Source organism: Microcoleus sp. S1D4, assembly GCF_036700765.1.
Taxonomy (GTDB): domain Bacteria; phylum Cyanobacteriota; class Cyanobacteriia; order Cyanobacteriales; family Microcoleaceae; genus Microcoleus.
Genome location: NZ_JAUBPP010000008.1, coordinates 37,541 through 152,883, shown reverse-complemented (window position 1 = coordinate 152,883; position 115,343 = coordinate 37,541). Strand labels below are relative to the sequence as shown.

Below are 115,343 nucleotides of genomic sequence, written 5' to 3'. Positions count from 1 at the left end.
TGCTCTATCTCACCGCCGATCGCAGCCTGCAAACGCTCGTAAGACAGTGCAGATTCATCAATTTTACCTCTCGTTAGCTGGAACATATCGCCCATAAAAATCACCTGTCTTTTCGTCTTTTCGATCTCCGTATATTCCAAAAAATCTGTAAGGAGTTGTCCGCTACCGTAACGAAAAACATCATTTTCAAACGGTGAATTAGATATCAAATGGGCATCACCGACAATGTAGACTTGTTGCTCTGTATCCTGATTTTTGTTCAATCCATAGATCAGCAGATCCTTCTCTACTTTATAGTTTTTCGTGAAGATATGCGAGTAAATACTCTTTGATTCAACTGAATAAAGCGATGCAATCTTACTGTTAGGCGCAAGTACCGAGCAATTTCGCCTTAAGGATCTAGATTTATCTGCAATCGCTTTTTGCAGAAGATGCAAACCTGTTCCCATCATCCCAGTAATGATTAAAATCTTCTTTGAAGAACCTAAAAATTGCTCGATCCTAGAAACTACAGATTCTAAAGAATTAGGCAACTCAAATTTAGCAGTATCAACTGCTGATAAAGAGTCAGTAATTGCTTTATTACCCCATCCGGGAGGAACATAATCAGGAATAGAAAAATGTTGAACTATCTTTGCTAAATCTTGATAAGAAAGATTGATTTCTCGGCTAGTAATTTGAGATAACCGCTGTATAGTACCAGCGAAGTCAACAACATGAAACCACCTTTCAATATTAGGCGGTAGCTGTTCTTCGTCAAAGGTAATAGGTTTGTGAAAAAGCACCAACCCAGATATATATCCTAAATTTGGTTGTCTATCTGACGAAAAGCTAATTCTTTTTAAACTGTTGAGTAGCGCAAATTTGTTATCTCTGACTTGAATAAATGGATTTGGCTTGCTTCCCCCTCTAACCTGAACTTCCCCCGCAAGCCACAGTCCATTTTCTGAAAAAGTAATATTTCCCCCATAGTCTTTGAACTCGATGACAGTAATGCTGTTTCTTTTCATAACTGCTGCATCAATTTCGCTTCCATCACAGTAGAAATTTCCTAACAGAATTATTAAATCATCCGAATCGGCCCATACCCGTTTCAATTCGTTTGCTAAAGCATCAAAAATCCGATTTTCATGGGTTGTCCCGTAAGCGTGCGTTCTATATACCTGAACAGTCATAGCTCGATCGCGATTAACTTTACTAGCCGAATATTCTCACAGGTTGAACACCGTTAGCAAGAGTTTTCAGGAAAAAGCAATTTTTCTCAGTAATTCCAGTAAGTAGCTCATTTATTTTGTAGCTTATGTTACTATTTAACAGCCGATTGCTTACAGATTCCAGGAGTGCAGAGACGATCGCAATCCTGGAATCTGTGAACCTTTGCCACAAGGCTAATCCGGGGTTTGGACTAGAATCGGCACGCCGGCAGACACAGGAGTCACCTCGGCGCGTGCAGTGCCTGTTGATACTGGTCGATCGGGCTAACAGCTTAACTCATCCGTACCACTAAAAAACGCAGATGATATGGCAATCACCTGCGTTAACCTGCGGTTGAATTAAACAGGATTTACGCACTCCGACAAAGAAGCCGAGTTTTTTCTGAATCTATCGCATACAGCAAAGTATTCTCGTAAAAACCCGGTTTCTAGGCCCCGTGCAAACCCTTTTAAACTGAAGCTGCAGCCTTCTCTAAAGGCAGCACTTGACTGAGAAATTTGTGCAGTTGCTCACCTTCCACCACCTCAGTTTCCAACAGTTTCTGCGTAATTGTTTCCAACAATTCCCGATTAGCTTTCAGAATATCCAAAGCTTGCTGATGTGCAGTTTCGACAATTTCCTTCACTTCTTGGTCGATCGCCTCCGCAGTTTGAGCACTTACCGCACGGCGGGCATTTCCCATACCATCATTGAGGAACATTGCTTGTTGACCTCGATCGTAAGCAAGAGGCCCCAAAACCTTACTCATCCCGTAAGTTGTCACCATCCGTTCAGCTAAATCCGTCGCCCTTTGCAAGTCGTTGGAAGCGCCAGTAGTAATGCTACCAAACACCACTTCCTCAGCCGATCGCCCGCCCAGCAAAGTTGCAATTTGACCGCGCAATTCCGACTCATCCAACAAGAAACGGTCTTCAGTCGGTACTTGCAACGTGTAACCCAATGCAGCCATACCGCGCGGGACGATCGAGATTTTTGACACTTCGCCGCCGCCCGTCATCGCAGCACCAACCATCGCGTGCCCGACTTCGTGGTAAGCTACAATCTTTTTCTCTTTTTCATTGAGCACCCGGCTCTTCTTTTCCAAGCCCGCCACAACGCGCTCAAATGCCTCTAAAAAGTCTTCCTGTGCCACAGCGAGGCGCTTGTTACGCGCCGCTAGCAAGGCAGCTTCATTGACCAAATTTGCCAAATCTGCGCCCGAAAAACCGGGGGTGCGAGTGGCGATCGCCTTCAAATCAATATCCGGGCCCAACTTCACTGTTTGAGAGTGAATGTTCAAAATTGCTTCGCGGCCAGATAAATCCGGGCGATCGACCAAAACTTGGCGATCGAAACGGCCAGGGCGTAACAAAGCAGCATCCAAACTTTCCGGGCGGTTAGTTGCAGCGAGAACAATTACCGTAGTATTGCCCGCCGCAAAACCGTCCATTTCAGTTAACAATTGATTGAGAGTTTGTTCGCGTTCATCATTCCCCCCGAAGCTAGCGTTACTGCTACGAGATTTGCCGATCGCGTCCAACTCATCAATGAAAATAATACAAGGAGCCTGCTTCTTAGCCTGCTCGAATAAATCTCTAACCCTTGCAGAACCAACACCAACAAACAGTTCCACAAACTCCGAACCCGAGATACTAAAAAACGGCACTCCCGCTTCACCAGCCACTGCTTTTGCTAACAAAGTTTTGCCAGTTCCCGGAGGCCCGACTAACAGCACACCCTTCGGAATTCTCGCGCCAATTGCGGTATATTTGTCGGGAGTTTTCAGGAATTCCACAACTTCGACTAATTCAGTTTTAGCCTCTTCTACGCCGGCTACGTCAGCAAAAGTAATCTTCGCAGATTCACCTTCCACGTAGACCTTAGCTTTACTTTTGCCGATCGACAGCGCACCCTGTGGCCCACCACCGCCCCGGTTCATAAAAAATTGAAAAATCGCCACAAAAATCAGCGGCGGAATCACCCAGCTCAAAACACTGCCAATCCAGCCATTTTTAGAAGGAGGAGTTGCCGCAAATTCAACGCCTTTTTCTTGCAAAAGTTTAGGCAGATCCAAGTCAAAAATGGGCGTAGTTGACAACACTTGACCTGGTTTGTCGTTTTCGCCTTTGAGTTGGTAGCGAATTTCATTTTGTCCTACCGAAGCTCGCACTACATCTTGTTCTTGGACTTGATGCACGAACAAGCTGTAAGGAACTCGCGGAATTTGCTCCCCAAACAAGTTGGGCAAAAAGATATTTGCCAGCAGAAACACACTTGAGAGCAATAACAAAATATTGCTAATTAATCGAAAACGAGGTAGTTTGGGCTGGTCTTTAATTGCCATTGATAACGGTTATCCTTTTTTGATTGAAACCTGTTTTATTCATTTATTTTCTCATCAAATATGTACAAAGTGCGTTGGCGGATTTCCTCACTCGATCGGGTGGGTTAACCGGACATCAGTGATTTAGGATTGAAAACGAACCGCTTTCGAGGCGAAGACACAAAGGAATAGAAAAAGAAAACAGACTTGTTATTGCCAATTATTAATAGTTAGGGTGATTGATTAGTTCACAATCCCTTGAACATTCTCTCTCTTTTCTTACTTCGCGAGCTTTGCGTCTTCGCGGTTCGACCTAGCAGTGATTTAGGATTAAAAACAAACCGTGAAGACACGAAGACACAAAGGAATAGAAGAAGAAAACAGACTTGTTATTGTCAATCATTAATAGTTATGGTGGTTTATTAGTTCACAAGCCCTTGAACATTCTCTCTCTTTTCTTACTTCGCGAGCTTTGCGTCTTCGCCGTTCAATTTAGTAGAATTCTAGCTAACCGCCAGACACATTCTTAGCAAACTCTTCGCGTCCAGAAACCAAATTAGCCGGAACGCCGTTAGGGTAATTTTGGGCGATTAAAGCTTGCAACTTTTGAACTCGGTTTTCAGGGTTGGGGTGAGAACTTAAAAACTCTGGTGCTGCTTCGCCATTCCTAGCAGCACCGAGAATTTGCATCAACTCAACAATACCTCTAGGATCGTAACCCGCCTCGGTCATAAACCGAAAACCGAGCTGATCGCTCTCAAGTTCATCCGATCTACCGTAGCGCAAACTCACAACTTGATTGACAGCTTGAGCAATTAATGCCGCCTGCTGGCCGCCACCGCGTTCGTCGCTAGCAGCCACCCCAACCGCCGTTACCAAAGACCTGCCCAACTGCTGTTTTGCCAAGTGTTCCGCAGCGTGTCGCCCGATAACGTGACCGGCCTCGTGTCCCAGTACACCAGCCAACTGAGCCTCGGAATTCAGCCGCCGCAGGAGTCCGGCGGTAATGAAAACTTGTCCCCCCGGAAGAGCAAAAGCATTGACAGTTTTGGGGTCTCGCAGCAGGTAGAATTGAAACGGATAACCTGCTTTTTTGGCCTCCGAACCGTTGACAACTTTTTTTCCTACTCGATCGACATACTGCTGAATACTCTGGCTGGGATAAAGCCCCCCGTATTGAGCCGCCATTTTGTCTCGCGCCTGCAATCCCAAAACTACCTCTTGGCGCTGTGAAAGCTGCACCCGTTGTTTCTCTCCGGTAACAGGATTTTCTACGTTGCTGCTAAAATAGGTAATTGCGCCAAAAAATGCCATTAACAGCCCGATCGCAGCGCGGAATAAAAATTTGTTCACAGGCGTTTACCTAAAAAGTTTCGCCAGTAAGTTACCATACTGACAGCTACTTTTACATCTATCTGAAGTATTAATCATCGAAAGTTGTTAGATTTTTTTTTGGATAATTTGCGAACAAGGCTTTTTTGAACGAACCAGACGCAGTACGCAAAGTGGCGCGTAAGCGCTAGGACATTAAGAAAGAGAAGAAGAGAAAAAGAGCAGAAGATAAGAACATTATAGTTGTGAATAGTTAGTTAATAGTTACTTAATGGTTATTAGTTCAACATCGCTTGAAGATAATCTCGCTCTTTTTTCCCCTCTTCCCTCTTCCCTCTTCCCTCTTCCGACGGACTTACATCCGTTACATCCGTTACATCCGTTACATCCCGTACATTGCTCGTTGCCGAACTTCCCTCTTCCTTCTTCCGACGGACTTACATCCGTTATATCCGTTACATCTGTTACATCCGTTACATCCCATACATTGCTCGTTGCTGAACTTCCCTCTTCCTTCTTCCTTCTTCCCTCTTCCTTCTTCCTTCTTCCTTCGCAATGTAATGCAATATGTTTCAAGCTACTCGCCGCCGCCTTGCTATTTGGTACACTGCCGTTACTGCGGTGTTATTACTATTGTTCGCCACGGGTTTCTATTTCTACGTCCGCAATACTTTGATCGATCGCATTGACGATACTCTAAATCATGTTGTGGAAGTAGTAGAACGCACACTTGTGATCGAACCAATAATTTTTGGTACTGCTCCAACTAAGTCTCAAGTGAATATTCAAGCCAGTTTTCGAGACAGCAGCGATTCTGTAGAAGATGACCACATCGATTTAGAATGGTTCAGTCCTACGGGCGATTTGCTGTGGTCTACTTTGTCGGAACCGCTGAATATTCCGATTAACGCTAACCGCACCGGCGAAACAGTTTGGGTAATTAATAATAAGTTGAACTCAGAGCAAAACTATTCCCTCAGACAAGTCACGCAGCGAGTGGAAATCGGCCGCCAAGTTTTGGGATATTTGCGAGTCAGCCATCCTTGGTTTGAAGTGACAAAACCGATCCGCCAATTAATTTTTGATTTGATTTTGGGGACTGGTTTAACTTTAATTGGCGTGGCGGCTATTGGCTGGTTGCTGTCGGGATTGGCGATCGCACCGGTGCGGGAATCTTACGGCCGTCTCAAACAGTTTACCGCCGATGCTTCCCACGAACTCAGAAATCCGATCGCCACTATTCAAACTAACGTACAAGTAGCTTTGGCGGAACCGGATATCGAACCGCAGCAACACCAACAGCTACAGGTAATCGAACGCCTGACGCGCCGTTTGGGGCGGTTGGTTGACGATTTGCTGTTTTTAGCCAGACAAGACAGCGGTATCCTGCAGCAGCAGTGGGTTGAGGTTCCCCTCGACGCTTTGTTGATAGAAGTAATTGAGGAACAACAGGCCATCGCCCGACACCAAAATCTCTCTCTTTCCCTCGAAATTATCGATTCCCCCAAGCTTGAAGATAACTTTACAGTTGTGGGCGACTGGGATCAGCTAGCGCGAGTATTTACCAATCTCGTCAGTAACGCAGTGCAGTACACAGCCTTTGGTGGCGAAATTGAAGTAGAATTGCAGGTTCCAGTCAAAAACAAAAGAAATTCGTCCGCGCTCAATTCTGTACTGCAAATCAAAGTAACAGACACCGGCATCGGTATTTCCCCGGAAGCGCTACCGCATTTGTTCGATCGATTTTACCGCGCCGATCCCGCCCGCACCCACAGCAGCGCCGCCGGTTCCGGTTTGGGATTAGCCATCACCAAAGCAATTGTCGAAAACCACCGCGGCCAAATCCGCATAGACAGCCAAGTCGATCGAGGAACCGCTGTCACCGTCACCCTCCCCGCCCACCAATCAGCAGAAATCAGCCTCTAACAATCCTCTCTTACCCTCTTCCCATCTTCCCCTTCTGGGCGCCCTCAGCGCCCTCTGCAGTTAAAAAAAATCTACCCCTCAAACCTTGATTCTTCCTAACTCACACCCAAACACAACTATTAAAATTCATTTCCGGCATAGATTACCATGCTATTTGTTAGAAAATCTCGATCGAACTTGTGAGGAGTTACTTATGTTTCGCCACAATCTACCGTTCAAAAAAATCAGCCTGGTAGCAGCCACCTGCGGCGGTTTACTCGTCAGTCTCGCGACACTTACCCAAGCAGGCGGCCCCCCGCCCCAACAAGGAAAACCCGTTTCCGAACCAGAACCCGCGACTGGAAAGCCCGTCAGCGAACCGATGCGCGGTATGAATCCCGACCAGAGCCCGATGCCCTCAGCGCCAGCAGACGCGCCTCCCCGCTTCCCGATGCCCGCCGCGCGACTTACGCCAGCCGAAGGCATGGTAGTAATTAAACTCGTGAATACCACCAATGCCCTGATCAATTATCAAGTCCTAGGAGTCACCCAACCGCGCACTCTAGGCGAACAATCGGAAATTTTGCTTCAAAACCTCAAAGTACCGATCACCCTCACATACCAGCGCCCAGACGGTGGATTGTTGTTAGTTCGCCCCAAAGCCACCGCAATGCCGGGAATGTTGCAAGTAAGTTTTGGCGCTACAACAGACTTGAGCTCCGACACAAAATCGTTAGAAATTCAAGAAGACGGGAGAGTATTTTTGAATTAGTCATTGGTCAGTAGTCATTAGTCATTGGTCAGTAGTCATTAGTCATTAGTCAGTAGTCATTGGTCATTGGTCATTAGTTTAGGACTTACGCCAGCGCTGTCAGAAACCGGGGTTTTTACGATCGTCTTTTGTTGCAGCCCGCAAATTAGATAAAAAACCCGGTTTCTTGGGTTTCGATGCGTCCAGGACTGTAGTTATTGGATGGCAATTACCAATTACCAATGACCCCAGCTCAAATGCCCGCTGACTGCTGACTAATGACTACTTATTAAAAGGCAAACCCTCATTAACTAAATCAATTTCCTCCTGTTCCCTTTCATTAATTTGACCAATGTAAGACTTAAGAATTTGTGCCAGACGGTTGTTGTAAAATCTGTGCAAACTATAATTAGGCATCGCTGGAAAACCGCGCCGTTTTTTGTGCCGCCCGCCCGCACCCGGATCGAAGGTTTCGATACCCCGCTCGATCGCCCATTCGATCGGTGTATAGTAACAAGCATCGAAGTGCAAACAGTCAATTTCCTGCAAACTGCCCCAATAACGCCCGTAAAGTCGATCGCCCTTATACAAACAAAAAGACATACCCACCGGCACTCTGTCATCTTCCTTATCGTAAGCGGCGACAAATAAAACTCGATCGCGATAATTGTGGTGCAACTGTTCAAAAAATCGCTTAGTCAGATACTTGCTACCCCACCAACCAAACTTATCGCAAGTGTTCTCATAAAAAGCATACATTTGAGAAAACATCGGCTGGGGAATGTCATCACCAGTCAGAGTTTTCACCAACAAACCAGCTTGGTCAACAGCTTTGCGTTCGCGCTTGATATTGCGGCGCTGGTTGGCATTAAAAGCGCCTAAATAACCGTCAAAATTTTGATAGCCTTGATTTTGCCAAATATAGCTGTGGTGCAGCCAAGTGCTGAAACCGTGGTTTTCCATGCGCTGCCGCCATACTGGATCGACATAAAGGAAATTGCAGCCAGAGATATTGTGGCGATCGCAAAAATGGTCGATCGCGCTTACCATCACTCCCGTTAACTCATCTTCATCTTCCCCTTCAGCAATCAAAAACCGATAGCCTTCAGCGGGAGTAAACGGCGTCATTCCCATCAACTTCGGATAGTATTGTACACCCAAACGCTGAGCTAAATCAGCCCACTGATTGTCAAACACAAATTCGCCGTAGCTGTGGCTTTTGACATAAAGCGGCGCGCAAGCAATCAACTGTTTGTTGCGCCACACAGTCAAGTGATGCGGCAGCCAACCGGTTTTACCTGACGCGCTACCGGAGATTTCGAGATTGTTCAGCCAATCCCATTCTAGAAATGGAGTTTTGAGGGGCATAGCCAAGGCATCCCACGAGGCTTGGGGGATTTCGCCTATTTTGCTAATCCAGGCTACAGAATATTGAGCTTTTGGCTGTTCCAGCATAGGGAGATTTCTGTGTAGAGCGATCGAACTTCATTTAAGTTAATACAATTATTCGATCGCTGGGAATCGCGATTCGTCAGAAACCGGGTTTTTGGCAACATCTTTGATCGCAGCCACCAGATTCAGCAAAAAACCCGGTTTCTTGGGCCTTGATGTTATACGTGCGGCGATCGATCGACCTTATAATGCAAAAACACCTCTTGTCCCACCTGTTTAACCGCCAAAAGTTCCAATTTCAAAGCCAAATCCGCCAAAAAACCCTTTCCCTCAACAGGAGTCGGTGCATCCGCGCCGCCCAAAATTAATGGGCACACCGTCAACCAAAGTTCGTCTACCAAGCCCGCAGCCAACACAGATGCCACCAATTTTCCCCCGCCCAGAATCGCCAACCGTTTGATACCCAAGCTTGCTAGCTGTTGAAACCCATCAATCCAATCAATCTCTCCACCGGCAGTTTTAGCATAGATAGTGCGATCGAAAATCGAAGGAAGAAGGAAGAAGGAAGAAGGAAGAAGGAAGGAGGAAGAAGGAAGAGGCGAATTACTTGGAGTTTCAATTGCAAATCCTCCCTCTCCCCCAATCTCCCCCTCTCCCCCAATCTCCCCCTCTCCCCCTCTTCCTCTCTCCCCCTCTCCCCCTCTTCCTCTCTCCCCCTCTCCCCCTCTTCCTCTCTCCCCCTCTCTCCCAATCTCCCCCTCTCCCCCTCTCCCTCTCTCCCCCAATCTCCCCCTCTCCCCATCTTCCCCTTCCGCAGTCAGCAGCCATCGCGGCACCGGTTGCTGGAAAAAGCGCAAATTCGGGTCAAATTTCGACGATCGCGAACATACGATTTGCGCCGGTTGTGGGGGCTTCCCGTGCAGTTCTCTCTGTTTGAGCAATTCCGGCGAAATCACTCTCATCGTTGTTCCATAGGCCTGTAAAGTGCCGTTGCCGAACAAAACCGCGTCACTGTCAGCGACTTGTTGTTCGAGGTGGGCTTTGTCGTTGGCAGAACCGAATCTCGCGGGCGATCGGGCTGCATCTGCAATTTTACCGTCAGCACTAATCGCCAGTATTACTGTAGTGTAAGGTCGATCGATTGTATCTATCATTAATTTGTCAAACTTTCCACGGGTGGTCAGAAACCGAGTTTAACGGATGAAAATCCTTCGCAGGCAGCCTGCAGTAAAGGTACAAAACCCAGTTAATGTGGGCTGAGGCATCCAGAACTGTTTATCAAACTTTCGCACCACATCATAACGGCAAAATAGGACACCGCCCCGTTTGCTATTAATCAGTTACAAATTATATTTGTATTATGATGATTTACACCTTAAACGCGCGGATTTTTTGGCTCTAACTGTTGCCTGCAGACTCCTCCGATAGCATTGGAATTATATATTTTAATCATTGATAGTGCGAGCGGATTTGATATCATTAGTCATATCAAATCCTCTCTTAATCGGAATAGTAAATTCACTGTTGACTGTTGACTGTGGACTGTTGACTGTTAACTGTTGACTGTTAACTGTTGACATCATGTATGAGTGCAACCGGAATTGGTATCATTAGTCAGTTTGCGCGATCGCACCATTTTCCTTTCTTCCCTCTTCCCTCTTCCTTCTTCCGACGGACTTACATCCGTTACATCCGTTACATCCCGTACATTGCTCGTTGCCGAACTTCCTTCTTCCTTCTTCCCTCTTGCTTCGCAATTACCAAGGCGAACCGATCATGGTAAAAGCAGCCCAATAATAGGGATGCGACAAATTACGATCGCCCCTGGCAGCCAACTCCGCCGGCAAAGGCAGAGCTTGATTGTTGCCCGATCGCACCAAATAACCATCCTGCAGGCGCACTTCTCCCCGCAGCATCGCCAACTGCGCTTGACGCAAAGCCTCAGCCTTAATCGGCGCGGTACGCAACTGCTGGTAAAACTCAGTCATCAGCCCCAAAGTACCCGCATCGCTGACATACCACAAACTCGCCAGAGCCGATTTTACCCCAGCGTGCACCGCCAACCCCGCAAACCCCAACTCAGCCTGTTCGTCACCCACCGCCGTAGTACACGCACTCAAAACCAACAACTCCACCTGCGGGTTGGATAACTTCAACTGATTCAACTGATTCAACCGCAACTTAGTATCCCAAAACTGAATGTAAGAATTTTCGGCCCCCCCTGGCTGAAAATCGCCGTGAGTCGCTAAATGAATAATTTTGTATTGCGGTTGATTGCGCTTTTCCTTCAAATTTGCCAGAGTAAAAGCTTCATTCAGAAAAGACGAACCAGGCCAAATCTTACCCACAATTGTCGATATTTCCAACGGCACAGCCGGCAGAGGATTTTGATCGTATTTGGCCGGAAATTTCGACGCACCCATCGCCAACACTTCCGAACCCCTAACATCGGCATAGCGAGTATCAGTCAAACTCAAACTGGGAATCAGCCCCAAACTGTACTTTTCTACCAAAAACTGTTTGCCGTCAAAAAGAGCAGCCAAAGGCAAAGTTCGCAAACCGGCATCCATAGAAAACACCAAGGTGTCAATTTTGTTAGCCTCCAATTCCGGTTGCAGCGGTGCAATTAACCACTGATAAAGTTCCTGGGCTGGTGCTTTATAATCAGCAGTATTCAATCTCCGAGGAGTTCTCACAGCATTAGTGAATTCTTTGGCCACTTCCAACACAGTCTCGCGGCTTACAGACACGGTTTTAAAAACACTTTTGCCATCGGGCAAAAATAACATAAGTTCTAAATATTCCTGTTGCGCCCACACATAAACAATCGCCGGCTTAACCCCTGTCAAACGATCGACACTGCTGAGAGTCTCTCGAATACTTTGCGGCGTGACCGACTTTTGAGCGATATTGCCACCAAAATAACGCTCAAATTCCTGGCCCTGAATTCTATCCCTTTGCTGCACAGCGTCGATCGGACTTATTTGCATCGCACTCGATCGAGAAATCTCAGGAACCCTCACATTTCCGATACTTTCTATATTTCCACCACTCGCGGGCTTCTGTGCTGTCGCCGCGCTGCCGTTTGCTGTCGCCGCAGGCGCGGCCCCATCGGCATTTAACACCCGCGACGACAGCAGTACAGGGGAGGATGAGGAGGGGGAGTCAGTTTCGTTCGGCAGCACCTCAATAGACCCAGCAGCAGGTTCTGGCGAGACATTTGCGGTACTGCTCTTGGGCCCAGACGCGGAGGGGGGCTGAACGACAATTTGTTGAGAAGTGCCTGTAGTTTTCAGTTCCACAGTGGTAGTTTCTGCCGGACTCGGCACGATCGCCAGCGGTGTCCCAGTTGACAATTCCCCAGTCGTCGGCTTCGAGTTTCCCGCCGCCACAGTCGTCGCCTTGCAGTTTCCTGAGCGGCAAGCGCTTTGCAGCAACGTCAGCGAACCGGATCGCACCTGCCCGTCTGTAGAAATGCTAACGCTCGATGTGCGATCGGCAGTCGTTCCAGTTCCCGCCGCCCGAAACACTCCTCCCGCATCGATTGCGACATCGCCGCCGGTATTGCCGCGAGCTTTGATCGAAGCAACTTCAACATCTTTGAGCCCGTTAATCTCGATCGAACCGGCACTTCCCGACTCCGAACTCGAATTGACAGCCCCCGTCACGATCTGGCCGGGTGCGGCGATCGAGATATTGCCACCGTTTTTGGCACCGAAAGCATTGACATTGCCCGCTGCTACCCCACCGGCGCTGCGGATGTTGATATCGCCCCCCGCCCCGTTCGCCGATCGAGATGAAACAACACCAGCAGTTAAGCTACCCTGACTGCTAGTGATGTTAATCCCCCCATTCGAGGTAACGTCTCCGACAGCGACAGTACCTGCGATCAGAGAAATTGTGGCGTTATCAGTACCGGCGATCGCACCCGTTCCCGCGATCGCGCCCTGGCCAAAAGGCGATCGGATCGTCGTCGAGTCTTGAAATGTCACCGCCGGGACTGGTGTAGAATTTGTTGAATTTGGTGCTGTTGTGGGCGGAACAATAGTTATCATGCCGCTACCGTCAGCACGGCCAATCGCTACGGAAGTAAACCCGTTCCGCAGCGAGTTCAATTTTGCAGCAGTCAAGTCCAAAGCCTCAGTCTCAGCAGCACCGGCAATAGTAATATTCTGAGCCGGATCGGACGGTTGCAGCACCAAATTGCCGTTGCTGGCGATCGAATTCTTACCGCCCGTCAAATCAATTTCATTACCTGTCAGAGTAATATTTCCCCCTGTTTGCGAACCGCCAGCTTCGATCGCCCCTGCTGTCACTCCCGCACCGCCAGTCAGCGTCACGTTACCCCCGCGATCGCCCTTAGTGTCGATCGAGCCTGCAGTCACCCTACCCTCTGCCGTAACGCTCACATCACCAGCCGACGTGCGCGGCAGCTTGGAAGAATTGACAGAAGTGCTGATGCTGGGGGGAGTTCCCGTGCGTAGCTGACCGGTTGTCACATTCCCCGTCGTGCTATTGATGCGAATTTCTTGATTGTTGGTAGTGATATTTCCGATGCGAATATTGCCGTCAGCTTTCAGAGTAATTGAGGCATCGTCAGCCCCAGTCAAAGAATTTGTAGTAGCAATTGTTCCCAAACCCGCCGGCGATTGAATAATTAGCGGGTCATAAAATGTGAAATCATTAGCAATCAAAATCGCACCGGTACCGTTGCTGCGACCGATCGTAATTCCAGCAAACCCATTTTGCAAACTTCGGAGGTCGTTTGCTGTCAGATTCAAATAAATATTAGTACCGACATCTCCTAAACCGCCCACCGCAATATTTTGACCCGGGTTCCAAGGCTGCATTACCAAAAAGCCAGTACCGCCGATCGAATTATTGCCACCAGTCAAATTAATTTCATTACCAGTCAAAGTAATGTTTCCAGAACCCCCTGCGATCGAGCTCACTCCCAGAACGTTCCTAGCCGTCAAAGTTACATTTGCCGCAGATTTAGAGCCGCTAGCATCAATTTTTTGGACTGTGACGTTTTGGCCTTCCAGCAAAATATTTCCGCTAGTACCGCTGCTAGAATTAGATGCCGAAATATTGTTTGCAACCGTTGTTCCCGGACTTGTTAAACTAATATTTCCGCCGTTGCTCGACAAATTGCCCGCCGTAATTTGACTTCCCTCCAGGGCGATCGTGCCGCCAGCCGTGCTAATTGTATCTCTAGGATTCATCGAAAAAGCACCAGCACCGCTGCGATCGGCATCTGCCGTGAATGTCACCGAACCAGTAGTGGCCGCAAAGCTCAACTTACCGTCCGCCAAATCAGCAATTTTAATATCGTTGAGCGCTTCCAGAACCACATTTGCCGTCCCCGACAGACTTTCCAAAGCTCTAGTAGAAATTGTCAGCGAAGCATCGGAATTGTTTTGCCCTTCCGATGGAGTTCCTGCCAAAATATTATTGTTAGCAATAATTTCCGCATCACCCGCCGCTGCTTCGGAATCTGTAATTAAAATATTCTCCGGGTCAAGCAGCAAAGTCCCCAAACCGTTTGTGCCGGAAGTATCGACATTACCGTTAAAAATCAATCTTTGCTTGCCCGAAACTTCCACAAACCCGCCAATACCACCGCTGCCGCCAGTTGTAGAAACGCCCGTCGCGCTGATGCTGCCCAAAAATGCTGCCGTGTTGTCCGCCCAGACAAAAACTCTGCCGCCGTTACCGGACTCTGTGGCGTTGGCGGCGATCGAACTTTTGCCATCCACATAAGTCATCGTCGCATTCGGCACAGTTCCCTCGCCCCGGTAATCTCCGCCGATCCGCACCGTTCCGCCGCCGTCTGCCCCCGAAGCATCAATCTTCGCTCCTAATAGCCCTACCTTGTCGCCCAACACGTTGATACTGCCTCCCGCGCCCCCCCTGGCAGACACGTCTGCAGCACCCGATATCAGCGCAGTTCCTGCCATTGCAGGCACTGTTTGGCCGGCAGTCAGTACGACTTCACCGCGATCGTTCACAGTTACACCCGTAGCCTCAGCAACGCCTTGCCCCGAAAGCAGTCGAGGCAAACTCAGGGGAGAAAAAGGCAGAGTTGTCGAACCCGACACTCCCGCACCCGGAGTAAATTCTAAACTCAGCAAAAGTCCGTTTTGACTCAACCGCACCCGATTTTCGCCGGGGACGGCCGCCACAGTAATTTGACCGCCTGGGGCTGAAAGTTTCCCCGTACTGATGACAGTACCGCCCAGCAAAGTCAAATTTTGCCTGCTTCCCACAGCTAAATCGCCGGCATTGACAATACTCCCCGACTGCGCGCCAAAAGCAAAAGTATTAGGCTCTCCGACGAGGGCCGCGTAGTCGTTCGCCCCGGTGCCGTTGAACCAGCCGCTGTCAAAACCGATACCGCTAGCGGTGGTAGCAAAAAAAGACCCGGACACGTCGAGTCGGGCATTGGTTCCGAAAATAATCCCTGCGGGGTTCATCAGGTACAAGTTAGAATTGCCGCCGCTAACTTGAATTAAACCGTTAATTAACGAAGCGTCGCCGCCGACAACGCGGCCGAGGATATTTTTAATGGTTGGATTGGAGATAAAATTGGCTGTTTCCCCAGAATTCAAACCAAATCGAGTAAAACTGTGGAACAGATTTGCTCCGTCTCGCGAGGCTGTCCCGCCTGTAATGTCGTAGCGAGCTCCCGGTTTTGGGGCGATGGCGGTGCCGGTGCTGTCTGCTGCTGGAACGATCGATTGTGCTGCGGCAATTTGAGATTGGGGATAAATTGCCACAATTACCCATCCGCTGCTGTTTTCTTTGAGGAAAACCAGGTTGGGCAAAAAATCTAATATCAAAAATCCAGCAAGGGGAATTGCTGCCAGAATCGATCGCACAGCACGTTGAGCATTCATAGGTTTGCCTCGATCTAGACTTAAATTTGAGTTAAAAATGGAGATTTTAGCTAAAAAAGAGTCGATCGCACCCCAATGCTGACACTTCCTAACGCTAGCTCTCGATCGCAAATTTCCAATTTTCAGTCTAATTTTGATTGTGTCACCAACATAGCAAACACATAGACCAAGTGTCGAAACACACAGTTTTGTTTAAACAAAGAGAAAATTATGAGCGATCGAGTTGTCCGCGCGATCGGTTTGACAGGGGGCATCGCCACCGGAAAAACCGCTATATCTAATTATCTGGCAGATGCCTGTGGATTTCCGATTTTAGATGCCGATATTTATGCCCGCGAAGCCGTGCAACCCGGTTCGCCAATACTTGACTCTATTGTAGAACGATACGGCGCTAGTATTTTGTTTTCCGACGGCAATTTAAATCGCCCAGAGTTAGGAAATATTATTTTTTGTAACGCAGCCGAACGGCAGTGGTTGGAACAACAGATTCACCCTTATGTACGCCGCCGATTTGTGGAAGCAACTCAAAACTGCATTGCTTCACATAATCCGGTATCACCAAATACATTGACAGTAGTTTTGGCAGTGCCGCTGTTGTTTGAAGCTAACATGACAGATTTGTGTACCGAAATTTGGGTGGTGTACTGTTCGCCCGAAGTGCAGTTAGAGCGGTTAATGCAGCGAGATGGCTTGAATTGCGATCGGGCGAATGCCCGGATTAAGGCTCAGATGCCGCTAGCTCAAAAGTGCCAACAAGCCGATGTTGTTTTGGATAACTCCTCAACCCTCGACTCGCTATTTTTACAAGTAGACAAACAACTGAGTCGAGTAGAGATTAGAGATTAGAGATTGCTCGTTACCAGGCTCTGCCTGGTAATGCAGATCGGGAGGCTCTGCCTCCTTTGAGGAAAGCAACTTACAGGAGAGAAGACTGTAGGAGCTGTTTAACTTATTAAGTTTTCGATCCTGAGTCGATTAGAGATTAGAGATTAGAGATTTAGGCATCTGCTACAAAATAAATTTATCTGCGTTTATCTGTGTTTATCTGCCTGACATCTGCGGTTTCGCGATCGCAAATTTATGCAATCACCTTTACCGATTATTAATCGTGACCCATTGTTGCCGAAAAATTCCCGATCAATAAATTATGAACTTAATCTGAATTTTAATAAAAAGTTACAATTTGCGGTGTTTGTTTGCTTGTTTCAAGAGGATTTAAAAAAAACCAAACATTTAATACTTTTGCGATCGAGCAATTGGACTAAAACTCGAACTTACGAGTGCATCAGCGAGTTAAATGAGGGGTTTTACCCCCTTTTGAGGAAAACTCAAAAAAATCGCAAGTGCCGTCAATTACGAACTGATAATTTCGCCGCAATTCCAAATTTTACCCTGATATCAGAGTAGAGGGTGCGTATCAAGAAGTGGAAAATACAAACACCCAATTTTATGATCCGCGTTTACTCTTCCATTATGATGTCAAGCCTGTTACTGAGCGCCACTGCAGTTAACGCTCAAAGCTTAGAAGCTCGATCGACCTTTTTCTCTCAAGACAACTCTGCTTCGGAAATTTTAACCGCTCTAGCCGACACTCAGATCTTTTACGCAGATAACGATAAAGATACGCCACCAGAACGAGGAGGCGGGAGATAAATCCGCAAAAATGGATATTTTTGGTCAAAAGAAAATCGGACGGCAGGTAACAAAAATCAAGGTAAAGCGCGAGTAGGAATCTTCGGCTTTACCTTGATTTTTTATTTTGATGCTTTACTCTGGGGCAGCTTCGCCGCCCACAACCACGTCGCGAATCCGCAAACTAGGGCCGCCGCAGCCCACGGGTAAACCGCTTTGTCCTCCCTTGCCGCAGCCGCCGGATTCATCCCAGTAGAAATCGTCCCCGATCGCCTCAATATCGGCTAAAGTGCTGAAAACATTACCCGAAAGAGTCACATCCCGCACCGGATTGTCGAGTTTTCCGTCGCGGATCATCCAAGCTTCCCCAGCACTGAAAGTAAACATTTCGCCGTTAGTCATCCCACCTTGCCAATTGCGCGCATAAACTCCTTCTTCGATCCCAGAAAATAAGTCCGGCACCGGCGTATCGCCTCTTTCGATCCAAGTATTAGTCATGCGGACGATCGGCGGATAATGATAATTCAAACACCGAGCATTACCGGTAGGCGTTTCTCCCAACTTACCCGCTGTTTCCCGCGAGTGCAGCCGCCCGACTAATGCGCCGTCTTTAATTAACTGAGTAGTAGTCGCCGGAGTGCCTTCATCGTCGTAGTAATAGCTGCCTCGGTGTCCCTCCGGGGCGGCACCGTCGAAAATTTGCAAGTTTTTCGGGCCGAACTGGCGGCCGAGGGTCATCACTTCCAAAATGTCGGGGTTTTCGTAGGCCATGTCGGCTTCGGAAAGGTGTCCGAAGGCTTCGTGGACGAATAATCCGGTCAAAATCGGGTCAATGACGACGGTGTAGGTGTTGCCTTGGACGGGGGGTAAGGCTAGAGAGTCTACGGCGCGCTGGGCGGCGCTGCGAACTTGGGTTTCAAGTTCCATTAAATCTTCGTAAGCTTTGCGGGAACCGGTGGTTTCCCGGCCTGTTTGTACGGTTTCCCCGCTGCGGGCTGTGGCGGCAAAGCGCATTTCCATGTCTGCCCAACCTTGTTCGAGCATGGTGCCTTCGGAGGTGGCGAGGATGATGCGCTGAGTGCTGTCGCCGTAGCGCACGGAGATGGTGGCAATGCGGGGGTCTATGCTGCGGAGAATTGCGGCGTAGCGATCGCACAATTGTTTTTTGTCAATTAAGGGCACCAGACGGGGGTCTGTTCCTGTCAGTGGCAGGAAGCAAATGTCCTGTACGGGCGTTACTGGCGCGAGAATTGTTTCTTCTTCGCCGATCAGTTTGGCCGCGGCGATGGCTTCTTCGATTCTTTCGGCGAGGGTGGAAAGTCGGTTAAAACTGGCAAAGCCCCAGCCGCCTTTGTGACAAGCTCGGACTTGGCCTCCTATGGAGATTCCTTCGCTGAGGGTTTCAATTTTTTCGCCCCGCAGCAGGATGTCGGTTCCTTCGGCTTCTTCGAGTCGAATTGCTAGATAATCTACTTGGTTGCAGTAGCGTGCCATTAAGTCTGACAGCAGATTTTTGGAGTCGGCGATCGAGGTGGGCATAAGGAAAGCAGGGTGTTTGACTGCATCCATTTTGCACTTTTGTTAGGGCGATCGTCCAAAATATCGCCGGAAGCGCGGAGATTGCGACTTATTGGTACGGTTCTGCCAATATCGTTAGTTGACAAATATAGATATCCTGTGGGTTAGGGGCAAGACGCAAGAAATTAGGCTGGTTGTTTCCGTCCTACTGCTGCTTAAATTCTCGCTCCTAAACATTCCTATAAATAAATACTTCATTCTTCACGTCTGTGAAGGTGGGCTTATAACTACTGTGAATACTTACTTTCTACCAACAATCAGCGAAATTTTAGTCTCCTCTGGCTCTGAAAATGACCTCAGTCCCGATCCGAGGTCGATCGCCCAAAACGGCCGCCCGAAGTGTCCTGGGAGTCGTGCGGCTGCTAGACAGAAGGCTGAGCGGGAATGGTACGGGGCGATCGCAACTTTGAATCAAATGCTCGCCCAACAACAAAAACACTGTCTCTCCCCAAATCCCAATTCTTGTCAGGGATTGGTTTTGTCCGGGCCGTCTTCGGTTTTGACAGAGCCCGCTGTCATTTCCGGTTTTGCTAATTGGATTTTTACCAGTATTCCCGACAACGATGCAGGTTTGTGGTCTTTTCGTGCTAGACAAACTTTAGCTTTGCTACCGGCGGCGGAGCAGCAAATATCTGTACCGGAGGCGGCCCCGGCTTTAGCTTTGGCGATCGGCGATCCTTTAGCAAACGAGCAGTTTTGTTTGGTTTTAACTGCTACTTTTAGTCTGGTGATGGTTTTGGGTGAAAATTCGGCGGGAATTCCGGCTTTTCTATTTTCTTTCGACCCGCAAATAGCCGCCAAAGCTTGGGAAGTTTTGCGGCGCAGGGTGACTGAAAGCGATTGTTTGCTTGCCAATTCTGACGGCGGTATCAATTTGCCAGTCAGCCAATTAACTCATAATTCTACGAAATTAGACGCGCAGTTCCAGCAGTTTTTGCCTGTAGCTCCAAACTATCAAATAGTCGCGCAGTTCACCCGCTTGCTGCTGCATAATTTGCCCGTTGGGAAAGACGAAGTGGCGAGGGGAAAAAACGAAAGAGTTGATGATAGCTTGAAAAGGCAGCAAAATATCAATTGTAAGTCTCATCTGCCTCATGCTACCAAAGAGGTAGAATTGCTACAGGCGATCGCTCACGAAGTCCGCACTCCTTTGGCCACCATTCGCACCCTGACTCGGCTGCTGCTGAAACGTCCCAAACTCGAACCGGTGGTGGTGAAGCGTTTGGAAATGATTGATGCTGAGTGTACCGCTCAGATCGATCGCTTCGGTTTAATTTTCCGCGCCGTGGAATTGGAAATGTCCCAAGCTAAAAATTCTGGGATGCAGCTAACCGCGATGTCCCTCGGTGAAGTGCTGCAAAACAGCATTCCGCGCTGGCAAAAACAGGCAAGTCAGCGCAATCACACTTTAGATGTGATTATACCGAAAAAATTGCCAGCGGTAGTCAGCGATCCGACGATGTTGGATCAGGTTTTGACTAATTTGATTGAGAATTTTACTCGAACTTTGCCATCGGGGAGTCGCATTCAGGTGGAGGTGACTTTGGCGGGCGATCAGTTAAAGTTGCAGTTAGAATCGGAGCACCTACCTGAAGGTAATAGCGCATCGACTTTTGCAGCTTCAGCGAATGCTCCTTTGCGATCGATCGGGCCTTTGTTAATGGTGCAGCCGGAGACTGGAAGTTTGAGTTTAAATTTGAGCGTCACTAAGAATTTATTTCGAGCAGCAGGCGGGAAATTAGTAATACGCCAGCGGCCGCAAAAAGGCGAGGTGATGACCGTATTTTTGCCACTGCAATAGTCATATTACACCCTCTAGAACAAAATAAAATAGGTTCGTAGTGAGGACTTTAGTCCGCATAAATCATAAGATTAGAGTCTCAAATAGGTTTGTAGTAAGGACTTTAGTCCGCATAAATCATAGGATTAGAGTCCCAAATAGGTTCGTAGTGAAGACTTTAGTCCGCATAAATCATAGGACTAAATTCCTCACTACAAACCTTATTTAAAAATCAAGAGTTGGAATCAATAAAAATCTCAATAACAAACTCAGTTCCTTCTCCAAGTGTCGAAATACAACTCAGTTTACCCCCATGTTTTTCTTCTACAATCTGACGGGCGATCGCCAATCCCAATCCCGTTCCTTTCCCAACCTCTTTTGTAGTAAACAGGTAGTCGAATATCCGCAATTTTACTGAATCGGACATACCCAGGCCGTTATCTTCGATCCGAATTACTACGGTTGAAAGGTCGATCGACATTTCAGTAAAAATCATAATTCGCCTAGGTTCGGTTTCTAATTCGGCAAAGGTTCGTCCAACGCACCCTGCATCCAAAGCATCGATCGCGTTAGCGATAATATTCATAAACACTTGATTTAATTGATCGGAAAAACAATTAATCGCTGGCACATCACCGTAGTTAGTAATCACTTCAATGGCTGGACGCAGATTATTTGCCTTGAGGCGATGGCGCAGAATTAGAATAGTGCTATCAATCCCTTCATGGATGTTGAAAATCTGCTTTTGGTCGCTGTGGGCGCGGGAGAAAGTGCAGAGGCTTTTACTAATAGATACAATGCGATCGCCCCCATCCTTCATGGCTCGGATTAAATTCGGTAAATCTTCCCTCAAATATTCTAGCTCTATCTTCTCTAGTTCTGCAGTAATTTCTGCACCTGGTTGGGGAAATTGACGGCGATACAAATCAATTAAACTAAATAAATCATTGATGCTATCTTCCACAGCATTGACATTACCCACCACACAAGCAATGGGATTGTTGATTTCGTGGGCAACCCCCGCCACCAGTTGTCCCAGAGTGGAGAGTTTTTCTTGCTGCACCAATTGCAATTGAGCATTCTGCAAGTCATGAGTACGTTCTGCCACTCGTTGTTCTAAGGTGCCGGTGAGTTGCTTTAAGCGCCAGTGAATTTTCACCCTTGCTAATACTTCCTGGGCTTCAAAAGGTTTGGTGATGTAGTCTACCGCCCCCAAGGACAAGCCTTCGATTTTATTCTCCGTATCTGTTAAAGCCGTCATGAAAATTACTGGGATACCTTTAGTGGCGGGGTTTGCTTGGAGGCGGCGGCAGGCTTCAAAACCATCCATTTTGGGCATTTGCACATCGAGTAAAATTAGTTCTGGATGAGCATAGGCTACCATAGCTAGGGCATCTTCGCCATCCACTGCCATGCGAACTTTGTAATTTGCTGATTTTAAGGTTTTGGAGAGGACAGACAAGTTAGTTGCATTGTCATCTACAATCAAAATAAAGGGATCGGTTGAGTCAACCATAGTTTATATTCCTTTTAATTAAGCGAGATATTGCTGAATAAATGCCCGCAGTTTTTTGATCTCGAACGCTTCAGTAATCTGGATGACTTCTCGGACAAAAGCGACATTATCCCCATCTGGGATTTGCTGGGCGACTTCTATTACTCCATCTAGATCGCCGGCTTTGGCCAGTTCCGAAAGTTGGGTCAAGATGGCGTGAGAGGGTGGCTTAATTTCTTGAGCGACACCATACTCATTTAGCCGATCGCCTTTTTGATCCTTGTATAGCCAATCCAACTTTAAATATTTTTGTATTTGTTCTAGCAACGTTTCAGCTTGGATGGGTTTGGGCAAGAAATCATTGCCACCTGCTTTAATACTATTGTGGCGATCGATCTCAAAGACACTGGCGGAAGAAACCAGCACGATGTGATGTTGTAGTTCTGGTTGCGATCGCAACTTCTTCACAAATTCAAACCCATCCATTACGGGCATTGCCAAATCGGTAATAATCAAATCCGGCGCTGTCTGTAAAACTTGTTCTAGTCCTTCGAGTCCGTTGCTAGCTTCAATAATTTTAAAACCAATCGGTTCTAAAAGATTGAGCAACACCGAACGATTTTCCCAGCGGTCATCGATCAATAAAATTTTACGCCGTTCTCCTGCATAGCCGACAATCGCCGCTTGTTGCACCACCAGCAAAGACTCCGCCCAATCCTTAGCTTCGGGCAATTTCAGCTCAAAGGAAAAGGTGCTACCTTCGCCTGCAATGCTCTGTACCTGAATTTCACTATCCATCAAGGAGACAATTTTATGGCTAATTGCTAGTCCTAATCCAGTACCTTCTGATTGTTTATTGATATTACCTACCTGTTCAAATGGTAGGAAGATTTTTTCGACTTGTTTGGGGGTCATGCCTACGCCGGTATCTGCGATCGTAAAGCGAATATGTGTCTTCTTTCCCTCATCTATTATATCGAGTATCTCTACTCTGAATGTCACTTTACCCTGTTCTGTGAATTTAATGGCATTGCCCAACAAGTTAACTAATACCTGACGCAAACGCTTTTCATCGGCAATGACTCCGATAGGTAAGTTGGCATCTGGAAGGAAGTCGAAGCTAATTCCTTTTTGTTCTGCCCGAATAGAGTTGATTTCTACAACGCTTTGGAGAAAGGAAGGGAAGTAGAATGACGCGGGATAGAGTTCTAATTTGCGGGCTTCGATTTTAGATAGGTCAAGGATATCGTTAATCAGGGTGAGAAGGTGGGAGCCGCACTGGTAAATGATGTCAACGCCGTTATTCTCTTTGGAGGTGAGGGATTCGCTGCGTTGCAAGATCTGAGCATAGCCGAGGATGCCGTTGAGGGGGGTGCGGAGTTCGTGGCTCATGTTGGCGAGAAATTCGCTTTTGGCTTGGTTGGCGTTATCGGCAGATTCCTTAGCCATTTGTAACTCAGTTGTGCGCTTTTCTACTCGATATTCGAGTTCTTGATTGGTATTTTCAAGGGCTGTAAATGAATCACGCAACTGTTGAGACATACGATTAAATGACTTAGCTAATATTCTTAATTCTCTTACATTCGAGAGTTGAACTGTTTGTTCTAAGTTGCCTTCTGCAATTGCTTTTGATGCTTGACTAAAACGGAAAATGGGAAGCGAAATCCAGCGAGAAGTGTAAATTCCTAAAGCTATAGCTAATAGTAAGGCGGCAATACACAGCAAGATGGTAGTACGAGTATTGGCATTGATTTGTGCCATGAATTCTGATTCAGGGATTGCCACCACAGTCAGCCAGTCAAGCCCTGGTTTTTCTTGAAATGGAGAAACTTGCACAAACTGCCTAGCACCTTTGAGATCGAAGTCCAAGATTTGAGAGGAGTTGATTTGACTCAGATTACCAAATTTACGAATTAAATACTGGGTGGCAGCTTTTGTAAGCAAGTCATTGCTATCGGCTGCGGCAACTCGTTCTAGTTTACCTTGCCGATCGCGAAACAGCGATTCATTAGTTGAGGTCGCAAGCAATTTACCAGTTCGTTCAATGATGAAGATTCTCCCCTGTTGACCAACATCGAGCTTTTGCAGAAAATCTCCGACAGTCGATAGGGTTAGTCTAGCGATCAGGATTCCTTGAAATTGTTTAGTTTGATTATATATAGGATGCACATTCAGAAAGATCAGCTTTGGCTGATCTTTATGTTTAATCACATTCGTCCAGTAAGGTTTATCTGTGCTTTTAGCTTGCCGATACCAAGGCTCAGGGCGGAAGTCAACATTTTCGGTGCGCTTCAACAAAGTGATGCGATCGCCTTTTTCGTCCAAGCTGTAGGTCGAAAATGCAAAATCAGTCGATCGATCGTAAATAAATAAAGTGGGGCGATCGCCTTCGTGTCGAGATACCGTAATAAATTCTCGTTCCTCGTTGAGAATTCCAATGGAATCAATTGAATCAAATACCTGAGTTTGAGCGAAGAGGTGTCGCTGCCAGTCTTTTAAGGAAGTTGTTTTGAGCCATCCAGCATTAATGGCATCTTGGTTAATTTGGTTTGCCTGCTGTGGAGCTTTTAGATAAGTTTGTAAATTTTGATTAACACGTAACGTAATTTCGTTGCGTAACTGCGTTGCTACGTCATTAACCGCCCGTTGTCCATTTCGCAGCGACAGATAGCCAGTCAGTCCCACTGCGCCAAAGATTTGCAACACGAACGGAACTATTAGTAACGCTTGTAGGGGTAAACGATGGATAAAGGCGCGATCGTTATGTGTTTTTGCGTCGGCGGACATATCGGCATTCCTTCCCAAAAGTTAAATTAGATAAAAATATAGTCTATTTAATATTTTTTAAGACAGATTTTGATGGCAACGCTGTAATTTAGGTCACAAGCCAACCTGTGCGATCGTCTATTTCCAGATTCTTGACACTTTTGCTAGGAGAGAACTACCCAGAATAGGGCTAACGCCTAGGTTTGACTCTTAGGCGGTTTCAACCCTAGTCTTATCTAGGGCTTACTGAAAAAGTCCACAAATCGAATCTAGGTGCCAAACAGCTTGAAAAATGGGAGATTCGGAGATGGGTTCCCAAATTTACTCCACAATTTTCCACCGAAATCCAAGGATTTTGAGCCGACAAAGGTCATAACCTTACACTTTTTTATCTTTAAAAATCTTGAAATCCTTGGCAGTCATAGCTTCTAATTCTATTCATCAAGCCCTCAAGTAGGAATACGAATGATGACTGCGGACTAAAGTCCGCACTACGAACCTGAATTAAATCGGTCAATCGACCGGACACGAACTCAAAAGTAACCGTACAAAAATCCAGAATTTTTGTAAATAATAGTTTTGGGCTTTGTATATTTAGCTGTTCATATTCTAACTCAGCAACGCCAAATTATTTACTAACTTTTTTTATAAATAGGAATGACGATCGTAAATTCTGTTCCTTCTCCAAGCGTTGAATTAACTTCGATCTTACCTCCATGCTTCTCGACAATAATCGCATAGCTGACTGAGAGCCCTAAGCCCGTACCCTTGCCCACAGGTTTTGTGGTAAAAAACGGTTCAAATATCTTATTGAGCGCCGACGGTTCTATCCCTATACCATTGTCTGCGATACGAATCACTGCATTGCGATCGCGATCGACCGAAGTCTGAAGCATCAGAGTCAGTTTTTTCTGATTTTTCTTAAAATTAGCTCCGTTCTCCTGTTGTCGCAAAGCGTCTATGCTATTACTGAGAATATTCATAAACACCTGATTGAGGGCCGATGCGTAACAGTTGATTAAAGGCATTTTACCATAGTCTTTAATCAGTTGGATTTCCTGATGTTTTTCACTAACTTTGAGTCGATGCTGCAAAATCAGTAAAGTGCTATCAATTCCTGAATGAATGTCGATCGGTTTAATTTCAGATTCATCAAGGCGAGAAAAGTTTCGCAGAGATTCGACTATTTGGCGAATGCGCTCGGTTCCTGTCGTCATCGAAACTAGGATCATCGGTAAATCTTCAATGATAAACTCTAGGTCGATTTCGTCGATTTTTGCTTGAATTTTTGGTTGGGCTTGTGGATAGAGTTCTTGATATAAGTCAATTAACTCAATTAAAGATGTAGTATATTCATGGGCATGGTTAAGATTGCCGTGAATGAAGTTAACTGGATTGTTGATTTCGTGAGCAATTCCGGCAACCAACTGTCCTAAACTTGACATCTTTTCTGTTTGAATGAGTTGGGATTGAGTCGCGTAAAGTTTTTGGAGGCTGGCTTCGAGTTGAGTGGCTTTTTCTTGTAACTGCTGGGTGCGTTCTTCCACCTTTTGTTCTAGGGTGTAGGAATAATCCTCTAATTGGCTGTAGAGTTGAGCATTTTCTAAGGCGATCGCCGCTTGGGCCATCAGCAGTTCGATCACTTGCAGGCGATCGCGAGTAAATACCGCTTGGGTTAAGCGATTTTCTAAATAGAGAATTCCAATTAATTGACCTTTGTTGACGATCGGAGTACACAATAAACTTTTGGGCTTTTGCTTTTGAATATAAGCATCCGAGGCTAGATAACTCTGAGCAGCATCATCAATGACTACAGTCTCCTGAGTGCGAGAAACATAGTTAATGAGAGAATGAGGGATATTTTTACTTGAGTGAACAGGAATTTCTCGCCTTACACAAAAATTATTATCTGTCGTTCGATCGCCTAAATCAGCCGTGGCTTCTATAACTAAATTCTCATCCTTTAGTAAAATTAAATCGCATTTATCTGCTCCGGCATTTTCCATGACGATTTTCACTAAGGTAGAAATCAATTGCTCCAGTTGAATTTCACGAGATAAAGCTTGGGAAGCTTTGAGGATGCTGGCAAAATCTAGACACTCAGAAATGCTACTGCTGCTAGAATGAGTGCTGGGGATAGTTTGATGAGAAATAGACGAGCGATTGCTGTTTGAAATCAGAGTTTCCTGGAGGATCAATTGATTTTGTGGGTTCTGCAAGATAGCAGTCAAAAGCTGGGGATAGCGTTTTTTTAAGTCATCTGTTTTGGATTTTGCTCCCCAATGGGCATAGCAATAGTAGGCTTCTTGTAGATAGCCTGTTGCAAATTTTTCTTTACCCCAGCCGAGGTAGAACTCGGCCGCTAGTTCGTTGGCGAGGGCTTCTTCTTGAAGATATCCCGTATCTTTTGCACCTTGAATTGCTTGGTCATAATACTCTATTGCCTCAAGCACATTCCCAAATACTCGTGCTTGTTCTGCCTTAATCAACAAATACTTATGCAGAAAATTATGGGGAGCACAATCAGACCATTCTCGGAGGTTTGCTTGATTCTGTTCGATCGCCAGCATATATTGTTTCTGCTGGCTCGGTTCAGCTTGAGGGTAGACGGCGAGCAGAATCAATGAGTGATAAAAATTATAAACACCGCTCGCGAGCGATCCGATCGCAGCTTGTATGTATTTGCCAGCCAGCACAGTACAATCTAAAGCACTCGCATATTCCTTAAATAAATATAAAATATTTGCTTTGGCAACACATAGCGCAAATAAGGACATATAATTGTTCGTATTTTGCCAAAGTGGCAGGAAGTGCAATTCATCAAAATGCTCTCCAATCAATAGCAGCTTGTCAGCCGATTTGCCTTGTAAGTTCAAGGTAGCTTGCGCCCAGATTTTCGCGTAAGACAAGGCAAAATCATGCTTGTTTTTGAGTAGTAATTCGAGGTAAGGAGCTTGTTTAGACTCGACTATTTCTAGTCTCTCTCCAGTTAAAAAGAGATTCTTACAATAGTGCATGGAGTTATAACTAGCCCACTCCAAATCCCCAGTCTCTAAACCACTTTGGCATCCTTCTATATAAGCGGGTAGTGTAGCTTGGGCTGGTTCTTTCCACGATCGAATCAGAGCATTAAATAAATTATAAACTCTAGCTTTAAGTGCGGTTTCCTGAAATTTTTCTAACAACTTCAATGCTAATTTTCCGGCATGATATCCTTGATCGATGCCTCCAGGTTCGACGCAGAGAATCGTGCCATAGAGCACATAAGCATAAGCTGATAATGCAGAATGTCCACCTTCAATGGTAAAATTTACTATCGTTAAGATCAGGGGACGAGTCATATCGGGTCTGGCGATATAAATGGAAGGAAAAAGTGCCATGAGAATCCGCAACGTGGCGAGTTGCTGCGGATCGGTCATTTCTGGAATCTTGTCTAAATCTTCAAATCGTGGTAATTCTGGCATCGCGCGATCGCCGATGCTGGGATCGATGTTAATTCCCAACTTTTCCAATACTTCTAAACCCGTATCAATCGCTTTTATCATCATGCTTTGCGACTGATAAGATTGAATTTGTAGCTCATAGATACTGCTCCGAGCGAGCAAATCTTGAGCATGAGTTAAAATATTTTTAGCTAGGATGTCTAGCCGATAAAAATGGCCATTCAGGTATTCTGCTTCTGCTGTTTCGAGACAAACAGCCAGGGTCAAATCGTACTGAGTTTGCCAACTATCAGATTCTAGTAATGCCCAACTAATATTTAAATATCTGGCAGCATCTGCATAGGCTGTAGCAGCTTTGGCTTTCTTTCCTGCCAGTAGATTTAGTGAGACGAGATGATTTAATTGCTCTGAATCTGTTATTATTTCAACACCCATATTGAGTTGATTAACAATATCAAAAATATTGTCTTTCTGGGTTGACTGAGGTGTTTTTGTCAACAAAAGCTGACCAATTTTTAAATGTGTGGCTTTTTTATGTGATTCTGGAATCAGGGAATAGGCAGCTTGCTGAATCCGATCGTGTAAAAATCGATATACTACGGATTCATGAGTAGTATCGGTTGTCTGAACTGTTCCTAAATAAAACTTATAAACTTCATTTTGGGGTAGAATCAGCCCTTCTTGCAAGGCTTTCCATAGGTGAGTGGCAGCCTCGGCTTCTGTTTGCTCTGAAACGATCGCCAAAGTAGACAAATCAAAAGAGTTGCCAATACAAGCTGCTAGTTGGAGGATAGTTTGGGTCGCTGTTGGTAGTTTCTGTAACTGCAACGCCATGAATTCCACGACATCATCGGTCAATGCGGCCGATCGCACTTTGGCGATATCGCATTCCCAATGCCCTAATTGAGCATCAAAGTTAATGAGGCAATCTTGATGCAGAGCTTTCAGAAATTGGGTAGCAAAAAAGGGATTACCTTGGGTTTTTTGAAATACCAAATCCGTGAGTGGTTGCGCTAATGCAGTCGAGCAATTCAGCGTATTAGCTACCAACTGATTCAGGCTGGCATGACTCAGGGGTTGTAACGTAATTGTATTAACTATCGAGTCGCTTTGGGCGATCGCTTCCAAAGTCAGCATCAACGGGTGCGCTGCAAACACTTCGTTATCCCGATAAGCACCTATCACTAACAAGTAGCCTGCTGTAGATTCAACCATCAAAAGTTGCAGCAACTTAAGAGATGCCGCATCAGCCCATTGCAAATCGTCCAAAAATATTACCAGAGGATGCTCTTGGGTTGTAAAAACTTGGATAAACTTTTGAAATAGTAAGTTGAAGCGATTCTGAGCAGATGTTCCCGACAGTTCCACCGCTGGGGGCTGAGGACTAATAATCCGTTCTAATTCGGGAATCACTTCAATAATTACTTGTCCATTTTCCCCAACAGCTTCCAGAATCTGCATTTTCCAAACCTGCAACTGAGCATCACTTTCGCTCAGCAATTGTCCCATTAAATCTCGAAATGCTTGCACAAAAGCCGAGAAGGGAATATTGCGGTTAAATTGGTCGAATTTGCCTTTGATGAAATAGCCGCGCGCTCCGACAATGGGTTTGTGGACTTCGTTAACAACGGCGGTTTTTCCAATGCCGGAAAATCCAGCGACTAGCATCATTTCGCCACCCCTGTGTCCCCCCTTGGTAAGGGGGGATGAAAGGGGGTTCGCTACGCGGTCAAAGGCCTTGAGTAGGGTTTCTACTTCCGTTTGGCGACCGTATAATTTTTCAGGAATGGTAAAGCGATCGCTCAGATCTCGTTCTCCCAATTCAAACAAAACGATCTTTCCTGTTTTTTGCCACTGAGACAGACATTTTTCTAGGTCATGCTTTAATCCTAATGCGCTCTGATAGCGGTCTTCAGCATTCTTTGCCATCAATTTGCTGACAATTGCCGAGAGTACCGCCGGAATTTCTGGATTAATTTCAGACAGTGATGGCGGTTGTTTGGCAAGATGGGAGTGTACCAATTCCATCGGATCGTGAGATTGAAATGGCAATTGTCCTGCTAGCAATTCGTAAAAAGTCACGCCCAAAGAGTAGAAATCTGTGCGGTAGTCAACGCCGCGATTCATCCTGCCTGTTTGTTCGGGAGACAAATAGCCTAGTGTGCCTTCCAATAAGTTGGGACTCATCAGAGTTTGAGTATCTCGCGGGAGCAAAGATGCGATGCTAAAGTCAATGAGTTTGACTTGTTTTGTGTGGGAATTAATTAAAATATTGGCTGGTTTAATATCTTTGTGAATTATCCGGTGGCAGTAAAGTAAATTCAATGTATTGCTAATGTCGATCGCCACTTGCAAAAACTCGATCAATGTCGGCGCATTTTCCCCTTGTTCCATCCATTTCTTCAGAGAAATTCCACCGAAGTCTTCCATTACTAGCGCATAGCTGTTTTGGTAGGATTCTAAGCTGTAGGTGTCGATGATTCCGGGCAAGTGGAGGTTTTTGGCAATGGTATACTGATTGCGAAATTGCAATAGTTCGCTGAAGCTGGGATACTGGTTCCGCAAGACTTTGATGATGACTTTTTTTTTGTCCCGGAGGCGAGTTCCGCGATCGACTAGAGTGCGAGTCCCTGAGTAAATGCGATCGAGAATTTGATACCCTGTTAGTTCGATCATAGCGATAGTTATTTTTTTGGTAAAATATTTACCGTTACTATTATAATAGTGCAAATCTGATTTGAGTATAGTATAAATACTCAAAAATAGAAGAATTTTCACAACTAGCCAGCAGCTAACGGTTAACGGTTAACGGTTAATCGTTAATCGTTAACCTAATATCAATTTCATAAAGTAGCGCTAGATATTATCCAAACCCCCCCAAAGCATCGGAGGGGCTAAGACTTCATCTATAGCGTATCTTTAGGAAATGGTATAATTAATTCATTCGGGCTTTTAAGGCATCTCGCGCTTGTTCTCGATCGTCAAAATGGACTTTTTCGGTGCCCAAAATCTGATAATCTTCGTGTCCTTTTCCGGCAATTAGCACGCCATCTCCCGGTTTAGCGTCCATAATAGCAGTGCGAATTGCTGCGGCGCGATCGCCCATGACGACCGGCTTTACGGTGGCGGGGATACCTGCGAGAACATCTTCCAAAATGCGATCGGGATTTTCGGTACGCGGATTGTCGGAAGTAACAACGGCTAAGTCGGCCAATTCTGCCACGATTTTACCCATGATCGGGCGTTTCGTGCGATCGCGATCGCCACCGCAACCAAACACACAAATCATTTTACCGGGAATAAACGGCCGCGAAGCCTTCAACAAGTTCTCCAAACTATCAGGAGTGTGCGCGTAATCAACAATAACGCTAATATCTTGATCGGGACTAATTTGCACCCGTTCCATCCGTCCCGGAACTCCCGAAAACTGAGATAATTTCTCCACAATTGCGGACAAATCTAAACCCAATTCTAAAACAGCGCCGACAGCAGCCAACATATTTGATAAATTGAACTGACCGACTAAAGGCAAAACAAAAGGAGTTTTGCCCTTGGGAGTGTGCAGCATTCCCTTAACTCCGTCGGGCTGATATTGTAAATCTGAAGCATACAAATCAGCCGTTTTGTCGGTTGTGCTGTAACTCCAAATTTTCTCCGATTTTAAACTTTCAACAATTCGCCGTCCGTAGGCATCGTCAATATTAATTACGGCGCGATTTTTGAGATAATCGGAACCGAACAACAGAGATTTTGCCTCAAAATAATCCTCCATATCGCGGTGATAATCGAGATGGTCTTGAGTCAAGTTTGTAAACACAGCAACTTCAAAAGTACAGCCCAAAACTCGCTGCTGCGCTAAAGCGTGGGAACTGACTTCCATCACGCCGTATTTACATCCGGCGGCGACAGATTCTGCTAGTTGTTTTTGCAGGTCAACCGCAAAAGGTGTGGTGTAAAGTGCAGTTTGTTGGAAACCGGGCCAGCGAGTGTAAAGCGTGCCAAAAATCGCGGTTGGCAACTGCATTTGATTGAGCAAAAATTCGATTAAATGAGTTGTGGTAGTTTTGCCGTTGGTACCGGTAACGCCGACAAGTTTTAATTTGTTAGCTGGATTGCCATAAAATGCGGTTGCTATTTGACCGCAAACTTGAGACATATCGGCTGCTGCGATGACGCAGGTACTCCCGTCTTTGGGTGGTGTTTTCTCGGCTGCTTGGGTGGAAATTATGGCGGCAATTGCACCGCTGGCGATCGCGCTTTGCCAAAAATCTCCCCCATCTACGCGAGTTCCCGGCATTCCCAAAAACAAATCTCCCGCCCCACAAGCGTGGGAATTAGTCGATAAACCCTTGACTTCTGCATCGAGGGCTAGATGTTGGGTGTCAAAGGAAATGCCGGGAAGTGCTGCTAATAATTCTCTCAATTTCATCGAAAAAACTCCTCACTTGGATGTTTTGAATATGACTTATACCAATTTCATAAAGTAGCGCTAGACATTACCCCCCCCCAACCCCCCCTTACTAAGGGGGGGGGCTAAGACTTCATCTATACCACATCTTTAGAAAAATGGTATTACGCAATTATTTTAGCCAGTCTGGGTGCGGCTTTGCAGTGCTTGGCGGTGCGCGCCCCACACAGCTATTCTGTGCGCGGCGCGCACGCCGAGGCCAGGATTAAAACCTGAATTTTTGCGTAAATCGTATTATTATTGTGACGGATCTATTGGCAAATATTTCTGTAACATTTGCTCCAATTGGGCGACACTGCAGCGGGGAGAAGGACGGGGTAACAGTTGTTCGGAGGAAAATGCAGGTTCGACAGCAGGATTTATTGGCTGGGGCTGCACTTTAAACAAAACTGGAACTTCGTACTGATAAGCTTCAAACCAATCATCGCGTTGGGTAATATCTCGGACTTCGAGTTGAAATTTGAGGTTTTCAATCTGTTCGAGTTTTTCTTGCAACCCTTCGCATAAATGGCATCCGGGCTTGCTGTACAAAATCAATCGCATCATTAGAGTAAGATTAAATTCGATCTTAAATTATCGAAGGTGCGATCGCAAGTTGGCGAACCCAACGCGAGCAAGACACAACTCGCGACTTTATTGGTCGCAATGTGCGATCGAAGTTATCTTAGCATTGGCGGCGAACAGATTACCGCCATTGACAATCAAAACACTACTACAAGCCTATCGTTTTCTTTCTTCTCTTTCTCTGTGCCCTCTGCGCCTCTGCGGTTAAAAAATAAATCTACTTCACAAATGAAAGAGTTAAATTTATTCACACATCCTAATTATCAACTTAACCTTGACTAATAAATCAAGCTTTAGTATAGTATATGAAGTAGCCCTACAAAAAGGAGGCAGTATGGACTGCACCGAATACGCAGAAGCAAAGCGCAAAGCAGCTAAAAAAATTAGCGCCGATATTCGAGAACGTTGGAACAATCGCATCGTCACGCGGGAATTGCACTTGATCGGTGAAGCGGGGGCGGTGCAGTATTTGGCTGATTACGGGCGCGGCATCGGTACGGCAAAAGTTATTGGTTTTGCACTGTGTGCGGAGTCGGAAGGATACCCGGAAATGGCGGTGGGATTTTGGAAAAGAGCGTTTGAGTTGGAAACTGGAGAAAAGCCGACTAACAACACTCAAAGCAAGTCTACCACCAATGCTGCTCCTGCGGCAAAATCAAAGGCTGCTGCCAAAATAGAGACTGCAAACAATCCGATTGTTCCCGAATTACCTGCGAATTTGCAGCCGGGAAGGATTGTCACCATGCAGCCGGTTGATGCGCCGGTGGAACGTTCTTATTACATCGAAAATCCCGATTATTGGGGACAGCCAAAGCGGGACGGCAACCGAGTTGTGGTTGTGGCGACGCCAGATAAAGTATACTATCAATCGCGATCGACTAACCTGCGACAACAAGCATCAATGGCGATCGATCGCGCATTAACAGACACAGCCGCTCAAATAGGCATCTTTGTTTTAGACGGCGAACTGTATTACAAAAGCTGTATCGGCAGCGAACACCGCACGGGCGCACAAGCTGCTACAGTTAATATTGAAAGCGGTTTTCCAACCGTTCAACCAACCGCCGTTTATGCCATTTTCAAATGTTTGTTTTCCCACGGCAAAGACTTGACTGGGTTGGCAGAATCGGAACGAATTGCCGCCGGAGTTGCAGTTGGTGAATTGCTGGTAAGTTTATCTTCAGAATTTGAAATTGTACCGACTTATCGCACCGCCGCAGAAAAACTTTTATTAGCAAATCAGCAGGAATCTGAAAACAGAGAAGGCGAAGTTTGGATTTTGCACAACTGCTGTTATGTGGGCGGGAAAGATGTTAAGAAGTTCCCGATGGTGCGGACTAAATACTGTCAGGAATACGATTTGTTGATTGTCGGGTTGACACCGACTAAAGTTGCGGGGCGGCCCTTTAGTGCGATCGAAGTCGCGCAAGAAGTTGGGGGCAAATTAGTGCCGATCGGAACAGTGGGAACGGGCTTTAGCAGCGGCGAAATGCAGGAAATTGCCCGACTCTACGAGGCTAACCCTCGCGGAGTTAAAATTAAAGTGCGATCGCAGGGATTGACGGAAAGTGGCAAATTGTGGCACGCGCGATTTCTAGAAATTTGTTAAAATAGGACGGCGGTTGAAACCGCGTCTACATAAACGATGTCTGCCTCCGCAGACTGAAGAAAATAAGACGAATCAATGTTTTTCAGCAAAAACAATTTCTACATCCTTATCAATCAATCTGAAATCAAAATTGAATGTTTTCGACTCAATGCTGAGGGAACTTGGGCAAATCGGATTTACAGACAAGGAGATGGGTTATATCGTTTCCGGTTGCATCGGAATCATTTAACCACAGAGAACACAGAGAACACAGAGAGGTCAGAGAGAAATGAATAATTCCGATGCTAACGGAATTGATATTAGAGTTGACAAGTATAGATTTTCGCTGCCCGATCGCCCAAATTTATCAAAAAGTCCCCGGCATGATATTATGATGTATGAAACAACTTTTTCAGCCCCGCAATCCTCTGGTTCGTACCTTCGCCCAAACCTTAAAGCGCTACTGTCCAGACGCGCAAAATTTGCTAAATTCTGGTGCAATTGAAACGGAAATCGACTTATTTAAAAATCGTTACCAACAATCGCTTCCCGAAACTTTTTATGATTTTTATCGCTGGTATAACGGTTCGGCTTATGAGAGTTCAGAAAATAAGTGGCTGTTGCCCTTTGAACACGGCAGGAGTATTTTATCTTTGGCATCTATTGTGAAGGAGAAAAAATTTTGGGACACCCAGAGTCAAGTTTATTTTCAAGAATGGCAGCCCGGAGAATATTGGAACAAAGCATGGATTCCGTTTATGAAAGTAGATGATTTGTGGCTGCGGGTTGTGGATACAAAAGGCTGTTTTGACGGCACTCCGGGACAAATTATCAGTTTTGAGTGCAAAAACGAACCTTTGAGAAGCATTGAATGCGATTCCTTTGATAAGTGGCTGGAAACTGTTATTGCAAAAATTGAGTTAGAATGTTTGTTTAAAGAGTTTCACGAAATCGGTTTGGAGGAAGAAAAGGCAATTTTTGCGATCGATAAACGCATCAATCCCAATCGACACAGCGTCGAATTAGCACCTAGAAATACATAAAATACTTGGCAAAGTAAGGACTTCAGTTCTCACTACAAACCTCAATTACAATTCACAAAGAAAACAATGATTAAAATCTTACACCTTTCAGATATCCACATGGGAAGTGGCTTTTCTCACGGCCGCGTCAACCCAGAAACAGGCTTAAATACGCGGCTGGAAGACTTCGCAGCTACCTTGAGTAAATGTATGGACAGGGCAATTTCTGAACCCGTAGATTTAGTTATATTCGGCGGCGATGCTTTCCCCGATTCAACGCCGCCACCATTTGTAAAAGAGGCTTTTGCGCGGCAGTTCAGTCGCTTGGTTGACGCACAAATTCCCACGGTTTTGCTAGTAGGAAATCACGACCAACATTCCCAGGGACAGGGCGGCGCGAGTTTGGGGATTTACCGGACTTTGGGGATACCTAAGTTTATTGTAGGCGATCGCCTGGAAACTCACCTCATACACACCCGCAACGGCGCAGTACAGGTGGTTACACTGCCTTGGTTGACGCGATCGACCTTAATGACGCGATCGGAGACTGAAAGCCTTTCTATGGGCGATGTTAACCAATTATTAACCGAAAAACTGACGATCGCCCTAGAAGGCGAAATCCGCCGTCTCAACCCCGAAATTCCCACCGTACTATTAGCGCACTTAATGGCAGATAAAGCAAGCTTGGGCGCGGAACGTTTTTTAGCAGTTGGTAAAGGTTTTAACATACCCGTTTCCATGCTAACACGCCCTTGTTTCGACTACGTAGCCCTCGGTCACGTTCACAAACACCAAAATCTGAATTTATCCAACAATCCGCCCGTAATTTATCCGGGAAGCATCGAACGAGTTGATTTTAGCGAAGAGAAAGAAGACAAAGGTTTTGTGTTAGTTAATTTAGAACGAGGGAAAGCTGAGTGGGAATTTTGCGCGTTACCCGTGCGAGTGTTTCTGACGATTAAGGTAAAGGTGTCTGAATCCGAAAACCCGCAAGCTGACTTGGTTAAAGCCATTGGGAAGAAGCAAATCCAAGATGCTGTGGTGAGATTAGTTTACCAATTGCGATCGGAACAATTAGACTTAATTGATAACGTTGAATTGCACGCACTTCTGGGCGAAGCCCACAGCTACACAATCCAACCGGAATTAGTCAGTCAGCTAGCGAGGCCGAGGTTGCCAGAATTGAATGCTAATAATAGTATAGAACCTTTAGAAGCTTTGAAAACTTATTTAGCAAGTCGGGAAGATTTGAAAGATTTTTCTGAGAGTATGTTAGAGGCCGCGCAGGGTTTGTTAGGCGGAAAAGAGGAAGTTTTGGAGGAAGTTTTGGTTGGATTTTAGGTGACAATCTCAGAAACCGGGTTTCTTCCTATATTTTTCGTACTCAATCCAAATGATTCGCAGAAACCCGGTTTCTCCCTACCACTCATTTACTTAACTTCAACCATCCCAAAAACCTCGCCCGCCACCAACCGAGTTCCATTGGCAAAATCCACCCCAGACTGCACCTTTTTCCCCGCCAATTGTACCTCTCGCAATAATAGCAAACCATCGCCAGTTTGGACGATCGCCCCCAAGCCCTTCACAACCCTGACAACCTCCCCATTTACGCCCGATAACTGATCCAAAACAGGCCAATCGCGTTCCAAAACCCTCAACTCCGGCGGCATTTGCAGCCAATATTCCGGCCCTAGTGGCACAGTAGCAATCACCTTCAAAGAATTACCGCGAAAAGTCGTAGTACAATCCGGGTAAAAGCCCCTAACTTGATTATGAAGCGCGATCGCACTTTGCGACCAATCCAGCACAAAATCCGCCGTTTTAATCATCGGCGCATAAGTCGCCTCAGCATCATCTTGAACAACAGCATCAACCTTCCCATCCCTCAATAATATCAAAGTTTCCACCAACAAATCCGCCCCAACATCCGCCAACCTATCCCCCAAAGAATCAGCATTATCCAACAGCGAAATCCCAGCAAAACTCTTCAACAACATCGCCCCAGTATCCATCCCAGCATCCATCAGCATAGTAGTAATCCCAGTCTCCTTTTCCCCATCAAAAAGACAGCGCTGAATCGGTGCCGCCCCGCGATACTTCGGCAAAATTGAACCGTGAACATTAACGCAAGCCAAACTAGGAATATCCAGAATTTCTTGAGAAAGAATCTGCCCGTAAGCCACCACCACAAAAACATCAGCCTCCGCTTCCCGCAACATAGCAATAGTTTCCGCATCCTTCTTAATTCGGCGCGGCCCGAAAACTGGGAGACTGTGATTTAAAGCCACATCTTTAATAGGTGAAGGCATCAATTTATTGCCTCTTCCCCGGCGCTTATCCGGCTGAGTCACCACAGCCACCACCTCAAATTCTGGATGACTCAGCAAACCGGACAAAGTAGGAACAGCAAAATCGGGAGTACCAAAAAAAACAATTTTCATAGATTTTTAGTTAGTTTTTATAATAATACCAACAAAACTACGCCATCAACTCATTCACCGCCACGCTAAAACCTGGCAACACAACCTGAGTTTTCGCCCCCTCACCGGGCTTAAATAAAACTGTCGCACCTTGAGTAATTACTAACACCCAACTACTCTTAGGAAACAGCAGCCAAACTTCCAGACAACCAGACTGCAAATACTCCTGCGCCTTGGCAAAAACATCATCAGCAAAATCGCTAGGCGAAACAATCTCAGCTAGCAGCGGAAAACTCTGGGGCAAAACTGAAAACTCCCCAACTTGCGCCAACAGTTCAGGAGTAATATAAGATACATCTGGTATCCGCCCTTTTTTCAGAGTTTGACAAGTAACTTCCACATAAACCTCGCCCCCTTGGGCGCTTGAGTCCATGTAAATGCCCCAATATCGTACTAATCTAGCTTGAATGCGGCGAGTTTTTGCAGTCATTCCCGGTTTCCCCACTACTTCTCCATTGACAAATTCTACAGGATGTTTGACTATAACTTTACCGTCCGCCCACTCCGTCCCGTCTGGAGGATTTTGCATCCATTCTTCCAAAGTTAAATTTAACTGTTCTACACTAGGAATTATCATGTTATTTACCTTGTTTACTGCTAAACTAAATCTTATCATATCTCCCAAAAAATGGAAAATATGTCGAATTTTTTGCTGAAATTCAGCCGCAGCTTATTTGCAGATATCCCAGAACTATAAAACTTTATTCACGCTGTCATCAATCCCTGTTTTTCAATCCTGGCATTTTGTGGCTACAACCAAAACCAAGCCAAAATTCATAAGCAAAATTGCGATCGCACCTGACAACAATATAGACTAGGAACCGGAGATTTCACCGTTTTGTTCCAAAATCCTTCTGAAGGAGAGACAAATCAACTCCTCCCAGACTTCTTAGATTCAACCAGTTTCACCAACCTCTAACCATCCGCGTCCACCTGCGGTTAAAAAATTTTTTCTTCACTGAAGGCTACTAAAAAATGATTTCATCCAAATTATTCAAAACAATTAAAATGCAGTTCAAACTAATTTTATGCCTTTTGGTTGCCTTAAATTTACTAATATTAAGCGGCTGCCAAAACACTTCAAAAAACAGCGACACAATCGAAATAACCCTGTGGCACGGTATCAATCCCCCGCCTAATCGCGACGTATTTCAAACCCTCACGGACAAATTCAACCAAACACATCCTCACATCCAAGTAAAACCAATTTACATCGGACAGCCAGACCAACAAATGCCAAAAATCCTCACATCAATAGTAGGAAATGCACCGCCGGATTTGCTGTGGAACGTTCCCACAATTGGCGGAAAATTAGCCGAACTAAACGCAATTCAACCCTTAGAAGAATGGCTGGAAAAATCGCCCCGAAAATCCGAAATCTATCCGGCATTGTTCGAGTCAATGGAACTCGACGGACATATTTGGTCGGTTCCCCTAGCGACAAACAACGCTGCCATATTTTACCGTCCTAGTTTATTTAAAGCAGCAGGAATCGAACAAGTGCCGCAGAATTGGGCGCAATTAAAGCAAGTAGCCCGATCGCTCACGAAGGACACCAACGGAGACGGCCGCCCAGACCAACACGGCATAGTGCTCTCCCTAGGCAAAGGAGAATGGACAGTATTTACCTGGCTGCCATTCATGTTCAGCGCCGGCGGCGAACTCTTGGCAGCCTCACCTCAAACTTCCGTACCGCAAATCGACAATCCCGGTGCTCTGGCGGCCTTAGAATTGTGGAGCGACTTATTAACAGAAGGTTCAGCAATACTGTCAGCACCCGAACGCGGTTACGAACTCGACAACTTCATCGCCGGCAAAGTTGCAATGCAAATCACCGGGCCTTGGACTCTAGCACAATTGCAGCAAAGCGCGATCGACTACGCAGTGATGCCCATACCCGCCCTCAAACGCCCCGCAGCAGTTGTTGGGGGTGAAAACCTATTTTTAATGAAAACCTCCCCAGAACGCGAGAAAGCGGCCCTAGAATTCTTAGAATACGTGCTCGGCGAAGAATTCCAAACAGCCTGGGCTTTGGGAACAGGTTACTTGCCAATTAACTTAAAATCGAGACAGAGTAAAGCTTATCAAAGCTTTGTGGAAAAAAACCCTGTTTTGCGAGTATTTTTAGAACAAATGAACTCGGCCCGATCGCGCCCCATCATCTCAGGTTACTCCCGCCTGTCAGAAAATGCAGGCCGCGCCATAGAAGCAACCCTTCTGGGCCAAAACCCCCAAGACGCTCTCAAAGAAGCTCAAGAGCGTTTGACACTAACCTTAGATATGACCAAGTAAAATACAGATTGATAATTGGGAAAAAAGTAATTGGTCAAACAACTGGCGATCGCTCCACTTAGTTGAGAATCGCTATGATTAATAGATCAATAGGGTTTACTTAAGACGATCTCCCTGGCACACCCCTTAAAAAGGGGGGATCAGAATGCCCTCAAAGTCAACCCCTACTCCCCTTCTTAAGGGGGATTTAGGGGGATCTCCGGGGCATAAATATGTTAAGTGAACCGTATTGATTAATAGATGAGCAACAACACTCAATCGCTTTCCTCCATTAAATCTGCGTAGATATGCCTAGATATGTCCAACACCTGCAATTGACCTAATAAAAAATATCTGCAAAAAGTCTAGTCTGTGCGTTTATATTGGCAAAAAAGGATATTTCCAACACCTCTTGATGTTAATTACACCGCACAGAAAAAAACCACACCCTCAACGACTCCACAAAAAATTATCTTAAAAGGTTCTCTCCTTACCTACCACCCATAACCTACCATCACTTAATAGAAACATTTTTGCTACCCAGTACCAATCCCGTGCCGCCTACTGAGACCCGAACAACCGTCCACCTTTTCCCCAAACGACAATGCAGAAAAAGTTCCTTAACGCAATCAAAGGACATTCCTGGCGGTACTTCCTCACAGTAGGCGCGATCGCCTCGATCTACTATGTGACATCGCAATTGGCAGTTTCCACCCTCACCCTGAGTACAGAAATCTACCCCATGTGGCCGGCTGCAGGAATTGCCCAAGTCGCCCTGCTGCTGTTTGGCCCCAAAATGTGGCCGGGAATTGCGATCGGAGGCTTCCTGTTCAGCATGAGCATACCGTCGGCCAACATCGCCGTCGCCTCGATCTCTGCCTGCGCCAGAACCCTGCAAGCGTGGACGGGAACCTATCTGCTGCAGGGCATGAACTTTAACGCCAGACTCGATCGGCTCAAAGACATTTTAGGAATAGTCGGACTCTCAGCCTTCGCATCTACCCTAATCAACTCCACCATCGGCAGCATCGTCGTCTGCTTGACCGGCTTATCTAGCTGGAGCAATTTTGGCACGATGTGGGGGACTTGGTGGGTAGGAGACGCAATGGGAATTTTGCTCGTCGCCCCGCTGCTGCTGACATGGCACAAATTGCCCAAAGTCCCCATAAATCGCAAACAGATGATAGAACGAGCGATTTGGCTGCTGCTGCTAGTAGCCGTCGGCTGGCTCGTCTTCTGCTCCCGCACCCGCGCCGCCTACGCGCGCTATCCCCTCGAATACCTACCATTTCCCCTAGTAGTTTGGGCAGCCTTTCGATTCGGCCAGCGCTACACGGCCATTTCCAACTTCCTCCTCTGCGGCTTCGCCATCTGGGGCATAGCCCGAGGCAGCGGCCCCTTTCTCAAACACTCCAGCAGCATCCCCCAAGCACTCCTCTCCCTGCAAGCCTTCATCGCCGTCATCGCCGTCACAGGCTTAGTTTTAGCAGCCACCGTCTCCGAACGCCGCCAAGCAGAAATCTCCCTCCGCGCCAGCGAAGCCAGCCTCGCCAACGCCCAACGCATCGCCCAGCTAGGCAACTGGGACTTACACCGCAACACCCAGCAATTGCGGTGGTCAGAGGAAATGTACCGCATCCTGGGAGAGGTGCCGGGAACTCTGGAACCCAGCCTCGAAGCCTTCTTGGCATACGTGCACCCCGAAGACAGAGAATTAGTCAAAAGCTCGATCGAAGCGGCGTTATTTCAACAACAGTCCTACAGCATCGACTACAGGATAGTGCTCCCCGACGGCAGCCTACGCACAGTCTGCGAACAAGCCGCCGTCAACTCCCTGTACATCACCAGCACCGTCCAAGACATCACAGACAGAAAGCGCGCCGAAGCAGCCCTGCGTTCTTCAGAAGAAAGATTTTCCAAAGCCTTTCACGCCTCCCCAGTCGGCATCAGCATCTGCACTGTCACAGACGGATGCTTCCTCGATGCCAACGAAAGCTTTTTGAGATCCTTGGGCTGGGAACAGCAGGAACTTATCGGCCGCACCGTCAGCGACATAGGAATGTTGGTCAATTCAGAAGACAACGATCGCATCACGAAGATGTTACAAGCACAAAAGTCGATCGGCAACCAAGAAATCAAAATTCGCACCAAAGCCGGGGAAGTGCGCGACTGGCTGCTGTCAGCGGAACTCATCGACCTCGGCAGCACTCAGTGCGTTTTAATCATGACCAGCGACATCACCGAACGCTTGCGTTCCGAAGAATTCCGTCGGGGAAAAGAAGCCGCCGAAGCCGCAAATCAATCGAAAAGCATCTTTCTCGCCAACATGAGCCACGAATTGCGTACACCCCTCAACGCTATCATCGGCTACAGCGAGCTCCTGCAAGAAGATGCCCGAGAGATTCCTGTAGACGAAGAGTTCATCGACGACCTCCAGAAAATTAACACCGCCGGCCAGCACTTGCTAGCGCTGATCAAAGATATTCTGGACTTCTCTAAAATTGAAGCAGGCCGCACCGACTTACACCTCGAAACCTTCAGCATTTTAAATCTAGTTAAGGAAGCGATCGCCACGATCGCCCCGATGGCCGACAAAAATAGCAATATATTAGAAATACAATGCCCTGAAGATATTGGCTCCATGCAGAGCGACTTAACAAAACTGCGGCAATCCCTGCTCAATCTGCTCAGCAACGCCTCAAAATTTACTTGCTCCGGCACCATTACTTTCGCCGTTATTCGCTCCCCCGAAACCCCCGCCGAAGCTGCCAAGAGACGCAAAAAACTTGCAGCCTATAGAGGAGACAAAACTGAAAATAGCTCGTCTCTATTGTCTTCCTCTCAAGATTGGATCGTTTTTACAGTCAAAGATACCGGCATTGGCATGAATTCCGAACAGTTAGCCAAAATCTTCGATCCTTTCACCCAAGCCGATTCCTCAACTACTAAGAAGTACGGCGGCACTGGTTTAGGTTTGACGATTACTCAGAAATTCTGCGAAATGATGGGCGGAGACATTAGTGCCTGCAGCGAGTTAGATAAAGGTTCTACTTTTACAATTCGGCTGCCAGCTATTATAAACGAAACTTCGTTATCCCTCGAAAATTATGATAAATAGAGTCTTTTGTGAAGATGATTTTTTTCTGCTATTTATCGATTATTTCGTTTCCCGGCAAAAAACAATCTAAAAATTTGATATATGCGTGATGCGGTAAATAAGGTGGCTAAAATAGTTATTAATCACTACCTAAAAAACCAAATTGGTACTGTTGTTTTTGGTTGGAACAACGGTCAGAAAAATGGCGTAAATATGGGAGCAAAAACTAATCCAAAATTCGTACAAATTCCTACTGGTAGATTGAAAACTAGAATCTCTCAGCTCTGCGAAAAGTATGGAATTAGATTCATCGAAACAGAGGAAAGCTACACATCAAAAGCTTCATTTGTTGACAGTGACTTCCTGCCTGCAATCGGTGCAAAACCCGATGGGTGGAAAGAGTCTGGTAGACGAATTAAGCGTGGACTGTATCGAACTAATTTACAAAATTGGTACATTAATGCAGACTGTAACGCAGCGGGCAATATCATACGAAAAGTAGCAACAATGCTAGGTCTTGACCTTAGCGGAGTTGGTAGAGGTGCCTTGACAGCGCCCTTAAGAATTGCCGTTTGGTAGTTTTTTAAGAATCCCCGTCGCTTTAGCGCGGGGAGTGTCAATAATTAAAAAGATATACTAGAACAAATTGCTACAAAGCGCCAGAAATTATGCACCCCCACCTCCAGCGCCAACTCGAACAACTCGGTTTAGCCGGCGAGTCCCCTCCCAACGCACAGCAGTGGCAGCTATTTTTAGAACAGGTAAGTTGTAGCTATGACGAAACTCAGAGTCAGCAAGAACAGGTGGCTTTGCAGGATGCGACCCCCTCGCCCCAGCCTCCTCCAGACTCTCCAACAGCTTCAGAATTCGATCGGCTGCGATCGACTTTCAACAGTTTGGGGGCGGGATTGTGTATCCTCGATCGAAACGGGTTTGTCCTCTCCTGGAATCCCGAAGCCGAACGCTTGCTGGGGTGGCGGGAGTCAGAACTTTGGCGTGTTTCCCTGCTGTCTCGCATCAACAGCAACCAAAACAAAGGCCAAAAATCCCAAGTTTTGACGGCCGGGAAACAGTCAGCAAGCAAAAGCGAACATCGACCGATCGCACCTACACTATCTTTACAACAGGCGATCGCCCACCGTCAACCTTGCAGCAATTGGGACGACGAATTTCTGTGCAGCGACGGCAAAAAATTACCAGTTTCCTATTTTTTCAATCCAGCAATTGACGGGAGCGAAATATCAGTCTTGGTGTTTTTTGACATGACAGAACACAAGCGATCGCTCTCGATGCTGGAAGCAGTTATAGAATCTACAGATGCCGGAATTCTCGCTGTTGACAGCAACGGCAATATATGCAATTTTAATCATAAAATTATTGAAATGTGGGGCTTGTCTCAAGTAGCAGAAAAGTTGAGACAGTCGGCGCTAGGCAAGGTCAAAAGCTCTGTCGCAACATGGTTTACCTTCGCAGCACGCCAATTAAAAAAATCCCCAAATATTCTTCAAGACTTAATAGAACTGTCGGCAAATCCAGAGGCTCAAATCAGCCAATTATTAGAACTTAAAGACGGAAAAATCCTCGAATTAAATTCGCTACCCTCAAAAGTCGGAGCAAACACAGCCGGCAGAGTCTGGAGCTTTCGAGACGTTACCGATCGCCAAAAAGTAGAACGCTCTTTGCAGGATAGAGTAGAATTAAATCAGTTGATTGCGAGTTTGTCAATCAATTTCATCAGCCAGCCCAGCTTGGAAACAGGCAAATTTATCGATCGCACTTTGGAAGCAATCGCCACCTTCACCGGATTTGACCGCAGTTACATCTACCTGTTATCAGCAGACAAAACCAGCGCCAAAAAAACCTACGAATGGTGTAGCGACGGCATTTTGGAAAGAGAAGAAGACAGCAGCCACAAACAAATAGACATCGCCAGAATTCCTTGGATTGCCGAAAAGCTCGATCGCGCCGAAGACCTCCACATCACAGAAATCGATGGACTCCCTCCCCCCGTACAAACTGAAATTGCCTATTTTCAAGGCAAGAAGTTACCAGAAGTCCTGACCGAGTTCCCATCCCAAACCACGGAAAAAGTAGCAACTTCCTCAACAAATGCGATCGCACATTCCCCAGAAACACAATTAAATATACCTCAAAACAATCTGCAATCGCTGATAATTATTCCCCTAACTTGTAGTGAAAACCTAATAGGATTTCTCGGATTCGAGAGCTTCCAACCCGCAACAGGTCGATCCACCGAAATATTAACTCCTCTAAAAATGGTAGGGGAAATGCTCGCCAATGCCCTAGAACGCCAGCGGGCAGAACTAGCCTTGCAGCAAGAGAAATCAAGCTACCGCAGCATCTTTGAAAACGCAGTCGAAGGCATATTTCAAACCACCCCACAGGGGCGATTCCTCAAGGCAAACCCCGCACTAGCCGAGATTTACGGCTACGAAACAGTTGAGCAAATGTTAGCCGAACTCGCAAACCTCAACCGCCACATTTACCTAAACCCCAACCAGCACGCCGAATTTCTGGCGCAATTGAACTCCGGCCGCCAAGTCTCAAAATTTGAATCGCAAATATACCGCCGAGACGGCACCACAATCTGGATTTCGGAAAACGCCCGCACCATCTGCGACGAAAGCGGCCGGGTTTTGTACTACGAAGGCACAGTCGAAGACATTACCGATCGCAAACAGGCAGAATCCGCCATGCAGTCGGCCCTAGAAGCAGCAGAATCGGCCAACCGGGCAAAAAGCACATTTCTCGCTAACATGAGCCACGAACTGCGAACGCCCCTCAATGCCATCATCGGCTACAGCGAAATGCTCAAAGAAGAAGCCGAAGAATTGGGCGCCGGCGAATCCGTCTCTGATCTCGAAAAAATCCGCAGCGCCGGCAAACACCTGCTTTCCCTGATCGACGACATCCTAGATATATCTAAAATAGAAGCAGGTCGAATGGATCTCTACTTAGAAACCTTCGACATCCATACCTTAATTGAAAGCGCTGTCGCCACGGCCAAGCCGCTAATCGAGAAAAATGGCAACATCCTAGAAGTGTACTGTCGGGACAATCTCCACACGATGCACGCCGACATGACCAAAGTCCGGCAGGTGCTGCTGAACCTGCTGAGCAACGCTGCCAAGTTTACTAAAAATGGGAAAATTGCGATCGCAGTCGAAAGCATTAAAAATGAACAATTAAGAATGCAAAATCAAGAGGAATCTTCCCAAATTTTAATTGCCAACTCTGAATTTATCAGTTTCCGCGTCACCGACACCGGCATCGGCATGACAACAGACCAATTGCAGCGAGTTTTCCAACCTTTCACCCAAGCAGATGCCTCAACTACCCGCAAGTATGGCGGCACGGGTTTGGGACTAGCTATCAGCCAGCGCTTCTGTCAGATGATGGGCGGCAGCATTGAGGCCTGCAGCACCTTGGGCGCAGGCACGACTTTCACCGTACTTTTGCCCAGCGCCATCCAACAGCCGTCCGTTCCCAGCCCAACCCGCGACAGCACGAGAACGGAGGACGCACCCGCTGTCGGCACGGTGCTGGTAGTTGACGATGACCCCATCTCCCAGGATTTGATCCAGCGCGCCCTGGCCCGCCAAGGACTGCACATAGAAGTCGCCGGCGGTGGCGAGGAAGCTCTCAGGCTGGCCGAGAAACTGCGGCCAGATGCGATTACCCTGGATGTGATGATGCCGGGAATGGACGGCTGGGCGGTGCTTTCGGCGCTGAAGGCAGATCCAGAGCTTGCCGAGATTCCCGTAATCCTGCTATCCTTTGTGGGCAACAAAAGCCTCGGCTTTGCGTTGGGCGCTTCGGACTACCTCACCAAACCCGTGGACGGCAAACGGCTGGCTGCTTTGTTGAATAAGTACCGACGCGACCGAGACGGCGTTGTGGCTAAAAGTTTGCCCTGTCAAATATTGATTGTGGAAGATGACGGTGCCACTCGCAACATACTGCGGCGCATACTAGAAAAACAAGGTTGGGCAGTGGCGGAAGCTGACAGCGGACAGGCGGCTCTCGAACAGCTAGAACTTGCTCGCCCGCACCTGATTTTGCTGGATTTGATGCTGCCAGAAATGGATGGTTTTGAATTGATCGCCGAACTTCGCAAGTCGCATTCTGAAGATCCTATACCGATCGTCGTTATTACTGCTAAAGACCTGACTACCGCCGAAAGGGAGCAGCTAAACGGCTATGTCGATCGGGTTTTACAAAAGGGAGTCTACAGTTGCGATACTTTGCTGCGCGATGTTCGCTCTATAGTAAATGAAAGGCTCGATCGCAGGTACGACTCGAAAGGCAAGGAGAACACCAATGGCTAAAATCCTGTTGGTCGAAGACAACGAAATGAATAGAGATATGCTTTCTAGGCGTCTGGCCCGCAAGGGACACGAGGTCTTTATTGCTGTGGACGGTGCCGAGGGAGTGTCGATGGCGATGGCGAAAGTACCGGATTTGATTCTAATGGATATGAGTCTGCCAGTGCTCGACGGGTGGCAAGCAACCCAGCAAATTAAGGCGGCCCCAGAAACTAAGACGATTCCGGTGATTGCGCTGACGGCTCACGCAATGGCGGGCGATCGTGAAAAGTGTCTCGCGGCCGGCTGCGACGACTACGACACCAAACCAGTGGAGTTTCCCCGACTCTTGAGCAAGATTGAAACGCTTCTGAAAGAGGCCATGAAATGAAAGGTGATGAGGGCAATGTACTGGTTGTTGACGACAATGAGGTGAACCGCGATTTGCTGGCTCGCCGACTTCAGCGTCAAGGCCACGCAGTGACTGTTGCTGAGGATGGTCTCCAAGCTCTGGAAATGATGCGTAGCGAGCCTTTTGATTTAGTTTTGCTAGACATTATGATGCCGCAAATGAACGGCTATCAGGTGCTGGAAAATCTCAAGGCTGACGAGAATTTGCGCCACATCCCGGTGATTATGATTTCGGCGGTGGACGATATCGACAGTATTGTGCGCTGTATTGAGTTGGGGGCGGAGGATTATCTTTCTAAACCTTTCAATCCGGTATTGCTCAAGGCTCGGATTAGTGCTTGTCTGGAAAAGAAGCGGCTGCGCGATAAGGAGCAAACTTATTTGCGGGAGTTGGCACAGGAAAAGGAAAAGTCGGAACGTTTGCTGTTAAATATTTTACCAGCTCCGATCGCCCAGCGCCTCAAAGAAGGGGAAAGCACGATCGCCGACAGTTTTGCTGAGGTAACAGTCATGTTTGCCGATTTGGTCGGTTTTACGAAGCTTTCGGCTCATTTGTCGCCGGCCCAGTTGGTAGAGTTGCTCAACGAGATTTTTTCAGCTTTTGACGAGTTGGCCGATCGCTACGGGCTTGAGAAAATTAAGACGATCGGGGATGCTTATATGGTGGTTGGCGGTTTGCCTAAACCGAGCGACAACCACGCCGAAAGCATTGCCGAAATGGCGATCGACATTCAAGCAGCCATCGCTAAGATGCAAACCAAGGGAGGTCAGCCGCTCAGCATCCGCATCGGCATCAACACGGGCCCGGTGGAAGCTGGGGTAATTGGTACTAAAAAATTTACTTATGATTTGTGGGGAGACACGGTAAATACAGCTTCGCGGATGGAATCTCAAGGGGTACCGGGCGGCATTCAGGTGACAGTTGCTACCTACGAACGCCTGCAGGACAAGTACGTTTTCCAAGAGCGCGGCGTGATTCCAGTGAAGGGTAAAGGCGATATGATGACTTATTTGCTTGTGGGCCGAAAGGCTTAATTAGTCATTAGTCATTAGTCATTGGTCATTGGTCATTGGTCATTGGTTATTGGTTATTGGTTATTGGTTATTGGTTATTGGTTACTTGCTACGAATTCCCAATCCCTCCACAACGCTAGAGCCCACTTCTCAATTCCCAATAACAACTAACAAATAACAGTCAACAGTCAACAGTCAACACTCAACTGCCAACACTCAACTGCCAACAGTCAACAGTCAACAGTCAACAATTAGATAATTCTCAAATGAACGTAAATTCTAACCTATTAATGTATGCCCAATGGGCAGGAATTCTGACAGCGGCTTTGTTTGTTTTAACGATCGTAGCATTTATATTCAAATGGGGTTTTCGCTTCCGTTTGGTCGGAGTGACTAGCTTTATGGCCGTAATTGCTGCGAGTATATTTGGTCTTGGTTTGGGACTGTTTGCGCGCACGGAAATTCCCGGCGCGGTGCGCTATTCTTTAGTTTACGATACTGGCGGCGCTCAAACAGTTGTTACGGTGCCGCCTTCGATTACTGAATCGGAGTTAGAAGCAACGATGCAGCAAGCGGCGGCGGATTTGTACTCTCCAGGGCGTTCTGGACGCGGAAGAGACTACATGACTATCCGCGTTCGGACGATCGTACATCCAGAGCCCGGGCTGTCGCAGCCGCTGTTTTTGGGCGAGGTGAGGCGATCGCTAGCGACTCGATATGATGAGAAAATGGCGATCGACATCTACCCCGAAAAAGTTGCTATTCTGAAAAAGTATCAAGCCTAAAAATCAATTATTCGGCGATTGAAATCGCGTCTAAACAAACAAAGTCAGCGCAACGCGAGACTAAGAAACTACTTGTTACCAGGCTCTGCCTGGTAACGCAGATCCAGAGGCTCTGCCTCCAATTTTAGGGATAATTTAAAAAAATGATTGCAATCACGAAACAAAAATTAAAATTTAACGAATTTATTACAATTTGCCCGGAAGATGGTGTTTATGAATTGGTGAACGGAGAAATTGTCAAAATGGCAACTACCAGAAATCACGATGATGTTGCTGAATTTGCAGATAGACAGTTTTATCAAGAGTGCGATCGGCTAAAACTCAACTATGTAGTAAAACGAGGCATCACGATCCAAACTACCACAAAAGAAGGTATAGAGCAAGGACGAGTGCCTGATGTCAGTGTTATCGATCGCACTTTGTGGCGTGCCGAACGCAAATCCTATACCGCACTCGAATCGCCGATTCAGTTAGCTGTGGAGGTAGTATCAACTAATTGGGAAGATGATTATGTTGACAAGCTAGATGAATATGAACGCTTAGGTATTTCTGAATACTGGATTATTGATTATTTAGCGATCGGCAAAAGAGAGTATTTGGGAAACCCAAAAATGCCGACGGTATTTGTGTTTTCGCTAAATGCTCAAGGAAAATATGAACGGAGTCAGTTTAGAGGTGACGAACAAATTGTTTCGTCCATTTTTCCACAATTAGTTTTGAATGCCGATCGGGTATTGTTAGCTTAGTTTTGTTAGTTCGTTATCCTCTAGAATATTAGGCGATTGAAATCGCTTTTTTTCAAAAGAAGTTTCTCTATAATAGACTAAGATGGTCTACAAAAATTACTTTAAAATTTACAAACAAATATCCAATTATGACTAAAAAAATTGAACAAAGCGAAGCTTGTTGGGAGAGACTAGATAAAAAAGATTATCTAGCTTTAACCCCGCAAGAACTGAAACGGGAATCGATCGGAATTCAAGCTTTAATTGATGAGGAAGGGCAAACACCAGAACAAAAAGCTGAATTGTTTTTTGAACAAGCTTTATTGTACGGCTATGCTGAAGAATATACAAAGGCGATCGCCTCCTACGACAAAGCCTTAGAAATCAAACCAGAGAACCACGAAGTCTGGTACAATCGAGGCTATGCACTGGGTAATTTAGGCAGGCTTGAAGATGCGATCGCCTCCTACGACAAAGCCTTAGAAATCACACCAGATGACTACGAAGCCTGGTATAGTCGGGGCTATACACTGAATGATTTAGGAAGGCTTGAAGATGCGATCGCCTCCTACGACAAAGCCTTAGAAATCAAACCAAATTATCACCAAGCCTGGTATAGTCGGGGCTATATACTGAATAATTTAGGCTGGCTTGAAGATGCGATTGCCTCTTACGAGAAAGCCTTAGAAATCAAACCAGATTATCACCAAGCCTGGGACAGCCGCGGTCTTGCATTGCATAATTTATGCCTGTTTGAAGATGCGATCGCCTCTTATGAGAAAGCCTTAGAAATCACACCAGATCTACACGAAGTATGGTACAATCGGGGCCTTGCACTCGGTAATTTAGGCAGGCTTAAAGATGCGATCGCCTCCTTCGACAAAGCCTTAGAATTCAAACCAGAGAACCACGAAACCTGGTACAATCGGGGCTATGCACTGGGTAATTTAGGTAGGCTTAAAGATGCAATAGCCTCCTACGACAAAGCCTTAGAATTCAAACCAGATAGAGATCGAGTCTGGTACAATATAAAAGATCTCAAATTTATCATCAGGCTTGCTGCTATGCGTTACAGAGTCAAATTGACCGAGCGATTGAGAATTTGCAGCAAGCCATCAATCTGAATCCTGACAAATACCGAGAAATGGCAAAAACTGACTCGGATTTTGACAGCATTCGATCGCATACTCGGTTTCAAGCCTTGATTCAAGGATAGATAGTTTGAGAGAATAATTAAGAGTGAGGTAAAAGATGACTCAACTAAATGTAACCGTAACCAATGACAGATTTCCCGAACTCATCGCCTATGTCGAGGATACTGGAGAACGAATTGTCATAGAACAGGAAGGAAGGGCGATCGCTGCTATTATTACTTATGCAGATTTCAAGCGACTGAAAGTCCTAGAAGCAGCCCTAATTGATAAAGCAAAACTACAAGAATATGAATGGCTAAAAGCTACGATCGCAAATCCAGCCTTTGATTCTCTGAGAGACTCAGCGGAAGATATCTACACTTTAGCTGATGGCTTGCCCTTCCACGACTCAGAATGGATTAAAACAGTAGCGATAGAGCCTAATTTTGGTTCGATTCTCGACCCTGAAAAAGACATTTAAATCTTGGGTGAGGTTTGTGATACCTGAGTGCGATCGCCCTTTTTACGCTTCTACGCAATTTATGAAAAAAAATAGTATTAATCTATACCTAAAAACAAGAAACTTGCGTATAATAGATTAGAAAAGGTTGAAAAAATTGCAGAGTTACTATAAAATTGCCATAAATAACCAAATATAGGCGATCGATCAATTGCGATCGACAGCGAAAACTTAATCAATATAAAGAAAAAGCGACAATTTTACAAAAAATAATGAGGTGAAACCCCTTGCAGAAATTAGCCAGCATAGAAAAGCAGATCGACTCGGGGGAACAATCCAGATCGGTCAACGCCCAAAAAGCTCAAACGCTGTACGATCGCGGTAACGCCCTAGAAACAATGGGACGCTTGTCAGCCGCGCTAGAATCGTGGTCAAAGGCGATCGAACTCGAACCAAAATTTTACGAAGCCTGGTACAACAAAGGCGTAGCCCTCAGAAAATTGGGACGGCTACCCGAAGCCATATTGGCCTACAACCAATCTTTAAAAATTCAACCAAACAATCCAGAAGCCTGGTACAATCGCGCCAACATTTTGCGGAAGATCGACAGACTCTCAGACGCCATCACCTCCTACGAACAGGCGATCAAACTCCAGCCAAACTATCACGAAGCTTGGACGAACCGCGGCAACACTCTGGTAAATTTGGAAAAATTATCAGAAGCGATCGACTCCTACGACAAAGCGATCGCCATCAAAGCAGACTACTCCGAAGCTTGGTACAATAGAGCGCTAGCCCTGAAAACCTCCGGCCAAAACACAGCGGCGATCGCCTCCTACGACAAAGCAATCGAACTAAAACCAGACTTGCATCAAGCCTGGTACAACCGCGCCGTCGCCCTAGCCGACGAAAAACTCTACCCCGAAGCCGTCGCCTCCTACGACAAAACCCTGCAACTGCGGCCGGATTCCCCCGAAGTCTGGAACAAACGCGGCACCGCGATCGCCCAAATGGGAAAATTTGAAACTGCGATTGCCTCCTGGGACAAAGCCCTCGCACTCAAGCCAGAGAATAGCGAAACCTGGTACAACCGCGGCCTGGCCTTGGCCAACTTACAGCGGTTTGAAGAAGCAATCGCCTCTTGGGACAAAACCGTAGAGTTGCAGCCAGAAAACACCGAAGCGTGGTACAACCGCGCCGTTGCCCTCAAAAAAATCCAACGATTTACCGAAGCCAGAGAGTCCTACGATAAAATCATCGCACTCAAACCCGACGACCCAAATCTTTACTATCAAAAAGCTTGCATTTACCTCCTAGAAAAAGCAGCAGGCGATGGTACAAACAACCCCGAAGCTTTAGCAACCATCACCAGCAAGGCGATCGAAAATCTATCAAGGGCGATCGAGCTCAATCCGAAGAAATACCGTGAACTCTGCCAGAATGACTCGAAATTGCGTACAATACGGGAAGAAGTGCGGTTTTTAGCTTGATTTCAGGGTAGCAATGATTGATGGATACCAATGCCGCACTGTAACCTTTTTAGGCAAAACAGTACCTCCAACGCCAATCATGCAAACCCTAGACAAAACTCAAGCAAAATTTGCTCAACTTGCAGCCCACCTCAGAGAAGTTACTGACATCGAATCAGCCTCGTCGCTGCTGCATTGGGATCAGGCGACTTATATGCCCGCCAAAGGTGCAACCGCCAGAGGCCGCCAGTTGGCCACTCTCAAACAAATATCCCACGAAAAATTTACTGACCCCAAAATAGGCGAACTCCTAGAAGACTTGCGTTTCTACGAACAAGCCCTCCCCTACGACTCCATCCCAGCCAGCCTGATCCGCATCGCCCGCAGAGACTACGATCGCGCCGCCAGAGTCCCCGCAGCCTTCATGTCCGCACTCTGCCGCCACCAAGCCGACTCCTACGAAGCTTGGGCCACAGCCAAAGCAGACAACAACTTCGCAAAAGTCGAACCCTATCTCGAAAAAACCCTAGAATTAAGTAGGCAATACGCCGACTTTTTCCCCGGATACGAACATATCGCCGATCCTTTGATCGATCGCAGCGACTACGGCATGAAAGTATCCCTGTTGCGCCCCCTATTCGCCCAACTGCGTCAAGAATTAGTCCCAATAGTCGAAGCGATCACCTCTCAACCCGTCGCCGACGACTCCTGCTTGCATCAATACTTCTCAGAAGCCCAGCAACTAGAATTCACCCGCACAGTCGTAGAACGGATGGGGTATGATTTCCAGCGCGGACGGCAAGACACCACCCTCCACCCCTTCATGACCAACTTCTCCATAGACGACGTGCGAATCACCACCCGCGTCTACGAAGATCATTTGGATCAAGCTTTGTTCAGCAGCATCCACGAAGCCGGACACGCCCTCTACGAACTCGGCAATTCCCCAGAATTTGAAGGTACGCTTCTGGCTGGCGGCATTTCCTCCGGCGTGCACGAAAGCCAGTCGCGGCTTTGGGAAAATTTGGTCGGGCGCAGCCGCGGTTTTTGGGAATGTTTTTACCCGCAACTCCAAGGCGTATTTTTGCGACAGTTGGGACAGGTATCCACTGACACATTTTACCGGGCAATTAACAAAGTCTCGCGATCGCTCGTCCGCACCGACGCCGACGAAGTAACCTACAACCTCCACGTCGCCATCCGCTTTGACCTAGAATTGGCAATGGTAGAGGGCAAACTTGCAGTCCGAGACCTCCCCGAAGCCTGGAACGAACGTTATAAAAGAGATCTCGGCGTTGTCCCCGCCACCGACAGCGATGGTGCGATGCAGGATGTTCACTGGTACGTCGGGACGATCGGCGGAATGTTCCAAGGTTACACCCTCGGCAACTTGATGAGCGCTCAATTCTACGAAACCGCAGTCAAAAGCAATCCCGAAATTACCGTACAAATAGAACAGGGAAACTTTACTCTACTCCACGACTGGCTCAAACAAAACATCTACCAGCACGGCCGCAAATACACTGCAGTTGAATTGATCGATCGCGTGACCGGTTCACCTTTAACTATCGATCCTTTTGTCCGCTACATTCGCCACAAATACGGGGAATTTTATGTCATTTGAGGGATAGTAATTTCTGATTGCAAACTTTACAATGAGATTAAAAAAAGTACCAGCCCCAAAAAATAGGGCGATACTCAGATAGTATCGCTCTATTTTTTAGGTCAAATAAAAAAAAATCAAATCAGGGGAGTGTGGCTTTCCAAAAGCCTGTCCGGCGAAATCTACCGGGTAATCGCCGACGGCCAAGGTATATTTGTTCAGCCGCCTTTATTTGAAGCTTTCGGCTTGACAATTCTCGAAGCAATGATTACCGGTATTCCGACTTTTGGGACTCAGTTTGGCGGCCTGCTGGAAATTATTCAAGATGGGGTAAATGGGTTTTATATCAACCAGACAAGCCACCAGGAAACTGCCCAAAAAATTCTCGATTTTTTATCGAAATGCGAACAAAATCCTAACTATTGGTATGAAATTTCAACGCGAGGAATTGACCTAGTTTACAGCACCTATACCTGGAAAATTCATACTAGCAGGCTGCTGACTCTGGCCAAGACTTACGGTTTTTGGAACTACTCGTCTCAGGAAAACCGCGAAGATATGCTCCGCTATATAGAAGAGCTGTTTTATCTGATTTACAAGCCGAGAGCGAAGGCTTTATTGGCAGAACACACGAACCGATAAGTGGCGATTTGGGATTTGTAGGGGCCGGTTGAGAGAAAAAAGTTGGCCTCGGAGCGATCGACTTTGTACAAAACCAGCTAGTAAAGATTTGTGAAGGAGAGCCGGTTTTGTACCGTAGGACTATTGCTAAGAAACCCAGTTTCTACGAAAATATTGACTCTGGTAACGAAACATCTCCTCAGAAACCCGGTTTCTAAGGAATAGCGCGAAACGGCCCCTACTTTCAATTCGTAACTTCCAACTAGCAACTTCTGACCGCTCCGGTCCCATTGCCGAATTTCTAAAGGCCTGGAAAGATATTTCTTAGAAAGCGATCCGGGTAATACAATGAGATTGAGAAACATGAAAACAGGGAAACCTTGTCAAACTTTACCAACAGGATGAAACTTATGCGTTTAACTACTGTTACGATTTTTAGCTTGCTAGCTCTGTTCGCTCCTGGGTTGACCAAAAAGGCAAATGCAGCCTTCGACTCCAAACCCTTTGTTCAGGAACAATACCGCAGAGACTTTGTGAGTCCCGCGGATCCTGGTGCGTCTACACAGCCGGAGGCAAATTCCCAAGGAGGTATGTTTAATAAGCCTTTTTATTCAGGGGAGCAGCAGCCTGTGAGAAAGGAAAAAACTATTTCGGCGGGAGCAGATGGGCCTGAAGTTGCGGCCATACAGCAGCGGTTGCAAGTTCACGGTTTTGCGATCGGGACGATCGACGGTTCCTACGGTTCTCGCACCAAATCGGCTGTGAGTGCTTTTCAGAAGTCTCAGCGTTTGAATTCCGACGGTATTGTGGATAAACAAACTTGGACTGCTTTAGCAGCAGATCCGGTGTCAGCTCCCGAAAGTTTGCAAAGCAATGCTGCACTTCCAAGCGACGATCGAGTTCAGAAGAGTGCTTCGGTTCCGACAAATCCTGCAACTGCTCTGACTAAAGGCGCGGCGGGTTCTAAGGTGAAGACGCTACAGGTGCGTTTGGAAATGCAGGGTTACGATCCGGGCCCGATTGACGGGATTTTTGGCACTCGCACTACTACGGCTGTCAAGAGCTTTCAGGAGTATAAGGGTTTGACGGTTGACGGCGTGGTTGACGAAATCACTTGGAAGGCGATCGGGCAAAACTAAGTGACGAGTTAAATATACGGAAAATTGCTGTGGCTATAATTCATGATTGAACCCGGTGTCCAAAAATAACCGGGTTTCTGGCTCTTGACGCATGGCTTTGTGCTGTGCTATGTTAGTTCGGTGTCAAAATGCGGATATGGCGAAATTGGCAGACGCGCCAGATTTAGGTTCTGGTTCCGAAAGGAGTGAAGGTTCAAGTCCTTTTATCCGCACTAAACTCAATGCTTTGTACATCAATAGTTTCAGGTTTGTTACGCCATTAAAACTTACGCTGTCCGCTCATCCTTCGCTCTTTTAGGTGCTAAGTATTTCCAAAAGCACCTCTATATCTGCCAAGTTTGCCCCGGACTTTTTGCGTCTGGCTTTCAACTGGTTGAGCAAGTCTGCCGGCTCTGGAAAATCCGCGTCGGTCGGAGCTGAGTTTTGATTTGCTTCCCGATCGGCGCGTTCTTTCTTGAGTTCTTGCCTCAGCATCTGAACTTCTAAAACCAAATCGCCGTTGCGCTCGTGTAACTGATTGAGTTCTGCATCCCACTCTGTAAGTTGCTTGTTGGCCGCTTTCAATTCCTGCCTGAGTGATTCATCGTTGCCGTCACTCAGGCACTCAATTTTCCCAAGCGTTCTTCAATCCCTGCTAATTTAGCCGCTAGCAGAGTGTCTAGCTTAGTGTCTAGCAAGTTGTCTAGCACTGGTTCGATGTCCGAAATTTCGGACACTTGTGTTTGATGTTGGGTTGTCGGCGCTGATACTGCCTGGTTGGCCGCTTGCTCTAAAGTTCGCACTACCCAAGCATTGACGCTCAAACCCTCTGCTGCTGCGACATCTTTAATGGTTTCGAGCAAGTCACGGCGACCGTCCAATCTCAAGTTAAGCTGGCATCTGTCTGTCATGTTTAGTACCTGTCTAGTGGTTGTCTAGTTATATGCTAGCGCTGTGTCTAGTGGTTGTCTAGTTATATGCTAGCGCTGTGTCTAGTGGTTGTCTAGTTATATGCTAGCACTGTGTCTAGTGGTTGTCTAGTAGGCTAACACCGAGTTGTTCCAGACGTTCTTCAATGGCAGCTATTCGTTGAATTAGTGGGGCAATACAATCGGCTACAGCCTTGTCTACAATGTCTACAACATTTGTAGACGCGACGCTATCATTGTTTCGTGTAGACAAATCTGTAGACAAGGTTGTAGACGGCACTGTAGATGTACCTGAGACTTCCTTGAGAATGCGTTGTGCTGCTTGATTAACCGACTCACCGTCTAACCTCTGAGCCTCTATCCAGTTTAGGAAGTGACCGGAAGCTCTAAACGATACGACTTGACTTTGACTCATTGTAGACACTTGTATACAGTATTTGTCTACAATAACAGGCAACTGTCTACACTGTCAACATTTTGTCTACAAGATTTGTAGACATGAAAATCCCCCAGTTAAGGGGGATAAAGTTTAGCCGTCAATTGTCAGTCAGCGGCTAAATTTTCCGCAGGTTACAGAAGAGCATTGAGATTACCCGTCCGCCCTTCATGCCGTCGCGCTCTTGCCAGTCAACCTTGCAACCGATGCTCGTGTGAATCTCAACGATGCGACCGTGCCAGTTATAGCTAATGTCCTCTGGATTGTTACCAGCCACTTCGTCTCCGAGTCTGAATGCTTTGATGGGGTCAGAGCAGGGAATGCCGGTGAGTTTTGTCAGTTTTTGTCTTTGAGACAGGGTGAGTTTTGACAAAGAATTGCATAACTCCAAAAGAAGTGAGTTTTCGTCCTCAGCATCCTCAGCAGCTCTCTGTGTAAGGGTTACTGCCTCAGCACCATCCTCAGCAGAATTTTTTTGCTGAAGCAGTGCTGAGGATGAAAGTACCGTAGAGTCAAGTGCTGAGGATGCTGAGGATGATTTTTTACTTATTTTGGAATTTTGTTTGCAGATACCAAGATAGTAAGCTTCACCCATCATTCGCTGAGACTCGAAGCCCCTTTCTGTGTGTCGATGTTTTTGCAATCTAGGGAACAACTCACTGAACCGCGCAAACACTTGGTTGATAGCCTTTACAGGAGTATCGCGCCCCGGCAACTCGTTCCAAACCAATTTTTCCTTCTCACCCTCAATCTCAAGAATGCCAGCCTCTACATACCAATCCCGCAACTCTTGCCACAAGTCCTTGGCATAAACGCGCTCACCTTGGCCGGCCTCATATCCCATATCTCTGACAAACTGCCACAGATGCTGAGACTTTTCCTGAGCTTCCCGTAAAGCTGCGTCACTAGAGCCGTAATTAATCCCCTCAGCCAGCAGCAACGGTATCCGCTCCAGCATCCTGTTGAGAAGTGCCGGCGCAATCCGTTCCAAAATAAAATTGGGGTCTTCTTTGAACCGAGGGTCAGCTTCTAACTGGCCCTTCCCAGAGTCAGCCCCAACCGCGTAAGTTTTCTTGAAGCTCAAAATGCAGTAACGACTCCTGATAGCCTCTGCATCACTGCTGATACTTGGCAAAACATTGCAGTTAGCAAGGAATATAGCCTCTGGCTTGTACGGATACTCGCCACGCCCCTTGTGCTCAATTGTCAGCTCATCGCCCGTGATGAACTGCTTGAGACTTTGCAGCTTATCCAGTTTCACCGCGTCTGCGTTTTCGCTAGACCAGTTGCACAAAGAATTCTCCAGGCCAGCAAGAGGAAACTTTCTCCCGCTGTCATAAACCTGAAAGTCCTTTAAGCTTTTGCCTGTCACACCCCGTCCCAACACCGCCACCAAAGCAGTCCGCAAAGTATCCTTACCGTTACTGCCATCGCCGTGACAAAGCAGTCCTTTAACCCGCGACATCTTCAGGCGAGCCAGCGGTAGACACAGTGCAGCAGCAACCGTTCTAAGGAAAATTTCACGCTGTTGTGGTTCCAGACACTCTAAAAGGCGATCGCAATCTACGGGGCTAATACTGGAGTCGTATTTGCCACCAATGTAGGTGTAGACCTGCTTAGGATTGTGCGGGGCAAAAGTATGGGAACCATCGGGATTAATCCTGAGAACCCCGTTAGAGCAGTTCAGACCCGGCGGGTTCACGGCATCAATCTCTACCGCCAAACCTGCAACCACCCAGTCGTAAACCTGATTAATGCTGGCAGAGCTGGCACGGTTGCAGCGGTATACGCCCTTAACGTTCTCAAAATAGGTACTGAGCCAATCACGGATACGGCGTTTTTCCGAAGGTTCCGACCGCAGTTGATAATAACCGTCGGCAAATTGGTAAATTTGACCCGCAATCGACACCCAATGCCCCTCAGAGTACAGTGAAGCCTCCGCCTTTTGGACGTAACTAAGCTCTGGAGGCGTTGCTATATCAGGGATGTAGTCATTTGCACTACTGTCATACTTCTGGCATACTACATCTTCTCGCGTATGCGCGTGAGAGGTAAGAAATTTATTAGGGGTTAAAGCAGCTTTTTTGCGATCGCTTTTTTTGAGCTGTTTCTCCCATTTGTCTAGGGTTGGCGCGTTCGCTACAGCCTCTTTGAAGGCATCGCCACCGTTAGCTTTGATAAAGTCATCCATCCCTTTGAATTGGGCATCCCAAGTTGTTATGTAGACCTCGCATCCGCGTTCTTCTAGCAAGCGGCCAAGCTTCAAAATGGCTGCACGGCAAGATGAGTTGCCCGCATAGTCAGAATCAAAGTCTATGTAGTGAACAGTTTCGGGTTGCACCCAGTTTTCAACCTCTTTTGCTAGTTGCCCGTCTTTGCCCCAGTTCCAAACTCCTGTCAAAGCAATGGTTGCTAAGCCGATGCTCAGTCCAGAGCCAGCCTTTTTAACCCCTTCTGTCCAGTGCCGGGGAACAGAGAGGTCGTTGCGAGTCTTGAACCAGTAATCTCTGTCTGGCATGGCTAGAAAGATTGCGTCGGGTTCAGTCCCTGATGCTGTTAGGTATTTGCGCGGTTTTTGCCCTTCTGGTTGGTGCGGCTTGTCCGGCTTGCCCTGTCCGTAGCGGTTCCCTGTTTTTACCCCAGTGCGCCAGTTGATGCTGCGACACCACCAACCACCTGTTTTGATTGGTTCTTTGGGCTGGATGCGTTCGTTGAGTTCTTTTGCTGTTAGCGATTCGATATTGAGACGGGCGATCGCTTCTGATACGGCTGAACCTTCAACCCACTCGGCGAGGTGTTTGGGGCTGATGAAGGTTGAATTTTGGGATGCAGAATTTGACCCATTGGGGTATGATGAATTCATGAATTTACCGCCCTAAAAAGCGGGTTTAGTACCAAAAGCCGTTGCAGCATCAGAGTCCAATTTGAAGAGCAGCGGTTTTTTGGTGTTTACTTGAATTTTTAAAAGCTTGAAGCACGAATTGGAACGAGCTTTATATCGTTGAAAGGCAAGACTATAAATTGTTTTGCTTCCTTTCCCTATCCGATAAAAAGCCAGTTATCTCGTGCAAATGAGAATCGAATCTAGCTCAATGTGTGAGTCGTATGCACTCACGGCGCTTATCACCGGGCCGTCTGTTTACCGGGTTTTAACCCGCCCCTCCTAACAACCTACTTTGGGAGATTCCCGGATTCATACAGCCGAACTGGTACAAATCGCGCCTACTCTTTCTCTTGTCAAAGCATTTCATGGGCTGCCTACCGGATGCACCTCAATTGCTCAAGGTTAGGGTTCCACCAATTTGAATCGTACATCTTGCCGGAGAGTTGCGGCTATTTTTCCGAAGTTCCGGCGGAGTCTGTGCAACTTCGGCAAGCAAGCTCTGCGGAACATCGAAAAAATCCCGCTCGTAAAGAAACCCAAGAGCTTAAAGAAGGAATCAAGTAGTCAAAAAACACATCACAATAGATGATAAATTGTTTATTATCTATTTTTTGCTAATTATTAACTAACATTATCTATTAAGCTTTTTTTCTACTTGTTAAAGAGTGTACCGGGTATTACTCGGTTCCGGTTGCCTGCGGCGCCTTAAATTCTGGGTGTCGCGGCCGGGGGGCAGACCCTAAACCAGCCCCCCCCGGCCCGCGTTTTCATTCTTCTTTTTCCTCCTTAATAAATGGAAGTAAGTATTCATACTCAGCCTTTGCGTTGCGGTAAGCTTGACTGCTACCGGGGCTCACACCCCAAATTTCTTTGAGGATTTTATTTTTGCCGTGGAGGCCTTTGACGTGACATTGCAGAATTGATTCGATTTGTTCGCGCTCCCTAGCAGATAAATTCACGACTGCCAGTTCGCTAGAATCGGCAGAAGTCTTTTGAATCAACAGTTCTAGTGATTCTTTTATCGAATTGAGTTCTGTCTCGTTTGCGCGTCCTGTTCGCTGATTCGTGTTGAGAATTTCCTCAGCTTCTATGCGCCGTTGCTGTTCGGAGACATAAATCTCTGTTGCGAGTTCATCTGCGACATCAGCGTTAATTGCCGCGTTTTTCATTGCCTCGAATTCCTCAACTTGGTTGAGTTTGACGGCAACCCTGCGAGCTTCAAAGCAGCAAGCCCAGGAGCCGATTAAGGCCAATCCTGTAGTCAAGTTGTGCAAAGGAATCTTTCGGCTGAGAATAAACGGTGGCGCTAGCCAAAGGGTGAAACTCGAAACCGTCAGCACCGATATTTTTAAGAGCGACATATCATCACCCCCAATCCGATCGCCACGGCTGCAAATGCTAGACACAAAATGCCCTGCAAATCGAGCGCTTTGATTTTGAGCCGTGCAATCAGCCAATCGTCGAGCATCCAGCTCAGCATCCACAGCACAGCAAAAATTATGTAAGCAGCGCGGACGAGCGCCAAGGCTTGAGGATGCAAGGAAGCCAGCCAGCAGAAAAAGCTAGAGGCAACCGCAACCATCAAAAAATCGTTGAAAATTGCGATCGCCTTTGTCATGGTTTCGCCCCTTGCAATTTGGCTCTAATTTCGCCGATGCGAGTTTCAGCATTGCTGGCCGCTTGGTCGAGACTCATTCCAAGCCGAGCATAGGCAGGGCGTTGAGCGTGTAAGTGTTTGCCAAGTCGAGCATCAGCGCGCTTTTTAACGAGTTCGTTGTCAGCCACCACGCCTTCATACTTGCGGTGGTACTTGTGAACTTTTGCATCAGCTTCTTCAATCTTCCCCGCAGCTTCATAACCGCGCTTGGATTGTCTGGCTCCCTCGGTCTTTTGCTTGGCAAGCTCTTTCATTGCATCCGCTTCTTCTTCGGTGAAATAGCGAGGCTTCTGAATGATGGGAACCGAGCGCTCGCCTGCTGCAAATTTACCGGGGTTTAACGGGCTGATTGCATCCGCTGAGGTGGCGGCCATCACTTTATTTTTGTCGATTGCGTGTGTTCCGTCGTGGACAATTCCACCGCCGGACTGGGTAGCAGCTTGATTGCTACCACCGCTCAACAGTTTTTGCATGAGTCCCATTACTTTGCTGCTCCGATTTGAATGTTGATGCGAACTGGGGGAAACAGATTGAGAGGATTGATTTGTCGCCACATTGACATTGCCAGCACAAAGACCCCCGCCGATGCGAGTACAAGTGCGATGAGTTGAGAAAAATCAACCCATTCTAAAAAGTTGGTGGAAGTCTGGCGGGTAAAGTCGCAGACGGGGAAGGAACCGTCGTTAGTCCAGCCAGTGTCTACACTGTCTACAGCTACTGTATTAAAGGATTCAGGTATTGTGTCTGCAGTGTCTACAACATTGAGAGTAATGTCTACAGTGTCTACACTGTCTAGTGATTCGCCGTCAACAAGATAAAGCTCTAGCAGCGCTTCCCATGTGGAAGTCTTGGAAAGCTTCCCAAACTGCTTTGCGTCTTCGTTGGTGAAACCGCGCTCGAAAGCGATCGCCTTGAGTTTGTCAATGCGGCGGTAATGTACGGGAGGCTCAGTCATGGCTAGCCCCCGCACCCGGAAACGTTAAGTGTTGCGATCGCCTCTTGGGACAATCGGCTGAATGTGGCATTATATTTAGGCTCCAAACGTTGCTGATAAACGGTTTGGGGAAGTCGTGACTTGGTTAGCGGTGGTACGCTAGTCAGTCGCGCATCAAATCTTCCTTAGTTACATACGATCGCAGTTTCACAGCCATCTGTCAACACAGAGACTGTAAACTTTTGTTTCCAATTATTCGGCAAGCAACTCTATCACTTCGTCGGGAGTAATGCCGTAAATAGCAGCCAATAATCTAATACATTGTGCGTCGCTTCCTATTTGCTTGAGCACCTGAATAGCACTACTCAAAGGAATAGCTTCCTTTGTAAATCGAGTCAATAAATCAATTGTCGTTTTGGTATTAGCTCGCTTCTTGTAAGTGCCTTCGTTCATCTGCGTTGAATGTCCCAAATTTTTGGCTCTCGTCTCCTGAGACATCCCAGCCATCTGACCATTAAGATTAGCCAAATGACGTAAAGCGTGAGACTGAGTAAAACCTTTATTCCATCTTTTCAAAGTAGTCCAAGCACGGCGACTGTATATGCCAGCAATTGTTTTGGGACTATCTGACAATAAACAGATTTCAGGTGGTTTACCCGACTTGATTCCTAAACGCTCTATTAAGTCAGGATGAGTCGGTGCTAACATCGGTACGCACAGTCGGTAGCCAGTCTTAGTCGTTGTATCTAGTGATGTTTTGTCGCCCACTACAGCAATCATTCTCACGTTGTCTGGCTCGGTCAGTGCCTGAATAATAATTCCATCCTCTGTCTTAAATGATTTGTCAATGTTTTGAATAGCAAAGACTTCGTGTACTCGAAAACCATACACCACTTGCATTGAGAACACCCATAACCAACAGCGTCGCTGCTCTAAATTGTATCGTTTATTGCCAAGAGGGACATCTAAAACATCTTCACAGAATTTAATAAATTCGTCAATGGATACTGATTGCAGGTCTTTTCTAAACTCCGTTTGTCTTCCGTCAATCTCCTTGAGATGAGCGAGTATATCAGTATTGCCGATAACTTCAGCTAACTTTTTCATGGCACACAAGCAGTTTTTAAAACATTTACTGCCTTGTTTTTTACTATTGATTACCGACAGAATATCCGTTAAGTTGACAACCGTATTCCGTGGTAAAAGCTTGTAATCGTGACCGTAAACGGCATCCCAAGTATTCTGCTGACTGATACTATTTTTGTCGCGCTGTTGACGGCGTTTAGTACGTCCATCCCAGTAATCTTTCTCTACTTTTGCTATCGCATCACCAAACGTCATCAAATCATTTTTGATGATATTTTTTTCTAGAATCGTATCATCGTACCACGCTAAAAACTGAGACTCACTAGAGAACGAGCTTAGAGCATTAGCGACTAAATGAGCTTTTCTCGTAGCGTCAGTAATACCCTGCATCGTCAGATAGCACCCGCAGGTTTTGTTGACCCGCTTGTTACCTAACTTGAACTGAAGCGTTATGTAACCCCCACTAGCTTTGCTGTCTCTTTTGAGTCCTACTCCTTTAGGGCATTCCTTCTGGGCTTGCTTGAAATAGTCCAAAATCCGCTCGTAGCCGATAAGGTAGTCGGCGGTAGTATTTGTTGTGACTGAATTAAACTTTTCGCTCATCTTTCGCTCCCAGCTCTAAAATGTTGAGTTTGCTTGCTGTATAGACCATACATCAAGTAGCTCAGTCTTCGCTCAAGTGCAAGACAGGACTTTCAGAGTGAGTAGAGAAAAGCGCTAGGACGGCGGAAAATCGTAATTTGAAGCCTAAGTGTTAATTCAAGTCCTTTTATCCGCACTACTCTTAACGCTTTGTTCCGGCGCGAACATCTTCCCAAATTCGATCGGGATTTAAGCTCAATTCGTGCACTTGATATTTTTCCAGAAATGCACCGAGAGATTCTCCAAAGCTAAGTTCGAGATAGTGCGGTTGTTTGCGGCGTTGAATGTATTCGCGCAAGGCGATTTCAACTAAGGTTTCCAGCGAATTTTCTCATTGTAGTTCGATCGCCTCTTGTAGCAGTGCCGTATCCACATTCAGGCTGGTCATCATTGGCTTTCATCTTTTAACCGTTGTTTTAATCATACGATCGCCACCCGGAAGAAATCGATCGTATTATTATTGATGCAGTTAATCGACAAAGCGACGGATGAGGGCGAGACAAAATTGGATTTGCCGAGTTTGGAGTTGGAGGAATTGCCGCCGGAGATTGGCAAGTGCACTGGGCTTGAGACTTTGGTGTTGGGGGAAATTTGCTATGATAGTTTGAGCGATCGCACTATTCTACATTGCGTAAATTATCAGCTATGAACATTCAGTTGGTTGACTCCTTAATTCAAGTCATTGAGTCGCTGACACCTGAAAAGAGTTTGCTGTTTCAAGAAAAACTCTCAGCTAGGGCGATTCAGAGTACGCCTGGAGTGTGTGGAGGATATGCCCGAATTCGCAACACCCGCATTCCTGTTTGGACGCTGGTTTCGCTTCACCAACAGGGGGCTGATGAGGCGGAATTACTTCGGAATTATCCAGGTTTATCCGATCGCGATTTAGAGAATGCTTGGCGTTATTACGATCGCCACCGCGCAGAAATCGATCGCATTATAGTTTCTCATCAAACCGAATAGTAGAATAGTAGATAGCTAAAAGAGGGATTTTAGATATGGAAATGAATCAGTATTTTGATTTCTTAGCACCGGATGATATTCGGATTAAAGGACATCGCATCGGGATTGAGACCGTGCTGTATGAATATTTGCATCGGGAACGCACCCCAGAAGAAATTCAGCAATTCTATCCATCTCTAACTTTAGCAGAAGTTTACACAACTATTTTGTATTATTTGCTAAACAAGGAATCAGTAAGTAGATATATACAAGATTGGTTGGAATGGTCGCATCAGCAGCGAAAAATGCAAGCAACAAATCCGCATCCGGCTGCGGAAAGATTGCGAAAATTGAAGGCTGAACGGGAAAGTCAAACTGCAATCCAGGATACTTGAGAAATGGCGCTTAAATATTTGATGGATGAGAATGTTACGCCAATTTATGCTACACAACTTCGCCGGAAACGCCCCGATTTAGTAGTTTGGGCAGTGGGCGACATTGGTACACCTCCGAAAAGCACTCTCGATCCAGATATTTTGATTTGGTGTGAGGATAATGGTTTTATTTTAGTCACCAACAACCGCAAGTCAATGCCCGTCCATCTGGCAGATAATATGTCTGCTTTCAGCCATATTCCAGGAATTTGAGTTTTGAACTCAGATTTAAGTATTGGGCAAAATATTGAGGAATTAATTTTGATTGCTGATGGTTCGTTTGATAACGAATACCAACATCAGATCGTCCATCTCCCATTAACATAAACAGGACTGATGCACGAGTGGTCAGAAACCGGGTTTTTGCCAGAATTCTTGGTGATAGCGTAGAAACCCGAAAAAACCCGGTTTCTTAGATGACGCGCGGGCAATTCCCCATCAACCAAAAAATCCTGTCACAATAAAATGAAGACTACGGGGAGACAAAAGATATGACGAGAGAGGAGTTGTTGCAGTTAATCGACAAAGCGGCTGATGAGGACCAGACAGAATTGGATTTGGCAGGGTTGGGGTTGGAGGAATTGCCGCCGGAGATTGGCAAGTGCACGCAGCTTGAGTCGTTGGTGTTGGTGAAATTCGATCAGGAAAAACGAAAATGGGTTGGAAATAAGCTAACTGAGTTTCCTGATGTTGTTCTTCAATTAACCAACTTAAAAATACTTAACCTCAATAACAATCAGATTACCTCCATCCCAGAGGCGATCGCCCGACTATCAAATCTAACATGGCTTAGCCTCGATAACAATCAGATTACGGTCATCCCAGAGGCGATCGCCCGACTATCGAATCTAACATCGCTTAGCCTCAGTAGCAATCAGATTACGGTAATCCCAGAGGCGATCGCCCGACTATCGAATCTGACAATGCTTAACCTCGGTGGCAATCAGATTACCGTCATCCCAGAGGCGATCGGGCAACTGTCGAATCTGACAATGCTTCTCCTCCATACCAATCAGATTACCGCAATCCCAGAGGCGATCGGGCAACTGTCGAATCTGACAGTTCTTAACCTAATTGGCAATCAGATTACGCTAATCCCAGAGGCGATCGGCCAACTGTCGAATCTGACACAGCTTTACCTCTGGAACAATCAGATTACGCTAATCCCAGAGGCGATCGGGCAACTGTCGAATCTGACAGTTCTTGACCTAATTGGCAATCAGATTACGGTAATCCCAGAGGCGATTCGTGGCATGGAGAAGCTCGAAAAACTGCACTTGAAGAGTAATCCGCTCCCGATTCCTCCCGAAATCCTCCAAGACGATTTGCGAACCATCCTCGACTTCTACTTCCAAACCCGCAATCCCAACGACACCGAAGAACTCTACGAAGCCAAACTGCTCATCGTCGGCGAAGGCGAAGCCGGAAAAACCACCCTCGCGAAAAAACTCCTCAACTCCGACTACAAACTCCAAGAACAAGAACCCTCCACCGAAGGCATTGATGTCAGCCGCTGGGAATTCCCATACAACGGCAAAACCTTTCGCGTCCACATCTGGGACTTCGGCGGACAGGAAATCTACCACGCCACCCACCAATTCTTCCTCACCGAACGTTCCTTCTACATTCTCCTAGTCGATAACCGCCGCGAAAACCCCAACCTCTCCTACTGGCTGAGCATCATCGAACTCCTCAGCAGCGCCAGTCCCGTCCTTCTCGTCCACAACGAAAAACAAGACCGCTGCTGCGACATCAACGTCTCCCAACTGCGCGGCGACTTTGCCAATTTAAAAGAATCCCTCAACACCAACCTCGCCCACAATCGCGGACTCGATGAACTCCAATGCTACCTGCAAAAAAACATCACCCAACTCAACCACGTCGGCATCCCCATCCCCAGGCCCTGGGCAAACGTCCGTCATGTCCTGGAAAACTACGCCCGAAGCAGAAACTACATTGATATCCATGAGTTCTACGACATCTGCGCCAGCCAAGGCTTTGACAAATCCGACCAACGCACGATGCTGAGTATGAGCAAATACCTGCACGACCTTGGTATTATCCTCCACTTCCAAAAAGATCCTGACACTAAGAAAGAATCTATCCTCCAGAACCTAGTCATCCTCCGTCCCGAATGGGCAACCAATGCCGTCTACAAAGTCACCCATAACGAACAAGTCATCGCCAATTACGGACACTTCACCGACGAAAACCTCAGCGAAATCTGGAGTGACGACGAATACGACTACCTTCACGACAAGCTACTCCAGCTCATGAAAAGCTTCAAAATCTGTTACGAAATCGGCCAATCGGGACACTACATCGCCCCGCAACGTCTCCCTCTCGAACCGCGCAACTATGACTGGGATGACAGCGACAACCTAATCGTGCGCTACGAATACGAGTTTATGCCCAAAGGCATCATCACCAGGCTGATTGTAGAGATACACGGCTTGATTTGCCGGATAAAAAGTACCGATATTGTCTGGCGTGACGGCGTTGTCCTCACCGACAACTACGCCAAAGCCGAAGTCATCGAGAACTATCATCAACGAGAAATCCGCATCCGCGTATCTGGAACCCAGAAAAAATCTTTATTAGACAAAATCCGCCACGAACTCTGGAAAATTCATGCTACTTACGATAAACGCCTAAAATATCAAGAATTCATCCCTTGCAATTGTGCCAAATGCAAAGGTAGCCAAAATCCTCATCTCTATGCCTTTGATAACTTGCGCCGCCGTTTGGACAATCGGAAGTACACAGTGGAATGTGAAATATCCTACGAGAATGTGAATGTGCGGGGCTTAATGGACGATTTTCCCGACTATTCCCGCCAATGGGAACAAGAGCGACTTTCTGGAATCGATCGATTTGATTCGGTAGAGTCTTCTAGAGCGCAGCAAAATATTTACAACGTACACTTAAACATGAACCCCGAACAAAAGACTGAAACTTCTGCCAAAACCAACAACTTCAACGGCCCGATGTCCGGTGTTATCGGCAGCGACAACGCCGAAGTTAATAACAGTCAATTTATTCTAAACAATAACGCGAATACCGCGGAAATTCTAAAACTGATTTCATCGATGCGTGAAACCGCCGCCCAATTTCCTGAAGACGAGCGCGAAGAAGTGTTGACGGAAATTGACAACGTGGAAGCACAACTAAATAAACCCCAAGACAAGCGCAATATGAAACTGATTGCCAAAAAATTGGGTGTTATTTTGGCGATCGCGGCGGGCATTGCTGGTCCGATCGCAAATATGACCGATTTTACCAACAATGTAACTGATTTAGCTGAAAAAGCCAATGTCCAAATCCAGTTACCATCGGCACGGTAAATAAAACTGGGTACCTGCGTTAATCTGCCTCTATCTGCCTCTATCTGCGGTTAAAAAAAAGAGAATTTCTTAACCGCAGATGACAATGGATGGACGCGGATTCACGCAGATGAAGAACCAAATTTTACCTTAACTTTTTCAGTTTCCTTAAGTGCGATCGCCTCAAATTGTCCACCAACTGTCGCAACTGACTCAAATTTCCCGCTTCGCCGCCATACTTCCACCGCACGTAAGCTTGCGAAACTTCCTCAATTACTTCGGCTTCATCAGTTGCATGGTGGCCGCGCATTGTCTTTGCATATTCCAAAGGCGTTTGAGCTTTCTGCTTGGCAAATCCGCGACTTGCCAAATCCTTCAGCATTTGCTGATAAACCCCCTCCACCGGCGGCAACTTATGCAGCCAGCGGCGGTAGCGCCACTTGCGCCACCCTTGCCAAATTAACCAGCCAATAAACCCAAAGGCGATCGCGCTAATCAACCCAGTAAATAACCCCACCCAACCCCTAGCAAACTGTCCCAGAAACCAACCCAGAATCAAACTGATCCAGCCAATTACAAAACCTATAACTGAATCCAGCCCGCTTCTGAGAGGAGTCGGTAGCCAAGCCGCGATCCACTTCCAAAACGATTCCAGCGCGCTAAAAGTCTGGTTGTCTTCCACCGAAGCCGGAATCAGCGGATAACCGGGAATCGGATTAAAACCAAACCAGCCGTATTTAGGAAAATATACCTCCGTCATCAAGAAAGCGTCGGTATTTTTCACCACATACAAACCAGTAAACGGGTTGAATTCTCCCGTATCGAAACCGCCAGCCACTCGCGCCGGAATCCCGATCGACCTCAGCATAATTGTCAGTACCGTCGAAAAATGGTCGGGGTATCCGCCTGTAACTTTTTTGCCGTCTTGCGTGTTTTGATAGCCAAACAGAAAACCCTCGACTAAATCTTCAGTTTCTTCTAAATAAGGCAAAGCTTTGACAAGTTTGTAATTCGGGTTTTGCTTCAAATATTGAGCTAAGTACAGAGCTTTTTCGTAGGGAGAATCGATCGCCCTGTCCGACTTAGCCACTCTTGTTCTCCCCAACAAGATTTCTTCAGTTTTTTCTCGCACTTTCTGGGCAATTTCTGGCGGCACGTCCAAATAGAATTTGCGAATATTTTTCGGGTAATTAGTACCAGTTTGCCCCAACAAGGAGCGATCGCGAAAAGGTACGTTAGAAATCACCGTATAAGTCAAACCTTCCGCCAACTCCACAGGCGATCGCAAACCTCCCTCCGCATCAATCGCCACTTCCTGCGTCGGAAAATAAAGTTCCTTCGGCTTGTTTAAAGCCGGAATCAAATTTGGTAACTGAGCAAGAATAGTATAACTTTGAATCACCTCTTGAGTGCGGGGCGCATTCGGATAGGGATTCAGATAAAATTGATAAGACCAGCGAGGTCGATTCACCTTAAAAGCGTCGTCGTTGCGCGAAACTTCCCAACCCTGACCGGTATATTTGTCAAAGCCCAACACTCGCCAAAAACCCGCCGCCTGCGATCGCACCCGCATCACCACTTGAGGTTTTAATACCCCCCGCAAATTTTGATTGATGCGCTGGTTGAAACCGTAATAAAAAGTAGAGTCTACCTCTCCTGGCCCTTTGTCTGGGTTTCTCCCCTTCCCTCCGCCAGTTCCTTTTTGATTCCCCCCCCTGACATACCCCGGATTGGTAATGCTGCGCGAGTCAAACTCGCCCTGATATTCAATAGGAGCACTCACGGGAAAAGTCCGCAATTGATAGCCTGGGAGGCGCGGCAAAAACGCAAAAATAGCCAGCCCCAACCCTACAGTTATCAACAACAACAAACTAAAATACTTGGGAGATAAAGTAGCAGCAAATAGCGATAAATTGTTGTTTTTACTTCTACTTTCTGTCGCCGGATTGATGTTTTCTAGCTTCGAGAGTCCCAAGCGCGAGCGGTAATCCAGCACCAAAGTCGGCAGCACTAAAGCCAAAAATACCAACAGCAGCGGCCCAAAAGTCAGCGTTTGACTGATGGTCGCCGCTACACTCAACAAAATCAGCCCGATGACGACCGAATAGCCCAAATCCTTGCGGCGGGGCAAATCGAAACTGTGCAACACTTGAATGTTAATTAACAGTTGCGCCAAAACTAACCGCGTATCGTTTAATTCTCCCACCAAGCGGGTAAAAAAGGCGAACAGCGCCACCAGCATTCCAATAGCTATGCAGAATTTAGCGGCTACATTGCGATCGCGGCGGCGGTACCAACTCCAAGTTGCTCCCACAATACTAACAGGCACAGCCCACAGGTTCAGGCTTTCTTCAGAAGCAACATCAGTAGCCACAATTCCCACAATTACCAACAACTGAACTAGGATTCGCAGCAGTAAAGAATCCTCAGTCACCGGCGGAGGCATTGCCTCTATCCGCTCCCACAGTTTACCCAAAACAGGTATATTTCGCAGGTTATCAGTTGTCATGTGCACCCATCCAACGATTTTAGATTTTAGATTTTAGATTTTAGATTAAATCCACAGATTTATCTGGGTTTTAACTAATATCTAAATCTTATTTCTCTGCCATTCGATTTGAGATTGAATCCACAGATTAACTTCACAGATGAATCTGGGGGCTTTAATTCGTCTCTAATTTTTTTGGCTTTCCGCGACAGAAATCAGCAGATTGTATCTGTTTTTGTGTGAGGTCAAACCGTAGAGTAAAAAACGCAGTTAACTACTCTAATTTTACCTCGATAGTTGCTGTTTTATCCAGCCAAAGTTGGACGAATAGCAAACATCAGAGGTCTAGTATCGAAGTTTTGGAATTTGACTTCTAGGGCATAAGTCTTGTCAGGTTGCGGGTCAAACAACTCCACACTTAAATGCCCGGAATTCGGACGCTGTGCAGTTGCTTCGGCATCTCCTCCCTTGAGTTCCAAACTTCCTCCCCCTGGAAATTCGCACTCAACTCTTAAACACGGCCTTGGTGGTTCTGTGTTGCGGTTAGACAGGTATTGAGCAGAGAGAGTCAGGGAGCCCAAAGCAGTCAGCCACTCCCGCGAAATAGGGGGCTGGTTTACAGGACAATTCAAAGTTAGAGACTCAATGATTTCTCGGGCGGCCAACAACGACATTAGCATTTGTTGATCGATAGTTGCCGCTTCGTAATTCGGTAAATCTTCTACTTCTAAACCTGTAATTCCTCTGGTAGCACCTCTGAGTACGAAACCAGCTAATTGGTTGAGTTCCTCAGACTGGCCCGGAAACAAACTATCTACAGCGCGAACTAATTTCGAGCCTTCCCGCAGCGACGACATTACCAATTGCTGACAAGGTTCTAGCAGTTGAGCAAAAACCCCTTGGGCGATCGGAATTGGCAGGCGACCCCATCTAATATTTTTTAGTTGGGGAGTCCAGAGGTGCAGGGGTGGAACCCATTGGGGGACTGCATCGTCTGGATAGTCGTGTTCGTAGCTCTTGAGTTCTGTTTCCCAGGGGAACAGCGGCGGGTTGGCTTCAATTTCGGATCTAAGCCTTTCTTTTAACAAGGTCTGAAAACGGTCTTGCACGGTCGGTATTTCTCCAATAGTCAGGGGTTGTGCGGGTGAAATGCTCTGCGAACCCACTTGATAGTCCAGCGGGTCTGGTTCGTCCCATTCCCAGTATTCCAGCCCGGAATTCTCTTCTGTTTCGCCCCACTCTTCTGAGGGAAGGGGGTCATTGACGTTTTCCTGCTCTTCGCTAGAGGCATTCGGGATTGGCGCCTGCAATATCCAGTCTAAAAAATGGCGCTCGAAAGCCTCTGCATCCCTGTTCGTTTCGTTATTCATCAGTAGATGCCCCTTCTCCGGAATCTGAACGATTTCGCAATTCCCAGGCAAGTTCCAGCAATTTAAACCACCGTTTCTGTACCTGGGCTACCGTGCTGCCGAGGGTTTGCGCGATCGCTGACTCTGACAGACCTTGTTGTTTCAACTGTAACAAACGCTGTCCCTCTGGGCCAATTTGTTCGCCAAAGGACTGCCACTGAGAAGGCAGCAAACCTAAATTTTTGTCTAAGTCTGCTTCCAGCCACTGGTGAACGAGTTCCCAACGGTGCGACATGGCGAACCTGAGCAAGTGGTACTTGAAGCGCTGCTGCAAATAGTCTCTTTGGCGGGGAGTTATGCCCAGGATCGACTCTATTTCGTTAGTCGGCAAGTCTTGCAAGCGCAGCACGAAGTAATCGGCGCATTCTTCTTGGTTGCGCTCTTTTAAGTAGGCGACTAATTCGTCAATCACGTTTTGCCGCAGAGATTCTGACTCGTCGGCTGGGGGGCGAATTGCAGATGAACCATGTCCGGCCATTGCTTCCCGCACCGAGTGCACGGAGGTGTCGTTCCAAGTTTGGTCAGAATCCCAAGCCCCTCCGTCGGCGGCTTGTTCCATATCTACAGAGGTTTCTTTGGGCTGCTGCTGGGAAAATGTTTTGGCCCGTAAAATAATTAGTTGCTGGCTGCGGTTCCGAGGTAAGGGAATGCGCCGTTTGCCGAAGCGCTCTACAAAGGCCATGTACTCTGCTAGTTCTAAGCGAGTGCGGGGGCTGTAGGTCGGTGGTAGTTGGGTTTCGCGCCGGAAAGCCTTTAAAGCTTCGAGATAAAATCCTTGCAAAAAATCTTTGATCAGTTCTATTCGCGCCTGATAGCTAGACTGCAACTGGGGAGGGGTGATGGAGCGATAGACGATCGCGCTGAGGGTACTGTGCAATTCTACTCGCCCTGGCCCAGATCCTAAATTTTCATAGTGGAGACATTGTTGCAAGCGGTGCCGGGCGAGGCTCTCGGCTGCACCTTCTATATCTCCTGAGTCTTGAATCCGCTGGCTTTCTGTGCATATCCTGGTGACTTCTGCTGCGAGTCGCCCTGCTACATCTTGGCAGTTCTGCTCAGACGCCCGAGTGGACTTTTTTAGTTCGTCTAACAGCAGTTGAAATATGGTTTCCACGCTCTGGCCGATTTCCCGCATGATGGTTGACAGCTCACTTTGAAAGTAGCACACCCTGGGACTTTAAATTTATAATTTTAGATTTTATAGTGGGCAGTGCCGGGTATTTACATACTTTAACCTGCACCTGTTACCCTGAAAATTTGAAACTCAAATCTCTAATTAACTGACTGATGGATTTAGACCAACAGATTGAAGCACTGATCGACAAAGCCCCGCCCGACGGTTCGACGCCACAAATTTTAAAGGCGATCGCCCCGGCGCTGATTTTAATTGCCCAACAGCTACAGCACTTGGAATACTCTATCCTGCAAGCGGTAGACGAAAGTTGGGCGATCGTGGTTTTGAGCAATCTCAAGCAACCGGGACGGGAAAAAAAGGTGATTTATGCTTTTCCCACTCTTGAAGATGCGTCCTCCGCAGCGGCGGCTGGGGGCGATCGCGTCAGGCCCGTGTGTTTGCCTGTTACTCACATTTTATTTCAGATGATCGCCCTCGAAGGTCTAGACAGCATTGTTTTTTTTGAAAATCCCGGTAATCAGGAAGTAGGGACGGAAATCCCTCGCCAGCAAGTGCAGGAATTAATTAACGTTTATTTGCAACAGTACCGATCGGCTTTACAGTCAAATTCTAGCAATCTGCCCCCGGATATCGCATAGTTAGAGATTGGAAATTGGGAGTTAGGAATTGGGACTTGGGACTTGGGAATTGGCAGCCCCAAGCTGGTAACTAATACCCAGTTCCTTCTTCCTTCTTCCTTCTTCCTTCTTCCTTCTTCCGTCTTCCTTCTTCCTGCTAATAAAGTCGGCTCAAAACGTAATCTGCTAAATCTATCAAAGCTTGGCGGGACTCTGAATTGGGCAGCGCTGCCAAGTATTCGACAGCTTTCTGCGCGTGATTTGTTGCTAGTTCGCGCGATCGCACTATGCCTTGAGAATCTGCTACCAATGTCAAAGCCTGTTCTATATCTCCTTCTTGAGCGAACTCGCGTTCTATGAGAACTTCCAAATAAGGCTTTTCTTCTAGGGCAAATAGCGCTGGCGCTGTCAGATTTCCGCCGATCAGATCCGAGCCTGCAGGTTTCCCCAAAGTTTCCGTTGAAGCGGTGAAATCTAATATATCATCTACTATTTGGAATGCCAAACCAATGTGGCGACCGTAGTTATACAAATCTTCTGCTATTTCCGGTGAAACTTCGCTCAAACATCCCGCTGCTTTGGAACTGTTGGCAATTAAAGATGCTGTTTTGTAGTAACTTTTTTCGAGGTACGCTTCGATCGACAAACTGGTGTCAAATCCATTTAGTCCCTGTTGAATTTCCCCCTCTGCTAAATCCATAATCACTTCCGAAAGCAGTTTGACTACTGGCAGGTTGTCCAGATTTGCCAAATGCCACGAAGATTGAGCGAACAGAAAATCTCCCGCCAATACTGCCACTCGGTTGTTAAACCGACTGTGTACCGTCGGTACTCCCCGCCGCAAGTCCGACTCGTCCACCACGTCGTCGTGAACTAGACTGGCCGTGTGAATCATTTCGGTGATTTCCGCGAGGCGGCGGTGTTTTTCTGTGATGGCACCATCGGGCATAGTCGCCTTGGCCATCAACAAGACTATTGCGGGTCTTACCCGTTTTCCCTTTGTGCCGAATAAGTATTCTGCAGCCGCGTACAAGATGGGATGACGGGCACCCACTAACTGTTTTAAGTTTTCTGTCAACAGTCGCAGGTCTTCTTCAACCGAGGAAAATAGGACAGTGCTAGAGATCATGGATACGCCGACTCAAGCCGTAAAGTAACAAAATTTTACATATCATATCTTTATTTTAAGGTAATTCTTTGCAACAGGGAAGAGAAATTTTGGCGATCGCCACTGATTTGCGATCGGTAGCCCGATCGAAGTCACCCGACTACCTCCAGCCAGTAGCCTGCTGCCAGAGCCGTTCCCCCCAATTGTAACGAATTGTTAAGTATATTGTCGAAAAATCTGTAAATCCCAGAAACCCTGTGTTATTATGGGTATTAAGGATTTAAACAATTCTATACATTAAGTACAGGCTGTGATTAATCCAGGCGGGCAGGTAGCTTTCAGGTGCCTGTAAGAATTTCGTATAACCAGCCTTATTAGTCAGATCGCAGCAAAAATTTCTGGGACAGATTTTTAGTTCCTTGGGACTAAAAATTTTCAGAATTTAAGACTAGCGCATCTTATGTGCGCGGTAGCTCAAAGTAGCTAAAGTGGATGGTTTTACGTTGTTTAAGCACCTGTAAAGCAGTAAATCATTATTGACCCCGCCGAAAAACGGAAGCCACCGACAACAGTCGTGGAGAGATCGAACATTTTAGAGGCTAGTGCCTGCTCCGATGATTGATCTGCGAGTGAATCTCAAATCTAAAACCTAAAATCTAAAATCGACAACAGTCGTAGAGAGATCGAACATTTTAGAGGCTAGTGCCTGCTCCAGTGATTCATCTGCGAGTAAATCTTTAATCTAAAACCTAAAATCTAAAATCCACTGACCGGGAACGCCTAAATGTTCCCCCAGCCTTGATATGGAAAAGCAGCCTTCAGAACCAAGTTATTGCCTTGGGTGCTGACTTAATGTCGTAGGTATTGAACTTATCCTTCTCCTCCTCGTCCTTGACTTTTGGTTATCATTATGAATTATCGCGATATTCCTCTAATTATTCCCGTTCTGGCCGCCGGTTATGTCATGACTATTTATGTAGTCCTGATGTTGGTCGAACGCAGCTCTAAAATAACTCGATTGGGCGAGTAGCCCATTGCTCGGCAGCCGAATCCGCGCTCGGAGCAATGGGCTATTGGCTCTGAATTCCGAATACTTAATAATAACCTTGCCTTGAATGCTAGCTCGCAAAGGCAGGGTTCTACCATTTGAGATTAAAGATTAAAGATTTTAGATTTTAGATTTATGAAGAATTGATGAAGCTCGTGGCTTAGCGGTAACAGGCAAGTATCAGAATATTTGGGGCGATCGCTGCGGACACATATCAGCGGCTGCACTAAATCAAGTTTGGATAAATCTGATTCACAATGCTTTACAAGCGATGGACAATTGTGGAGTTTTCAGCATATAGCTGAGAGCTTTAAATCAGAGGATGTTCGTTATCGTCAAATATTCGCAGCAAGGGAATTGGGCCGGAGGTTTTGCCGCGCATATTTGACCCGTTTTTTACCACAAAACCCGCTGGCGAAGGCTCTGGCTTGGGATTGGATATTGTTAAGAAAGTTGTCGAAAAACATTCGGCTAAGATAGAAGTAAGATCGGCGATCGGTCAAAGGACGTTTACTGTGTCAATTTCGATCGCCATTTAGCCCGCTTTGCACCCGAAATTATATGATGTACGACCAAAAATGCAACTTTAGACGGATGTCATTCGATTTTAGAGTTGAGATTTTGAGATTTACTTGCAGTGCCGTGAATCGCCGGAGCAAATACAGGAATCTCAATGTTTTGGCTCTAGATGATATCAAATTCTCTCTTCATCGGAATAGTAAATTCACTGTTGACTGTTAACAGTTAACTGTTAACTGTTAACATCATGTATGAGTGCAACCGGAATTGATATGAGAGAATTGCGTGGCACGGTATCCATTTTTGGGCTGGTTAAAAACATACAAATTTAGGGGCGCGTTCTAAACCGTTATGCGATCGGTGATTGCCAATTGTTAATTTTTTAATGAAAAATGTCAAATCAAAAATGATATTAGACGGATGTTAAACTTCGATCGCAATCGGGCTGTTGACACTGTAAAAGGTCAAATTTTAAATAGTATTAATTGTCGTTTCAGAATAAAGTAAACTTTATAATCCTGCTGCCTCAACCGCCGATCGATCAACTTTCATAATTCCGAGAGCGGGGTAATAAATAAAGCAAATATTTAATTATTATAGTGTCTTAATTGCAGATTATACTTCGATTTCTACCCCTTAATTTGCTTATTTATGTCAACCACAATTTATGATAACCAACACTTGCTCGAACAGGCGATCGACCTCAAACCGCCTGTGCTACCTCCAGACACACCCTTGAAAGTTGCGATCGCCGCCATGACTGAGGCGAGCGCCAGTTGCGTTTTAATCGCGTTTGAGCGGCAACCGATCTGGATTTTGACGGAGCGCGATGTTGTCCAAATAACTGCTAGCGAAATACCCCTAGCAGGGCTGACAATTTCTGAGGTAATGACGCAGCAGGATATTTAGCCGGAATTGTGACCCAAAGTACGCTGCGGCAGGTTTTAGATCCGGTAGAAATGCACAATATCGAGCTTTTACAAGAAACAGTGATCAATAAAATTCAGGAGTTAAAAGAAGTGAACGAACAATTGCAAAAAGAAGCTTTTCTGAGAAGCGAAGTAGAGGAACAACTGCGACTTTTAAATGAAAATTTAGAAGAACAAATTCAACAGCGAACTTTAGAACTAATTAACGCTAACAGTCAGTTAAAGCAGGAAATACAAGACCGCGCCACAGCAGAAGAGGAAGTCCGACGCCTGAACACCGAACTCGAACAGCGAGTGCAAGAGCGCACTGTTCAACTAGCTGCCAGCAACGAAGAATTGCAGCAAAAAATTAGCGAACGCAAATTGCTAGAAGAAAAGTTATATTTTTCTGAAACCAAAGTTCGCGGAATTTTTGAAGCCATGACAGATATCGTTCTCGTACTCGACATTCAGGGCAACATAGAAGTTTTGCCGACCAATACAGCAGCCTTTTCTGATCCTGATTGCGATACAGTCAGCTTGACTATAGAACATTTTTTTGATGAAGATAACCCAGATGATTGGTGGAAGTTAGTTAAGCAAGTATTAGAAACGCAAAAAACCATCAATTTCGACTATAGCTTAACAGTAGCCGATCGCGAAATTTGGTTTTCTGCCTGTATTTCTTTGTTCTCAAAAAATGCTGTAATTTGGGTTGCTCGTAACATCAGCGACCGCAAACTAGCAGAGTCGGCGCTGCACAAAAAAAATGCGGAATTAGCTCATACGCTGCAAGAACTAAAGCGCACTCAGCAAGAACTGATTCAATCAGAAAAAATGGCAGCACTCGGACAGTTAATTGCCGGAGTTGCCCACGAAATCAATTCTCCCTTGGGGGCGATTCGCTCCTCTGTGCAGAACATCGCCGACTTCTGGGGCAGACAATTGCAGCATTTACCGATATTTTTTCAGCAACTATCCCCGGAACGGCAGCAGGATTTCTTTGCCCTACTGCATAAATCAAGCGAGGAAACAGACAGGTTATCTAGTAAAGAAAAACGTCAGTTGAAAAAACTTGTGCAGCGGCAATTAGAATCAGAAGCAATTGACAACGCAGATAGCCTTGCCTGTACATTGTTAGATATTGGTATCTGCAATAACGTAGAACCTTTTTTACCTTTGTTGAAAGACCCCAAAAATCTAAATATTTTACAAATTGCCTACGAATTCGCTACGGTACAAAAAAGCACTAAAAATATTGCTACTGCGACAGATAGGGCTGCAAAAATTGTTTTTGCTTTAAAAAGCTACTCTCGTTACGACCAGTCTGGCTCCAAGGCTATCGCAAATATTACTGACGGCATTGATACCGTTTTAACGCTTTACCACTACCAAATCAAACACGGTGTAGAAGTAGTAAAAAACTATGGTACTGATTTGCCCTTTGTGCTATGCTATCCTGATGAACTAAATCAAGTGTGGACAAACTTGCTTCACAATGCTTTACAAGCGATGGGCAACAAAGGAATTTTAAAAATTGATGTAAAACACCAAAATAAGACAATTTTTGTCAGTATTACCGACAGCGGCAAAGGCATTCCTCCTGAGATTATGCCAAGAATTTTTGAGCCTTTTTTTACGACTAAATCTGCTGGAGAAGGCAGCGGCTTGGGATTGGATATAGTTCACAAAATTATTGAAAAACACCAAGGTAAACTGCAAGTAGAAAGCGTGCCAGGTCAAACCAAGTTTACTGTATCTTTGCCGGTCGAAATCACTGAGTGAAATTAAAAATTCGGCGCAATCTCCCTCTAATTTAAAACTCAAAGATGAGTAAAATTTTATGTCCAAACCAGTAATTCTGTGCGTTGACGATGAAATTGTGGTTTTAAATAGTTTAAAAATTCAACTTAAAAAAGAATTTGGCGATGCTTACCTGTATGAGGTAGCAGAAAATGCCGATGAAGCTATGGAAATTATCGAGGAACTTAGAGAAGAAGATGAAAGCGATATTTTGGTCATAGTATCGGACTGGTTAATGCCCGGTATTAAAGGAGATGAATTTTTAATCCAGGTTCACCAAAAATATCCCAAAATTGTGAAAGTTATGCTGACAGGTCAAGCCGACGAAGTTGCAATAGAACGGGTAAAAAAACAAGCGAACTTGCACCGATGTTTGTATAAGCCGTGGGATGGCCAAGAATTAGTAGAAACTATAAAATCTGGTTTGGCAAAAATATGAACAATAAACCTGTGATTATTTGCGTGGATGACGAACCGATAATTCTTGAAAGTTTGAAAATCGAGTTAAAAAAAGCTCTGGGAGAAGAACATTTATTAGAAATTGCTGAAGGGGGCGAAGATGCTTTAGAGTTAATAGATGAATTGCTGGCAGAGGGCAGCGAAATTGTCGCAGTAATTTCGGACTATCTGATGCCGAATATTAAAGGGGACGAATTGCTGAAGCAAATTCACAAAATTTTGCCTAAAACCATCAAAATTATGCTGACGGGACAAGCAGACCTCGAAGCAGTGGCGAATACTATTAAATATGCTAAGTTGTACCGCTATATATCGAAGCCTTGGCAGTCAGAAGATTTGAAGTTGACCGTAAAAGAAGCGGTCAACAGCTATTTTATGGAGAAGCAATTAGCGGAACAAAATGCTCAACTCCAAACGCTGAATCAAGAATTAGAAACTTTAGTGGAGGAACGGACTGCACAACTGCGCTTGTCTGAGGAAAAGTTTGCTAAAGCTTTTCGTTCTTCTCCTAACCCGATTACTATTACCCGATTTCAAGATGGTAGTTATTTAGAAATTAATGAGGCATTTTGCCAGACTATCGGTTATTCAGCAGCAGAGATTCTAGATCGCACGGCGCTCGATTTTAATATTTGGAAAAGTATAGAATCCCGGTCAAAGTTGTTTGAAATGTTAGGAGAACAACAAATTGTTCGCAACTACGAATTTGATTGGTACACTAAAACTGGGGAACTCAGAACTGGATTGCTGTCTGCTGAAATCATTGAAATTCATGGCGAAACTTGCGTGATTTCTGTGATTCAAGATATTAGCGATCGCAAATTGGCAGAAGAAAAACTCCGCGCTTTAGCGGCTTCTTTAGCAGCAGCACAAAGAATCGCCCGCCTCGGCAATTGGGAATGCGATTTCTCTGCTAATACAACTACTTGGTCGGAAGAATTATCTCAAGTTTTTGGTCTCGATTCAACCCGGGCTGCGCCAACAGTAGCTGAGTTTTCGCAATACGTGCATCCCGACGATCGACAAAAATGGCAAACAACGATCGACGCTGCTATTGCTAGCGGACAATGCTACAGTCTGGAATTTAGAATTGTGCGGCCTGAAGCGACAATTGGTGCGGATAATTTCCCGTCAGAAACAAGTGAAGGCGGCTTCATCCGCTACATCGAATCCAGAGGAGAACCAGTGGTCAACGAACAAGGGCAACTGATAAAACTCTTCACAACTTTGATGGACATTACTGCCCGCAAGCTGGCAGAAAGAGCTCTAGCAGAGAGCGAAGAAAAATACCGCCATTTAGTTGAAACTTCCCAAGATATTATCTGGTCTTGCGATGCCCAAGGACACATTACTTTTGTGAACCAAGCAGTCAAACAAATCTACGGTTACGAAGCTGAAGAAATGCTCGGATGTTCTTTTGGCGATTTCTTGGCACCCGGACAAATAGACTGGAACAGGGAACTGCAGCAGCGCTTGTTGACGGGAGATGATGTGTTTCAGTACGAAAGTATAGTAATAGGAAAAGATAGCCGATCGATCGATGTCAATACAAAGGCGATCGCGCGATTGGACGCAGACGGAAATATCAGCGGTACAACAGGAACAGCCAGCGATATTACTGAGCGCAAACAAGCAGAAACAGCCCTGAAAAAAGCCAAAGAAGAAGCCGACAGAGCCAACAAGGCAAAAAGCGAATTCCTCTCGAATATGAGCCACGAATTGCGAACTCCCCTCAACGCAATTCTCGGTTTCACCCAACTGCTTGCCCGTGCGGAAGTCCTCGATGCCGACCAAAAGCAATACTTAGGAATTATTAGCCGCAGCGGGGAACATTTACTGGATCTGATCAACAATATTCTGCAAATGTCAAAAATTGAAGTCGGGCTGGTGACAGTTAATAACAGCACCTTTGATTTGCACAGAATGTTAAGAAACACTGAAGAGATGCTGAAGCTGCCAGCCGAAAAAAAAAGCTTGCAGTTAATTTTTGATTCGACTCCAGACTTACCTCAATATGTAGAAACGGATGAAAGCAAGTTGCGCCAAGTATTGATTAATATGGTAGGAAATGCGATCAAGTTTACGGCGGAAGGCGGTGTTAATTTGAGGGTCAAACATGAGCTGCTGTCAGACAAAAATCGCGGAGAGATTCCGCCGAGTGACAATTGCTGCTTGCAATTTGAAGTTGAAGACACGGGTGCGGGAATTTCGGCCCAAGAAATGGATAATTTGTTTAAACCTTTTGTGCAAACAGAAAGCGGGAGAAAAGCTCAAGAAGGAACTGGTTTAGGCTTGCCGATCAGCCAACAGTTCGTGCAGTTAATGGGAGGACAAATGACGGTGACAAGCAGTGTCGGTAACGGCAGTATTTTTAGATTTGATGTTAAAGTTTCGCTACCAAATGCAGTGAAAATTCAGGTGGCTCAAACAGCACGTTTGGTTGTGGGGCTGGAACCGGGACAGCCGGAATATCGGATTTTAGCTGTTGACGATCGCCTGGAAAGCCGCTTGCTGTTAGTCAGAATGCTGGCATCGCTTGGTTTTGCGGTGCGGGACGCTGAAAATGGGGTTGAAGCTGTGTCCGTGTGGTCGAGTTGGGCACCTCATTTGATTTGGATGGATATGCGGATGCCGGTGATGGACGGCTACGAAGCTACCAAACAAATTAAAGCGCATTTGAAAGGTCAAGCAACGGTGATTATTGCTCTGACGGCGAGTGCTTTTGATGAGGAGCGATCGATGATTTTGTCTGCTGGTTGCGATGATTTTGTGGCGAAGCCTTTTCGGGAGCAAGTGATTCTGGAAAAGATGGCTAAGTATCTGGGAGTTCGCTATATTTACGATCGAGAAGCTTCGCCGAGTTCGGATGCTGTCGCACCCGGTGACGTTTGGGCATCTGAAACTGCTGATGTACCTTTTACGCTGAATGCTTCATTGTTTGAAGGGATGCCGGCCCAATGGGTTGATAAATTGTACGCTGCGGCGGATGCGGTTGATAACGAGGAGATTTTTCGACTGCTGTCGTCGATTCCTGCGATTAATCTTGGTTTCAGCAGGGCGATCGCCGATTTGGCGAATAACTTCCGGTGCGATCGGATTATTGATTTGATTGAGGAGTTTAGAAATCTTTGAAGGAAGTTAGACAAACGAACAATGTACGGGATATAACGGATGTAACGGATTTAACGGAGGTCAGTTGAAGTTCGAGGTTCTAGGGGACAGAGGCGGGTTAGGGATGATTGATGATTTAGGTCGATCGACTATTTAAGTCTGGAACGTAGAGCCTAATTATGTATGGTTTGTCCGGGTGTACTTTCTCGCTATAATTGGCGCGTCCAACTACTTTTTAACCCGAGTCCTATCCGCTTATAAAAACTTGGTTTTTTAGGTTAGTATTCGTAAGTTTTGTAAACACAAAAGCAGGTGATTCACGAGCAAGTGCTACAATAACAATTTCATCTATTTTCATAATTTTAGTAATTTTAAATTTAACAACAAATAGCATCAATGATCGGAAATCAAACAGAAGAGAATAAAGGCAACATATTAATTGTTGATGACACCCCAGAAAATTTGCAAGTTTTATCAGCCACCCTGTCGGATGGGGGGTACAAAGTCCGGGGCGTAATCAACGGCAAAATGGCAATTAGAGCCGCGCGCTCGGGTTCTCCAGACTTGATTTTACTTGACATTAAAATGCCGGAAATGGACGGCTACGAAGTTTGCACGCAGCTCAAAGCCGATCCGAAGACAGCAGAAATTCCCGTTATTTTTATCAGCGCTTTAGATGAAGTATTGGACAAAGTAACCGCCTTTCAAGTTGGAGGGGTAGATTACATCACAAAACCCTTTCAAATAGAAGAAGTTTTAGCGCGGATCGAACACCAACTGACTATCCAAAGACTAAAAAGACAATTGCTCGATCGCAATACCGAACTCCAACAAGAAATAATAGAACGCAAAAAAGCCGAAGAAGCCGCAGCCGCTGCATCCCTAGCAAAAAGTCAATTTGTTGCCAACATGAACCACGAATTGCGGACTCCCCTGAATGCCATCCTGGGTTTCACCCAAGTCATGAGCCGCGACTCTTTACTGAGCCACGAAAATCTCGAAAATCTCCGAATTATTAACCGCAGCGGTCAACATTTGCTGGAACTAATTAACGATGTTTTAGACTTGTCGAAAATAGAAGCCGGGATAATTGGCTTAGACGAACGCAGCTTTGACCTTTATCAACTCCTCGACACTCTCGAAGATATGTTTCAAATCAAAGCTGAAACCAAAAATTTCCAACTGAGATTTTCCGTGGAGACCGATGTTCCCCAATATATAAAAACTGACGAAAAAAAGCTGCGCGTCTGCTTGATCAATCTGTTGGGAAATGCCATGAAATTTACGGAAAACGGCGGCAGCATTTGGCTGCGAGCGAGGGTGGAAGACAAGCACCATCCCGCAGCATCAGAAATTTCTCCTAGTTCTAGCAGCGCCGAACAATATTTAATTTTATTTGAAGTAGAAGATACGGGAGTTGGCATAGCAGCAGCAGAAATTGATACTTTATTTGATGCTTTCGTGCAAACAGAAGCTGGCAAAAAAGCGGTTGATGGTACGGGATTGGGTTTGACAATTACTAAAAAATTTGTAGAAATAATGGGCGGAGAGATTGGGGTAGAAAGTGTTTTAGGCGAGGGAACCAGTTTTAAATTCAACATCCGAGTATTTGCTGCTATTTCGTCGGAAATAACAGTCGCGACTTTGCAGCGGGTAATCGGAGTGGAACCAGATAGACCAGTTTATCGGATTTTAGCAGTTGACGACAATCAAGAAAATCGGCTGCTGCTGGTAAAAATACTGCAACCAATTGGTTTTGAAGTCCGAGAAGCCGAAAACGGCTTCCAAGCTGTTGAACTTTGGGAAAGTTGGCAGCCGGATTTAATTTGGCTGGATACGCGAATGCCAGTAATGGACGGTTTTGAAGCTGTCAAAAAAATTAGAGCTAAAGAGGAACCAACTAAGCCGCGAACTGTAATTATTGCTTTGACTGCTAGCACTTTTGAGGAAAGAAAAGGCGAAATTATTGCCGCAGGTTGCGACGATTTTGTGCGGAAACCTTTTCAAGAACAAATCCTTTTTGATAAGATGGCTTGCTACTTGGGAGTGCGCTATATCTATCAAGAGTTGCCCCGACTGGAAGCGGGGGCTTGGCGGCGTTATTTTGCCAGCGAAAAACCCGATTCATTTTTCCTGCCACTGCTGGCCCAGATGCCTGGAAGTTGGGTGCAGGAACTCTACGGCGCAGCTAATGATGTTAATGAAGAGCTGGCGATTCAAATTGTCGATCGCATTTCTGAAAGTCATCCAACTTTAGCTGAGGCTTTAAAAGATTTGCTTGTCGATTACCGGCTCGACAGGATAATGGATTTAACTCAATCGAGTTTAAAATAAATGGATAAAAGCCAAATTAAAATATTGGTGGTAGACGACCAACCGAGCAATCTGCGGTTCTTATCTCAACTACTAACAGCCCAGGGATATCAAGTTTATCGAGCTATTTGCGGTCAACTGGCGTTGAATTCTGCGATCGCCCATTGCCCCGATTTAATTTTACTCGACATTAGAATGCCAGAAATGAACGGTTATGAAGTTTGTCGCCGACTGAAATCGACAGCGGAAACCGCACAAATTCCGGTGATTTTTTTAAGCGTACTAGATGATATTAACGATAAATTACAAGCTTTTCGAGTTGGTGGCGCGGACTATATTGCCAAACCATTTCAAATAGAAGAAGTTTTAGCACGCATCGACAAGCAAGTCAGCTTGCAAAAACTGCAACAGCAACTCAAAGAGCAAAATGCTCAACTGCAACAGTCGCAATCGCTGCTTGCTAGCATCTTAAATAGTTCCTTAGACGGTGTGGTGGCTTATTCTGCTGTCCGCAACAATCAGGGAAATATTGTGGATTTCCTGTGGCTGTTAGTCAACCGTGCTGCTGAACAAATTTCGGATGTGCCATTAAATGAGATAGTTGGCAAGTATTTGTTGGTAGAAATTGCCGAAATTCGTAATAGCAAGTTATTTAATTTGTACGTTTCTGTAGTAGAAACAGGAGAAACTGTAGACCAAGAATTTTATTACGAATGCGAGCGAAATTCAGGTGTTTGGCTGCACCTTGTCGCGGTCAAATTAAACGATGGTCTGGCAGTAACATTTCGCAATATAACCGATCGCAAAAAAGCCGAAATTGCCCTGCGAGAAAGCGAAGAACGCTTCCGCGCAATCTTCGAGCAAGCGGCAGTCGGTATAGCGAAAACTGCGCTGTGCGGTCAATTTATCCGGGTGAATCCCGGCTTTTGTCAAATTGTCCGCTATACAGAATCGGAATTGTTGCAGCTTCATTGGCGGGCAATTACTGATCCCGATGACATCGAAGCTGACACGGAATACGTGCGCTTGCTGTTGTCCGGGGAGATGCAAACTTTTTCTCTGGAAAAGCGTTTGCTCTGCAAAGATGGGGAAGTGCGCTGGGCGAACGTTACTGTTTCGACAATCCGCGATGCTGAGGGGACGGCGCAGTATTTGATTTGTGCGATCGAGGATATTTCCGAGCGCAAGCGGGTACAAGAATTGCTCCAAGCGAGTTTAGAGACTCAAACCCGCTATGCTGAAGAATTAACTCGTTCTAATGCCGAACTCGAACAGTTTGCTTACGTGGCTTCTCACGATTTGCAAGCGCCTTTGAGCACGATTGCCGGCTATGCTAAACTATTAGAAAAGCGCTTTCAAAACCAACTCGATCCCCAAGCAATTAAATTTCTCGACAATATTGTTAATTCTTGCCTGCGGATGCAGGTGCTGATTGATGCTTTGCTAGAGTATTCGCGGGTTAGTCGCAGTCAGAAACGTTTCGATTTAATTGATTGTAATCTGGTTTTTGATGATGCTTGCGCTAATTTACAGTTGGCGATCCGCCAGAATCAAGCTTCTGTAACTAGGGGCGATTTGCCAAGGATCGCAGGTGACTGTTTTCAACTACTGCAACTGTTTCAAAATTTAATTGGCAATGCCATTAAATACTGCAGCCACAGGGTGCCGGTGGTACAGGTGGGCGCTTTGCGTCAGGGGGATAACTGGGTGTTTTGGGTGCAGGACAACGGTATTGGTATTGCCGAAGAGCACTATCCGCGAATTTTTCAGATTTTTCAGCGCTTGCACGCGCAAAAAGAATATTCTGGAACCGGTATCGGTTTAGCGATTTGTCAAAGAATTGTCGATCGCCACGGTGGAAGCCTTTGGGTAGAATCAGAACCGGGTCGAGGCTCGACTTTTTATTTTTCTTTTCCTGTAGCTAAGTGAAGTCAGGAGTCCCCCTGCTGTCATCAACCATTTGAGATTTGAGATTTGAGATTGGGGAATTGGGGCATTGCGAATTGGGAATAGGTGTCCGGGCTTGGATCGCGGGCCTAGAGTTGGATGGTTTTTTGAAACTGGTTTTACTGGAATTTTAAATAACTTTATCTTGTCTTTACACAAATGCTGGTAAAAGAGTAGCATATTCACTGATGACATCGAGTTCAAAATCTATCACGATCAATATATTAGCTCGATCCTTATACAACTTAACAATCAGCGGTGCGTGCAAGACTTGTCAGTTTATTTCAAATTTATCCCGAGCATCTTGCTTTGGGATGCAGTCGTTTCCCTAGTAATTCGCAGACTAGCATTTGTGATGTCTTGGCAGTTGGCCTGTTCTCGGACAGAGTGCCAAGTGAAACAAGCCGAATTCGCAAAGCTTGGCGCATTATGCAAAGTCTCAAATTGTTGCAACATAATGGCAATTTTTTCAGCTTGGTTGGCCGGATGAGGACTAGAGATGCTTTGCAGGCGATCGGACACCGCTCCAAGTCCCCCTACTTCACAAAATTTCTTGGTGGTGAGGTAAAGTCGTGAATTATAACAATAAAAGCTTTACTCTTCTAATAGCCAACGATGACGAGGACACGCGCTTTTTGATGCAGGAAGCAATGCGAGAAGTGCGATTAACAATTAAAATAAAATTTGTGGAAAATGGAGAACAAGTGCTAGACTATTTGTACGGTCGCGGTGAATATGCTGGTATCAGCAATTGGCACCAGCCAGACTTGATACTTTTGGATCTGAATATGCCGAGGCTAGACGGGCGAGAAACACTAACTTCGATCAGAGCTGACCCGGATTTACAACAAATTCCGGTGGTGATTCTCACAACGTCGCACCGCAGCGGAGATATCTTGCTTTGCTATAGCTTGGGTGCTAATTCTTTCATATCTAAACCAGTCACTTTTGAAGGATTGGTTGAAGTAATGAAGACTTTATGTAAGTATTGGTTTGAAATTGTTTCGCTCCCGCGTCGGGATCTGTAAGCTTTAATTGACGTTGAGATGGATAGTGTGATTGTAGGCTACATTTGATAGACCGACATATTGCAGGGTAAGTATAGATTTCAAAACAAAAAAGTTTCATTCAACCCGCTGCGAACGCTATAGTTGTGTTAACACGTCATCAATGTCTGAAAATTTTGTTGGTTGAGGATGACCTCGCAGATGCGACGCTGATTGAAGACCTTTTAGGGTCATTCAGCGAGTCTCTGTTTTGCCTTCAAACTGTTAAGTCTCTGGAGAAAGGACTGGCGTGTTTAGAAGCAGAAAAATTTGATGCAATACTGTTGGATTTGTCAGTGTCAGACAGCTTGGGAGGAAGGCAGGATATTGCCATTTTGAAAGCCCGATCGCCCACAGTGGCGGTGGTGGTGCTGACGGATATCAATGATGATAATACGGCGCTGTCGCTATTGCGATCGGGGGCTCAAGATTGTTTGGTGAAGGGAAGATTTCACAGAACTCTGCTGGTGCGGGCGATCCATTACGCGATCGAACGCCAGCAAGTCGAAGAACAATTGCGACAACAAGCTCTCCGGGAGCGGCTGTTGGGACAAATGATCCAACATATTCGATCGTCAATAGACGGGGCAAGCATTCTTCAAAGTACCGTCGCAGAAGTGCGCCAATTTCTGAAAACAGACCGCGTTTTAATTTATCGCTGTCACGATTGGGCTTCTCAACTCGACGAGGAAGAACAACAAGGTGCGATCGCCGCAGGTGATGGTTTGCCATTGGGTTATATTGAAAATCAAAATATTAGTGCTGCAATGGCGGTGTCATGCTTTGTTTTGGTCGAATCTCAGTCGGTACAAGCAATAGCAGATGTCAGCGCTGCCGAATTGTCTGGCAGTTACAAAGAGTTGCTGGCAGATTGTGAAATTGCAGCAGTTTTAAGCGTGCCAATTTGGCAATCGAGCGACTGGGAAACGGCAAATAACAGACTAGAAGGCACTTTTTGGGAAGCAGAAAAGACACCAGATGCAGTGGAAGATTATATCTCTTGGCAGGCTGCTCAACCGCAGGCGCAGGGTTCTAGTACGCCGGATTTGAGGAGTGAAAATTGCAATAAATTGTGGGGAATGCTGACAGCATACAATTGCAGTGGTATGAGGGAATGGCAGCAGTGGGAAATAGATTTTTTACAGCACTTAGCAAATCAAGTGGCGATCGCGATCGAACAATCTCAACTTTACCGCCAGCTCGCAATAGCCAATCAAAAATTGCAGCAACTGGCAACTACTGACGGACTGACGGGCATTGCCAACCGCCGCCAGTTCGATCGCGTTTTGATATTGGAGTGGCGCAGATTGGCAAGAGAGGAACTGCCGCTTTCTTTAATTATGTTGGACATCGACTTTTTTAAACTTTACAACGAGTTTTACGGCCACGTCGGCGGCGACGATTGTTTGCGCCAAGTTGCCAGCGCGATCGCCTCTTCTAGCAAGCGGGCTGGGGATTTTGCCGCCCGCTACGGTGGCGAAGAATTTGCCGTAGTGCTGCCCAATACCAGCGTCGAAGGGGCAAACGTTGTCGCCCGGAAAATTTGCGACGATATTGCCAGTTTGAAATTGCCTCACGCGCGATCGCCGATCGGCCCTTATCTTACCCTCAGTTGCGGAATTGCCACAGCGATGCCTGATTCGCAGGAATCTCCCTACACCTTAATTCGCAGCGCTGACAGCGCCCTTTTTCAAGCTAAAACTGAAGGTAAAAATCGCATTTGTCACGCTAGCAGCAAGTCGGAATCTACGCCGATTTTGATGTGAGGGAAGAGGGAAGAAGGAAGAGGGAAGAATGAACAAGGAAGAGGGAAGAAGGAAGAAGGAAGAAGGAAGAGGGCATAAGGAAGAATAACATTGAATTGAATTGTATACTTTGATTGATATATCTACCCCACATGACAGGTAGATGAACATAGATTAATGCAGATGATTTCATTCCGAGGAAAGTCAATAAATGCAATTGATCGTCTAATTTTTTATTTCCAATTCCTAATTTATTTTCCCAAATTAGAACTCCTACCAGTTAAATTCGATCGCACTGGAATTTCAATCACAAACTCCGATCCTTCCCCCGGTGTCGAAATACAGCTCAAGCGACCGCCGTGCCGATCGACTACAATCGAGTGAGAAATCGACAGTCCCAAACCCGTCCCCTTGCCCACTGGTTTAGTCGTGAAAAACGGGTCAAACAGCCTCGATCGCACCGAGTCCGGTATCCCCCCGCCGTTGTCGGCAATAGATACCGCTACGAAGCCTGCAGCAGCCGGATAAGTCCGAATCGCGATCGTGCTCGGATGCCGATCGCACTCCTGGAGCGTCCGCCCTTTGTCCCGTTCTTCCAAAGCATCGATCGCATTAATTAAAATATTCATAAATACCTGATTTAACTCGCCCGGAAAACACTCAACTTGCGGCAGTTCCTGGTAATGTTTAATTACCTGAATCGCCGGACGGCTGCTGTGAGATTTTAACCGATTTTGCAAAATCATCAAAGTGCTGTCAATTCCCTCGTGAATGTTGACCGACTTCCCCGCCGACTCGTCCAAGCGGGAAAAGTTACGCAATGATTTGACAATCTCTACAATTCGCTCGGTTCCTACCTGCATCGAAGTAAACAGTTTCGGAAAATCCTCAACAATATAATCTAAATCGATCGCATCAATTTTATCCAAAACTTCCGCCGGAGGATTGGGACAGTATTGCTGGTAAACTTGAATCAATTCCAGCAAATCTAAACTGTAACCGCTAGCCGGACTGATATTGCCGTGAATGAAGCTGACGGGGTTGTTAATTTCGTGAGCAACACCAGCAACTAACTGACCCAAACTCACCATTTTTTCATTTTGAACGAGTTGAGCTTGAGTCGTTTTAAGTTTATTAATTGCTGCTTCCAACTCTAGTGCTTTTAAGCGTTCTCGCGCTTCCGATTCCTGCAAAGCTGACTCGGCTTGTTTGCGATCGGCAATTTCAATTTGTGCTTGCTCGAACAGCGTCGATTGCTGGATCGCGATCGCCAATTGCACGCTAATTTGTTTGAGACACTCCACCTCAATTTCCTGCCAGTGGCGGGGGGCCGCGCACTCGTGGGCAATCAATAGCCCCCACAACTTCTCGCCTTGCAAAATCGGCACTACCAAATTAGCTCGCACCTGAAATTGACTTAACAAATCAATGTGGCACTGCGAAAGACCAGCTTGGTAAATATCATCGATCACTACAGTGCGATTATCTTTGTGAGCAGCATAGCTGGTGGATTTTAAACAAGAATCGTTAATAGTTCTTCCCAGAAGCGGTTGCCAATTCTCGCCTACAGATTCGACAGTTACAAAACCGCTCCAGTCAGGATTAAAGCGATAAATAATTGTCCGGTTTGTATCCAAAAATTGCCGGACTTCAGCCACAGCCTTTGTCAAAATTTCGGCTAAATTTAGAGAAGATCGAATGCGTTCCAGCATCCCTACCACCAAACGTTCTCGCTTTAGTTGCTGGCGCAAAATAGACTCGGCCAGTTTGCGATCGCTAATATCTTCAATCACAGCAAGTCCGTAATTCGGTTCCCCAAACTCATCCCGTACTAAAGATACAGTCACGTTCGCCCAAACCAATGAACCGTCTTTGCGTACAAAGCGTTTCTCAAGTGCATAATTAAAGATTTCCCCAGCTAACAGTTTTTTTGCCATATCGACATCTGCTGCTATCTCTTCCGGGTGCGAAATATCCCAAAGATTTAGGGCTTTCAGTTCCAATACTGAGTACCCGACAGTATTGCAAAAGCCTGGATTTACATTCAAAAAATAACCGTCTGGTCGCACTTTAACAATGCCGACGGCCGCTTGTTCAAATACAGCTCGAAACCGTTTTTCGCTTTCTTGCAAAGCAATTTCTGATTTTTTGCGATCGGTAATATCCATTTCCGTGCCAAACAGCCGCACCACTTGACCAAACTCATTTTTAACAACTCGTCCTTTACCGTTAACGTGCCGGATTTCTCCTGATGGAAAATAGATGCGGTGGTCAATGTCGTAAGCTGTGCCTTCAGTCACTGCCTTTTGCACAACTTGTGTAAACTTTTCTTTGTCATCGGGATGAATTTGCTCTAAAAGTTCTTCCATTGTCGGCGGCTGATTCAATTCTCGACCGTAAATTCTAAATACTTCCGCCGACCAAGTAATAATTTGTGTCTGAATATCGAATTCCCAATTCCCCATGCGGGCAATTTTTTGCGCTGCTTGCAACTGTTCGGCAAGTTGTTGTAGAGATACGATCAACTCTGTTTTTTCAGCTTCAGCCCCAACGCGGGTGCTGATATCTTTGTGAGCGCCTGTCATCCGCAGCGGCCCACCCCATTCGTCATACTCGACCACCTTACCCATCGCCAGAATCCACTGCCAATTTCCCGCTTTGTTGAGCAGCCGAAATTCAACTTCATAGATATCGGTGCGACCTTCAAAACAGGATTTTAAAGATTCCTTTGCCTTCAGCCTGTCTTCGGGATGCAGCAAATTTTCCCAAGCTTCAAGGTTATTGGCAATTTCAGTTTCTGCGTAACCGAGCATTGATTTCCAGTGTGCGTCGAAATAAGTTTCGCCAGTGGCTATATTCCAATCCCACAGCCCCAAAGAGCTGCCGGAAACCGCCAACTGCAATCGCTCTTGACTGAGTTTTAATGCCGATTCGGTGCGTTTTAGTTCTGTGAGGTCAGCAATTATTGCCATCATTCCTATTGGTTTAGTGTCGCTATCTTTAATGCAGTCAGCTCGCAATATAGTTTCTATGATTTCGCCATTTTTAGCCTTGAGTTCAATTTCAGTGTTCCAGGACAAACCTTTCCGCAGTACCCTAAATAACTTTCTCAAATCTTGAGATTTGGCGTACATTACTGCTGGGCCGCCGGCATTATTTAGTTCATCAACTGTATAGCCGTAGCGCTGAATAAATGCTTGATTGTGATAAATTGAACAACCGTTCAAATCTGCGATCGCGATCGCATCGCTAGCGCTGTCTACAGCTTGAGTTACCAAGCACAGAGTCAGTTCGGCGGTTTTGCGATCGGTAATATCAAAAATCGCTCCGTCGAGCCACAAAACTAACCCTTCTCGATCGTAAGTCGGTCTACCTCTTTCCGACATCCACCGCACCGCCCCGTCAGCGCGAACAATCCGGTATTCTAGATTGTACGGCTGTCTCGACTCTACCGCTGCGCTGACTTGTCGATCGACCATTTCCTTGTCTGCCTCGTGGATAATGCTAGCAAAACTCAAGCGGCTGTTGTCAGTAAAATCCGCAGCCGGATAGCCGCTAATTGCCTGAATTTCATCGCTAATAAACACCATTGTCCAATCAGCATCGTACAAAGTGCGGCAGATAGCGCCGGGAATACTCTCAACGAGCGATCGAAATCTGGCTTCCGTTTCCCGCAAAGCTGCTTCTGCCTGTTTAAAATCAGTAATATCCAGTATCATGCCTTCCCAAACAATATCCCCTTCCTGCCCTCTTGCTGTCGGAAAATCCACTCGTTCCGGTCTCGAAACCCCTCGCATCCACTTAACTGTTCCCGAAGGCAAAATCGCACACCATTCCTGCTGCCACGGCTGGATACTTGCCGCTGAAACAGCAATTGATTCGTAAATTTTTGCCCGGTTATCTGGAGGAACACAATTGAAAATAAGTTCGGGATTTAGCTGAATATCTTCTGGTGTCAGTTCATATAAATCGCGGCATCCAGAAGAGATGTAAGGGAAAGACATTTTTCCATCAGTTGAAAGTCGAAATTGATAAATTATTCCCGGCAAATTGGCTGCAAGTTGCTGCAATCTAGCTTCGCTTTCTTGCAGAGCTAATTGTTTGCGCTTATCTTCACTAATATCTCGAATTATCCCCACAAGAATTTTACGGCTGTCGGTATTTTCAAATATCGTTTTTTTAGTAGAAATAATGTGTCCGATACCGCTGCCATCCGTAAATATTTCCTCAGTTTCGTTTTCTTCCTCCGTCCTAAAAACTTGTTCGTCCTTCTCCCAAAAAAACTCAGCTTCTTCTTTTGGGAAAAAGTCGAAATCCGATTTACCTAGCAGTTCTTCGCGCGGCTTGCCCATCAGCTTGCAAAAAGCATCATTTAACAGTATCCAGCGGTGCTGTTCATCTTTGACAAAAATTGGATCTGCAACTGCATCGATTGTATAATTCAAAAAGTTTTTACTAGCTTCCAGTTCCTCTAATGCTAAAACTTTATCCGTAATATCGTTGATAGTTCCTGTCGTCCGCAGCGCCTCCCCCTGCCCCCAAATCAAAAAAACCTGCACTTCCACCCACCGAATATCGCCATTTTTGGTAAGATATCGAATTTGATAGCAACAAGACGTTCCTTGATTTTTGCTCAGGCTTCGGGACAAATTTAAATATTGAAATTGGTCGTCTGGATGAATGTAACTCAAACAGGAATTTCCTAAGCTTTCATCAACGGTAAATCCAGTAATTTCCGTCCAAGCCGGATTCAGAAAAGTCCAATCGCCAGCAATATTTGTTTCAAAAACAACTTCTTTGATATTGTCAACAAGTTGCTGGTATTTTACTTGACTTTTTTGCCATTGTGCTTGCCGTTTTTCGCGGGCGATCGCGCAACGCAGCGTCCGCACCAGCAGCCTGCTGTTTACTTGTTTTTTTACCAAATAATCTTGGGCGCCTGCTGCAATTAACTCGACGGCCATTTCTTCCTCATCGGCCGCTGTCAGAATGACGATCGGAATATTGATCCCGCAATCTTGCAGCCGGAAAAAAGTATTAAATTTTTGGCTGTCAGGAAGTGTGAGGTCTAATAAAATTACATCAAAAATCTCGCAGCTTAAAATTTCTATAGCATCTTGAAGGCGAACTACATTCGTCGTCTCAATCGATCCTCTCAACCCATACTCAGACAGCAATTCTTGAATGAGTTCTGCATCTTCTGCACAGTCTTCTACTAACAGAACTTTCAAAGTAGCAAGCGTTAAAGTTGACTCACAAACAGATTTCATTTTGCTATTTTTTAGTATTTAATAAAAATGTAGCAGCGGATGAAGCTACCTAGCTGATTTTTGGATAATTTGAACCGGACGGTTTAGAGTGCGATGGATGCCTGCTGACTCCAGATTTATTTGTAAAATTGAGTCTATAGCAGCAAATTATATCCTGTCGGGTCAATTATTATAACAAAAACCGTTCGTAGTGTGAACTTTAATCGGCAGTATATTACGAACTCAAGTCCACACTACGAACCTTACTTATTGCGCGACGGGACACTAGATTATTGACTTCGCCCCACACCTAGCGGGCTAAAATCATCATCTTTTTATTGATATTGCAACACTACTCTGTTTTAATTTACAACCTTTGGCAGGGAAATAGCAAGGGTCAAGGCAAAAAAGCGCGGATTGTCGAGAAAGAGTTGCATTTGTGACTGCGAACCTAGGTCAATTACAGTGAATTTACGGAACACGCTAGGAAATTGTCTCGGTTGAATCACTGATAAGTAACGCCCGTTCGTAGTGAGGACTAAAGTTCTCACTACAAACCCGATCAAAAACCTAATTGTGAGCTTAACTCCGGTTATCTAATTGGTCGGTTGAGTTGGCTGCTGTTTGGGCAGCACAACTGTAAATACGCTGCCTTTACCGAGATTAGTGCTAATAGCAATCTCGCCGTTAAACGGTTTTAAAAGTTCAAGGCAAGTATAAAGTCCGAGACCAGTTCCTGTCGGTTCTCCTTCGGTTTTTTCTTCGCCTTTAGGTGGCTTTGATGTGTAAAAAGGGTCAAAGAGTTTTGATAAATCTTCAGGTGCTATACCGCATCCGTTATCTGAAATATCCATGTATATGTTCGAGTCATCTTGCCTGGTCACTATAGTTAGTTCCCGGATTTTCTTTGCCCACATAGCATCCATTGCATTATTGATTAAGTTATAAAAAACTTGAGATATATAGGAATAAATCAAGGGAACGGTGACAATTTCTTCGTCATAAAAATATTTTTTTCTAATCTTATTTTTAAAATACATATTTCCTTCCAATAACTGAATTTCTCGCTGTACTAAATCGTTGATATTCACAGGCTGCAAATCTTGCTTTTGCTCTTCTCTGCTTTTCATCATCAGAGTATCCATGATCTGATTGATTTTTGTGACAGCTTGAAAGGTATACTTTGTATAACTAAAAAAAGAGTCTTCTTGCATTTCTGTGGCTTTTGTTTCAATCAATTCGGCGCTAGTCTGGATTACTTGCAGCGGACTTCTGAAGTTGTGCACCATGCCCTGAGTCAAACGTCCGATGATTGCTGTTTTTTCCTGGTCGATCAATTGCTTGGTTTTTTGTTCGACAAGTCTTTCTAGGTTTTGGTTGAGGTGGGCGAGTTCGAGGTTTTTTTCTTCGAGTTTTTTTTGCAAGCTGCGGATTGTCAGGTGAGTTTCAATGCGGCTCAATACTTCTTCGTGCTGGAAGGGTTTGGTGATGTAGTCAACGGCTCCTGTCTGAAAGCCTCTTACTTTATCGAGGGTGTCGGAAAGGGCGCTCATGAAGATGATGGGAATGTCTCGGGTTGACTGGTCTGCTTTCAAACGCAGGCAAGTTTCAAAACCGTCAATTCCTGGCATCATGATGTCCAAAAGAATTAGGTCGGGATGGATGTATTCGATTTGCTCGATCGCGCTTTCGCCATCTAGAGCCACTAATACTTTATAGCCGTAATTCCTTAACAGCTCGAAAAGTACGTCGAGATTGGTTTGGTTGTCATCTACAATTAGTATGATGCTTCTTGTGGAATTCTGATCTTTCATATTCAACGGAAATCTTCAAATTTTTGATTTGTGAGTTGTCAATGGTGACTTACAATCGGATTCAACTAATGTTCTGCGGCTCTAGAAACCCGGTTGCTTCGTAGATACTTCTATTTGCAACCACCGTTTTAGGGCGATACTGTTCAGTTAACAGTGTTTATTTTCCGCAGATCCCCTAAATCCCCCGGATAGTCGGGGGACTTTGATCGCTTCGGATTCCCCCATTCTTCAAGGGGGCTAGGGGCGATCGGGTTTAATGCAAGCGTATTGCCTGATTGACAATGACGATCGGGGCGCGAGATTTAACTAATTTTAAATTTTCTGTTAACTACCCTCAATGTTAGGACAAATGTTGCTTCAAAAAGTCTCGAATTTGCTTGAGCTGAAATCCTTTAGTAAGTTGCCGCAGGCGATCGACGAAAGGCGCTAATGTCGGATCTGAATGTTCGAGTTTAGCAATTTCCTCCAGAATAGCTTCAATATCGCCCATTGCAGCCAATCTTAACAAGACTAAAATTGACTCTGAGCTAGGAGACACTATTGTTGAGTCAGCAGCAGCAATCTCAGATGATATTTTGGGAGTTTGAGCTTTCCGTTTTTTGGTTCCTGTTCCGTCTTCGTAAATCCATTCTAGTCTCAAATGCAGGCGCAATAATTCTAAAAGCTCGTTAGTTTGAATCGGCTTGGTGAGAAAATCATTGCAACCTGCAAGTATACTCTCTTGCCTCGTAATCTCGTAGACGCTAGCAGATAAAGCAAGGATAACTGCATCTTTTAATTCCGGCAACTGTCGCAGCAGCTTGGTAGCTTCCCAACCGTCCATTACCGGCATCAACAAGTCCATTAAAATTATATCCGGTAGAAATTCCTGTGCTTTTTGCAAGCAGTCTTCGCCGTCTACGGCTTGGGCGATTTCAAAACCCAAACGAGAAAGCATCCTGTTTAGGATGGCGCGATTTACTTCGTTATCGTCCACTATCAGCACTTTCCGCTGGCGGCCGCTAAAACCGACAAGCCGGCGTTTTTCTTGCGGGGCGGGGAGTTGAGAAGACTCGGCGACTGCGGGCAAGTCTAGATCCAACCAAAATATGCTGCCTTTGTCCGAGGTACTTTGAACGTGAATTTTGCTGCCCATCATATTGACTAATTTTTGACTGATGGAAAGCCCCAGTCCGGTACCTTCGACGAAATTGCTACGATCGCCCACTTGATGAAAAGGCAAAAATATTTCTTCTAATTTATCCTGCCCGATGCCCATGCCAGTATCTTCGACTTGAAAGCGAATTTTAGCAACTCGTAATTGCTTTTTATTTGCTGCTAAAATTATCGCTCCGCCCGCTTTTTCTGTTGCCATCGGCGCGGCTAAATTTGTGATTAAATTGTTTTTTTTGGGCGCTAGTTTTGGCTTTAATTTCAATTTTTGGCTGTTAATTTGAGGAGGTTTTTCTACCGAATTTTCTGCATAACCGACTTTGAATGTTACCCCACCGCTGTTAGTAAACTTAACTGCATTGCTGAGCAAATTAATCAAAACTTGGCGCAACCTTTTTTCGTCAGCCAAAATTGTGTCTGGCAGCGCGGATACTTGCTCATAATTAAAGGTTATTCCTTTTTGTTGCGACCGCATCTGGAACAAATCCACAATACTTTTAACAAAACTGGGAAAATGCACGTCTATCGGTGACAGTTCCATTTTACTAGCTTCGATTTTTGAGATGTCTAAAACGTCATTAATCAGCGTTAGCAGATGGTTGCCGCACTGGTGAATGCTGTTGAGACTTTCCTGCTGATCTGCCGTTAAATTGCGATCGGTTTTTAGCAGTTGAATGTATCCTAAAATTCCGTTCAAAGGTGTCCGCAATTCGTGGCTCATGTTGGCGAGAAAGTCGCTTTTAGCGCGATTGGCGGATTCGGCGGATTCGGCGGCTAATTGCAGGGCAGCTTCTGCTTGTTTGCGATCGGCAATTTCGGTTTGTGCTTGTTCAAATAGGGTCGATTGCTGGATCGCGATCGCCAACTGCACCCCCAATTGTTTCAGGCACTCTGCCTCCATTTTTTGCCAGGGACGCGCGCCCTTGCAGTGGTGGGCAATTAACAGCCCCCACAAGTTTTGGCCTTGCAAAATCGGCACTACCAGACTCGCTCTCACCTGCAACCCAGCCAACAAAGTCAAGTAACATTCGGCGATGCCGGCATTGTAAACATCATCTGTGGCTCTAATTCTACCGTCTTGGTAAAGAGAAGCGTAGGTTTCTCCAAAACAAGGGTCATAAATTTCTGTTCCTAGAATTTGTAGGGAATTGTCAGCTACCGACTCCACAGCGATAAACCCGCTCCAATCCGACTTAAATTGGTAAATAACAGTGCGGTCTACTTGCAAAAAATGTCGCACTTCTTCGACAGCGTTGGTGAGAATTTCTTCGAGATTGAGAGAAGAACGAATGCGTTCCATCATGGCTGTTGCCAACTGTTCGCGCTTTAATTGCTGGTGCAAAAGTGCTTCGGCTTCTTTGCGTTGGGTGATATCGGTAATAACTGCAATTAAGCCGATAGAATGGCAATTTTTATCTTTAATAGTGTCGGCTCGCACCAGGGCGGTAACAGCTTCACCGCTCTTAGTTTGCAGCCCAATTTCGCCGCACCAAGAGCGACCTTGGCGAATGTTTTTATAGATTTGTTTGTAAGTTTTAGGCCGGACATAAAGGGCTGCGCGATCGCCGAGAGCGTTGAGTTCTTCTACCCTGTAGCCGTAACGCTGAATGAAGGCTTGATTGTGGTAAAGAGACCGCCCTTTTAAGTCGGCGATGGCGATCGCGTCGCTGGTACTTTCGACGGCTTGAGTGACTTGCAGCAAAGCTAATTCTACTTGTTTGCGATCGCTGATATCCGTCATCGAACCCACCATCCGCAGGGGGTTTCCGGCTTCGTCCCACACTGCTTGAGCGCGGGCTAGCACCCACTTGTAGCTGCCGTCTTTGCACTGCAAGCGGTATTCGGCGGCGTAATTGAGGGTTTGGCGATCGAGATAATCTTGGAGCGCTGCTTGCACTCGCTCGCGATCGTCTGGATGGATGCGATCGATCCATTCGCTGTTGCAACTGTCGATTTCGCCGTCTGCATAACCGATAATTTCTTGCCAGCGGGCAGATCGAAAAGCTTCATCTGTTTGAAGATTCAGATCCCAAATTCCGTCTTGATTGCCTTTAAGAACTAACTGCCACCTTTCTTCACTTTTACGCAATTTTTCTTCAGCTTGTTTGCGCTGAATGTGAGAAGCTAATTGAGTTGCTACCGCCTTGACTAACTCTACTACGCGCGGCTCCATAATCGAGCGAGAACGCTTGCAAAATAGTAAAACTGCCAGCACCTGAGATTTAGTGCGAATCGGCACTCCGAAACAAGCTTTCAATCCGATTGCTGCCGCCATTTGCGATCGGGCAAACAACGAATTATTGACGGCAGAAATATCTTCCATCCATTCTACATTTTGGGTTGACCAAATCCGTCCCGGCACTCCCACTCCGGGGGCGAATCTAATTTTCTTACTTTCGCGGCCGAATTTATCTAAATCGCGATCGCTAGCATACCAAGTTTTGCTGTGTTCCAAAACACTAGCATTAGCCGCAGGTATCCAAGCTTCCGCAAAATCCCAGCCGATCGCATTGCACAACAACCGCAAAATATCCGGGAGGGCGCTGTGAAAATCTGCCGACTGACTAATTGCTTGAGTTGCCGCCAGCAACAGCTTAATTTCATCTTCTGCTTGCTTGCTTTCAGTAATATCAGTTCCCGTGCCGAGAATTTGTTTTAACTTACCCTCTGCTGTTTTAGCAAAAACAGTATCTCGGCTGAGAATCCAGCGCCAAGAACCATCCTGATGCCTGACGCGGTATTCAATTTCAAATATATCCCCTTCAATGCCAGTTTCGACTTGCTGTAAATAATCAGGCATTTTGATAGCATCTTCCGGGTGGATGAAACTTGACAGCATCCACGGCCCGAGCGCCAAAATCTCCTCTACCGTATAGCCGAGAATGTGATAAATAGAAGCATTTGCATAGATATTTTTTTGTTCTATTAAGTCACAAACATACAAAATATTAGGACTTGCCTCAGCAATTCGAGCACCAAACCGCTTGCTATCTTGTAACTCTGCTTCAGCTTTCTTTTTCGCAGCAATATCGCGAACAATGCAAATTATTTCGCCGTCTGGTAGGGCTGTCAGCGAGATTTCTTGAGGGAATTGAGAGCCGTCGCGGCGGCAGCCTACAGCTTCAGTGCTGCAATAACCTTGCCGCGCTAAAGTCGGCATAATTTCCCCCTCAAACCTTGCAAGTTCTGCGCCTGCATAAAACATTTTCCAACTTTTGCCCAACATTTCTTCGAGGGAATTGTAACCGTAGATTTTGAGTTTAGCTGCGTTGGCATAAATCACCTCTCCGCTGGCATTAACAATGCCGATGCCTTCGGAAGCCGCTGCCATTGCTGCGGCTTGTCGCTGGAGTTTTGACTCGAAACGTTTGCGGTTGGTGATGTCGCGGACAATCGCGATAATTTCGTCATCCGTGCAGAAGACAATTCTCGCTTCAAAATGGCACAGTGCATCCTGAATTGGCAGTTGATATTCTAGAACTTGAACCTCCCCTGTATCGAGGGCTTGTTGATTAGCGGACAAGATTTCTTCAGCAAAAGCAGACGGCAATATGTCTTGTGCTTTTTGGCCAATAAATATGTTTGCTGGTACTAGAGTCAGGAGGTCTTTTGCGGGTTTAAAGTCTACCAAAGTACCGTCGGCGCGACAGCGAAAAATCATGTCAGGTATCGCGTTTAAAAGAGCGCGGTTGGTGGCTTCGCTCTTACGTAATTCAGCTTCTGCTTGTTTGCTCAGTGTTACGTCGCGGGCCACTGCATAAATCAAACCTTCTTCGGCAAAGGGCGATGCCGTCCACGACAGCCATTTATAACTACCATCACGGCAAATATAGCGGTTTTCTAAGTTAATGACGGGGTTGCCATTTTTTAGTGTTTCTACCGCGGCTGTAGTTATTGCTAGGTCTTCGGGATGCAAGAATTCTAGAAAAGGTTTGGCTATAAGTTCGGCTATGCTGTAACCTAATAGATTTGACCAAGCAGAGTTTAAGCGTTTGAAATAGCCGTCAAAACCTGCAATGCAAAGTAAATCTAGGGAAATATTAAAGAAGCGATCGCGCTCTTGCTGGGTTTGTTTTAATTCAGTGATATCCATCACCAAACCATCCCAAATGATATCGCCGTTGGCTTGTTTTTCCGGTTTGGCAGCGCCTTGCAGCCATTTCACTCGTTCTCCCACAACTTGCCGCCACTGGTGTTGCCAAGCTTGCTGGGTTGTCGCTGAAGTTGCGATCGAACGCTGCAAGTCTGAGATGTCGTCAGGACAAACTGTTGCAAAAGGCAAATCGGCATTTTTTTCGATTTCTTCGGGTCTTAAGTTGTAGAGCTGAATACTACCAGAAGAAACATAGGGGAAAAATATTTTTCCATCAAGAGATAGCCGAAATTGATAAATCATTCCCGGCACGTTGGCTGCCATTTTTTGAAATCGAGCTTCGCTTTTCTGCAGCGCTATTTGCTGGCGCTTGTACTCGGTCACATCTCGCATTGTTCCGACCAACATCTTAGTACCGTTGGCTTTCTTGAAAACTGTCTTTTTTGTAGATATAATCCGCTTTTTGCCTGCGGAATCAGTAAAGATTTCTTCTGTTTCTTGAGGCTGGCTTCTTTTGAAAACTTCCAGGTCTTGCTGTTCAAAAAAATCTGCTTGTGCTGCGGGTAAAAACTCGTATCCAGATTTCCCAATCAGTTCCGATCGCCTTTTGCCCATCAACTCGCAAAAAGCGTCGTTTAATACAACCCACTTGTGCTGCTCATCTTTGACAAAAATTGGATCGGGAGTAGCATCGATCGTGTGATTCAAAAACTCTTTTGATGCTTTTAATTCATCTTCGTAGCGGTAGCGATCGCTCACGTCCAAAATTATTTTAATCATCCGGTCGATCGAGCCGTCTCTGCCGCGAATACAGCGCAAAGAAACTCTCGTATAAACAGTGTTTCCGTCTTTTTTCCGCCACCTTTTATCTAAAACATAGCCTTCGCTCTCCCCTGCCAAAATTTTATTTAACTGCTCTAAACTTGCCTGCAAATCTTCAGGAAAACTCCAACTTTCCCAATTTCCCTGCAGAAGTTCTTCGCGGTTGTATCCCAGTAAATTGCACAAAGCATCGTTAACTTCCAACCACTCGCATTTTCCGACTAAATCGGGGGAAATTGGAGGAGCAATAATTGCAATTCCGACGAGGGAATTTTCGACTACCGAGCGATATTTTTCTTCACTTTTTTGCAAAGCTTCTTGGTTGTGCTGCCGCTCGACTGCGTAGCGGAGCGATCGCATTAATAATTCGCTGTCAATTTTTCGCTTGACTAAATAATCCTGAGCTCCTGCTTGAATTGACTTCACGGCTAGTTCTTCATCGTTGCGGGCAGTCAATACGACGATCGGAGTATTGAGGCTGTATTCTTGTATCTTGACAATTGTACTCAAGTCTTGGCTGTCTGGCAGGGAAAGGTCTAGTAAAATCACATCAAAATGTTCGCCGCTCAAAAGTTGCTGCGCTGTGCTGAGACGGTCTGTACAGCTTACAGAAAGCCTTTGCGCTTCTGGTCTCCTGACGTTTCTTTCTAATAATAATTCTTCGATCAGCTCGGCTTCGGCTTGATTATCTTCGACCAAGAGAACTTTAAAGCCGTTTTTCTTTCCGGTTGAGTTCAAAACTGATATCATATACCTTGTTTTTTGTCATAAGGCAGTCGAGCTAACTATTATAGCATATAAATAATTGAATACCCCAAAATACCGCTGCTCAAAGTTAAAAACCTGCGGGTTTAACAACTACAGCCTTTGGAAGGTAATATGAGTTACGGCTCGTAGGAAAAAAGGTAATTGAGCATGAAAAAAAAGCTCGCAGTTAACATTTTTTATTAGCAGTAACCCATTACAAAGGTTATACAATAGAATTGAGTGGCATAAATATTCGATCGCTCTGTTAACCGCAAATTTCCCAAGTTACGACACAGATAGAGGCAGATAATTCAATAATTGAAAGCCATTGAGGGCAACTCAAATCTAATACTATAGAACGAGTGTTTGCGCTCCGATGAGGTTAAGCCAATCAGGAATCAAACTTTTGTGTTGCGGTTTTGAGAAGTTCGGTTTTTTCAATAAACAAACCTGCTTGGTGTTGTGTTTTTTGGGCGATCGCCCCCAGCAACAAATTCTTTTTTGCCCGTAGATTCGGCTACCAACACAATCCCAGCCCTGTCCCCGCACAGCGCGGTCAGTGCAAAAAAACCGTGGCAACTATCTTAGATATTCATCTGTTCGCCAGTTTTTTTTTATAATAGCTTACATAAAATCCCCACAGCCATTTCTTAACTTTTTGCAATGAAAATTTTTTCTACCAGTCTTGCTATTTATAAAAAAAAGTGATAATATTGAAATATAGGAAATCAAAAACTCTGCTGGATACAGCCTAGGAAAAAACTCGATAAACTTCGCCCAAAAATACCTTAAAAAGTTGACAGCTTTTTGTTGACTGTCTTTCGCCCCAGCCCAAAAGCGATACACAACTTGAAGGCGGAACTCGCGATCGATCCAAAAGTTGAGACGATAGTTTAAGCTTGCGGATTCAAATGATGTCAACAGTCAACAGTTAACAGTCAACAGTCAACGGTCAACAGTCAACAGTGAATTTACTATTTCGATGAAGAGAGGATTTGATATAAACCACAGATGAAAGGCGAATCAACACAGATCCAGGCTATTTCAGATTATTGGTGAATGAATGGAAGAGGTACAATCTCAAATCTCATATAGCGGTTCTTAAAACAGTGAGGTATGCCCTAGGCCAGATAGTACCTCATAGGAGAGCTTGACAGGCTATATCAACTGACAGAACAGAAATGAAGTTGAGAGGAAAAAACTCATGCTAGAAAAATTAGCAAGTCAACAACAACTTTTAATTCCCAAAGAAAAAGCCTTAGTATTGTGGTTTGATGAAGTCGGGATCGCCGACATCCCATTAGTAGGCGGTAAAAATGCTTCTTTGGGCGAAATGATCCAACAGCTAAAACCCAAAGGAGTCAGCGTCCCCAACGGATTTGCAACTACAGCATACGCTTACCGTTACTTCATCTCTGCGGGGGGTTTAGAAGCAAAATTGCGCGAAATATTTGCTGATTTAGACGTAGAAAACCTGCACAACCTACAACAAAAAGGCAAGGAAGCGCGCGGATTGATTCTGAGTACACCATTTCCAGAAGAACTGCAAGCGGCGATCGCCGATGCTTACGAAAAATTGTGCGATCGCTACGGCGAGGGCACCGACGTAGCAGTACGTTCCTCCGCCACCGCCGAAGACTTACCAGACGCGAGTTTCGCCGGACAGCAAGAAACCTACCTCAACGTTCACGGCTGCACCGGCGTGCTCGAATGCTGCCACAAATGCTTCGCCTCCACCTTCACCGACAGAGCAATTTCCTACCGCCAACTCCGAGGTTTCGACCACTTAGAAGTCGCTTTATCCGTCGGCGTGCAAAAAATGGTGCGATCGGACTTAGCATCCTCCGGCGTCATGTTCAGCATCGACACCGAAACCGGCTTCAAAAATGCCGTATTAGTTACCGCCGCCTACGGATTAGGAGAAAACATCGTTCAAGGAGCCGTAAACCCCGACGAATACCTAGTTTTTAAACCCACATTAAAACAAGGTTTCCGCCCAATTCTCGACAAACTGCTCGGTACAAAAGACATCAAAATGGTGTACGATCTTGGCGGTTCAAAATACACCAAAAACGTCTCAGTATCGCCAAAAGAACGCGGTAAATACGCCATTAACGATGACGAAATTCTGCAACTAGCACGTTGGGCAATACAGATCGAAGAACACTATTCCCAAGTGCGGGGAACCTACACGCCGATGGATATCGAGTGGGCAAAAGACGGCAATACAGGCGAACTTTTTGTCGTCCAAGCGCGACCGGAAACAGTACAATCACAAAAATCCGCCACAGTTTTGCGGAACTACAAATTGCACGGTTCCAGCACAGTTTTGACAACGGGACGCGCCGTGGGCGAAGCGATCGGACAAGGCAAAGCCCATATCATTTTAGACTCTCACAAAATCGCCGAATTTGAAGCTGGAGAAGTTCTTGTCACCAACAAAACTGACCCGGATTGGGAACCGATTATGAAAAAAGCCAGCGCCATCGTCACCAATTCCGGCGGCCGCACTTGCCACGCTGCCATCATTGCCCGAGAAATGGGAATTCCCGCAATTGTCGGCACCGGCGACGCTACGACAGTCTTGCAAAACAATCAAGAAATTACTGTTTGTTGTGCCGAAGGAGACGAAGGCAAAGTTTATTCGGGTTTATTGGAGTTTGAAATACAAGAAAGTGCGATCGACAATTTGCCCCGCACCCGCACTCAAATTTTAATGAATGTCGGCAACCCAGAAGAAGCTTTTAGTTTGTCAGCAATTCCTTGCAACGGCGTAGGCTTAGCGCGGCTGGAATTCATCATCGCCAACCACATCAAAACGCACCCCCTAGCACTGATTCACTTTGACGAATTGACCGACGAATCAGTCAAGCGTCGAATTGGCAAACTCACAGCACTTTACGAACACAAACCAGATTTTTTTACCGACAAATTAGCCTGCGGAATTGCCACCATCGCCGCCGCATTTTATCCCAATCCTGTCATCGTGCGGATGAGCGATTTCAAGAGCAACGAATATGCTAATCTTTTGGGAGGGCGGCAGTTTGAACCCAAAGAAGAAAACCCGATGATCGGGTGGCGCGGCGCTTCTCGCTATTACGACCCGAATTACCGCGAAGCTTACGCTTTGGAATGCAAAGCATTGAAGCGAGTTCGCGACGAAATGGGCTTGACAAATGTGATTCCGATGATTCCGTTTTGTCGCACGCCGGAGGAAGGTCGAAAAGTCTTAGCTGAGATGGCCAAACACGGTTTAGTCAAGGGTGAAAACGGCTTGCAAGTTTATGTGATGTGCGAATTGCCTAGCAATGTCATATTTGCTGATGAATTTGCCCAAGTTTTTGACGGATTCTCGATCGGCTCTAACGATCTAACTCAGCTAACATTAGGATTAGACCGAGATTCTGCTTTAGTCGCCCACATTTTTGATGAACGTAATGAAGCTGTGAAGCGGATGATAGAAATTGCCATTAAAGCGGCGAAAAAGTACGATCGCAAGATTGGAATTTGCGGTCAAGCACCAAGCGATTATCCTGAGTTTGCTCGATTCTTGGTGGAGTTGGGAATTGATTCGATTAGTTTGAATCCCGATTCGGTTTTAAAGACTTTGTTGGATGTTGCGAAGGTGGAGGCTTCTAGTACATTGATGGATTTAGCGGCGGATGTTGCTAAGGTTTAACCGTTTTGGTTTTTGAGAGGAACCGGATTTTTTCCAACCGTTCGTAGTGAGGATTTTAGTCCTCTGATTTAAAGAGGATTGAAGTCCGAACGAGCGAACCTATTACGGGCTTGTCTGTTTTTGAACTAAACCCGGTTTCTCCTGTCTAGTTTGGTAAAATAACCGCTCTCCCGCGAGTAGCAGCCAGCAAACGGCTAACGTACCGGCAAGTTTGAAACTTGGCCGGGAACTTTTATGATTTAAAACCGTCTTTCGGCGGATAATTTTCTGTTGTCGATCGCCTAAATTAAAGAAAATATTCCCCATACAAGTTGACTAAATGTACTAACTGCTATCCTGATTATTTTCATAGGTTTAGCTCCGTCGCTGCTGTCTTTGTGGGTGATGCGATCGGCCCCAAGCCCAAGATAAAATTGCAGCGGCCGGGCTGGCGGTAGCAAACATACTGGCGCGAAATCAACTAGCAACGGTCGATCGCACTTACGTAGAAGACCTTGGTTATGCGATCGGCGAGATCGCGAGTACAACGCCCGCTCTCATTAGATCCGTTGTGCAGTCAACCCTTCAGGGCCATGTCTTGATTGTTGCTACTACCGAGCCAGAACTCTTGACGTTCGCGGTGAAAAGATATAGCTTGTAATAGGGCTACTATCTACGTAAATTTGCTGATGCAGTAATTGATAAGTTAGTATGTACTTAAGTGTAAGGATTGTTGTTGGATCTTTTTCAGCACAAGCCGTGCCAAAACTCAGCAATTAAAAATTAATCGAGCAGTATTGCTTGGTTACAGTTGCTATAAGTGGCAGACTGCGATGCGGTGCTTTTCTAGTTGAGGACTTGCACGCAAAAACCAGGTTTAGAGAATAAATCTGAGTTTGGTGGCGAAAAATCTAGGAATCAAGTTAGTTCCTAGTCTCCTAGACGCCCTCCTGCAGTTGAAAAAATGAGCGAATAAAAATCGTCAGTAGCTGACGAACACATCTGCAACTCGATTTCTGCAAAACATCATGAAAAATTGTGTACAAACAATTGTCCCGACCATTAACCTCAAACATAAACTCGCTAGAAGACTATAAGTTGACAGTTTGAGTGAGAAGTTTCTTGCTAGCTGTACCAATCTGTTTTTGTGCAAATAAACGCAGTCTCAAACCAGAATTGTTGTCTCCAGACTGCAACTCATAAATTTTTAAGACACCTCGTCGCTACAGGGTATGTATGTTTCAGTTTAATCGCAGGTTTTGGATGCTGCCGGTCTAATTATGTCCCGGCCGCTTTCTAGCAATCCCATCCTTAATTAATCTCTTTGGGCGATTGCGAAGGGGGCTAGCGCACCAAAACCCAAGAAACCGGGTTTTTTACCGGGAGTGAGGGCTGCAAGGAACTCTTTTTGTCTGTCAAGCCCGGTTTCTTAGTTCAGAAATAGTGAAATTTCTCTACCCGTAAACTGCATTGGACGATCGACAGAAACCTCATAAAATAAATTTTTGAGAATTCTTGTTATTGTCCGTTGCCGGATGTAAAAAAAATGCGGGTATAAAAATACACTCTATCGCAAAAATCGAATGCGAAATATCTCCCAATAGATAGATTAGTGGAATTTAATTTCCCTATCTTCAGCGGTTGCGCTGACTATATTTGCAATGCTATCAAAGAGCGAGATAGCACAGCTTTGTGCTGAGTAAAATAAGCCTCTTGCTCTCGATTACATTCAAGCTGCAGAGCTGATAACTCTGCAATCCAAGCTTTTTTTTCCGATATCGCTATTATCTTGAAACTGGCATCTTACGGCAATTATTACTCAGGGAATTCTACCATGCAAAGCATCTGCAACAAACCAATTTTTACAACCCAAAAAGTAAGCAATACCACCGCAAGCATTACTAACAAAACATCCCGAATAACAGTAACTCATCCCGCTCAAAAAATACAACAAGTAAATGGAGACTGGTGTCTGTATTCTTCACAAAACGATGAGAGCGCGGGAATTGGGAACTCCCAAACAGAATTTTTGCCAGCAACAAAATCGCCGATCTCCCGGAGTGTAAAAAATGTGCTGTTCCTCGATGCCAGAGTAGAGCAATACGACAGCTTGGCAAGCGGAGCAACAGCAGGTACAGAAGTATTTATACTCGACTCGCAGCGGGATGGAGTCGAGCAAATTACTACAATTCTGGCTAGTTGTAGCAATTTAGACAGCCTGCAAATAATTTCTCACGGTCGAGAAGCAGCAGTGCAACTAGGGTCGATCGCCCTGAGCAGCGACAACATAGAAACCTACAGCCATTTGTTGCAGCAGTGGGGAAAAAGCCTCAGCGAGAGAGGAGCTATCTTGTTGTGCGGGTGTAGTGTCGCAGCCGGAGAAAGCGGCCGGGCCTTCGTGCGGTGGCTGAAGGCAATTAGTGGTGCAGATATTGCAGCCTCCGACAACTTGACGGGGAGTGCGGCACTAGGCGGCGACTGGAAATTAGAATTTGCGACAGGGGAAATCGAGGCGAGTATCGCCATTGAAAAAGTAGCGCTCGAAGCATACAGCTACACCCTAGGCACATTAGTTAACGAAACTTTCAAGAACGCCACAGTTAGGGGGCCTTGGATTTACGGGGGAACACGCGGTGCGCTGTTCAATCCGGCTGGGGGACCAGCATCTTCTCAAGATATCCCCGGCATTACCGGAGGGACTGTATCCGGCATACTTCCGGCGGTCGGAGGCAGTGTTCCAGGCGATGGCGCCCTGCGATTAACTCCAGCAGTAAACAACCGGGAAGCCTTCGTCATCTACAACAACCCCATTCCTTCAACCGACGGTATCAGAGTTAAGTTTGATTTTTATTCCTACGGTTCAAGCGAGCAATTTCAGTCTCCGCAACCCTTTATTAGTCCTCAGCCAGGAGACGGGCTGGGTTTCTTCTTGATTGATGGCACTGTTAGCCCAACCAGGACTGGGGGTTATGGCGGTTCTCTGGCTTATGCTCCACGAACGGGTACACCCGGTATTGACGGAGGTTATTTAGGCATTGGGCTTGACGAGTTTGGCAATTTTTCAACATCCACAGAAGGGCGCTCTGGCCCGGAGCCTCCTTCGATTCCCGGCTCCTCTATTGGTTCTTTCAGACCTGATTCAGTAACTATTAGAGGAAATCAAGCAAATAGTTATTCGTTTTTAACAAATGCGATCGTTCCCTTCGGCATCGATAACATTCCTACGAGCATTGACTTTAGTGGCCCTGTTGCCGGCAGTAGTTTTAATTTCAGCAATACGTTCACGAGCGATCGCAATGCAGCCAGAAGAGCCGTTCAAGTTACCCTAAATCCATCTAACGACAAGGTGGAACCCAATCGCCTCACCGTTGCCTTCGATAGGAATTTTGACGGCACCTACGAAACTACAGTGATCGACATCCCCAACTTGGCAACCAAAAACGGCCCAGTACCGCCAATTTTCAAATTTGGTTTTGGCAGTTCCACAGGAGGTGCCAACAACATTCACGAACTTCAAAACCTGGTAGTCGAGACGGTAAATCCTCCGACTATCTCGGCTGACGTGAGCACGATCAAGACCGGCCCTGCGTTCATCAAGCCAGGGGGCAGCATTACCTACACGATTACAACGGTCAACAAAGGGCCAGCACCGGCTAGAAACGTCAAGATTCAAGACGAAATACCTTTTGAACTGCTCATTCCCCCCGGAAACCCGCCAATTCTCAATCTCTCGGATAATGGCACTTACCAGAACCAAACGAAGTCTGTCACCTGGCCTGTAGTTCCCGTTCTCAATCCGGGCGAGACTCTCACTTACAGCGTGACAGTTAATGTGCGGTCTGATTTACCTGTCGGTACCACTTTTTCTAACATTGCATTCAGCAATAGCTCGACTTTCGACCCTGACCTCAGCAACAACAGCGCTATATTCCCGCCGGGACAAGTCGATGGGCCTGGTGTAGTCTTTACCACAATTGTCAATACAGTCGCGGATGTAGTCACTACCAAGAGCGGCAATCTGACTGCAGCAGCCGGGTCAACCGTCACCTACACGCTGAACACGACTAATAGGGGGCCCGACCCAGCGATCGACGTGACCATCACTGACAGCATTATTCCGGGTTTAACAGGAGTCAGCTTTTCCAACGGCGGGAGCTATGACGCACAAACCGGCATTGTCTCCTTTCCACCGGTGGCGACGCTGGCAAACGGGGCGACTGAGCCCCGCACCGTCAGTTTCGTTGCGCCAGCCACGCTTAACACCATCAGCAACACGGCTCGGAGCCGCTCGAGGACTTATGACCCGATCGCCAGTAACAACAACGGCTCCACCACCAACAAAGAGGGAACTCCCACTAACTCTAGTGTTACGACAACTATTACGCCCAACGCCGATCTGGCAACCACCAAAACCGGCTCTACCACTGCTGTCCCCGGCAGCTCGGTCAGCTACAGCATCGCCACACTCAACAACGGCCCCAGTCCGGCACAAGCTGTAACCATCACTGACAGCATCGTTCCCGGATTAACGGGAGTCACGGCATCTAACGACGGCACTTACGATGCAGTGACAGGCATTGTCACCTTCCCACCCGTGGCGATCGCCAACGGTGAGACAGTCAACCGGACGATCGGCTTCACAGTACCCCTGACGGCAACTTCCATCAGCAACACCGCCAGAAGTAGCTCGATCACTCCCGACTTGACTCCCAACAACAACAACGGTACCGACCCCAGTGCTACCGTGTCCACCAGCGTCAGTCCTGGGGCCGATATTGTCACCCAAAAGACTGCTCCGGCAACCATCAAGGCGGGCGATACGCTGATTTATACAATTACTACTAGCAACAACGGCCCTAGTACCGCGACCAACCTAGTCATCACCGACAGCCTGATTCCCGGCTTAAAAAATGTCACGGTGTCCGACGGCGGAACCTACAACGAAACCACAGGGACGATCGATTTCCCGATCCCGACTTTAGCCAGCGGCAGCAGCCAGAGCCGCACGATCAGATTTGTACCGCCACCGACGCTGACAAGCATCCTCAACGTGGTTTCGAGTACATCGGACACTTTTGACCCCGACCTGACAAACAACAACGGCTCGGTCATCGCAGCGCCCGGTGAGCCGGGGGGACAAGTCATTACGACCATTGGTGCAGTCGCCGATATTGTCACCCAAAAGACTGCTCCGGCAACCATCAAGGCGGGCGATACGCTGATTTATACAATTACTACTAG

At 46.1% G+C, this 115,343-nt stretch carries 74 protein-coding genes and 1 tRNA gene (1 of these 75 cut by a window edge); 42 read left to right on the top strand and 33 right to left on the bottom strand.

What is annotated here, in order from left to right; genetic code table 11:
• The 4 genes from QT998_RS10970 to QT998_RS10955 form a co-directional block, all read right to left on the bottom strand.
• On the bottom strand, positions 1 to 1,175 hold the beginning of the coding sequence (locus QT998_RS10970; RefSeq protein ID WP_333114610.1) for an NERD domain-containing protein. 1,492 nt of this gene lie to the left of the window's left edge; the window shows 1,175 of its 2,667 coding nt (coding positions 1–1,175); it begins with the start codon at positions 1,173 to 1,175; its stop codon lies beyond the left edge, outside the window.
• 488 nt (positions 1,176 to 1,663) lie between these two features.
• Complete coding sequence (ftsH4, locus tag QT998_RS10965; RefSeq protein ID WP_333089399.1) at positions 1,664 to 3,538, bottom strand: ATP-dependent zinc metalloprotease FtsH4; 1,875 nt, start codon at positions 3,536 to 3,538, stop codon at positions 1,664 to 1,666.
• A gap of 486 nt (positions 3,539 to 4,024) precedes the next feature.
• On the bottom strand, positions 4,025 to 4,870 hold the full coding sequence (locus QT998_RS10960) for a M48 family metalloprotease (protein WP_194066649.1): 846 nt from the start codon (positions 4,868 to 4,870) through the stop codon (positions 4,025 to 4,027).
• A gap of 243 nt (positions 4,871 to 5,113) precedes the next feature.
• Positions 5,114 to 5,425 (bottom strand): hypothetical protein, encoded by a 312-nt coding sequence (locus QT998_RS10955; protein ID WP_333089401.1) that lies wholly within the window; start codon positions 5,423 to 5,425, stop codon positions 5,114 to 5,116.
• Between QT998_RS10955 and QT998_RS10950 the strand changes: the two genes are divergently transcribed.
• Together QT998_RS10950 and QT998_RS10945 are read left to right on the top strand one after the other, a co-directional pair.
• Complete coding sequence (locus QT998_RS10950) at positions 5,417 to 6,775, top strand: sensor histidine kinase (protein WP_333089403.1); 1,359 nt, start codon at positions 5,417 to 5,419, stop codon at positions 6,773 to 6,775. The genes QT998_RS10955 and QT998_RS10950 overlap by 9 nt on opposite strands.
• 193 nt (positions 6,776 to 6,968) lie before the next feature.
• On the top strand, positions 6,969 to 7,526 hold the full coding sequence (locus QT998_RS10945) for a hypothetical protein (RefSeq protein ID WP_194066647.1): 558 nt from the start codon (positions 6,969 to 6,971) through the stop codon (positions 7,524 to 7,526).
• 261 nt (positions 7,527 to 7,787) lie between these two features.
• Here the strand turns inward: QT998_RS10945 and QT998_RS10940 are convergent, their stop codons facing one another.
• From QT998_RS10940 to QT998_RS10925, 4 genes are all read right to left on the bottom strand, one after another.
• A complete protein-coding gene (locus tag QT998_RS10940; protein WP_194011491.1) occupies positions 7,788 to 8,960 on the bottom strand; it encodes a GNAT family N-acetyltransferase in 1,173 nt (390 codons plus the stop codon).
• Positions 8,961 to 9,115: 155 nt separating this feature from the next.
• Positions 9,116 to 10,051, bottom strand: a complete 936-nt coding sequence (locus tag QT998_RS10935; RefSeq protein WP_333217994.1) for a RibD family protein — start codon at positions 10,049 to 10,051, stop codon at positions 9,116 to 9,118.
• Between the two features lie 456 nt (positions 10,052 to 10,507).
• Positions 10,508 to 10,654: a hypothetical protein gene (locus tag QT998_RS10930; protein ID WP_333114602.1), complete on the bottom strand. Its 147-nt coding sequence runs from the start codon at positions 10,652 to 10,654 to the stop codon at positions 10,508 to 10,510.
• Positions 10,655 to 15,796: a CHAT domain-containing protein gene (locus QT998_RS10925; RefSeq protein ID WP_333114601.1), complete on the bottom strand. Its 5,142-nt coding sequence runs from the start codon at positions 15,794 to 15,796 to the stop codon at positions 10,655 to 10,657.
• Between the two features lie 210 nt (positions 15,797 to 16,006).
• On the opposite strand from QT998_RS10925, the gene coaE reads away from it, so the two are divergent.
• Positions 16,007 to 16,642, top strand: coding sequence for a dephospho-CoA kinase (gene coaE, locus QT998_RS10920; protein WP_333089409.1), 636 nt, complete (start codon positions 16,007 to 16,009; stop codon positions 16,640 to 16,642).
• A gap of 603 nt (positions 16,643 to 17,245) precedes the next feature.
• Entirely contained in the window at positions 17,246 to 17,449 is a 204-nt protein-coding gene (gene patX / locus QT998_RS10915; protein ID WP_333089411.1) for a heterocyst-inhibiting protein PatX, read from the top strand.
• Between the two features lie 114 nt (positions 17,450 to 17,563).
• Here patX and QT998_RS10910 read toward each other — a convergent pair whose 3' ends face one another.
• Entirely contained in the window at positions 17,564 to 18,967 is a 1,404-nt protein-coding gene (locus tag QT998_RS10910; RefSeq protein ID WP_333089523.1) for a TldD/PmbA family protein, read from the bottom strand.
• A 271-nt stretch (positions 18,968 to 19,238) separates the two neighbouring features.
• On the opposite strand from QT998_RS10910, the gene QT998_RS10905 reads away from it, so the two are divergent.
• Entirely contained in the window at positions 19,239 to 20,807 is a 1,569-nt protein-coding gene (locus tag QT998_RS10905; protein WP_333089413.1) for a sensor histidine kinase, read from the top strand.
• A gap of 211 nt (positions 20,808 to 21,018) precedes the next feature.
• Here QT998_RS10905 and QT998_RS10900 read toward each other — a convergent pair whose 3' ends face one another.
• The 5 genes from QT998_RS10900 to QT998_RS10880 all read right to left on the bottom strand — a co-directional run bounded on the left by QT998_RS10900 (position 21,019) and on the right by QT998_RS10880 (position 33,501).
• Positions 21,019 to 22,302: a hybrid sensor histidine kinase/response regulator gene (locus tag QT998_RS10900; protein WP_333089414.1), complete on the bottom strand. Its 1,284-nt coding sequence runs from the start codon at positions 22,300 to 22,302 to the stop codon at positions 21,019 to 21,021.
• Positions 22,303 to 22,320: 18 nt separating this feature from the next.
• Positions 22,321 to 25,068: a hybrid sensor histidine kinase/response regulator gene (locus QT998_RS10895; RefSeq protein ID WP_333114596.1), complete on the bottom strand. Its 2,748-nt coding sequence runs from the start codon at positions 25,066 to 25,068 to the stop codon at positions 22,321 to 22,323.
• Between the two features lie 614 nt (positions 25,069 to 25,682).
• A complete protein-coding gene (locus QT998_RS10890; protein WP_333114594.1) occupies positions 25,683 to 31,166 on the bottom strand; it encodes a trifunctional serine/threonine-protein kinase/ATP-binding protein/sensor histidine kinase in 5,484 nt (1,827 codons plus the stop codon).
• 259 nt (positions 31,167 to 31,425) lie between these two features.
• Positions 31,426 to 32,919, bottom strand: a complete 1,494-nt coding sequence (locus QT998_RS10885) for a UDP-N-acetylmuramoyl-L-alanyl-D-glutamate--2,6-diaminopimelate ligase (protein WP_333114592.1) — start codon at positions 32,917 to 32,919, stop codon at positions 31,426 to 31,428.
• A 276-nt stretch (positions 32,920 to 33,195) separates the two neighbouring features.
• Positions 33,196 to 33,501, bottom strand: coding sequence for a glutaredoxin family protein (locus QT998_RS10880; protein WP_333114681.1), 306 nt, complete (start codon positions 33,499 to 33,501; stop codon positions 33,196 to 33,198).
• A 355-nt stretch (positions 33,502 to 33,856) separates the two neighbouring features.
• On the opposite strand from QT998_RS10880, the gene QT998_RS10875 reads away from it, so the two are divergent.
• The 3 genes from QT998_RS10875 (at position 33,857) to sbcD (ending at position 37,473) form a co-directional block, all read left to right on the top strand.
• Positions 33,857 to 35,131: an ATP-dependent DNA ligase gene (locus tag QT998_RS10875; RefSeq protein WP_333217992.1), complete on the top strand. Its 1,275-nt coding sequence runs from the start codon at positions 33,857 to 33,859 to the stop codon at positions 35,129 to 35,131.
• Between the two features lie 377 nt (positions 35,132 to 35,508).
• Positions 35,509 to 36,153 (top strand): SMI1/KNR4 family protein, encoded by a 645-nt coding sequence (locus QT998_RS10870; protein ID WP_333089421.1) that lies wholly within the window; start codon positions 35,509 to 35,511, stop codon positions 36,151 to 36,153.
• Positions 36,154 to 36,219: 66 nt separating this feature from the next.
• On the top strand, positions 36,220 to 37,473 hold the full coding sequence (sbcD, locus tag QT998_RS10865) for an exonuclease subunit SbcD (RefSeq protein ID WP_333089422.1): 1,254 nt from the start codon (positions 36,220 to 36,222) through the stop codon (positions 37,471 to 37,473).
• 89 nt (positions 37,474 to 37,562) lie between these two features.
• On the opposite strand, the gene fmt is transcribed toward sbcD, so the two are convergent.
• Together fmt and QT998_RS10855 are read right to left on the bottom strand one after the other, a co-directional pair.
• A complete protein-coding gene (gene fmt / locus QT998_RS10860) occupies positions 37,563 to 38,573 on the bottom strand; it encodes a methionyl-tRNA formyltransferase (protein WP_333089424.1) in 1,011 nt (336 codons plus the stop codon).
• Positions 38,574 to 38,610: 37 nt separating this feature from the next.
• Complete coding sequence (locus QT998_RS10855; RefSeq protein WP_333089426.1) at positions 38,611 to 39,189, bottom strand: Uma2 family endonuclease; 579 nt, start codon at positions 39,187 to 39,189, stop codon at positions 38,611 to 38,613.
• Positions 39,190 to 39,587: 398 nt separating this feature from the next.
• On the opposite strand from QT998_RS10855, the gene QT998_RS10850 reads away from it, so the two are divergent.
• The 16 genes from QT998_RS10850 (at position 39,588) to QT998_RS10780 (ending at position 57,877) form a co-directional block, all read left to right on the top strand.
• Positions 39,588 to 40,904 carry an ABC transporter substrate-binding protein gene (locus QT998_RS10850; protein ID WP_333114586.1) on the top strand — a complete coding sequence of 439 codons (1,317 nt, stop codon included), beginning with the start codon at positions 39,588 to 39,590 and terminating at the stop codon, positions 40,902 to 40,904.
• A gap of 583 nt (positions 40,905 to 41,487) precedes the next feature.
• The gene (locus QT998_RS10845) at positions 41,488 to 44,001 is read left to right on the top strand and encodes an MASE1 domain-containing protein (protein WP_333089428.1); all 2,514 of its coding nucleotides are present in this window, start codon (positions 41,488 to 41,490) and stop codon (positions 43,999 to 44,001) included.
• A gap of 81 nt (positions 44,002 to 44,082) precedes the next feature.
• Entirely contained in the window at positions 44,083 to 44,559 is a 477-nt protein-coding gene (locus QT998_RS10840) for a transposase (protein ID WP_333114583.1), read from the top strand.
• 89 nt (positions 44,560 to 44,648) lie between these two features.
• Positions 44,649 to 48,329 (top strand): response regulator, encoded by a 3,681-nt coding sequence (locus QT998_RS10835; RefSeq protein ID WP_333114581.1) that lies wholly within the window; start codon positions 44,649 to 44,651, stop codon positions 48,327 to 48,329.
• Positions 48,322 to 48,696, top strand: coding sequence for a response regulator (locus QT998_RS10830; protein ID WP_333089432.1), 375 nt, complete (start codon positions 48,322 to 48,324; stop codon positions 48,694 to 48,696). The genes QT998_RS10835 and QT998_RS10830 overlap by 8 nt, the downstream gene beginning before the upstream one ends.
• The gene (locus QT998_RS10825) at positions 48,693 to 49,751 is read left to right on the top strand and encodes an adenylate/guanylate cyclase domain-containing protein (protein WP_194065816.1); all 1,059 of its coding nucleotides are present in this window, start codon (positions 48,693 to 48,695) and stop codon (positions 49,749 to 49,751) included. The genes QT998_RS10830 and QT998_RS10825 overlap by 4 nt, the downstream gene beginning before the upstream one ends.
• 245 nt (positions 49,752 to 49,996) lie before the next feature.
• A complete protein-coding gene (locus QT998_RS10820) occupies positions 49,997 to 50,515 on the top strand; it encodes a Ycf51 family protein (protein ID WP_194008530.1) in 519 nt (172 codons plus the stop codon).
• A 143-nt stretch (positions 50,516 to 50,658) separates the two neighbouring features.
• The gene (locus QT998_RS10815; protein WP_333114577.1) at positions 50,659 to 51,261 is read left to right on the top strand and encodes a Uma2 family endonuclease; all 603 of its coding nucleotides are present in this window, start codon (positions 50,659 to 50,661) and stop codon (positions 51,259 to 51,261) included.
• Between the two features lie 128 nt (positions 51,262 to 51,389).
• A complete protein-coding gene (locus tag QT998_RS10810; protein ID WP_333114575.1) occupies positions 51,390 to 52,364 on the top strand; it encodes a tetratricopeptide repeat protein in 975 nt (324 codons plus the stop codon).
• The gene (locus tag QT998_RS27470) at positions 52,343 to 52,456 is read left to right on the top strand and encodes a TPR end-of-group domain-containing protein (RefSeq protein ID WP_442921540.1); all 114 of its coding nucleotides are present in this window, start codon (positions 52,343 to 52,345) and stop codon (positions 52,454 to 52,456) included. The genes QT998_RS10810 and QT998_RS27470 overlap by 22 nt, the downstream gene beginning before the upstream one ends.
• A gap of 35 nt (positions 52,457 to 52,491) precedes the next feature.
• Positions 52,492 to 52,854, top strand: a complete 363-nt coding sequence (locus QT998_RS10805; RefSeq protein ID WP_333114572.1) for a type II toxin-antitoxin system Phd/YefM family antitoxin — start codon at positions 52,492 to 52,494, stop codon at positions 52,852 to 52,854.
• Between the two features lie 266 nt (positions 52,855 to 53,120).
• Positions 53,121 to 54,323 carry a tetratricopeptide repeat protein gene (locus tag QT998_RS10800; RefSeq protein ID WP_333089443.1) on the top strand — a complete coding sequence of 401 codons (1,203 nt, stop codon included), beginning with the start codon at positions 53,121 to 53,123 and terminating at the stop codon, positions 54,321 to 54,323.
• A gap of 79 nt (positions 54,324 to 54,402) precedes the next feature.
• Positions 54,403 to 55,926, top strand: coding sequence for a carboxypeptidase M32 (locus QT998_RS10795; RefSeq protein ID WP_333089528.1), 1,524 nt, complete (start codon positions 54,403 to 54,405; stop codon positions 55,924 to 55,926).
• 129 nt (positions 55,927 to 56,055) lie between these two features.
• Complete coding sequence (locus QT998_RS10790; RefSeq protein ID WP_442921960.1) at positions 56,056 to 56,547, top strand: glycosyltransferase; 492 nt, start codon at positions 56,056 to 56,058, stop codon at positions 56,545 to 56,547.
• 389 nt (positions 56,548 to 56,936) lie between these two features.
• On the top strand, positions 56,937 to 57,665 hold the full coding sequence (locus QT998_RS10785; protein ID WP_333089445.1) for a peptidoglycan-binding domain-containing protein: 729 nt from the start codon (positions 56,937 to 56,939) through the stop codon (positions 57,663 to 57,665).
• A gap of 130 nt (positions 57,666 to 57,795) precedes the next feature.
• A tRNA-Leu gene (locus tag QT998_RS10780) sits at positions 57,796 to 57,877 on the top strand.
• A gap of 82 nt (positions 57,878 to 57,959) precedes the next feature.
• On the opposite strand, the gene QT998_RS10775 is transcribed toward QT998_RS10780, so the two are convergent.
• The 10 genes from QT998_RS10775 to QT998_RS10730 all read right to left on the bottom strand — a co-directional run bounded on the left by QT998_RS10775 (position 57,960) and on the right by QT998_RS10730 (position 66,510).
• A complete protein-coding gene (locus QT998_RS10775; protein WP_333114569.1) occupies positions 57,960 to 58,229 on the bottom strand; it encodes a flagellar alpha dynein in 270 nt (89 codons plus the stop codon).
• A 32-nt stretch (positions 58,230 to 58,261) separates the two neighbouring features.
• The gene (locus tag QT998_RS10770) at positions 58,262 to 58,555 is read right to left on the bottom strand and encodes a hypothetical protein (protein WP_333114567.1); all 294 of its coding nucleotides are present in this window, start codon (positions 58,553 to 58,555) and stop codon (positions 58,262 to 58,264) included.
• A 115-nt stretch (positions 58,556 to 58,670) separates the two neighbouring features.
• Positions 58,671 to 58,988: a hypothetical protein gene (locus QT998_RS10765; RefSeq protein ID WP_333114564.1), complete on the bottom strand. Its 318-nt coding sequence runs from the start codon at positions 58,986 to 58,988 to the stop codon at positions 58,671 to 58,673.
• A gap of 139 nt (positions 58,989 to 59,127) precedes the next feature.
• Entirely contained in the window at positions 59,128 to 61,872 is a 2,745-nt protein-coding gene (locus QT998_RS10760; protein WP_333114561.1) for a DUF3854 domain-containing protein, read from the bottom strand.
• 788 nt (positions 61,873 to 62,660) lie between these two features.
• Positions 62,661 to 63,299, bottom strand: coding sequence for a hypothetical protein (locus tag QT998_RS10755; RefSeq protein WP_333114559.1), 639 nt, complete (start codon positions 63,297 to 63,299; stop codon positions 62,661 to 62,663).
• Entirely contained in the window at positions 63,242 to 63,511 is a 270-nt protein-coding gene (locus tag QT998_RS10750) for a hypothetical protein (RefSeq protein WP_333114558.1), read from the bottom strand. The genes QT998_RS10755 and QT998_RS10750 overlap by 58 nt, the downstream gene beginning before the upstream one ends.
• Positions 63,508 to 64,032: a hypothetical protein gene (locus QT998_RS10745; RefSeq protein WP_333114556.1), complete on the bottom strand. Its 525-nt coding sequence runs from the start codon at positions 64,030 to 64,032 to the stop codon at positions 63,508 to 63,510. Before QT998_RS10745 ends, QT998_RS10750 begins: the two co-directional genes overlap by 4 nt.
• Complete coding sequence (locus QT998_RS10740) at positions 64,032 to 64,505, bottom strand: hypothetical protein (protein WP_333114554.1); 474 nt, start codon at positions 64,503 to 64,505, stop codon at positions 64,032 to 64,034. The genes QT998_RS10745 and QT998_RS10740 overlap by 1 nt, the downstream gene beginning before the upstream one ends.
• A 231-nt stretch (positions 64,506 to 64,736) precedes the next feature.
• Positions 64,737 to 66,173, bottom strand: coding sequence for a hypothetical protein (locus tag QT998_RS10735; RefSeq protein WP_333114552.1), 1,437 nt, complete (start codon positions 66,171 to 66,173; stop codon positions 64,737 to 64,739).
• Between the two features lie 181 nt (positions 66,174 to 66,354).
• On the bottom strand, positions 66,355 to 66,510 hold the full coding sequence (locus QT998_RS10730) for a hypothetical protein (RefSeq protein ID WP_333114549.1): 156 nt from the start codon (positions 66,508 to 66,510) through the stop codon (positions 66,355 to 66,357).
• A gap of 165 nt (positions 66,511 to 66,675) precedes the next feature.
• Here QT998_RS10730 and QT998_RS10725 point away from each other — a divergent pair, with 165 nt between their 5' ends.
• The 5 genes from QT998_RS10725 to QT998_RS10705 all read left to right on the top strand — a co-directional run bounded on the left by QT998_RS10725 (position 66,676) and on the right by QT998_RS10705 (position 70,932).
• A complete protein-coding gene (locus tag QT998_RS10725; RefSeq protein ID WP_194008509.1) occupies positions 66,676 to 66,861 on the top strand; it encodes a hypothetical protein in 186 nt (61 codons plus the stop codon).
• The gene (locus tag QT998_RS10720) at positions 66,858 to 67,175 is read left to right on the top strand and encodes a DUF433 domain-containing protein (protein WP_333089451.1); all 318 of its coding nucleotides are present in this window, start codon (positions 66,858 to 66,860) and stop codon (positions 67,173 to 67,175) included. Before QT998_RS10725 ends, QT998_RS10720 begins: the two co-directional genes overlap by 4 nt.
• A 41-nt stretch (positions 67,176 to 67,216) precedes the next feature.
• The gene (locus tag QT998_RS10715; protein WP_442921538.1) at positions 67,217 to 67,549 is read left to right on the top strand and encodes a DUF433 domain-containing protein; all 333 of its coding nucleotides are present in this window, start codon (positions 67,217 to 67,219) and stop codon (positions 67,547 to 67,549) included.
• A 3-nt stretch (positions 67,550 to 67,552) separates the two neighbouring features.
• Positions 67,553 to 67,801 carry a DUF5615 family PIN-like protein gene (locus QT998_RS10710; protein WP_333089455.1) on the top strand — a complete coding sequence of 83 codons (249 nt, stop codon included), beginning with the start codon at positions 67,553 to 67,555 and terminating at the stop codon, positions 67,799 to 67,801.
• A 278-nt stretch (positions 67,802 to 68,079) separates the two neighbouring features.
• On the top strand, positions 68,080 to 70,932 hold the full coding sequence (locus tag QT998_RS10705; protein ID WP_333114546.1) for a COR domain-containing protein: 2,853 nt from the start codon (positions 68,080 to 68,082) through the stop codon (positions 70,930 to 70,932).
• Positions 70,933 to 71,056: 124 nt separating this feature from the next.
• On the opposite strand, the gene QT998_RS10700 is transcribed toward QT998_RS10705, so the two are convergent.
• The 3 genes from QT998_RS10700 to hetZ all read right to left on the bottom strand — a co-directional run bounded on the left by QT998_RS10700 (position 71,057) and on the right by hetZ (position 75,943).
• Entirely contained in the window at positions 71,057 to 73,420 is a 2,364-nt protein-coding gene (locus tag QT998_RS10700) for a DUF3488 and DUF4129 domain-containing transglutaminase family protein (protein ID WP_333089459.1), read from the bottom strand.
• A gap of 284 nt (positions 73,421 to 73,704) precedes the next feature.
• The gene (locus QT998_RS10695) at positions 73,705 to 74,769 is read right to left on the bottom strand and encodes a hypothetical protein (RefSeq protein WP_333089460.1); all 1,065 of its coding nucleotides are present in this window, start codon (positions 74,767 to 74,769) and stop codon (positions 73,705 to 73,707) included.
• Entirely contained in the window at positions 74,762 to 75,943 is a 1,182-nt protein-coding gene (gene hetZ / locus QT998_RS10690) for a heterocyst differentiation protein HetZ (protein ID WP_333089529.1), read from the bottom strand. The genes QT998_RS10695 and hetZ overlap by 8 nt, the downstream gene beginning before the upstream one ends.
• Before the next feature lie 152 nt (positions 75,944 to 76,095).
• On the opposite strand from hetZ, the gene QT998_RS10685 reads away from it, so the two are divergent.
• A complete protein-coding gene (locus QT998_RS10685; protein ID WP_194065836.1) occupies positions 76,096 to 76,581 on the top strand; it encodes a hypothetical protein in 486 nt (161 codons plus the stop codon).
• A gap of 136 nt (positions 76,582 to 76,717) precedes the next feature.
• On the opposite strand, the gene sds is transcribed toward QT998_RS10685, so the two are convergent.
• Complete coding sequence (gene sds / locus QT998_RS10680; protein ID WP_333114544.1) at positions 76,718 to 77,689, bottom strand: solanesyl diphosphate synthase; 972 nt, start codon at positions 77,687 to 77,689, stop codon at positions 76,718 to 76,720.
• 1,398 nt (positions 77,690 to 79,087) lie between these two features.
• On the opposite strand from sds, the gene QT998_RS10675 reads away from it, so the two are divergent.
• The 9 genes from QT998_RS10675 (at position 79,088) to QT998_RS10635 (ending at position 92,588) form a co-directional block, all read left to right on the top strand.
• Positions 79,088 to 79,255: an ATP-binding protein gene (locus QT998_RS10675; protein WP_333089463.1), complete on the top strand. Its 168-nt coding sequence runs from the start codon at positions 79,088 to 79,090 to the stop codon at positions 79,253 to 79,255.
• A gap of 631 nt (positions 79,256 to 79,886) precedes the next feature.
• Positions 79,887 to 80,144 (top strand): hypothetical protein, encoded by a 258-nt coding sequence (locus QT998_RS10670; RefSeq protein ID WP_333089465.1) that lies wholly within the window; start codon positions 79,887 to 79,889, stop codon positions 80,142 to 80,144.
• 8 nt (positions 80,145 to 80,152) lie between these two features.
• Complete coding sequence (locus QT998_RS10665; RefSeq protein WP_333089467.1) at positions 80,153 to 81,928, top strand: ATP-binding protein; 1,776 nt, start codon at positions 80,153 to 80,155, stop codon at positions 81,926 to 81,928.
• A 58-nt stretch (positions 81,929 to 81,986) separates the two neighbouring features.
• Complete coding sequence (locus QT998_RS10660) at positions 81,987 to 82,385, top strand: response regulator (protein ID WP_194008497.1); 399 nt, start codon at positions 81,987 to 81,989, stop codon at positions 82,383 to 82,385.
• The gene (locus QT998_RS10655) at positions 82,382 to 85,537 is read left to right on the top strand and encodes a PAS domain S-box protein (protein ID WP_333089470.1); all 3,156 of its coding nucleotides are present in this window, start codon (positions 82,382 to 82,384) and stop codon (positions 85,535 to 85,537) included. Before QT998_RS10660 ends, QT998_RS10655 begins: the two co-directional genes overlap by 4 nt.
• Positions 85,538 to 85,912: 375 nt before the next feature.
• Positions 85,913 to 87,850: an ATP-binding response regulator gene (locus QT998_RS10650; protein ID WP_333114540.1), complete on the top strand. Its 1,938-nt coding sequence runs from the start codon at positions 85,913 to 85,915 to the stop codon at positions 87,848 to 87,850.
• Positions 87,851 to 89,758 (top strand): PAS domain S-box protein, encoded by a 1,908-nt coding sequence (locus QT998_RS10645; protein WP_333089473.1) that lies wholly within the window; start codon positions 87,851 to 87,853, stop codon positions 89,756 to 89,758.
• Positions 89,759 to 90,348: 590 nt separating this feature from the next.
• A complete protein-coding gene (locus QT998_RS10640; RefSeq protein WP_194065847.1) occupies positions 90,349 to 90,804 on the top strand; it encodes a response regulator in 456 nt (151 codons plus the stop codon).
• A gap of 125 nt (positions 90,805 to 90,929) precedes the next feature.
• The gene (locus tag QT998_RS10635) at positions 90,930 to 92,588 is read left to right on the top strand and encodes a diguanylate cyclase domain-containing protein (protein WP_333114537.1); all 1,659 of its coding nucleotides are present in this window, start codon (positions 90,930 to 90,932) and stop codon (positions 92,586 to 92,588) included.
• 230 nt (positions 92,589 to 92,818) lie between these two features.
• Here QT998_RS10635 and QT998_RS10630 read toward each other — a convergent pair whose 3' ends face one another.
• From QT998_RS10630 to QT998_RS10620, 3 genes are all read right to left on the bottom strand, one after another.
• Entirely contained in the window at positions 92,819 to 97,837 is a 5,019-nt protein-coding gene (locus QT998_RS10630) for a PAS domain S-box protein (RefSeq protein ID WP_333114535.1), read from the bottom strand.
• Between the two features lie 575 nt (positions 97,838 to 98,412).
• Positions 98,413 to 99,630: a hybrid sensor histidine kinase/response regulator gene (locus tag QT998_RS10625; RefSeq protein WP_333114533.1), complete on the bottom strand. Its 1,218-nt coding sequence runs from the start codon at positions 99,628 to 99,630 to the stop codon at positions 98,413 to 98,415.
• A gap of 340 nt (positions 99,631 to 99,970) precedes the next feature.
• Positions 99,971 to 106,447 carry a PAS domain S-box protein gene (locus QT998_RS10620; protein ID WP_333114531.1) on the bottom strand — a complete coding sequence of 2,159 codons (6,477 nt, stop codon included), beginning with the start codon at positions 106,445 to 106,447 and terminating at the stop codon, positions 99,971 to 99,973.
• A 1,201-nt stretch (positions 106,448 to 107,648) separates the two neighbouring features.
• Between QT998_RS10620 and ppsA the strand changes: the two genes are divergently transcribed.
• From ppsA to QT998_RS10605, 3 genes are all read left to right on the top strand, one after another.
• A complete protein-coding gene (ppsA, locus tag QT998_RS10615; RefSeq protein ID WP_333114528.1) occupies positions 107,649 to 110,123 on the top strand; it encodes a phosphoenolpyruvate synthase in 2,475 nt (824 codons plus the stop codon).
• A 543-nt stretch (positions 110,124 to 110,666) separates the two neighbouring features.
• Positions 110,667 to 110,756, top strand: coding sequence for a DUF6464 family protein (locus QT998_RS10610; protein WP_333114679.1), 90 nt, complete (start codon positions 110,667 to 110,669; stop codon positions 110,754 to 110,756).
• Between the two features lie 1,180 nt (positions 110,757 to 111,936).
• Positions 111,937 to 115,343, top strand: a 3,407-nt coding sequence (locus tag QT998_RS10605; RefSeq protein WP_333114525.1) for a DUF4347 domain-containing protein, incomplete at its 3' end; no start/stop codon positions are given.

Coding starts and splice junctions, on each gene's coding strand:
- QT998_RS10620 (WP_333114531.1), bottom strand. CDS start 106,447: ATGATATCAGTTTTGAACTCAACCGGAAAGAAAAACGGCTTTAAAGTT.
- QT998_RS10625 (WP_333114533.1), bottom strand. CDS start 99,630: ATGAAAGATCAGAATTCCACAAGAAGCATCATACTAATTGTAGATGAC.
- QT998_RS10925 (WP_333114601.1), bottom strand. CDS start 15,796: ATGAATGCTCAACGTGCTGTGCGATCGATTCTGGCAGCAATTCCCCTT.
- coaE (WP_333089409.1), top strand. CDS start 16,007: ATGAGCGATCGAGTTGTCCGCGCGATCGGTTTGACAGGGGGCATCGCC.
- sds (WP_333114544.1), bottom strand. CDS start 77,689: ATGATCTCTAGCACTGTCCTATTTTCCTCGGTTGAAGAAGACCTGCGA.
- QT998_RS10655 (WP_333089470.1), top strand. CDS start 82,382: ATGAACAATAAACCTGTGATTATTTGCGTGGATGACGAACCGATAATT.
- QT998_RS10670 (WP_333089465.1), top strand. CDS start 79,887: ATGTCAACCACAATTTATGATAACCAACACTTGCTCGAACAGGCGATC.
- QT998_RS10660 (WP_194008497.1), top strand. CDS start 81,987: ATGTCCAAACCAGTAATTCTGTGCGTTGACGATGAAATTGTGGTTTTA.
- QT998_RS10700 (WP_333089459.1), bottom strand. CDS start 73,420: ATGACAACTGATAACCTGCGAAATATACCTGTTTTGGGTAAACTGTGG.
- QT998_RS10795 (WP_333089528.1), top strand. CDS start 54,403: ATGCAAACCCTAGACAAAACTCAAGCAAAATTTGCTCAACTTGCAGCC.
- QT998_RS10710 (WP_333089455.1), top strand. CDS start 67,553: ATGGCGCTTAAATATTTGATGGATGAGAATGTTACGCCAATTTATGCT.
- QT998_RS10705 (WP_333114546.1), top strand. CDS start 68,080: ATGACGAGAGAGGAGTTGTTGCAGTTAATCGACAAAGCGGCTGATGAG.
- QT998_RS10685 (WP_194065836.1), top strand. CDS start 76,096: ATGGATTTAGACCAACAGATTGAAGCACTGATCGACAAAGCCCCGCCC.
- QT998_RS10900 (WP_333089414.1), bottom strand. CDS start 22,302: ATGGTTGACTCAACCGATCCCTTTATTTTGATTGTAGATGACAATGCA.
- QT998_RS10815 (WP_333114577.1), top strand. CDS start 50,659: ATGATTGCAATCACGAAACAAAAATTAAAATTTAACGAATTTATTACA.
- QT998_RS10715 (WP_442921538.1), top strand. CDS start 67,217: ATGAATCAGTATTTTGATTTCTTAGCACCGGATGATATTCGGATTAAA.
- QT998_RS10885 (WP_333114592.1), bottom strand. CDS start 32,919: ATGAAATTGAGAGAATTATTAGCAGCACTTCCCGGCATTTCCTTTGAC.
- QT998_RS10890 (WP_333114594.1), bottom strand. CDS start 31,166: ATGATCGAACTAACAGGGTATCAAATTCTCGATCGCATTTACTCAGGG.
- QT998_RS10695 (WP_333089460.1), bottom strand. CDS start 74,769: ATGAATAACGAAACGAACAGGGATGCAGAGGCTTTCGAGCGCCATTTT.
- QT998_RS10910 (WP_333089523.1), bottom strand. CDS start 18,967: ATGCCCACCTCGATCGCCGACTCCAAAAATCTGCTGTCAGACTTAATG.
- QT998_RS10820 (WP_194008530.1), top strand. CDS start 49,997: ATGAACGTAAATTCTAACCTATTAATGTATGCCCAATGGGCAGGAATT.
- QT998_RS10810 (WP_333114575.1), top strand. CDS start 51,390: ATGACTAAAAAAATTGAACAAAGCGAAGCTTGTTGGGAGAGACTAGAT.
- ftsH4 (WP_333089399.1), bottom strand. CDS start 3,538: ATGGCAATTAAAGACCAGCCCAAACTACCTCGTTTTCGATTAATTAGC.
- QT998_RS10725 (WP_194008509.1), top strand. CDS start 66,676: ATGCAGTTAATCGACAAAGCGACGGATGAGGGCGAGACAAAATTGGAT.
- QT998_RS10835 (WP_333114581.1), top strand. CDS start 44,649: ATGCACCCCCACCTCCAGCGCCAACTCGAACAACTCGGTTTAGCCGGC.
- QT998_RS10785 (WP_333089445.1), top strand. CDS start 56,937: ATGCGTTTAACTACTGTTACGATTTTTAGCTTGCTAGCTCTGTTCGCT.
- QT998_RS10840 (WP_333114583.1), top strand. CDS start 44,083: ATGCGTGATGCGGTAAATAAGGTGGCTAAAATAGTTATTAATCACTAC.
- sbcD (WP_333089422.1), top strand. CDS start 36,220: ATGATTAAAATCTTACACCTTTCAGATATCCACATGGGAAGTGGCTTT.
- QT998_RS10940 (WP_194011491.1), bottom strand. CDS start 8,960: ATGCTGGAACAGCCAAAAGCTCAATATTCTGTAGCCTGGATTAGCAAA.
- QT998_RS10850 (WP_333114586.1), top strand. CDS start 39,588: ATGATTTCATCCAAATTATTCAAAACAATTAAAATGCAGTTCAAACTA.
- QT998_RS10845 (WP_333089428.1), top strand. CDS start 41,488: ATGCAGAAAAAGTTCCTTAACGCAATCAAAGGACATTCCTGGCGGTAC.
- QT998_RS10945 (WP_194066647.1), top strand. CDS start 6,969: ATGTTTCGCCACAATCTACCGTTCAAAAAAATCAGCCTGGTAGCAGCC.
- QT998_RS10740 (WP_333114554.1), bottom strand. CDS start 64,505: ATGACTGAGCCTCCCGTACATTACCGCCGCATTGACAAACTCAAGGCG.
- QT998_RS10720 (WP_333089451.1), top strand. CDS start 66,858: ATGAACATTCAGTTGGTTGACTCCTTAATTCAAGTCATTGAGTCGCTG.
- hetZ (WP_333089529.1), bottom strand. CDS start 75,943: ATGCGGGAAATCGGCCAGAGCGTGGAAACCATATTTCAACTGCTGTTA.
- QT998_RS10875 (WP_333217992.1), top strand. CDS start 33,857: ATGGACTGCACCGAATACGCAGAAGCAAAGCGCAAAGCAGCTAAAAAA.
- QT998_RS10825 (WP_194065816.1), top strand. CDS start 48,693: ATGAAAGGTGATGAGGGCAATGTACTGGTTGTTGACGACAATGAGGTG.
- QT998_RS10895 (WP_333114596.1), bottom strand. CDS start 25,068: ATGTCCGCCGACGCAAAAACACATAACGATCGCGCCTTTATCCATCGT.
- QT998_RS10735 (WP_333114552.1), bottom strand. CDS start 66,173: ATGAGCGAAAAGTTTAATTCAGTCACAACAAATACTACCGCCGACTAC.
- QT998_RS10935 (WP_333217994.1), bottom strand. CDS start 10,051: ATGATAGATACAATCGATCGACCTTACACTACAGTAATACTGGCGATT.
- QT998_RS10950 (WP_333089403.1), top strand. CDS start 5,417: ATGTTTCAAGCTACTCGCCGCCGCCTTGCTATTTGGTACACTGCCGTT.
- QT998_RS10765 (WP_333114564.1), bottom strand. CDS start 58,988: ATGAGTCAAAGTCAAGTCGTATCGTTTAGAGCTTCCGGTCACTTCCTA.
- QT998_RS10830 (WP_333089432.1), top strand. CDS start 48,322: ATGGCTAAAATCCTGTTGGTCGAAGACAACGAAATGAATAGAGATATG.
- QT998_RS10805 (WP_333114572.1), top strand. CDS start 52,492: ATGACTCAACTAAATGTAACCGTAACCAATGACAGATTTCCCGAACTC.
- ppsA (WP_333114528.1), top strand. CDS start 107,649: ATGCTAGAAAAATTAGCAAGTCAACAACAACTTTTAATTCCCAAAGAA.
- QT998_RS10645 (WP_333089473.1), top strand. CDS start 87,851: ATGGATAAAAGCCAAATTAAAATATTGGTGGTAGACGACCAACCGAGC.
- QT998_RS10880 (WP_333114681.1), bottom strand. CDS start 33,501: ATGCGATTGATTTTGTACAGCAAGCCCGGATGCCATTTATGCGAAGGG.
- QT998_RS10870 (WP_333089421.1), top strand. CDS start 35,509: ATGAAACAACTTTTTCAGCCCCGCAATCCTCTGGTTCGTACCTTCGCC.
- fmt (WP_333089424.1), bottom strand. CDS start 38,573: ATGAAAATTGTTTTTTTTGGTACTCCCGATTTTGCTGTTCCTACTTTG.
- QT998_RS10750 (WP_333114558.1), bottom strand. CDS start 63,511: ATGACAAAGGCGATCGCAATTTTCAACGATTTTTTGATGGTTGCGGTT.
- QT998_RS10770 (WP_333114567.1), bottom strand. CDS start 58,555: ATGACAGACAGATGCCAGCTTAACTTGAGATTGGACGGTCGCCGTGAC.
- QT998_RS10855 (WP_333089426.1), bottom strand. CDS start 39,189: ATGATAATTCCTAGTGTAGAACAGTTAAATTTAACTTTGGAAGAATGG.
- patX (WP_333089411.1), top strand. CDS start 17,246: ATGATCCGCGTTTACTCTTCCATTATGATGTCAAGCCTGTTACTGAGC.
- QT998_RS10745 (WP_333114556.1), bottom strand. CDS start 64,032: ATGGGACTCATGCAAAAACTGTTGAGCGGTGGTAGCAATCAAGCTGCT.
- QT998_RS10760 (WP_333114561.1), bottom strand. CDS start 61,872: ATGAATTCATCATACCCCAATGGGTCAAATTCTGCATCCCAAAATTCA.
- QT998_RS10630 (WP_333114535.1), bottom strand. CDS start 97,837: ATGAAATCTGTTTGTGAGTCAACTTTAACGCTTGCTACTTTGAAAGTT.
- QT998_RS10650 (WP_333114540.1), top strand. CDS start 85,913: ATGATCGGAAATCAAACAGAAGAGAATAAAGGCAACATATTAATTGTT.